95 protein-coding genes, 3 tRNA genes and 6 pseudogenes (2 of these 104 running past the window's edge) are annotated in these 115,343 nt (G+C 71.6%); 64 read left to right on the top strand and 40 right to left on the bottom strand.

The window, feature by feature from the left end; genetic code table 11:
• Nucleotides 1-586, bottom strand: partial view of a UDP-N-acetylglucosamine 1-carboxyvinyltransferase gene (locus IF29_RS0113515; protein ID WP_030253781.1) — the 5' end (the start) only. It extends 944 nt beyond the left edge of the window; only the first 586 of its 1,530 coding nucleotides appear in the window; the start codon lies at nt 584-586; the stop codon falls past the left edge of the window.
• A gap of 291 nt (nt 587-877) precedes the next feature.
• Nucleotides 878-1,834 (bottom strand): quinone oxidoreductase family protein, encoded by a 957-nt coding sequence (locus IF29_RS41880; protein WP_030253783.1) that lies wholly within the window; start codon nt 1,832-1,834, stop codon nt 878-880.
• A 147-nt stretch (nt 1,835-1,981) separates the two neighbouring features.
• Here IF29_RS41880 and IF29_RS0113525 point away from each other — a divergent pair, with 147 nt between their 5' ends.
• A complete protein-coding gene (locus IF29_RS0113525) occupies nt 1,982-2,545 on the top strand; it encodes a TetR/AcrR family transcriptional regulator (protein WP_037595126.1) in 564 nt (187 codons plus the stop codon).
• A gap of 91 nt (nt 2,546-2,636) precedes the next feature.
• Here IF29_RS0113525 and IF29_RS0113530 read toward each other — a convergent pair whose 3' ends face one another.
• The 3 genes from IF29_RS0113530 to IF29_RS43485 are packed head-to-tail and all read right to left on the bottom strand — an operon-like array spanning nt 2,637 to nt 5,355.
• Complete coding sequence (locus tag IF29_RS0113530; RefSeq protein WP_030253786.1) at nt 2,637-3,311, bottom strand: response regulator; 675 nt, start codon at nt 3,309-3,311, stop codon at nt 2,637-2,639.
• Entirely contained in the window at nt 3,308-4,732 is a 1,425-nt protein-coding gene (locus IF29_RS41885; RefSeq protein WP_051725270.1) for a sensor histidine kinase, read from the bottom strand. Before IF29_RS41885 ends, IF29_RS0113530 begins: the two co-directional genes overlap by 4 nt.
• A 29-nt stretch (nt 4,733-4,761) precedes the next feature.
• Nucleotides 4,762-5,355: a hypothetical protein gene (locus IF29_RS43485; RefSeq protein WP_051725271.1), complete on the bottom strand. Its 594-nt coding sequence runs from the start codon at nt 5,353-5,355 to the stop codon at nt 4,762-4,764.
• 183 nt (nt 5,356-5,538) lie between these two features.
• Between IF29_RS43485 and IF29_RS0113545 the strand changes: the two genes are divergently transcribed.
• The 5 genes from IF29_RS0113545 to IF29_RS0113565 all read left to right on the top strand — a co-directional run bounded on the left by IF29_RS0113545 (nt 5,539) and on the right by IF29_RS0113565 (nt 10,154).
• Nucleotides 5,539-5,949: a VOC family protein gene (locus tag IF29_RS0113545; protein WP_030253791.1), complete on the top strand. Its 411-nt coding sequence runs from the start codon at nt 5,539-5,541 to the stop codon at nt 5,947-5,949.
• Nucleotides 5,950-5,973: 24 nt separating this feature from the next.
• Complete coding sequence (locus IF29_RS0113550) at nt 5,974-6,453, top strand: helix-turn-helix transcriptional regulator (protein WP_030253792.1); 480 nt, start codon at nt 5,974-5,976, stop codon at nt 6,451-6,453.
• A gap of 58 nt (nt 6,454-6,511) precedes the next feature.
• The gene (locus tag IF29_RS0113555) at nt 6,512-7,669 is read left to right on the top strand and encodes a N(5)-(carboxyethyl)ornithine synthase (protein ID WP_030253794.1); all 1,158 of its coding nucleotides are present in this window, start codon (nt 6,512-6,514) and stop codon (nt 7,667-7,669) included.
• Between the two features lie 156 nt (nt 7,670-7,825).
• Nucleotides 7,826-8,842, top strand: a complete 1,017-nt coding sequence (locus tag IF29_RS43490) for a phospholipase D-like domain-containing protein (protein ID WP_157623720.1) — start codon at nt 7,826-7,828, stop codon at nt 8,840-8,842.
• A gap of 10 nt (nt 8,843-8,852) precedes the next feature.
• Nucleotides 8,853-10,154: a KamA family radical SAM protein gene (locus IF29_RS0113565; protein WP_030253798.1), complete on the top strand. Its 1,302-nt coding sequence runs from the start codon at nt 8,853-8,855 to the stop codon at nt 10,152-10,154.
• A 79-nt stretch (nt 10,155-10,233) separates the two neighbouring features.
• Here IF29_RS0113565 and IF29_RS0113570 read toward each other — a convergent pair whose 3' ends face one another.
• The gene (locus IF29_RS0113570; RefSeq protein WP_030253802.1) at nt 10,234-11,523 is read right to left on the bottom strand and encodes a carbohydrate-binding protein; all 1,290 of its coding nucleotides are present in this window, start codon (nt 11,521-11,523) and stop codon (nt 10,234-10,236) included.
• Nucleotides 11,524-11,748: 225 nt separating this feature from the next.
• Here IF29_RS0113570 and IF29_RS0113575 point away from each other — a divergent pair, with 225 nt between their 5' ends.
• Both IF29_RS0113575 and IF29_RS0113580 read left to right on the top strand, forming a co-directional pair.
• Nucleotides 11,749-12,009 carry a ribbon-helix-helix domain-containing protein gene (locus IF29_RS0113575; protein ID WP_030253805.1) on the top strand — a complete coding sequence of 87 codons (261 nt, stop codon included), beginning with the start codon at nt 11,749-11,751 and terminating at the stop codon, nt 12,007-12,009.
• On the top strand, nt 12,006-12,449 hold the full coding sequence (locus IF29_RS0113580) for a PIN domain-containing protein (RefSeq protein WP_030253807.1): 444 nt from the start codon (nt 12,006-12,008) through the stop codon (nt 12,447-12,449). The genes IF29_RS0113575 and IF29_RS0113580 overlap by 4 nt, the downstream gene beginning before the upstream one ends.
• Before the next feature lie 99 nt (nt 12,450-12,548).
• Here the strand turns inward: IF29_RS0113580 and IF29_RS0113585 are convergent.
• A tRNA-Ser gene (locus IF29_RS0113585) sits at nt 12,549-12,633 on the bottom strand.
• A 109-nt stretch (nt 12,634-12,742) separates the two neighbouring features.
• Between IF29_RS0113585 and IF29_RS0113590 the strand changes: the two genes are divergently transcribed.
• The 8 genes from IF29_RS0113590 to IF29_RS0113625 all read left to right on the top strand — a co-directional run bounded on the left by IF29_RS0113590 (nt 12,743) and on the right by IF29_RS0113625 (nt 21,661).
• On the top strand, nt 12,743-14,935 hold the full coding sequence (locus tag IF29_RS0113590; protein WP_037595234.1) for a DNA polymerase III subunit gamma and tau: 2,193 nt from the start codon (nt 12,743-12,745) through the stop codon (nt 14,933-14,935).
• Nucleotides 14,936-15,049: 114 nt separating this feature from the next.
• Nucleotides 15,050-15,391 carry a YbaB/EbfC family nucleoid-associated protein gene (locus tag IF29_RS0113595; RefSeq protein WP_030253810.1) on the top strand — a complete coding sequence of 114 codons (342 nt, stop codon included), beginning with the start codon at nt 15,050-15,052 and terminating at the stop codon, nt 15,389-15,391.
• Nucleotides 15,392-15,600: 209 nt separating this feature from the next.
• Complete coding sequence (recR, locus tag IF29_RS0113600) at nt 15,601-16,200, top strand: recombination mediator RecR (protein WP_030253812.1); 600 nt, start codon at nt 15,601-15,603, stop codon at nt 16,198-16,200.
• Entirely contained in the window at nt 16,193-16,855 is a 663-nt protein-coding gene (locus IF29_RS0113605) for a DUF5063 domain-containing protein (RefSeq protein ID WP_030253813.1), read from the top strand. The genes recR and IF29_RS0113605 overlap by 8 nt, the downstream gene beginning before the upstream one ends.
• 205 nt (nt 16,856-17,060) lie before the next feature.
• Nucleotides 17,061-18,332, top strand: coding sequence for an aspartate kinase (locus tag IF29_RS0113610; protein WP_030253815.1), 1,272 nt, complete (start codon nt 17,061-17,063; stop codon nt 18,330-18,332).
• 340 nt (nt 18,333-18,672) lie between these two features.
• Nucleotides 18,673-19,263: a SigE family RNA polymerase sigma factor gene (locus IF29_RS0113615; RefSeq protein ID WP_084714108.1), complete on the top strand. Its 591-nt coding sequence runs from the start codon at nt 18,673-18,675 to the stop codon at nt 19,261-19,263.
• A complete protein-coding gene (locus IF29_RS0113620) occupies nt 19,260-20,783 on the top strand; it encodes a hypothetical protein (RefSeq protein WP_030253819.1) in 1,524 nt (507 codons plus the stop codon). The genes IF29_RS0113615 and IF29_RS0113620 overlap by 4 nt, the downstream gene beginning before the upstream one ends.
• A gap of 74 nt (nt 20,784-20,857) precedes the next feature.
• Entirely contained in the window at nt 20,858-21,661 is an 804-nt protein-coding gene (locus IF29_RS0113625; protein ID WP_030253821.1) for an SURF1 family protein, read from the top strand.
• Here the strand turns inward: IF29_RS0113625 and IF29_RS0113630 are convergent.
• Nucleotides 21,588-23,138 carry an MFS transporter gene (locus IF29_RS0113630; protein WP_084714111.1) on the bottom strand — a complete coding sequence of 517 codons (1,551 nt, stop codon included), beginning with the start codon at nt 23,136-23,138 and terminating at the stop codon, nt 21,588-21,590. The genes IF29_RS0113625 and IF29_RS0113630 overlap by 74 nt on opposite strands.
• A 235-nt stretch (nt 23,139-23,373) precedes the next feature.
• Here IF29_RS0113630 and IF29_RS44840 point away from each other — a divergent pair, with 235 nt between their 5' ends.
• Together IF29_RS44840 and IF29_RS0113640 are read left to right on the top strand one after the other, a co-directional pair.
• Nucleotides 23,374-23,967, top strand: coding sequence for a DUF4232 domain-containing protein (locus tag IF29_RS44840; protein ID WP_051725273.1), 594 nt, complete (start codon nt 23,374-23,376; stop codon nt 23,965-23,967).
• 182 nt (nt 23,968-24,149) lie between these two features.
• Nucleotides 24,150-25,466, top strand: a complete 1,317-nt coding sequence (locus IF29_RS0113640; protein WP_157623722.1) for a hypothetical protein — start codon at nt 24,150-24,152, stop codon at nt 25,464-25,466.
• A 59-nt stretch (nt 25,467-25,525) separates the two neighbouring features.
• Here IF29_RS0113640 and IF29_RS43495 read toward each other — a convergent pair whose 3' ends face one another.
• Nucleotides 25,526-26,410, bottom strand: a complete 885-nt coding sequence (locus IF29_RS43495) for a helix-turn-helix domain-containing protein (protein WP_051725275.1) — start codon at nt 26,408-26,410, stop codon at nt 25,526-25,528.
• Nucleotides 26,411-26,589: 179 nt separating this feature from the next.
• Nucleotides 26,590-27,417 carry a nucleotidyltransferase domain-containing protein gene (locus IF29_RS0113650; RefSeq protein ID WP_030253831.1) on the bottom strand — a complete coding sequence of 276 codons (828 nt, stop codon included), beginning with the start codon at nt 27,415-27,417 and terminating at the stop codon, nt 26,590-26,592.
• Between the two features lie 144 nt (nt 27,418-27,561).
• On the opposite strand from IF29_RS0113650, the gene IF29_RS0113655 reads away from it, so the two are divergent.
• Both IF29_RS0113655 and IF29_RS0113660 read left to right on the top strand, forming a co-directional pair.
• Nucleotides 27,562-28,251, top strand: a complete 690-nt coding sequence (locus IF29_RS0113655; protein ID WP_030253833.1) for a M24 family metallopeptidase — start codon at nt 27,562-27,564, stop codon at nt 28,249-28,251.
• Nucleotides 28,252-28,382: 131 nt separating this feature from the next.
• Nucleotides 28,383-29,186 carry a L,D-transpeptidase family protein gene (locus IF29_RS0113660; RefSeq protein WP_084714116.1) on the top strand — a complete coding sequence of 268 codons (804 nt, stop codon included), beginning with the start codon at nt 28,383-28,385 and terminating at the stop codon, nt 29,184-29,186.
• Between the two features lie 21 nt (nt 29,187-29,207).
• On the opposite strand, the gene gltX is transcribed toward IF29_RS0113660, so the two are convergent.
• From gltX to IF29_RS0113675, 4 genes and pseudogenes are all read right to left on the bottom strand, one after another.
• Nucleotides 29,208-30,572: a glutamate--tRNA ligase gene (gltX, locus tag IF29_RS0113665; RefSeq protein ID WP_030253836.1), complete on the bottom strand. Its 1,365-nt coding sequence runs from the start codon at nt 30,570-30,572 to the stop codon at nt 29,208-29,210.
• Between the two features lie 148 nt (nt 30,573-30,720).
• On the bottom strand, nt 30,721-31,794 hold the full coding sequence (locus IF29_RS47545; RefSeq protein WP_232242138.1) for a beta-propeller fold lactonase family protein: 1,074 nt from the start codon (nt 31,792-31,794) through the stop codon (nt 30,721-30,723).
• A gap of 18 nt (nt 31,795-31,812) precedes the next feature.
• Nucleotides 31,813-33,219, bottom strand: a pseudogene (locus IF29_RS47550) (alkaline phosphatase family protein); the annotation flags it as partial.
• Between the two features lie 157 nt (nt 33,220-33,376).
• On the bottom strand, nt 33,377-33,847 hold the full coding sequence (locus tag IF29_RS0113675; RefSeq protein WP_030253840.1) for a hypothetical protein: 471 nt from the start codon (nt 33,845-33,847) through the stop codon (nt 33,377-33,379).
• 368 nt (nt 33,848-34,215) lie between these two features.
• Here IF29_RS0113675 and argS point away from each other — a divergent pair, with 368 nt between their 5' ends.
• On the top strand, nt 34,216-35,988 hold the full coding sequence (gene argS / locus IF29_RS0113680) for an arginine--tRNA ligase (protein WP_030253842.1): 1,773 nt from the start codon (nt 34,216-34,218) through the stop codon (nt 35,986-35,988).
• Between the two features lie 8 nt (nt 35,989-35,996).
• Here the strand turns inward: argS and IF29_RS0113685 are convergent, their stop codons facing one another.
• Entirely contained in the window at nt 35,997-39,734 is a 3,738-nt protein-coding gene (locus IF29_RS0113685) for a hypothetical protein (protein WP_157623723.1), read from the bottom strand.
• Between the two features lie 182 nt (nt 39,735-39,916).
• On the opposite strand from IF29_RS0113685, the gene IF29_RS45965 reads away from it, so the two are divergent.
• Nucleotides 39,917-40,093: a hypothetical protein gene (locus IF29_RS45965; protein ID WP_157623724.1), complete on the top strand. Its 177-nt coding sequence runs from the start codon at nt 39,917-39,919 to the stop codon at nt 40,091-40,093.
• Nucleotides 40,094-40,503: 410 nt separating this feature from the next.
• On the opposite strand, the gene IF29_RS45970 is transcribed toward IF29_RS45965, so the two are convergent.
• The 5 genes from IF29_RS45970 to IF29_RS43505 form a co-directional block, all read right to left on the bottom strand.
• Entirely contained in the window at nt 40,504-41,178 is a 675-nt protein-coding gene (locus IF29_RS45970) for a hypothetical protein (RefSeq protein ID WP_157623725.1), read from the bottom strand.
• A gap of 533 nt (nt 41,179-41,711) precedes the next feature.
• A complete protein-coding gene (locus IF29_RS43500) occupies nt 41,712-42,077 on the bottom strand; it encodes a hypothetical protein (RefSeq protein ID WP_157623726.1) in 366 nt (121 codons plus the stop codon).
• A gap of 446 nt (nt 42,078-42,523) precedes the next feature.
• On the bottom strand, nt 42,524-44,290 hold the full coding sequence (locus IF29_RS0113705) for a relaxase/mobilization nuclease domain-containing protein (RefSeq protein WP_030253849.1): 1,767 nt from the start codon (nt 44,288-44,290) through the stop codon (nt 42,524-42,526).
• The gene (mobC, locus tag IF29_RS46855) at nt 44,280-44,798 is read right to left on the bottom strand and encodes a plasmid mobilization relaxosome protein MobC (protein WP_198037444.1); all 519 of its coding nucleotides are present in this window, start codon (nt 44,796-44,798) and stop codon (nt 44,280-44,282) included. The genes IF29_RS0113705 and mobC overlap by 11 nt, the downstream gene beginning before the upstream one ends.
• Before the next feature lie 863 nt (nt 44,799-45,661).
• The gene (locus tag IF29_RS43505; RefSeq protein ID WP_051725277.1) at nt 45,662-46,636 is read right to left on the bottom strand and encodes a hypothetical protein; all 975 of its coding nucleotides are present in this window, start codon (nt 46,634-46,636) and stop codon (nt 45,662-45,664) included.
• A gap of 458 nt (nt 46,637-47,094) precedes the next feature.
• Between IF29_RS43505 and IF29_RS43510 the strand changes: the two genes are divergently transcribed.
• The 3 genes and pseudogenes from IF29_RS43510 to IF29_RS48970 all read left to right on the top strand — a co-directional run.
• Nucleotides 47,095-47,820, top strand: a complete 726-nt coding sequence (locus IF29_RS43510) for a helix-turn-helix domain-containing protein (protein ID WP_051725278.1) — start codon at nt 47,095-47,097, stop codon at nt 47,818-47,820.
• Between the two features lie 37 nt (nt 47,821-47,857).
• Complete coding sequence (locus IF29_RS44855) at nt 47,858-48,127, top strand: hypothetical protein (RefSeq protein ID WP_084714129.1); 270 nt, start codon at nt 47,858-47,860, stop codon at nt 48,125-48,127.
• A gap of 877 nt (nt 48,128-49,004) precedes the next feature.
• A pseudogene (locus IF29_RS48970) lies at nt 49,005-50,126 on the top strand (LacI family DNA-binding transcriptional regulator); the annotation flags it as partial.
• 258 nt (nt 50,127-50,384) lie between these two features.
• Here IF29_RS48970 and IF29_RS0113745 read toward each other — a convergent pair.
• The 3 genes from IF29_RS0113745 to IF29_RS0113755 form a co-directional block, all read right to left on the bottom strand.
• Nucleotides 50,385-50,458: transfer RNA gene (locus tag IF29_RS0113745), tRNA-Pro, on the bottom strand.
• A gap of 77 nt (nt 50,459-50,535) precedes the next feature.
• Nucleotides 50,536-51,456 (bottom strand): zinc-binding dehydrogenase, encoded by a 921-nt coding sequence (locus tag IF29_RS0113750; protein WP_030253862.1) that lies wholly within the window; start codon nt 51,454-51,456, stop codon nt 50,536-50,538.
• A gap of 52 nt (nt 51,457-51,508) precedes the next feature.
• Nucleotides 51,509-51,922, bottom strand: coding sequence for a nuclear transport factor 2 family protein (locus IF29_RS0113755; RefSeq protein WP_030253864.1), 414 nt, complete (start codon nt 51,920-51,922; stop codon nt 51,509-51,511).
• Between the two features lie 129 nt (nt 51,923-52,051).
• On the opposite strand from IF29_RS0113755, the gene IF29_RS0113760 reads away from it, so the two are divergent.
• Nucleotides 52,052-52,969, top strand: a complete 918-nt coding sequence (locus tag IF29_RS0113760) for a LysR family transcriptional regulator (RefSeq protein WP_030253866.1) — start codon at nt 52,052-52,054, stop codon at nt 52,967-52,969.
• 114 nt (nt 52,970-53,083) lie between these two features.
• Here the strand turns inward: IF29_RS0113760 and IF29_RS0113765 are convergent, their stop codons facing one another.
• On the bottom strand, nt 53,084-54,031 hold the full coding sequence (locus tag IF29_RS0113765; protein ID WP_030253867.1) for a metallophosphoesterase: 948 nt from the start codon (nt 54,029-54,031) through the stop codon (nt 53,084-53,086).
• Nucleotides 54,032-54,194: 163 nt separating this feature from the next.
• Here IF29_RS0113765 and IF29_RS0113770 point away from each other — a divergent pair, with 163 nt between their 5' ends.
• Nucleotides 54,195-54,662 carry a GatB/YqeY domain-containing protein gene (locus IF29_RS0113770; RefSeq protein WP_030253869.1) on the top strand — a complete coding sequence of 156 codons (468 nt, stop codon included), beginning with the start codon at nt 54,195-54,197 and terminating at the stop codon, nt 54,660-54,662.
• A 146-nt stretch (nt 54,663-54,808) separates the two neighbouring features.
• Here the strand turns inward: IF29_RS0113770 and IF29_RS0113775 are convergent, their stop codons facing one another.
• Nucleotides 54,809-56,833: a transglycosylase domain-containing protein gene (locus IF29_RS0113775; protein ID WP_157623728.1), complete on the bottom strand. Its 2,025-nt coding sequence runs from the start codon at nt 56,831-56,833 to the stop codon at nt 54,809-54,811.
• 379 nt (nt 56,834-57,212) lie between these two features.
• On the opposite strand from IF29_RS0113775, the gene IF29_RS0113780 reads away from it, so the two are divergent.
• On the top strand, nt 57,213-57,530 hold the full coding sequence (locus tag IF29_RS0113780; RefSeq protein WP_037595132.1) for a WhiB family transcriptional regulator: 318 nt from the start codon (nt 57,213-57,215) through the stop codon (nt 57,528-57,530).
• 180 nt (nt 57,531-57,710) lie between these two features.
• Here the strand turns inward: IF29_RS0113780 and bagB are convergent, their stop codons facing one another.
• Together bagB and bagA are read right to left on the bottom strand one after the other, a co-directional pair.
• Nucleotides 57,711-58,970, bottom strand: a complete 1,260-nt coding sequence (gene bagB / locus IF29_RS0113785) for an ATPase BagB (protein WP_037595134.1) — start codon at nt 58,968-58,970, stop codon at nt 57,711-57,713.
• Entirely contained in the window at nt 58,967-60,043 is a 1,077-nt protein-coding gene (gene bagA, locus IF29_RS0113790) for an ATPase BagA (protein ID WP_030253876.1), read from the bottom strand. Before bagA ends, bagB begins: the two co-directional genes overlap by 4 nt.
• A gap of 211 nt (nt 60,044-60,254) precedes the next feature.
• Here bagA and IF29_RS45980 point away from each other — a divergent pair, with 211 nt between their 5' ends.
• The 5 genes and pseudogenes from IF29_RS45980 to IF29_RS48980 form a co-directional block, all read left to right on the top strand.
• Nucleotides 60,255-60,419, top strand: a complete 165-nt coding sequence (locus IF29_RS45980; RefSeq protein WP_157623729.1) for a Sp36 family protein — start codon at nt 60,255-60,257, stop codon at nt 60,417-60,419.
• Complete coding sequence (locus tag IF29_RS0113800) at nt 60,419-60,886, top strand: RidA family protein (protein WP_030253878.1); 468 nt, start codon at nt 60,419-60,421, stop codon at nt 60,884-60,886. Before IF29_RS45980 ends, IF29_RS0113800 begins: the two co-directional genes overlap by 1 nt.
• Before the next feature lie 84 nt (nt 60,887-60,970).
• Nucleotides 60,971-61,834: an NUDIX hydrolase gene (locus IF29_RS0113805; RefSeq protein ID WP_030253880.1), complete on the top strand. Its 864-nt coding sequence runs from the start codon at nt 60,971-60,973 to the stop codon at nt 61,832-61,834.
• Nucleotides 61,835-61,908: 74 nt separating this feature from the next.
• Nucleotides 61,909-62,376, top strand: a pseudogene (locus IF29_RS48975) (MBL fold metallo-hydrolase); the annotation flags it as partial.
• Nucleotides 62,377-62,523: 147 nt separating this feature from the next.
• Nucleotides 62,524-62,619, top strand: a pseudogene (locus tag IF29_RS48980) (MBL fold metallo-hydrolase); the annotation flags it as partial.
• Nucleotides 62,620-62,750: 131 nt separating this feature from the next.
• Here the strand turns inward: IF29_RS48980 and IF29_RS0113815 are convergent.
• Together IF29_RS0113815 and IF29_RS0113820 are read right to left on the bottom strand one after the other, a co-directional pair.
• Nucleotides 62,751-63,425, bottom strand: coding sequence for a Crp/Fnr family transcriptional regulator (locus IF29_RS0113815; protein ID WP_030253884.1), 675 nt, complete (start codon nt 63,423-63,425; stop codon nt 62,751-62,753).
• A 188-nt stretch (nt 63,426-63,613) separates the two neighbouring features.
• The gene (locus IF29_RS0113820) at nt 63,614-64,777 is read right to left on the bottom strand and encodes a glycoside hydrolase family 26 protein (protein WP_063757491.1); all 1,164 of its coding nucleotides are present in this window, start codon (nt 64,775-64,777) and stop codon (nt 63,614-63,616) included.
• On the opposite strand from IF29_RS0113820, the gene IF29_RS45985 reads away from it, so the two are divergent.
• The 3 genes from IF29_RS45985 to IF29_RS41915 all read left to right on the top strand — a co-directional run bounded on the left by IF29_RS45985 (nt 64,728) and on the right by IF29_RS41915 (nt 67,028).
• Nucleotides 64,728-65,645: a hypothetical protein gene (locus tag IF29_RS45985; protein ID WP_063757492.1), complete on the top strand. Its 918-nt coding sequence runs from the start codon at nt 64,728-64,730 to the stop codon at nt 65,643-65,645. The two genes, IF29_RS0113820 and IF29_RS45985, sit on opposite strands and share 50 nt — an antisense overlap.
• A 151-nt stretch (nt 65,646-65,796) precedes the next feature.
• Entirely contained in the window at nt 65,797-66,630 is an 834-nt protein-coding gene (locus IF29_RS0113830; protein ID WP_030253888.1) for an NAD(P)H-binding protein, read from the top strand.
• 41 nt (nt 66,631-66,671) lie between these two features.
• The gene (locus IF29_RS41915; RefSeq protein ID WP_051725281.1) at nt 66,672-67,028 is read left to right on the top strand and encodes a hypothetical protein; all 357 of its coding nucleotides are present in this window, start codon (nt 66,672-66,674) and stop codon (nt 67,026-67,028) included.
• Here IF29_RS41915 and IF29_RS0113840 read toward each other — a convergent pair.
• Nucleotides 66,958-67,767: a hypothetical protein gene (locus tag IF29_RS0113840; RefSeq protein WP_030253891.1), complete on the bottom strand. Its 810-nt coding sequence runs from the start codon at nt 67,765-67,767 to the stop codon at nt 66,958-66,960. The genes IF29_RS41915 and IF29_RS0113840 overlap by 71 nt on opposite strands.
• Before the next feature lie 186 nt (nt 67,768-67,953).
• On the opposite strand from IF29_RS0113840, the gene IF29_RS0113845 reads away from it, so the two are divergent.
• Nucleotides 67,954-69,225, top strand: coding sequence for an MFS transporter (locus IF29_RS0113845; RefSeq protein WP_084714138.1), 1,272 nt, complete (start codon nt 67,954-67,956; stop codon nt 69,223-69,225).
• 18 nt (nt 69,226-69,243) lie between these two features.
• Here IF29_RS0113845 and IF29_RS0113850 read toward each other — a convergent pair whose 3' ends face one another.
• The gene (locus tag IF29_RS0113850) at nt 69,244-70,179 is read right to left on the bottom strand and encodes an adenosine kinase (RefSeq protein WP_051725282.1); all 936 of its coding nucleotides are present in this window, start codon (nt 70,177-70,179) and stop codon (nt 69,244-69,246) included.
• Between the two features lie 127 nt (nt 70,180-70,306).
• On the opposite strand from IF29_RS0113850, the gene nth reads away from it, so the two are divergent.
• The 4 genes from nth to IF29_RS0113870 all read left to right on the top strand — a co-directional run bounded on the left by nth (nt 70,307) and on the right by IF29_RS0113870 (nt 74,064).
• Nucleotides 70,307-71,134, top strand: a complete 828-nt coding sequence (nth, locus tag IF29_RS0113855; protein WP_084714141.1) for an endonuclease III — start codon at nt 70,307-70,309, stop codon at nt 71,132-71,134.
• Between the two features lie 95 nt (nt 71,135-71,229).
• Nucleotides 71,230-71,952, top strand: a complete 723-nt coding sequence (locus tag IF29_RS0113860) for an NUDIX hydrolase (protein ID WP_051725318.1) — start codon at nt 71,230-71,232, stop codon at nt 71,950-71,952.
• An 89-nt stretch (nt 71,953-72,041) separates the two neighbouring features.
• Entirely contained in the window at nt 72,042-73,220 is a 1,179-nt protein-coding gene (locus IF29_RS0113865; protein WP_030253900.1) for a MarP family serine protease, read from the top strand.
• A gap of 145 nt (nt 73,221-73,365) precedes the next feature.
• Nucleotides 73,366-74,064, top strand: coding sequence for a metal-dependent hydrolase (locus tag IF29_RS0113870; RefSeq protein ID WP_030253902.1), 699 nt, complete (start codon nt 73,366-73,368; stop codon nt 74,062-74,064).
• A gap of 395 nt (nt 74,065-74,459) precedes the next feature.
• Here the strand turns inward: IF29_RS0113870 and IF29_RS0113880 are convergent, their stop codons facing one another.
• The 6 genes from IF29_RS0113880 to IF29_RS0113905 form a co-directional block, all read right to left on the bottom strand.
• Complete coding sequence (locus tag IF29_RS0113880; protein ID WP_084714147.1) at nt 74,460-75,416, bottom strand: alpha/beta fold hydrolase; 957 nt, start codon at nt 75,414-75,416, stop codon at nt 74,460-74,462.
• Nucleotides 75,417-75,463: 47 nt separating this feature from the next.
• Nucleotides 75,464-75,946 (bottom strand): phage holin family protein, encoded by a 483-nt coding sequence (locus IF29_RS0113885; RefSeq protein ID WP_037595138.1) that lies wholly within the window; start codon nt 75,944-75,946, stop codon nt 75,464-75,466.
• 101 nt (nt 75,947-76,047) lie between these two features.
• Nucleotides 76,048-77,313: a Na+/H+ antiporter NhaA gene (nhaA, locus tag IF29_RS0113890; protein WP_051725283.1), complete on the bottom strand. Its 1,266-nt coding sequence runs from the start codon at nt 77,311-77,313 to the stop codon at nt 76,048-76,050.
• A gap of 123 nt (nt 77,314-77,436) precedes the next feature.
• Complete coding sequence (gene acs, locus IF29_RS0113895; RefSeq protein WP_030253909.1) at nt 77,437-79,422, bottom strand: acetate--CoA ligase; 1,986 nt, start codon at nt 79,420-79,422, stop codon at nt 77,437-77,439.
• Nucleotides 79,423-79,584: 162 nt separating this feature from the next.
• Nucleotides 79,585-80,253: a carbonic anhydrase gene (locus tag IF29_RS0113900; protein ID WP_030253911.1), complete on the bottom strand. Its 669-nt coding sequence runs from the start codon at nt 80,251-80,253 to the stop codon at nt 79,585-79,587.
• 124 nt (nt 80,254-80,377) lie between these two features.
• Complete coding sequence (locus IF29_RS0113905; protein WP_030253913.1) at nt 80,378-81,358, bottom strand: ATP-binding protein; 981 nt, start codon at nt 81,356-81,358, stop codon at nt 80,378-80,380.
• A gap of 183 nt (nt 81,359-81,541) precedes the next feature.
• Between IF29_RS0113905 and IF29_RS0113910 the strand changes: the two genes are divergently transcribed.
• The gene (locus IF29_RS0113910; RefSeq protein ID WP_030253915.1) at nt 81,542-82,477 is read left to right on the top strand and encodes a Fic family protein; all 936 of its coding nucleotides are present in this window, start codon (nt 81,542-81,544) and stop codon (nt 82,475-82,477) included.
• 360 nt (nt 82,478-82,837) lie between these two features.
• On the opposite strand, the gene IF29_RS0113915 is transcribed toward IF29_RS0113910, so the two are convergent.
• On the bottom strand, nt 82,838-83,701 hold the full coding sequence (locus tag IF29_RS0113915) for an HAD family hydrolase (protein ID WP_380523630.1): 864 nt from the start codon (nt 83,699-83,701) through the stop codon (nt 82,838-82,840).
• A gap of 449 nt (nt 83,702-84,150) precedes the next feature.
• Here IF29_RS0113915 and ssd point away from each other — a divergent pair, with 449 nt between their 5' ends.
• From ssd to IF29_RS47570, 7 genes and pseudogenes are all read left to right on the top strand, one after another.
• A complete protein-coding gene (gene ssd, locus IF29_RS0113920; RefSeq protein WP_030253919.1) occupies nt 84,151-85,278 on the top strand; it encodes a septum site-determining protein Ssd in 1,128 nt (375 codons plus the stop codon).
• Nucleotides 85,275-86,525, top strand: a complete 1,251-nt coding sequence (locus tag IF29_RS0113925) for a TadA family conjugal transfer-associated ATPase (protein WP_084714150.1) — start codon at nt 85,275-85,277, stop codon at nt 86,523-86,525. Before ssd ends, IF29_RS0113925 begins: the two co-directional genes overlap by 4 nt.
• Nucleotides 86,522-87,505, top strand: a complete 984-nt coding sequence (locus IF29_RS0113930) for a type II secretion system F family protein (protein ID WP_084714153.1) — start codon at nt 86,522-86,524, stop codon at nt 87,503-87,505. Before IF29_RS0113925 ends, IF29_RS0113930 begins: the two co-directional genes overlap by 4 nt.
• Before the next feature lie 23 nt (nt 87,506-87,528).
• The gene (locus IF29_RS0113935; protein WP_037595141.1) at nt 87,529-88,314 is read left to right on the top strand and encodes a type II secretion system F family protein; all 786 of its coding nucleotides are present in this window, start codon (nt 87,529-87,531) and stop codon (nt 88,312-88,314) included.
• A gap of 311 nt (nt 88,315-88,625) precedes the next feature.
• On the top strand, nt 88,626-88,820 hold the full coding sequence (locus tag IF29_RS0113940; RefSeq protein ID WP_232242140.1) for a DUF4244 domain-containing protein: 195 nt from the start codon (nt 88,626-88,628) through the stop codon (nt 88,818-88,820).
• Nucleotides 88,810-89,199, top strand: a complete 390-nt coding sequence (locus tag IF29_RS0113945) for a TadE family type IV pilus minor pilin (protein WP_030253928.1) — start codon at nt 88,810-88,812, stop codon at nt 89,197-89,199. The genes IF29_RS0113940 and IF29_RS0113945 overlap by 11 nt, the downstream gene beginning before the upstream one ends.
• Nucleotides 89,199-89,528: pseudogene (locus IF29_RS47570) on the top strand (Rv3654c family TadE-like protein); the annotation flags it as partial. The gene IF29_RS0113945 and the pseudogene IF29_RS47570, both read left to right, overlap by 1 nt.
• An 80-nt stretch (nt 89,529-89,608) precedes the next feature.
• On the opposite strand, the pseudogene IF29_RS47575 reads toward IF29_RS47570, so the two are convergent.
• A pseudogene (locus IF29_RS47575) lies at nt 89,609-91,953 on the bottom strand (DEAD/DEAH box helicase); the annotation flags it as partial.
• Nucleotides 91,954-92,155: 202 nt separating this feature from the next.
• Between IF29_RS47575 and bldG the strand changes: the two are divergent.
• The 3 genes from bldG (at nt 92,156) to IF29_RS0113965 (ending at nt 95,882) form a co-directional block, all read left to right on the top strand.
• Nucleotides 92,156-92,497, top strand: a complete 342-nt coding sequence (bldG, locus tag IF29_RS0113955; RefSeq protein ID WP_030253930.1) for an anti-sigma factor antagonist BldG — start codon at nt 92,156-92,158, stop codon at nt 92,495-92,497.
• A gap of 163 nt (nt 92,498-92,660) precedes the next feature.
• Nucleotides 92,661-93,095, top strand: a complete 435-nt coding sequence (locus tag IF29_RS0113960) for an ATP-binding protein (protein ID WP_030253932.1) — start codon at nt 92,661-92,663, stop codon at nt 93,093-93,095.
• 339 nt (nt 93,096-93,434) lie between these two features.
• Nucleotides 93,435-95,882: a sodium-translocating pyrophosphatase gene (locus tag IF29_RS0113965; protein ID WP_084714156.1), complete on the top strand. Its 2,448-nt coding sequence runs from the start codon at nt 93,435-93,437 to the stop codon at nt 95,880-95,882.
• 50 nt (nt 95,883-95,932) lie between these two features.
• On the opposite strand, the gene IF29_RS0113970 is transcribed toward IF29_RS0113965, so the two are convergent.
• A complete protein-coding gene (locus IF29_RS0113970; RefSeq protein WP_030253936.1) occupies nt 95,933-96,820 on the bottom strand; it encodes an alpha/beta fold hydrolase in 888 nt (295 codons plus the stop codon).
• A gap of 228 nt (nt 96,821-97,048) precedes the next feature.
• Here IF29_RS0113970 and IF29_RS0113975 point away from each other — a divergent pair, with 228 nt between their 5' ends.
• The 12 genes from IF29_RS0113975 to IF29_RS41925 form a co-directional block, all read left to right on the top strand.
• Nucleotides 97,049-97,798: a small secreted protein gene (locus IF29_RS0113975; RefSeq protein ID WP_157623732.1), complete on the top strand. Its 750-nt coding sequence runs from the start codon at nt 97,049-97,051 to the stop codon at nt 97,796-97,798.
• A 25-nt stretch (nt 97,799-97,823) separates the two neighbouring features.
• Complete coding sequence (locus IF29_RS0113980; protein ID WP_030253939.1) at nt 97,824-99,449, top strand: DUF7059 domain-containing protein; 1,626 nt, start codon at nt 97,824-97,826, stop codon at nt 99,447-99,449.
• A 192-nt stretch (nt 99,450-99,641) separates the two neighbouring features.
• Complete coding sequence (locus IF29_RS0113985) at nt 99,642-100,061, top strand: DUF3592 domain-containing protein (protein WP_157623733.1); 420 nt, start codon at nt 99,642-99,644, stop codon at nt 100,059-100,061.
• A gap of 473 nt (nt 100,062-100,534) precedes the next feature.
• Nucleotides 100,535-103,396 (top strand): type I DNA topoisomerase, encoded by a 2,862-nt coding sequence (gene topA, locus IF29_RS0113990; protein ID WP_030253943.1) that lies wholly within the window; start codon nt 100,535-100,537, stop codon nt 103,394-103,396.
• Nucleotides 103,397-103,597: 201 nt separating this feature from the next.
• Nucleotides 103,598-107,098: a dTMP kinase gene (tmk, locus tag IF29_RS0113995; protein ID WP_030253945.1), complete on the top strand. Its 3,501-nt coding sequence runs from the start codon at nt 103,598-103,600 to the stop codon at nt 107,096-107,098.
• A 78-nt stretch (nt 107,099-107,176) separates the two neighbouring features.
• Complete coding sequence (locus IF29_RS0114000) at nt 107,177-108,409, top strand: DNA polymerase III subunit delta' (protein WP_030253947.1); 1,233 nt, start codon at nt 107,177-107,179, stop codon at nt 108,407-108,409.
• 151 nt (nt 108,410-108,560) lie between these two features.
• Nucleotides 108,561-109,649 (top strand): alpha/beta hydrolase, encoded by a 1,089-nt coding sequence (locus IF29_RS0114005; protein ID WP_030253949.1) that lies wholly within the window; start codon nt 108,561-108,563, stop codon nt 109,647-109,649.
• A gap of 50 nt (nt 109,650-109,699) precedes the next feature.
• On the top strand, nt 109,700-111,334 hold the full coding sequence (locus tag IF29_RS0114010; protein WP_030253951.1) for an alpha/beta hydrolase: 1,635 nt from the start codon (nt 109,700-109,702) through the stop codon (nt 111,332-111,334).
• 84 nt (nt 111,335-111,418) lie between these two features.
• Nucleotides 111,419-112,075 carry a leucine efflux protein LeuE gene (leuE, locus tag IF29_RS0114015; protein ID WP_030253953.1) on the top strand — a complete coding sequence of 219 codons (657 nt, stop codon included), beginning with the start codon at nt 111,419-111,421 and terminating at the stop codon, nt 112,073-112,075.
• 97 nt (nt 112,076-112,172) lie between these two features.
• Nucleotides 112,173-112,246: transfer RNA gene (locus tag IF29_RS0114020), tRNA-Thr, on the top strand.
• A gap of 866 nt (nt 112,247-113,112) precedes the next feature.
• A complete protein-coding gene (locus IF29_RS44885; protein ID WP_157623734.1) occupies nt 113,113-113,595 on the top strand; it encodes a chromosome partitioning protein in 483 nt (160 codons plus the stop codon).
• Between the two features lie 338 nt (nt 113,596-113,933).
• Nucleotides 113,934-115,343 carry the 5' portion of a tetratricopeptide repeat protein gene (locus IF29_RS41925; RefSeq protein ID WP_051725323.1) on the top strand. It continues 759 nt past the right edge of the window, so 1,410 of the gene's 2,169 nt are visible here — the first part of the coding sequence; the start codon lies at nt 113,934-113,936; the stop codon falls past the right edge of the window.

Here is a 115,343-nt window from a genome sequence, read left to right on the forward strand (position 1 = left end):
TGCGGGTGCCCAGGTCGCAGCCGCCGGCGTAGGGGATCTCGAAGCGGTCGGCGCGGTGCAGCAGCGGGCCGAGGAACATCAGGATGCTGCGGGTGCGGCGGGCCGCGTCCTCGTCCATGGCGGAGAGGTCGAGGGTGGCCGGCGGGGTGATCTCCAGGTCGGTGCCGTCGTTGATCCAGCGGTGCCGCACCCCGATGCTGGCGAGGACCTCCAGCAGGCGGTAGACCTCCTCGATCCGGGCCGCGCCGCGCAGCGTGGTCCGGCCGGTGGTCAGCAGCGAGGCGCAGAGCAGTGCCACGCAGGCGTTCTTGCTGGTGCGGACGTCGATCGCGCCGGACAGCGTGCGCCCGCCGACGACCCGCAGGTTCATCGGGCCCGCGACGCCCAGCGAGACGATCTCGCTGTCGAGTGCTTCGCCGATCCGGGCGACCAGGTCCAGGCCGATGTTCTGGCCACCGGACTCGATCCGGGCCACGGCGCTCTGGGTGGTGCCGAGGGCGACGGCGAGCTGTGTCTGGGTCCAGCCCTTGTGCGTCCGGGCAGCACGGACGAGCTTGCCGATACGGGAGAGGTAGTCGTCGGTCACCGCCCGAACGTATCTCACTGATGCGATGCAGTGCATCTTCGCTGGTCGTACCGGGGACCGTTCGGGTGAATCCGGCCGGGAGGGTGAGCCCGGCCACCCGGCCCCGGTGCTGCGGCCCCGCTGTGGCCTTTGACCTGGACCACGCTGCGGCGGCGTGGTCCGGTGCCCGGAGTCGGGCGGTCCCCGGCGCGGGCCCGGGCGACGGCATGCGCGCCGGAAAGATACAGCAGGAGCGCGATGCTGTCGCCGCGAATCGGCCGCTTCCCGTCGAACCGGTACGCCCGGTGGCGGTTAGGGGCGCAGCACCAGCTTGCGGCCCGGCGAGGCCGCCTGGGCCGCCCAGACCCCGGCGACGTCGTCGAGCGGGTGGACCTCCAGGGCCAGGTCGAGGCGGCCCGCTGCGGCGTACCCGGCCACCTCGGCGTAGGCGGCGGCGGACTGCTCCGGGGTGAGGGTGCCGCCGCTGAGGCCGAGCACCTTGAGCCTGGAGTGCCGCAGTGCGCCGGCGTCCACGGCCGCCTCGGCGCCGGCGACCTGGCCGACGTTGAGCAGTCGTCCGGTCGGGCGAAGTCCGGCCAGTGCGGCCTGGACGTAGGGGCCCCACAGCGGGTCGACCACCACGTCCACCGGTCCGCCGGCCTTCTCCAGTGCCGCGGCGAACCCGGCGGGGTCGCGGTCCAGCAGCACGGTGCCGTCGCAGAGGTCCGACAGGGCGGCGAGCCGCGCCTCGTCGCGTCCGGCGGCGATGACCCGTTCGGCGCCCAGTACCCGGGCCAGGTGCACGAAGGCCTGGCCGAAGGCCCCGGTCGCGCCGAACACCAGCACCGATTCGCCGGGGCGCAACGCGGCCTCGTCCCGCAGGCCGATCAGGGCACTGATGCCGACCACCCCGACCGCGGCGGCCAGGTCGTCGTCGAGCGCGTCCGGGACCGGCAGGCAGGCCGCATCGGGGGCGGTCAGGTACTCGGCCAGGGTGCCGTCGACGAAGCCGCCGGGCACCGAGACGCGGACCCGGGTGCCCGGCGCCAGGGTGTCGCTCTCGACCACGGTGCCCACGCCCTCGACCCCGGGGACGTGCGAGGGCTGCGGTCGGCCGGCCGGGTGTCCGCCGCCGGAGATGAGCAGATCGATCGGGTTGAGGGCCGCCGCCACCACCCGGACCAGGGCCGACCCCGGCGCCCGCCGCGGCTCGTCCCGCTCACCGACCACGGGCGCCTGTCCGAGCTCGGCCACTACTGCTGCGCGCATCACGTCACTGCCTTTCGGGCTTCCGGAGTTGAATGACCGACCGGTCAGTCACTCTAGCCACGGGCGGGACGAACGGTCAACGGGTCGTCAGGTCGTCCGGTCGACCTGTGGACCGCTGCGCTCCAGGTCGCCCGTATCCTTCGTGGCATGACTGCTCGTGCCGCTGCGGCCCAGGAAACCCGAGCCGCGCTGCTGGATGCGGGCCTTGAGATCGCGGAGGAGCACGGGCTCTCCGGGATGAGCGTCAACCGGGTGGTGGCCGTGGCGGGGGTGGCCAAGGGCACCTTCTATGTGCACTTCCCGGACCGCGACGCCTTCCTGAGCGCGATGCACCAGCGCTTCCACGAGCAGGCCGGCCGGGCGGTGACGGCGGCCATGGCCCAGCACCCACCGGGCCGGGCCCGGATGCAGGCCGGGATGACCGCCTACTTCGAGGTCTGCTTGAGCAATCTGGGGGTCAAGGCACTGGTGCTGGAGGCCCGCAACACCCCCGGCGTCGCCGCGGACGTCGCCGCCCGCAACGACGCCTTCGCCGCCATGGCCGAACCGGACCTGTTGGCCATGGGCTGGTCCGAAGCGCACACGGCCGCAGGCTTGGTGGTCGCCATGTCCGCGGAGCTGTCCATGGCCGAGATGGCCACCGGACAGCGCGACGAGCGCGGCCGCGAGGTGCTGTGGGCGCTGCTGGCCCGGCTGGACCTGAACGCCTGAACACTCCTGTGCTCCACGCCCCCTGACGGAGGATCAGTCCGTGCGGTGGTTGAGCCGGCGGGCGGAGTCGGAACCACCCGGCCCGGGCCCGTCAGGACTGGCCGGGGGTGACCAGTCCGCTCTCGTAGGCGAAGACCACGGCCTGGGCCCGGTCGCGCAGTGACAGTTTGTCAAGGATCCGGCTGACATGCGTCTTGACGGTCTGTTCGGCCAGGAACAGGTCCCCGGCGATCTCGCTGTTCGACCGGCCGCGGGCGACCAGGCCGAGCACCTCGGTCTCACGCGGGGTCAGCCCGTTCAGGCGGGTCGCGTCCCGGAGCGCGGGCGGGCGGCTGCGGACGAAGCCCTCGATCAACCGGCGGGTGACCGAGGGCGCGAGCAGGGCGTCGCCGGCCGCCACGATCCGGACCGCGGCGATCAGGTCGGCGGGCGGGGCGTCCTTGAGCAGGAAGCCGCTGGCCCCGGCGGCCAGGGCGGCGTACACGTAGTCGTCGATGTCGAAGGTGGTCAGCATCAGCACCCGGGGCCGGTGTTCGACACCGCGTGGCGGGTCCATCAACTGCCGGGTGGCCTCCAGGCCGTCCATGACCGGCATCCGAACGTCCATCAGCACGAGGTCGGGGCGCAGGCGGTGGGAGAGCTCCAGGCACTCCCGGCCGTCGGCCGCCTCGCCCACCACCTCGATGTCGGGCTGGGCGGCCAGCAGCGCGCCGAAGCCGGCACGGATCATGGCCTGGTCGTCGACGACCAGCACGCTGACGGTCATGGTGCTCCTGACTCTCGCAGTCCGCCTTCTTGCAGTCCGTTCTGTCGCAGTCCACGCAGCGGAAGGACGGCGCTCAGCCGGAAGCCGCCGCCGGGGAGCGGCCGGGCGTCCAGCTCACCGTCGAGCATGGCGACGCGCTCCCGCATCCCGACCAGGCCGTGGCCGCCGCCATACCCGCCGCCCTGCCCGCCGGCCCGTGGCTCCAATGGGGGCGCCGCACCGGTGGCACCGGAGTCGACCACCTCGATCCGCACCGCGCCGTCGCCCCCGTCCATGGTGACCCGATCCGTGGTGACCCGGTCGACGGTGACCCTGGCGTCGGCCCCGGGCGCGTGCCGCACCACATTGCTCAGCGCCTCCTGGACGATCCGGTAGACGGAAAGCCGTACCAGGGCCGGTAGTTCGGCGTCGTCCGGCAGCCCCTCGGCCAGCACCAGGCGGGCGTCGACACCGGCCTGGCGGGTGGCCCGGACCAGGGCGGGGAGGTCGGACAGGCCCGGCTGCGGGGCGTTCTCCCCGTCCGGCGCGTCCTCGCTGCGCAGTACGTGCAGCAGCCGTCGCATCTCGGTCAGCGACCGTCGCGCCTCGGCGGCGATGGACGCGAACTCCTCGGCGGCGGCCGCGGGTACGTCCGGGATTCGGTACGGCGCACTGTCGGCCTGGACCGTGATCAGCGACATGTGGTGCGCGACCACATCGTGCAGTTCGCGGGCGATCCGGGCCCGCTCGGCCAGCAAGGTGGCCCGAGCCTGCTCGGCCTCGCCGAGCTGCTCGGCGGCGGCCAGCCGGGTCCGGGCCTCGCTCCGTCCGCGCAGGGCGTCGGCGGTGAGCGCGCCGACGGCGAGCAGCACGCCCATGGGGAGCAGCCCCAGCCAGCCGTGTCCGGTCGGCACCAGCGCGAAGAGCACGGCGCCGACCGCGGTCACCTCCAGCCACATGGCGACCGTGGCGCGGCGCGAGGTCCGCAGGCCGACCGCGATGAACACCGGGGCCAGCGACAGCAGCGAGGTCACCGCCCACGGCCACGGCTCGGCGGCCGAGTGCGGGCGGGTCAGTGCGGCGGTCGCGGTCACCGCCGCCAGCTCGGTCCACCAGGCGGTGCGCGGGCGGCCGAGCGCCACGGCGAGCGGGGCGGCCCGGGCCAGGCTCAGTGCCAGCGACGGGGCGTACTTGAAGTCGTAGTGCTGGACGAGATCGAGGGTTCCGCTGAACAGGACCAGAACGGCCAGCGCCCACAGTGTCCGCGGGCCCCATCTGCCCGGGCCCCATCTGCCTGGACCCCGCCTGCCCGGACCCAGGCTGCCCGGACCCGGGCCGCCGCTCGGCGCGGCTACCGCCGGCCGGCCCAGGTCGTCCCAGACCGCCCGCCGGACGAGCCCCGGCAGATCCCCGAGCCGCCCCCGCACGGTGTCGATCATCATCGTCCGCCACGATACCTCCGGACCGGGTCTCACAGCTGGTGGATCCAGGCGGTCATCAGGGCCACCCCGCCGACGCAGGCCAGCACCGTCAGCAGGACCGGTCCGAACCCGACTCTGCGCCCCCACAGCCGGCCCGCCAGCCGCGCGTGCAGCCGGTTCAGCAGCCACAGCACCAGCACCCCGCCGGCCGCACAGGGCAGCCCGATGCCGAAGTGGGCCAGCCAGGCGCCGCCGGCGGTCGGACCGCCCCACGAGTGGTCGTAGGGGCCGTGGTCCACCAGGCCGTAGCAGACGCCGCGTAGTACGAAGAGGATCTCGACCCCGACCGGGATCAGCGCCAGCAGCCCCAGCGGCACGGCCAGCACCGCGTGCGCGAGCAGCCGCACCGGGCCGGGGCGCGGGCCTGACCCCTCCGTCAGTTCCGGCTGCTGCTCGGCGACCCGCGCCCACCAGGTCCGTGCCCGGTCCGCCCGTCCGACCGCGACCGCGGCGACCGTCCCGACGGCGATCGGCAGCAGCGCGGCGGCGTACCCGACCCGCCGCCCGAAGCGGCGTACGGACCGCCCAGGGGTGGCCTGCGACGGGGAAGTCCTGCGGCTGTGCCGTGCGGTGATGACTGCCATGGTCTGCTCCTCCACGCTCCGATCGGCCCCTTGCCGACGACCGGAAAGGTAGGAGCAGGACACCCTCGTCCACCTCACACCACGGTCCTGTTCCGACCCCCTACTCCGGTAGGGGGTACGCGGCGGCCGGACCGGTCAGGAATCGAGAAGTGCCGCGCGTCGGCCGCGGCTAACGTGACAGCCATGGACATCACCATTCACACCAGCTTCCTTCCCCACGACGACCCGGACGCGTCCGTGGCCTTCTACCGCGACACCCTCGGCTTCGAGGTCCGCAGCGACGTCGGCCAGGGCAAGATGCGCTGGATCACGGTCGGCCCCGTCGACCAGCCCAGCACGTCCATCCTGCTGGCGCCGGTCGGCGCCGACCCCGGGGTCACCGAGGACGAGCGGCGCACCATCCACGAGATGATGGCCAAGGGCACCTACGGCTGGATCCTGCTGGCCACCCGGGACCTCGACGGCACCTTCGAGAAGGTGCAGGCCGGCGACGCCGAGGTGGTCCAGGAACCGACCGAGCAGCCGTACGGCATCCGCGACTGCGCCTTCCGCGACCCGGCGGGCAACCTGGTCCGCATCCAGGAACTCCGCTGACCCGATACCGGAAGGAGCTCTCTCATGTGCCGTCCCGGATGGGCGCGCGCACGCACGGCGGCGCAGCACCTGGAGGACCTGGCGCGGCTGCGCCGGGTCCGTGACCGGATCGACCGGGAGTACGCGCAGCCGCTGGACGTCGAGGCGCTGGCCCGCGGCGCGTTCATGTCGGCGGGGCACCTCAGTCGTCAGTTCCGGTCGGCCTACGGGGAGTCGCCGTACAGCTATCTGATGACGCGTCGGATCGAGCGGGCGATGGCGCTGCTGCGCCGCGGCGACCTCAGTGTCACCGACGTCTGCTTCGCGGTGGGCTGCTCGTCGCTGGGTACCTTCAGCACCCGCTTCACCGAACTGGTCGGCATGCCCCCCAGCAGCTACCAGCGCCGGGCGGCGGACGCCACGGCCGGAATCCCGTCCTGCGTCGCGAAGCAGGTGACCAGACCGGTCCGGCACCGGGAGCCCCAGCCCACCGCCGCGGTCGCCGCAGAACTGCAACCAGCCTGATCGCGGAGCGTGCGATTAGGTACGGCGTGTTACACAGGAGGTAATCAAAGGGGCAGTTTTGCACCGACTCAATCTCGGAATCATGGCGCAGTCACGCAAGGAGAACGAGCACCGACTGCCGATCCACCCCGCGCATTTCGAGCGGATCGACGTCGATCTCCGGGCACATATCCACCTTGAGCAGGGATACGGCGAGTACTTCGGGGTCTCCGACGAGCAGCTGGCACCCCTCGTCGCCGGTTTTCTGCCACGGGCGCAGCTCATCGAGCGGTGCGAAGTCATTCTGTTGGCCAAACCGATGCTGGAGGACGTCGCCGAACTGCGGGACGGGCAAGTCCTGTGGGGCTGGCCGCACTGCGTCCAGGACGAGAAGGTCACCCAGACGGCCATCGACCGCCGGTTGACGCTCATCGCCTTCGAGGCGATGAACCACTGGACCACGGACGGTTCGTTCAACCTGCATGTCTTCCACAAGAACAACGAGCTGGCCGGGTACTCCTCGGTGCTGCACGCCCTGCAGCTGCGGGGCTCGACCGGCGACTACGGCCGTCGGCTGCGCGCGGTCGTGATCGGCTTCGGCGCGACGGCCCGGGGGGCCGTGACGGCGCTGAACTCGCTGGGTGTGCACGACGTGGACGTGCTCACCGCGCGCGGTGTCACCGCGGTCAGCTCACCGATCCACTCCGCGCGCATCGTCCAGTTCGACCATGACGTGGCGGACGACACCGCCGACCCGCGCCGCAGCCACGCCCTCACCGAGGACGGCCGGGTACCGCTGGCGGACTTCCTCGCCGGGCACGACATCATCGTCAACTGCGTCCTGCAGGACACCGGCGCGCCGCTGACGTTCCTGATCGACGAGGATCTGGCGATGCTGGCGCCGGGAACCCTGATCATCGACGTCTCCTGCGACGAGGGCATGGGTTTCAGCTGGGCCCGGCCGACCACCTTCACCGATCCGATGTTCACCGTCGGTGACCAGGTGCACTACTACGGTGTCGACCACAGCCCCTCCTACCTGTGGAATGCCGCCACCTGGGAGAACAGCGAAGCGCTGATCCCCTACCTGCGCGCGGTCCTCGACGGCCCCAGCAGCTGGGAGGCGGACGAGACCATCCGTCGTGCCATCGAGATCCAGGAAGGCACCATCCGGAACCGAGCGGTGCTGGCCTTCCAGCACCGCTCCCCGGACTACCCCCACGCCAGGGCGTCGTAGCCGCCTCCGGTGGGGTGGTGCCCGGCCACGACGGCGGTCGGACGCCACGTCACCGGGGCTGGAAACCGTCGCATGACGCCTCGTCGGCGCGGGTAGGAAGCCTCGCACGGGTGTGCGCAAGGATGGCGGGGACGTCGGGGACGTCGGGGGTGAAGAGTGTCCAGGCACGGGGGTCCGCACCGCAGGATGCTGCTGCTCTGCGCCGCCCTCGCGGTGTGCGGCCTGGTCGCGGTCTGGTCCGCCCGGAGCGTCCCCGACTTCCGGGCCAACCTGCTGCTCAACCTGGCACCGGAGTTCCTGGGCGCGATCGTGACCGTGCTCATCATCCAGCCCTTCCTGACCCGGATCGAGGAGGAACGGGTACGCGAGCACATCCGGCTCGACTACCCGGCCTTCTGCGAGCAGGTCGCCTCGGCCACTGACGTCGTCTTCGTGCTGGACACCTTCTCCTACCTCTTCTCCGGCCGCACCGCGGACCGCTTCGTCCGGGCGGCGACGGCCGCGGTCGGCCGGGGAGCGGTGGTGCGGGTCCTGCTGCTGGACCCCGAGTCGCTCGCCGCCCGGCAGCGCTCCGCCGAGATCCGGGAGGACGTGCGCCGCGAGATCATGCGCAACCTGCGCGACCTGCACCGGCTCCAGGCCGGCCTGCCCGCCGGACGCCGGGACCAGTTCCAGGTGCGGCTCTACGCAGCGGCCCCCTCGATCCAGCTCTACCGCTGGGGCGAGCGGATGATGGTCAGCTTCTACCCGGTCGACCGACTCTCCGGGGAGGGGCAGCAGTTGGAGGTGCGCGTCTCCACCCCGCTCGGCTCGTTCGTCGCCGAGCGCTTCGCCGACCTGTGGGCCAACGCCCGCCCGATGGCCGAGGTGATGACGCAGCGTCTGGTGCTGCTGCACGACGAGGGCGGGCGCAGCGCGCTGCAACTGGAGTACGTCCGGCGCCAGGACGGCCACGTCTACATCAGCGACCAACGGGTCGTGGTCGAACTCGCCCGGCGCCGACCCCGACCGCCCCGGGCCCAGATCGACGGAAGGGACGACGAGGTCTACGAGTTGGAGCTGGTGGACGACGCGGACGAGTCGCTGCTGGCGTCGCTGGGCGCGGACTTCGAGGAGAAGTACGGAACGCCGGTCGACGACGTCTTCGTGAGGCTGCGGCCAGTGGGGCTATAGCGTTGCCACTGTGCCGACCTCGCGCGACCGTACCGGACCGACCTTCAAAGCGGTCACCATGCCGCAACTGGCCGGGCTGCTCGCCCGCGCCGGGCTCGATCCCGCGGATCAGCTGAGAGCACGTGCGGTCGCCACCGTGCTGCCCTTCCGCACCAACTCCTATGTGGTGGACGAGCTGATCGACTGGGACGCGGCCCCGGACGACCCGATCTACCGGCTGGTCTTCCCGCAGCCGGACATGCTCCCGGCCGCGGACGTCAACCGTATCGCCCGCCTGCTGAGCGCGGGCGCCGCGCCCGGCGAACTGCAGGCCGCCGCGCACGCGGTCAGGATGCGGCTGAACCCGCACCCGGGCGAGCAGCTGTCGCTGAACACCCCGCGGTTGAACGGCGAGCCGGTCCACGGGATGCAGCACAAGTACCCCGAGACGGTGCTGTTCTTCCCGCAGCAGGGCCAGACCTGCCACGCCTACTGCACCTACTGCTTCCGCTGGCCGCAGTTCGTGGGCGAGCCCGACCTGCGCATGGCCAGCAGCGACGCGGACACCCTGCGCGTCTACCTGCTGGCCCATCCGGAGGTCACCAGCGTCCTGATCACCGGTGGCGACCCGCTGATCATGAGCAGCGCGGTGCTGGCCCGCTATGTCGAGCCGCTGCTGGACGTGCCGCACCTGGAGTCGATCCGGATCGGCACCAAGGCACTCTCCTACTGGCCGCACCGTGTGCTCACCGACCCGGACGCCGACGACCTGCTGCGGCTGTTCGAGCGGGTCGGGAGCAGCGGGCGCACGCTCGCCTTCATGGCCCACTACTCGCATCCGCGGGAGCTGGAACCGGAGTCGGCCCGGCGGGCGGTGGACCGGATCCGCGGGACGGGGGCGGTGATCCGCGCCCAGGCGCCGCTGATCCGGGGGATCAACGACCGGGCCGAGGACTGGGCGGTGCTGTGGCGGCGCCTGGTCGCCCAGGGCGCGGTGCCCTACTACCTCTTCGTCGAGCGCGACACCGGCCCGCAGGACTACTTCGCGGTCCCGCTGGCCCGCGCCCACGAGATCTTCCGGGACGCGTACGCCCAGGTCTCCGGCCTCGCCCGGACGGTACGCGGGCCGATCATGTCGGCCACCCCTGGCAAGGTCCAGGTCGACGGCGTCGCCGAGGTCGGCGGCCAGCAGGCCTTCGTCCTGCACTACGTCCAGGCCCGCGACCCCGACCTGGTCGGCCGCCCCTTCTTCGCGGCCTACGACCCGTCGGCCCGCTGGCTGACCGAACTCAAGCCACTCCCGGGGGCGGGGCCGCTGCCGGGAGTGGACTAGGTCCAGCGGTTCAGCGGTTCAGCGACAGCGCAGCGGGCCGCGCACGGTGCCTCGTGCGCGGCCCGCCCTGGGTTCCCGGTCAGTACCCGAGGGCGCTCAGGAACGCCTTGGTGTATCCCAGCGGCGACGTGCTGGGGACGGAGTCGCAGGTGGGGGACGCGTACGTGTAGGAGCAGGGCGTGTCCCGGTCCAGCGACCAGAAGTGCAGCCCGGCCAGGCCGTTGCTGCTTGCGTACGACGACAGCGTGCTCACGTCCGCGGTGGTGAAGGTCTCACTGGTGGCGTCGTTCATGCCGATCATCGGCGTGACGGCGATCTTGCTCGCCGCGATTCCGTAGGTGTGTTCCAGGTTCTTCACCGCCTGGATCGCCGACTGCGCCATCTCGCAGCTGCCGGAGGTGACGACGCACACGCTGCTGGACGCGCTGCCGTAGTCCATGGTCATCAGGTTGATGACGTAGTTCGTCAGGCTGGAGCCCTTCACCGCCTGGACGACCTCGCTGCCGAGCGAGTTCACCCCGCCGTAGCTGCCGTCGGATGCGCCCAGCGTGGCGAGCGTGAAGGAGAACTGCAGCTTCGGGTACTGCGCCTGCGCCCCCGCCGCGGCGGCGACCAGGTTCTGGATGTCCGACTGGCTCTGGCCGCCCTCGATGTCGAAGTCGATGCCGACCAGGTTCGTGCTCGCGTAGCGGGCGATGAAGGATTCCATGCCGGCCGTCGAGGCACAGGTGAAGGTCCCCGCCGCACCGCCGGTCGAGACGACGTAGTTCAGGTTGGCGGTGTGGAGTTGGGCCACGTTCTCCGTGGCGAAGTTGGCACCCGAGACACCTCCCCAGGTCTCGCTGCCGCAGGCGCCGGTGGCGAACGCGAGCGTGAGCGCGGGCAGCTTCGGGACGTACTGCGACACCAGGCTCCCGGAACCCACTACCGGCAGCACGGAGCCGGACGCGGCCGACTGCATCTGGTAGGTGTTCCAGTTCATGTTGATGGTGACGTCCTTGTACGGGCTGAAGAGCAGACCGCTCACCGAGCCCGTTCCGGTCCCGGTCCCCCCGCCCCCTCCGCCGCCCCCGGTCGATCCGCCGGTACACGCGCCGTTGGACGTCCACGGCTGCCCGGAACCGGTACCGCCGTTGTTGGTGGCCGGATCGTTGCCCTGGGTCCAGTAGTTGGCGGTGTACTCGACCCCGTTCTCGCTGGCCTGCTGGCCGGCGGTGTAGACGGTGGAGGAGCTCCACGCCGTCGCGCAGGTGACCGCCGCCTGCGCGGCGGGCGCCGAGACCACCGCGATGACCGATCCACCGATCGCCAGCCCGAAGGCCGAACCGGCTATGAGTGCTGAGTGAAGAATCCGTCTTCCGACCCGCATGAACCCTCCAAGGGGGAGAGGAGCTTGGCGATCGCACATCGCACCTTGTCAGTGGACCGACAAGGTGACTCACTTTGTACGGCCGGTGAACGGATTGGTCAAGACCACTCACCCAGATTGGTACAGACCAGAGTGAGAAGCTGCTCCGAACCCGGCCGAACTCGCAGGCCCTCACGCGTGATCTGAGCCCATGTACCAATCTGGTACATGGGCTAGGCTTGGTACATGTCCATGAAGCGCACGAATGTCTATGCCGACCCCGAGGATCTCGCCATCATCAAGGAGGCGGCCCGGCGTCGGGGGATAAGCGAGGCCGAGATCATTCGCCAGGGCATTCATCTGGCAGCCATGGCGAACCGGGTCTGGGACGAGCCGCTGTTCTCACGCACCTTTGAAGGCTCCGGTCGCACTCCGACCAAGGAGGATGTGCGCAGCGCTGTGGCTGATGCCGTTCGACGTGAGCCGGACCCCGGGACCGCCACGTGATCATTGTCGTCGCCGACACCTCCGGCCTGCTGGCCGCGCTCGACTCCACCCACCCCGAGCACGGTTCGGCCAATGAAGCGATCATGGCTGCCGGGCTCCTCGTCATGTCTCCACTCCTGCTCGCTGAGCTCGATCACGTGGCCACCCGTGAGCTCGGCCGCGAAGCGGCGATCAGCGCTGTCGACGACATTCGACGCTGGATGGGGAGAGGCCGCGTCGTCGTCCCTGAGATCACCGAGGACCATCTCGGCGCCGCCCAGTCCATGCGGGCGCGTCACGCCGCGCTCAACCTCGACCTCGCCGACGCCGTGAACGTCGCCCTGGCATCCGACTACGACACCGATGCCGTCCTCACTCTCGACCGCCGTGACTTCCGCGCCCTGCGCCCTCTCAGCCACCACAAGGCGTTCCGGCTCCTGCCCGACGACCTTCCGCTCTGATGCACGGTCCGAGCAGGTCCAATGCGGGCCGGCGAGAAGGAAATTGAGACGAAAACGCAGATGGCCCGCACCGACGAACGGTGCGGGCCATCTGACCTGCGGAGGATACGAGATTCGAACTCGTGAGGGGTTGCCCCCAACACGCTTTCCAAGCGTGCGCCCTAGGCCACTAGGCGAATCCTCCGTGGGAGAGCTTACTAGATGTTTGGGGGTGCTCGTGCACACGTTTCGCTGGGCTGACCTGGGGATCGGTCGTGGGGCGTATGTCAGTGGGGACCGTTATGGTCAGTGACGTGTCGCTCGCTCTCTATCGCCGCTATCGCCCCGAGACCTTCGCCGAGGTCATCGGTCAGGAGCACGTCACCGGTCCGCTCCAGCAGGCGCTGCGCAACAACCGGGTCAATCACGCGTACCTGTTCAGCGGTCCCCGCGGCTGCGGCAAGACGACCAGTGCGCGCATTCTCGCGCGCTGTCTGAACTGCGAGCAGGGGCCGACGCCCACCCCCTGCGGGGTGTGCCAGTCCTGTACCGACCTGGCCCGCGGCGGGCCCGGGTCGATCGACGTCATCGAGATCGACGCCGCCTCGCACGGTGGTGTCGACGACACCCGTGACCTGCGGGAGAAGGCGTTCTTCGCGCCTGCCTCCAGCCGCTACAAGATCTACATCATCGACGAGGCCCACATGGTCTCGACGGCCGGCTTCAACGCGCTGCTGAAGGTGGTGGAGGAGCCGCCGGAGCACCTCAAGTTCATCTTCGCCACCACCGAGCCCGAGAAGGTCATCGGGACGATCCGCTCGCGGACCCACCACTACCCCTTTCGGCTGGTTCCGCCGGGGACCCTGCGCGACTACCTGGCCGAGGTCTGCGGCCGGGAGGAAATCCGGGTCGAGGACACCGTGTACCCGCTGGTGGTCCGCGCCGGCGCCGGCTCGGTGCGCGACTCGATGTCGGTGATGGACCAACTGCTGGCCGGCGCCGCCGACCAGGGTGTGACCTACGCCATGGCGACCTCGCTGCTCGGCTACACCGACGCCGGGCTGCTGGACGAGGTGGTGGACGCCTTCGCCGCGCAGGACGGCGCGACGGTGTTCGGCATCGTGGACCGGGTCATCGAGGGCGGCCACGACCCGCGCCGCTTCGTTGCCGACCTGCTGGAGCGGCTGCGTGACCTGGTGATCCTCTCCGCCGTGCCGGACGCGGGGGAGAAGGGCATCATCGACGCGCCCGCCGACCGGATCGCGCTGATGGAGCAGCAGGCCGCGAAGTTCGGCCCCGCCGAGCTCAGCCGTGCCGCCGACATCGTGAACACCGGACTGACCGAGATGCGGGGGGCGACCTCGCCCCGGCTGCAGCTCGAACTGATCTGCGCCCGGGTGATGCTGCCCGGTGCCTACGACGACGAGCGGTCCACCCAGGCCCGGTTGGACCGGCTGGAGCGGCGTGGGGCCTTCGCGGGCGGGCACGAGGTGACGGCTCCGCCGGTGACGATCGCGTCCGCCCCGGCGCCGGTGCTGGAGGCGGCACCGGTGCGGCATCAGCCGCTGCAGCAGCAGGCAGCTGCTGCGCCGGCGCAGGCCGCAGCACCTGCACCGTCGGCTCCCGCTTCGGCTCCCGCGCCTGCTCAGCAGCCCGCAGCGGCGCCGGCACCTGGGGGCGCCGCGCCGCGCGGGGCCTGGCCGGTGCCGCGCAGCTTCCCCGCGGCAGGGGGCGCGCCCGCGGCGGACTCCGCTCCGCCAACGGCACCGGCGCCCGCGCCCGCCGCGCAGCCCGCGCCCCCACAGCAGGCCGCTCCGCAGCAGCAGCCCGCCCCTCCGCAGGCCCAGGTCCAGGCCCCGCAGCCGCAGGCCCAGCAGGGCGGCGCCGGTCAGATCAGGCAGATGTGGCCGCAGATCCTGGACGCGGTGAAGGGTCGCCGCCGGGTCACCTGGATGCTGGTCCAGCAGGCCCAGGTGGCCGGCTTCGACGGCAGTACGCTCCAGCTCTCGTTCGAGCACGCCGGCACCCGGGACGGATTCGTCAACGGCGGCCATGACGAGATCCTGCGGCAGGCGCTCCAGGACTCCTTCGGGATGTCCTGGCGGATCGACTGCATCATCGATCCGTCGGTGGGGCGCGGTCCGGCGCCGGGTTCGGGCCCCGGGCAGGCGGCACCACAGCCGATGCAGCAGGGCGCGCCGCAGCAGCCGCAGCAGCAGTACCAGGCGCCGCCGACCCAGCAGTTCGCGCCGCCGCCGACGCAGATGACGCAGTCCGCACCTCCCGTCCCGCAGCCCTCGGCGCCTGCGCAAGCGCCTGCGCAACCGTCGTCTTCGCCGCAGCCCTCGGCACCCGCGCCGGACCCGCACCCGCACCCGCTCTCGCCGGACGACGAGACGATCCCCGAGGAGGAGGCCGGCTACGGCCAGGGCATGGTCTCGGGCCCGGAGCTGATCATGAAGGAGCTGGGTGCGACCGTCATCCAGGAGATCGAGCACGATCGGTGAACCCGCCGGGAGTCGAACACGTAGGCTCAGCGGGGGAGCGGCCCGCTGGATCGAGTGGGCCGACCCGGCAGTGATCAAGCAGTGACCCGGCAGCACCTCAGACAGGAGCGAACCATGTTCCCCGGTGGCGGACAGCCCGACATGCAGGCCCTGCTCCAGCAGGCCCAGCAGATGCAGCAGCAGCTTGCCCGGACCCAGGCCGAGCTGGCCGAGACGACGGTGCAGGGCACCGCGGGCGGCGGCCTGGTGCAGGCCACCGTCAGCGGCACCGGTGAGCTGAAGGCCCTGGTCATCGACCCCAAGGCGGTGGATCCGGACGACACCGAGACCCTCGCCGACCTGATCCTCGCGGCCGTGCGGGACGGCAACGCCGCCGCGCAGAAGCTCGCGGCCGAGCGGCTCGGCCCGCTGGCACAGGGCCTCGGCGGCGGCGGGATCCCCGGTCTGCCGTTCTGAGGTCCGCCGCACCGGGGAAAGCACCGAGAAGCACTGGGAAGCATCGGGAAGCACCGGGAACCAACCCCGGCGGGCGCCCCAGGACCTCCGTACGCCCCCGGCGTGAATAACGTCGGGTGTGTCGTGAGGCTGTGGAGCAGACCCCGGCCAGAGGATGATGGCACCCGTAACGGGAACGGCCATGACACCGAAAGGACAGGAGCGGAAGCGTGTACGAAGGCGTGGTCCAGGACCTCATCGACGAGTTGGGCAGGCTGCCCGGCGTCGGTCCCAAGAGCGCGCAGCGGATCGCCTTCCACATCCTGCAGTCCGATCCGGTGGACGTGCGCCGCCTCGCGCACGCGCTCAACGAGGTCAAGGAGAAGGTCCGCTTCTGCGTGGTCTGCGGCAACGTCTCCGAGTCGGAGCGCTGCCGGGTCTGCCTGGACCCGCGCCGGGACCCCGCGGTGATCTGCGTCGTCGAGGAGCCCAAGGACGTGGTCGCGGTGGAGCGCACCCGCGAGTTCCGCGGCCGGTACCACGTGCTCGGCGGGGCGATCAGTCCGATCGAGGGCGTCGGCCCCGACGACCTGCGGATCAGGGAGTTGATGACCCGTCTCGCCGACGGTGTGGTCACCGAGCTGATCCTGGCCACCGACCCCAACCTCGAGGGGGAGGCGACCGCGACCTACCTGGCCCGGCTGCTCAAGCCGATGGGCCTGCGAGTGACCCGCCTGGCCAGTGGCCTGCCGGTCGGGGGAGACCTGGAGTACGCCGACGAGGTCACCCTCGGACGGGCCTTTGAAGGGAGACGACTTCTCGATGTCTGACACCACCACCGCCACGGCGGCCCAACGATCCGAGGAACCCGACGACTTCGCGGTGCAGATCGCGGACTCGATCAACAGCTTCGTGCTGTCCGTGCACGAGATCGCCAAGGGCGACGAGCCGGGCAGCGCCATCTCCCTGCTGCTGCTGGAGGTCTCGCAGCTGCTGCTCGCGGGCGGCCGCCTGGGTGCGATCGAGGACGTCCTGCCCGAGGACCGCTACGAGCCCGACACGGGGCCGGACGCGGACGAGGACGAGCTGCGCCAGAAGCTGGCCGCGCTGCTCGCCCCGATCGACGTCTACCACGAGGTCTTCGACCCCTACGGTCCTGCGGACAAGCCGGTTCCGTGCCGGATCTCCGACGACATCGCCGGTGTGGTCACCGACCTCCAGCACGGGCTGGTGCACTACCGGGCCGGCCGGGTCTCCGAGGCGCTCTGGTGGTGGCAGTTCTCCTACCTGGCCAACTGGGGCTCCAACACCACCGCCGTGCTGCGGGCCCTGCAGTCCCTGGTCGCCCACGTCCGCCTGGACAGCCCGATCGGCGCTCCGGTCGACGGCGCCGACACGGACGACGACGGCCTGACGGACGAGCAGCTGGAACAGCAGGCGGGCGAGCTGATGGCCGCCGAGCTGGGCGTCAAGGATCTCTCGTAGTCGCGGCTGCAGTCGTCGCCGGATCTGCGGTGCCCGTGGTCCCGGGCCGCAGAAACCGTGGTGATCTCGGCAGGTGAGCATCAAATCCCACCATTTGGAATACCTGGGGGGCTTTCCTACTGCTCGTTAGACTGAGCTGACCGCGCAGTAGCAGACGTATGCCACCAGACATATGTCGCAGTACCGGAAGATTCGAGGAGCGCACGTGGGCCTTGTCGTGCAGAAGTACGGCGGCTCCTCCGTCGCTGATGCCGAGGGCATCAAGCGCGTCGCCAGGCGGATCGTCGACACCAAGAAGGCCGGCCATGAGGTCGTCGTCGTGGTGTCCGCGATGGGTGACACGACGGACGAGCTCATCGATCTCGCGGAGCAGGTGTCACCCTTCCCTGCCGGCCGCGAGCTCGACATGCTGCTGACCTCCGGAGAGCGCATCTCCATGGCCCTGCTGGCGATGGCGATCAAATCCCTCGGCCACGAGGCCCAGTCGTTCACCGGGAGCCAGGCCGGGGTCATCACCGACTCTGTCCACAACAAGGCGCGCATCATCGATGTGACGCCGGGCCGGATCCGGACCGCGCTGGACGGCGGCAACATCGCGATCGTGGCCGGCTTCCAGGGGGTGTCCCTGGACAGCAAGGACATCACCACCCTGGGCCGCGGCGGCTCCGACACCACCGCCGTCGCCCTGGCGGCCGCGCTGAACGCCGAGGTCTGCGAGATCTACACGGACGTGGACGGCGTCTTCACCGCCGACCCCAGGGTGGTCAAGCGTGCCCGCAAGATCGATGAGATCGGCTACGAGGACATGCTGGAGCTGGCCTCGTCCGGCTCCAAGGTGCTGCTCGCCCGTTGCGTCGAGTACGCCCGCCGGTACAACATGCCCATCCACGTGCGGTCGTCCTTCTCGGGGCACGTCGGCACGTGGGTCCGTAACAAGCCCACAGAAGGGGGCGAAATGGAGCACGCCATCATCTCCGGGGTCGCCCACGACACGTCGGAGGCCAAGGTCACCGTCGTCGGCGTGCCCGACAAGCCGGGCGAGGCGGCGCGGATCTTCCGTGCCATCGCCGATGCCGAGATCAACATCGACATGGTGGTGCAGAACGTCTCCGCCGCGTCCACCGGGCTGACCGACATCTCCTTCACCGCGCCCAAGACCGAGGGCCGCAAGGCCATCGAGGCGCTGGAGCGGGTGCAGGAGGGCATCGGCTTCGAGTCGCTCCGCTACGACGACCAGATCGGCAAGATCTCGCTGGTCGGCGCCGGGATGCGGTCCAACCCGGGGGTCACCGCGACCTTCTTCGAGGCGCTGTCGGCGGCGAGCGTCAACATCGAGCTGATCTCCACCTCGGAGATCAGGATCTCGGTGGTGACCCGGGCCGACGACGTCAACGAGGCGGTCCGCGCCGTGCACTCGGCGTTCGGCCTGGACAGCGAGAGCGACGAGGCGGTCGTCTACGGCGGCACCGGCCGCTGAGGCAGCCGCCCGCAGCACCGGCGGGCAGTACCGACGAGCAGCACCGGCCCGCTCCTGATCCACGGACTCTGATCCACAGACCAGGGGCGGGCTTTGTGTCGGTTGGGAGTAGGCGCTGACGCGACCGCCACCGCCCCGTACCGTTGGACCGAGCCGTTGGAACGGCACGGGACGCCATGAGCAACGACGCCGGGGAGGGCAGCGGGATGAGTGGGCTGCTGCCCTTTTGCAAGCAGAACGGCCACAACCGGCACAGCCCGTACAACCATCCAGAGAAGTTGTACGTCCAACTGTCGTGGCGCAAACAACGGGGAATGTACTCACGGTCCGGGGCGGCCTCATGACCGCGCCGTTTCCCAATGTCCGCCGCACGGTCGAGCAGGTGGTCGAGAGCGCCGTCGACCGGGCCGGGCAGGCCGCCGCGGCGGTGGCCGCCGAGGGCACCAGCGTCGACCAGCTCACCGAGACCTACCAGGCCCACTACCGTTCGCTGCTGGGCCTGGCCGCGATGCTGCTCGACGACACGGCCTCCTGCGAGGACGTGGTCCAGGAGGCCTTCATCCGCGTGCACGCCGCCCGCCGCCGGGTGCGCGACCCCGAGAAGACCCTGGCCTACCTGCGGCAGACCGTCGTCAACCTGTCCAGGTCCACGCTGCGCCGCCGGATCATGGGGCTGCGGCTGCTGCCGAAGCCGATGCCGGACATGGCCAGCGCGGAGGAGGGGGCGTACGACGCCCTGGAGCGCGACCAGTTGCGGAAGGCGCTGCGAGGGCTGCAGCGTCGGCAGCGGGAGGTGCTGGTGCTGCGCTACCTGGCCGATATGACGGAGGCCCAGGTCGCGGACAGCCTCGGCATTTCGATCGGATCAGTGAAGGCATACGGTTCGCGGGGCCTGGCGGCGCTGCGGATCGCGATGGAGAGCACGTCATGAGCACCATCAGGGACCGGAACGGGGACGCGAACGGGGACCGCGAGGGCCCGGAGTCCGGTACGGACGAGCAGCCACGGAGCATTTCGCCCCAGAACATTCCGTCGCAGGGCATTCCGCCCCAGGGCACTTCGCCCCAGAGCAGCAGCCCCGAGCCCCACGCCCGGGTCCGGGTGGTCCGTCCCGGTGGGGGCATCGCCGGGGCCCCGCCGATGCCGGTCGCACCCCCCACCGCGCTCCCGCCCTGGCTGGACCCGGCCACCGCGGCCGGTCCGGCGGCAACCGGTCCGGCTGCGGGTCAGTCGGCATCAGGACCCGCAGCAGCGGGATCGTCGGCAGCTGGTCCCGGGCGGGCAGGTTCCGCCGGCACCGGCCTCCGCTCGGGGGCCTCCCGCGACGCCCTCGATCCGGATCCGCATCTGGCCCCCGACGAGCGCGAGGTGCGCGAGCTGCTGCACCGTGCGGTCGGCGGGCTCCAGCCCGCTCCCGGCGCGCTGGAGCAGCTGCGCCGGGCCGTGCCCCGGCGGCGGCAGCGCCGTCGGCGGATGTACGGTTCGGCCGCCCTGACCGCGGCGGTCTGCCTGATCGGTGGTCTGGCGCTGCACTCGGCGGTCGGCTCGGTGCTGTCCGTGTCGGGTCCGGAGACCGCACAGAGCTACGGGAACACCGCCAACGACCACACCGCCTCTGGCGGAGCCGGGATCAGTTCCAGCCCCAGCTACTCGTCGCTGCTGCCCCCGAGCCTGGGCTCCGGCGGATCGCTCGGCGGCGGCACCTCGGGGATCGGCAGCACCAACGCCGTCTCCCCGGTACCGGGCTCCCCGGGCAGCGGACGGCTGCAGCCGTCCGGCCAGGCCTCGGGCAACCGGGGCTCCGTCACCGCCCCCTCCCCCGGCGCCCCGACCCTGCCGCCGTCCCCCACCCTCACCGGCGCCTCGTCGCTGGCGGCCTCGGCCTCGGCCGCCGCCACCCCCGAGTGCCTCCAGTCCCAGCTCGGGTCGGGCTCCGCGACCGTCGGCGCCGCGGACTCCTCCGGGATCGTCTACGGCACCTTCCTGGTCACCAATGTCTCCGCGAAGACCTGCGTGGTCTCGCAGCCGGGCACGGTCGCGGTGCTGTCGGTCAGCGGCACCGACCCGTCCTGGATCACCGTCACCCAGCACACCGCGACTGACCCGGCCGGCGGCCTGCCCGCCCCGGACCCCACCCCGGCGCCGGTGCTGCTGGCCCCGGGGAAGTCGTACGCGGTCGGCTTCGCCTGGGTGCCGACGACCGGTGCGGGCGCGCCGAGCTGTGCCACCGCCAGTCCCAGCGCCTCGGCTTCGACCGCCGGGACCACCAGCGGTGACACCGCAGCGCTGGGCACGGGTTCGCAGTCGAACGACCCCACCGGCACCACCGGGCAGCCGTCGGTGGTGCTCGGGCACACCCCCGGCGTCGGGGGCAGCGCAGTGTCGGTGGTCGTGCCGAACGCCTGCGCCGGCACGGTCTACCGGACGGCGCAGCTGGCCACAGCGGGCTGAGCGCACAGTCGGGGGCCGGTCGGAGCGGCCGCGGCCGCTCTGGTTACCGTGGTGTGGTGCTGCAACAACGAACGATGGGATTCCTGCTTACCCCCCGCTGGCTGGGCATCAACCTGTTCGCCCTGGTGGCGATTCCGGCGTGCATCTGGCTCGGCGTCTGGCAGCTGGGCCGTTTCGAGCAGCGCACCCACGCGGGCGAGCACCGCAGCGCCGCCGCGCTCGCCGCGGCGGACCGGTCCGTGCCGCTGGCTCCGCTGCTGAAGGGCGCGGACGCGCAGACCGTGATCGCCAGCGACGTGGGCCGGGAGATCACCTTCACCGGGACCTACGACACCGCGCACCAGCTGCTGGTTCCGCAGCGCACGGTCGACGGGAAGAGCGGCTACTACGTGCTCACCCCGCTGCGTCCGCAGGGCGGCGGCCTGCCGGTCGCGGTCGTCCGCGGGTGGACGGCGAGCGCCCTCTCGGTTCCGGCCGCGCCCACCGGGCTGGTCGACCTGCGCGGACGGCTGCAGACCTCGGAGGACGCGAGCACGCCCGAGGTCATCAGCAGCGGCAACCTGCCGGCCGGACAGGTGGGCATGATCAGCCCGTCCACCCTGGTCAACCTGCTGCCCTACTCGGTCTACGACGGCTGGATCGCCCTGGACCCGGGCAAGGGCGGCAACGGCGCCGCGGACGGCACCGACGGGCTCACGGCGGTCCCGACGTACCAGCCCTCCGGGGGCAACGGACTGACCCTGCAGGCGTTCCAGAACCTCGGCTACACCTGCCAGTGGTTCGTCTTCGCCGGGTTCGTGGTCTTCATGTGGGCCCGCTTCGCGCGCCGGGAACTGGAGCTGGCCCGGGACCGCGCCCTCGGCCTCGCCGGGGCCTGACGCAGGACGCCAGCGCCAGCAGGGCGAAGCCCAGCAGCACCAGCACCGCAGCGCGGGTTCCGTCCGGGCCGGGGACCAGGTGCAGGGTCAGCGTGACCGCGGCCACGCCGAGGGCGGTTCCGACGCTCCGGCCCATATTGACCATGCCGCCGCCGGTGCCGGCCGCGGACTGCGGGATCGCCCGCATGACCAGGGTGTTGTTGGCGGGGGTGAAGACCCCGAGGGAGAGCCCGAGCAGGCCCAGCGGCAGCGGGAGGACCGCTGCGGTCGCCGGCAGTACGGCCATCAGCGCCAGCGCGGCCACGCACCCGGAGATCCCGACCGCGGACCGGACCCGGTCGTCCCAGCTCGACGGCAGCAGCCGTTCGGACAGCGTGGCGGCGAGCGCGAAGCCCAGCGGCAGCGCCGTCAGCACCAGCCCCGCGAACAGGGCGGAATCCCCCCGGCGGCCGAGCTCCACCGGCACCAGCACCAGCGGGCCGAACAGCACGAGGTAGCCGCAGAGCCCGCTGAACAGGCCCGGGGCGATCCCGCCGGGGCGCAGCAGCCGCAGGTCCAGCAGCGGCGCCGCGAGGCCGGACTGGCGCTGGACGAAGGCCCGGCCGGACCACACGGCCGCCGCGAACAGCACGGCGGCGGTCCACAGCGGCAGCCCGAGCCCGGAGCCGACGGACAGGGCGAGCAGTGCGGCGGTGCTGGCGGCGGCGAGCAGCAGCACGCTGTAGCCGTCCACGCCCGAACCGCCGGTGCGGTTGGGGTGGCTGGTGCGGCCGGGGTTGCCGGGGTCATCGGGGCCACCGGCGCCGCCCGAACGCTGCCGGGTGCGCGGCAGCAGGAAGTGTCCGGCGAGCAGGGCGAACACCCCGACCGGCACATTGACCAGGAACACCCAGCGCCAGCCGATGGTGGCGACCAGTGCCCCGCCCACGGTGGGTCCGAGGGCCAGGCCGACCGCCTGCCCCGCGGCCTGCATGCCGAGCGCCGAGCGCATCCGTCCGGGCGGGGCGCTGGTGGTGACCAGGGCCACGCTGTTGGCCTGCATCAACGCGGCGCCGAGGGCCTGGACCACCCGGAACGCGACCAGGGCGGCGAGGCCGGGCGCCAGCCCGCAGGCCGCGGAGGCCGCGGTGAACACCGCGAAGCCGTACAGGTACATCAGCTTGCGGCCGTGGGCGTCGGAGAACCGGCCGGCCGGGACCAGCAGCGCGACCAGCGCCAGCAGATAGGCGAGCGAGACCCACTCGACGGCGGCGGGTCCGGCGTGGAACTGGTGGCCCAGCGACTGGTAGGTGAGGGTGACGATGCTGGCGTCGAGCTGGCCCATGAAGGCGCCGAAGCAGACGGTCGCCACGGCGAGGCGCCAGGCCCAGGGCCGGTTCCTGAGCCGGTCCGGGCGCGGGCGCTCCTGGGTGAGCAGGTCCCAGCCCCGGGGTATCGGCCCCGGGGGCAGCGGGCTGAGATGGCTGCCGCTGGTCATGGGGTCGGCCCGGGAGGAGTCATGGATCCAGCTTATATCGGTGACAGACATATTCGTAGAGCGATGTGTTCTGCCCCAGACTCATCCGCTGTCGATACCGTGCGATGATCACCGGATGATCGTGCGCCGCCCTGCCCGCGCCCCCGCCGCTACGCCTGGTGCCCTCACGACTGGTGCCCTCAGGCCTGCTGCCCCTAGGCCTGTTGCCCTCGCGACCGCTGTCCTCACGCTCGCGGTGACCGCTCTGCTCTCCGCCTGCGCCGGCGCGGCGGGTACGCCCGGATCCGCCGATGCAGCCGGAGGATTCTCGGCCCCCGACACCTCCCCGCTGCCGACCTCGGGCCAGTACGGGGTCGTGTCTGCGTCGCCGAGCGTCACGGCGACGCCGGTCTGCCCGGCCTCCGGCATCCGCTTCGAGACCGGGGAACCCGACGCCGCGATGGGCCTGCGGGCGGTGACGATCCGCCTGGTCGACTGCGGCACCCGCCCCTACAAGCTCGACGGCTACCCCGGCATCCGGGTACTGGACCAGGACGGAAGCCCGCTCACCGTCGCGGTCAGCCACGGCTCGGAGGCGATCTCCCGCGTCGACAGCTTCGACCGGCCCGCCGAGCCGCTGACCCTGCAGCCGGGCGAACGCGCCGAGTTCGGGCTGATCTGGCGCAACACGGTGACCGACGCCACCGTGGTCGCCGCCGACGGCGCCTCCGTGGAGATCACCCCGGCCCCCGGACGCCCCGCTCAGACCTTCACCCCTGGCTACACCATCGACCTGGGCAACACCGGGAAAATCGGAGTGAGCGCCTGGCACCGGGCCCAGGGCGGTTGACTGGGGTAGGGCCGTTCGCGGTAATCCCGGGCCGCCCGTACGGGTGACGTCGTCATGTCCTGCGGGCCGCTGATCGGATCGTCGGCTAGGCAGGGAGGGACTGAAGACCCACCTGATGCCGGAACGGACTGATCACCTTGCCCTTCACCATCCGACGAGGAGTCAGCAGCCTTGCTGCTGCGGTGCTTGCAGCAGTACTGGTGCCGATGGCGGCATCGCCCGCCTTCGCCTCGGGGTCCTCCTACGGTGAATGGGCAACCGGTTCCCTCACCGTACCGGCCCGGGGCTTCCCGGCCGCGACGGTGACGACCACGAGCAGCAACACGCTCATCCCGTCCGGCGCCAGCACGTACCTCAACCAGGACACGCCGTTCGGTGCCGAGTACGGCAGTTCTCGGAACCACAACTACATCGCCCTGCGCACCGCCGCCGGGCTCCAGCCGTCGGTGACCACCCTCGACTTCGCCCATGCCACCCCGGTGGGCTGGGGCTTCGCCCTGGGCGACGTGGATGCGGACCATGTGAAGGTCGAGGCCACCGGGGCCGACGGCGCCCCGCTGACGGCCGCGCAGCTCGGCTGGCAGGGGACCTTCAACTACTGCCAGGGCTCCCCGAGGCCGTCCACCTGCACCGGCAGCGGTCCCTTCACCGACCTGCCGCACTGGGACGCCGCGACCACGACGCTCATCGGCAGCAACACCGGTGACACCAGCGGCGCCTCGGGGTGGCTGCGACCCACCGTGCCGGTCAAGTCGCTGACGCTCACCTTCAGCGTGCAGAGCGGCATCCCGATCTACCAGGTCTGGGTCGCCACCAAGACGGTCGACATCAGCGGCAGGATCACCTCCCCGTGCGGGCAGCCGGGACGGACCCAGGTGCGACTGCTCGACAGCAACGGCGACCCGGTCCTGGACTCGGCGGGTCAGCCCATCACCGCGATGTCGCGCCCTGACGGCGTCTACGGCTTCTCCGACCTGGCCGCCGGCTCCTACCGGGTGGCGGTCCAGGTCCCCGACGGCTTCACGGCCACCTCGACCACGGTGAACGCCGACGCCACCGCCGGGGACGTCAGCAATGCCGACTTCGAACTGAACTGCGCGCCGGTCATCGAGCCCGAGATCCCGATCATGCGGATCAGCCAGCGCGTCGTCATCCCGATCCTCCCCACCGTCGAGCCGCCGGTCATCATCACTGAGCCGCCGGTGCTGGGGACGGTGACCGAGGACCCGACGAATCCGGAATTCCTCATCTACGTGCCCAAGAAGGGCGCCTCCGGTACCGACTCCTTCATCTACAAGGCGAAGAGCAGGAAGACCGGCAAGCCGGTGTTCGTCAAGGTGACCGTCAAGATCCCCAAGCCTCCGGCGAAGCCCCGTCCGAGCCTGGCCGCGTCCGGCGCGAACGAGGACGGCCTCGGCCTGGCGCTGGCCCTGGGCTTGACCGGCGCCGGTGCACTGGTCGTCGCCGGCACCCGGACGGCAGCCCGCCGCAGGCGCTGATCCGACCCGCTCCCGGACCCTTGGCTTCCCGGTGAAGCCGAGGGGCCGCGCTGCGCCTTCTACACGGTTATCGGAGTCGCCGCCGGGCGCAGCGCCGCTCTGACCCTGGCCGCCCCGCGCGCTGTCGCGGCCGCGCCCCCGCCGACGGCCACCACCCGGGGGCCGAGGCCCGCGCAGGGACGGCAGATTCCGGCCCGGGGGACCGGATCGCTGCACCTGCCGCACTCGTACCGTCGGGCCACCACCGTGTCCGGCGGCGGTACCGGCGGTGGCGCGGGTGGCAGCTTCCGGACCAGCCGGTCGCGCAGCAGGGCGACGGCGGAGTGCACCTGCGCCGGCAGGCCCGGCAGCAGGGCCTGGGCCAGGTCCTGCTGGGTGCAGCCGCGTTCCAGCCACTGTGCCACCAGCGGTGCGAGTGACGCCGCCTCAGGAACGCCGAGCCGCAGCCGTGGTTCGGCGCGTACCACCCGGAACAGAAGTGCGACGGCGGACGGCTCCGCGCCACCGCGCTGCGGTTGCTGCGGCTTTTTTGGTCGCGGAGCAGCCTGCGCCGGGAGGGCGGGTTCTTTCTGACGGTTCTTTTCAGGGAGGGCGTCAGGGATTCCGGTGCCCGCCGAACCGGGACCCGGACGGGTGGGAGCCGGTCCGACCTGCTGAGGGGTGTCCCAGGCGTGCGCCACGCTGAGGATCGTCCCGCCCTCCTGGCGGACCTTCTCGACCCGGTAGTAGCCGAACTCCGTCAGTTCCTTGAGCGCTCTGGCGACCGCCCCGCGCCCCTGCGGGCTGCGGTCGGCCATCTGCCGTCCGTCCTCGCGCCAGCCGTCCGGCCGCGAGAGCAGGTCCGCGAGCAGGCCCCGGGCGGTGTAGCTCAGCCGCCGATCCTGGAGGAACGCGTTGGGGAGAACGGTGAAGCCGTGCGCGGGACGGCTACGATGAATGTGCATGGGAGGTTGTGCTCCTGGTGCCGGACCCCGGGGTGTTGGCGCACCGCCGGGGTCACCAATTCATGGTGAGATCTCGGACGATAGCTCACAATCCGGGTCGGTCGCCATCGAACAAACGTGAGTATGACTAAGCGTCAAATTGACGAATGGGGCACTGAGTTCACCGGCCCCGGCTCAGCTCAACCCCGAGTTGTCTTCATTCCGTGGACAGCTGCGTACTCGGCCGCCAGCCAGGGGCCGAGGTCGTCGATCAACAGGGCCAGCACGGCCGGGTCGGCGGTGGGTGTGCGGGCGGTGGCCGCCGCCAGACGCATCTGCTCGGCGCGCTCCGGGTAGTAGCGGCCGAAGACCTCGGCGGAGCGGGCGAGGTCGCTGGTCCACCCGCCCCAACGGGGCATCACCAGGGTGAGCCCGCTGCGGACGATGCGACGGGAGACGCCTCGGCCGAGCGCCCGGAGCCGGTCGCCGTCCGTGCCGGCGGCGTCCCGCCGTTGGCGCCAGCCGGGGAGCGCGAGGCCCAGGTCGCCGTTGGTCTCGCGGGCCAGCAGGGCGGTGGGGCGGTAGCGGGGCAGGTGGTCGGCGAGATCGTCGCCGAGCAGGGGGGTGCACAGGCAGGCGACGAACCAGCCCAGGTCATGGCGCTCCAGCTCGCTCAGCAGCGTGCTGGCGCTGAAGAGCAGCACGCCGACCCCGTTGACCTGCGGAAACGCACTGTCGATGGCGGCTTCGAGCTCGTCCGCCGCGGACCGGTCGTCCTTGCCGGGCTCGCGGCGCAGCGCGATCAGCAGGTCGAGGTCGGACACGCCGGGGGCCGCGGTGCCGCGCGGAATGCTGCCGTAGAGGTAGGCGCTGTGCAGCTGCCGGTCGCTGTCGGGGCCGCCACCGCCGAAGACCTCGCCGATCAGCGTGCGCGCGTAGTGCACCACCGGCGCGAACTCCTCCTGCACGCGCCCGAGGGAGCCCTCCCGGGCGATGAATCCGTCCTCGTCCAGCCCTTCAGCAGTCATGCACGCACTCTGCCCCGGTTGTGCCACCCGGGCGAATCCATTTCCCGATCGCCGACCCTACTGGCCTGACCTGGGACAACAGCCCCGCAACCCGCTCCCGAACCCCGTTGCCGGGACGTAGGCGGGGCACATAGGGTCGCCCGTATGTCGGATGAATCCACGCGCGTGGCGCGGCTGCTGGACGCCCAGGCCAAGGCAGCCGACCTGTTCGCCGAGATCGAGAAGCGCGGTCTGGTCGCGGCGGGCCGGGGCGAACGCGAGGTGAGCGACCGCATCCGTGACCTCGCCAACGAGATGTTCGGCACGACGCACTACTGGCACAAGCGGATCGTGCGATCCGGGGCCAACACCCTCCTGCCGTACAAGGAGAATCCACCGGACCGCGTCATCGCTGCCGACGACATCGCCTTCGCCGACTTCGGACCGATCTTCGAGGAGTTCGAGGCCGACTTCGGGCGGACCTTCGTCCTCGGCGACGACCCGGTCAAGCACCGGCTCAGGAACGACCTGCCGGAGGTCTTCGCCGCCGGCCGCCGCGCCTTCGAAGCCGATCCGGACACCACCGGCAAGCAGCTGTACGCCGTGGTGGAACAGCTGGCGGCGCAGGCCGGTTGGGGGCTGGGCGGTTGGCACGCAGGCCACCTGGTGGGCGAGTTCCCGCCCGAGAACGACGAGTGGGCTGACGCCGAGGCGCACATCGCCCCGGCGAACGACACGCCGCTGCGCCGCGTCGACCGCGCCGGCCGGCGCTGCCACTGGATCCTGGAGATCCACCTGGTCGACCTGGAACGGGGCTTCGGCGGCTTCTACGAGGAACTGCTCGACCTCGGCTGAACTCCGCCGCGAGCAGGGGAACCGCGGGTCGGCCTCCGAGCGTCGGTCAGCAACGGTGTGCCCTGACGATCTGCGTCCCGCGTCCGGCCCCCGAGGCATCAACTTCCGCCCCAGCGAAGGAGTACCGCTCGATGTCCGCACAGTCCGGCCGCCGTCTCCGCCCCCGCACGCCCTTCCGGTACCGGACGGTCGCGGTCGCGGCCGCCACCTCGCTGGCCGGCCTCACCTGCGCACTGTTCGGCGGCACCATGGCGCAGGCGGCCACGGTGCCGGCCCTGGCTGCCCCCGTACCCGTGACCTCGTACCCGCTCGCCCCGCTGCGGCCACCGGTGCTGCCGTTCCCGGTCGCGGTCACGGTCGGCAGTGCCACCGAGGTGATCACGGTCAAGGCCAGCGGTTCCCACGCGACCGTGACCGCCTGGCAGTTGAGCAACAACGCCTGGCAGGCCGTCTACTCCACCAGCGGTGCACGCATCGGCGCGAACGGCATCACCAACGGCGCGACCCGGGTGCAGAACACCAACACCACCCCCACCGGGACGTACACCATCACCCAGGGCTTCGGCGTCGGCGCCAACCCCGGCACCGCCATGCCCTACCACCAGGTCAACACCCACGACTGGTGGGTCGAGGACCCGACCTCGGCCTACTACAACCAGATGCGCACCGACACCCTGGGCGGCTTCCACCTCACCCAGTCCGGCGCCGACGGCAGCGAGCACCTGATCGAGTACCCCACCCAGTACCACAACGCCCTGGTCATCAACTTCAACATGAACCCCGCCGTCAAGGGCCGCGGCGCCGGCATCTTCCTCCACGACCTCGGCCCCCAGGCCGGCCCCACCGGCGGCTGCGTCGCCCTCCCGGCGACCGTCATGACCGAGATCATCCAATGGATCAAGCCCACGGCCCACCCCGTCATCGCCATCGGCTGACCCGTCGGGCGCAGGGATTCCCTAGGCGGCCAGACGTCCCAGGGCTGCGTCGATCCGGGCGAGGACCCGCTCGCGACCGAGTGCCTCAAGTGACTCGAACAGGGGGAGTCCGACGGTGCGGCCGGTGGTTGCGACGCGGATCGGGGCCTGGGCCTTGCCCAGCCTCAGGCCGTTGGTCTCGCTGACGGCCGTCAGCTCGTCCTTGATCTTCTCGGCCTGCCACGTCGTGCTCTCCAGCGCCTCCCGCGCGCCACGCAGGATGTCGGCCGCGCCCGGCTTCATCGCCTTCGCCCACGCGGCCTCGTCGTGCACCGGCTGGTCCAGGAAGAGGAAGTCGACGTACGCGGTGATCTCCGAGAGCACCGTGATGCGGGTATGTGCGAGCGGTGCGACCGTATCGAAGACCGCCTGGTCGAACGCCTCCGGCGACCACGGCGCGTACGGGGCCCTGAGCCAGGGCGCGCAGGCCGCCGCGAATTCGGCCGGGGCCAGGGCACGGATGTACTCGGCGTTGAACGCCGCCAGCTTCCTGACGTCGAAGAAGGCCGAGGACCCGTTGACGGCCTTGATGTCGAACAGCTGCTCAAGCTCGGGGTAGGGGCGGATCTCGCGGTCCTCGCCCGGCCCCCAGCCCAGCAGCATCAGGTAGTTGACCATCGCCGCAGGCAGGTACCCCTCGGCCAGGTAGTCCTCCAGCGCGACCTTGTCGCGGCGCTTGGACAGCTTCTGCCGCTTCTCGTTCACGATCACCGGAAGATGCGCCCAGACCGGCGGCTCCGCCCCCAGGGCCTGCCACAGCAACTGCTGCTTGGGGGTGTTCGACAGGTGCTCCTCGCCGCGGATCACCGCGGTGATGCCCTCGTCGAGGTCGTCGACCACGTTCGCGATCAGGAACACCGGTGAGCCGTCGCCCCGCGCGATGACGAAGTCCTCGATCGCGGCATTGGGGAAGGCGGGCTCGCCCCGGATCAGGTCCACCACGACCGTGCTGCCCTCGTCGGGCGTCCGGAACCGCAGCGCCCGTCCGGCCTCGTACGCCAGGCCGCGGTCGCGGCAGAAGCCGTCGTACCCGAGCTGGGCGGAGCCGGTGCGCTCGGCGAGCTGCTCGCGGGTGCAGTCGCAGTAGTACGCGCGACCGGCCGCCAGCAGTTGAAGCCCGGCCTCGCGGTGCCGTCCGGCGTTCTCGGACTGGTAGTAGGGCCCCTCGAAGGCCGGGTCCGCGTCGCTGATGCCGATCGCCGCGAGCGCTCCGATGATCCCGTCGATCCACTCCGGCCGGTTGCGCGCCGCGTCCGTGTCCTCGATCCGCAGCACGAAGGTTCCGCCGGACTGTCGTGCCACCGCCCAGTTGTACAGGGCCGAACGGGCTCCGCCGACGTGGAACATGCCGGTCGGGGAAGGGGCGAAGCGAACGCGGACGGGAGCGGCAGACATGGCGGAAGCCTACCGATTCGTGGAAGCGCGGAGGCCCGGCCGTAGACGATCTCGGCCGGGCCTCTGAGCCTCCGGGCTTCCGGAAGTGGGAGCGTGGGGGCTAGGCGACGATCAGGCCGGTCGGGCCGGTGGTCAGCCCCAGGGCTGTGCTGCCCAGGAACTCCAGGGACTTGGCGTCGATCGCGTCGATCGTGGCCGAGGCGTTGGTGGCGACCCAGATGGTGGAGGCGGTCGCGGTGACCGTCGTCGGGACGTGCTTGACGCCGACGGTGGCGATCACCCGGTCGTGGGCCGCGTCGATCACCGAGACGGTGTCGTCCTTGGAGTTGGTGACGTACACCCGCGAACCGTCGGGGCTGACGGCGACCTGCCACGGGGTGCGGCCGACCCGGACGCGGTTCAGCACCCGGTGGGTGCGGGTGCTGATCACCGACAGGGTGTTGTGCCAGGTGTTGACCACGTACAGCCGGGTGCCGTCCGGGTGCACCGCGACGCCGTTGGACTCCCCCTGGTCGGCGAGCAGGGTGCGCTGCTTGCCGGTGCCGGTGTCCAGCACGGACAGGCCGTCGTAGCACGAGACGTAGAGGGTCCTGCCGTCCGTGCTCGGCGCGATGGAATGCGGGGTGTCCCCGGTCGTCCAGGTGGCGGTGACCTTGTCGGAGGCGGTGTCGATGACCGAGAGGGTCTGCGAGCCGCCGAAGCCGGTGTCCGGTCCGGTGTTGGCGACGTAGACGCTGCTGCCGTCCGGGGAGGTCGCCAGGCCGTGCGGGTAGGGGCCGACCGCGATGCTCTCGGTGATCGCGCCCTTGGCGGTGTCGTAGACGGTGACCGCGTTCTCGCCCGAGTTGCTGATGTAGAGCTTGCCGCCGTCGGCCGTCTTCGCGAGGCCGTAGGGGCTCACCCCGGCCCTGATGCTGGCCACCAGCTGCCGGGTGGCCGCGTCGATCACCGCGAGGGTGAAGCTGACCACACCGACGGTGTAGACGTGGGTGCCGCTGGTGGGCCCGGTGCTGGGGACGGCTTCCTGGATACCCGGGAAGACGGTGCCCGCGGTGCCGTTCGGGAAGTCCGAGCGGTGCGTCGTGGCGTTCTCGACGATGCGGCTGACGGCGTACGGGCGGGTGCCGGCGAGCGCCTTGGGCTCGGTGGCGGGTGCCGCTGCGGGGACCGGCACGGCCTTGGCACCGGTGGTGTCCTGGTGCGGGGGAGTCTGGTCGGCGCCGGGGATCGTGGTCGGCGGGAGCGTGGCGACCTCGTGCTCGGCGGCCCAGAACTGCGCTTTGGTGTTCGGCAGCTTCGGGAACGGACGGGGCTTGGCGAAGCCGAGGGCCGAGGTGAGGTCGCCGAAGGTCTTCCGGCGCCAGTCGCTGATGTTGGGCTCGCGCACCCCGGTGATCCGCTCCAGGAAGCGCAGCACCGAGGTGTGGTCGAACGGCTCGCCGGCGACGTAGCCGCCCTGGGTCCAGGGCGAGACGATCAGGCAGGGAACCCGGACGCCGGCGCCGATTGGCACCCCGCCGACGAACTCGTCCGGCGTACCGGCCGGCGGCATCGGCGGGACCATGTGGTCGAACAGGCCGTCGTTCTCGTCGTAGTTGATGATGAAGACGGTCTTGCGCCACACCTCGGGGTTGGCCGCGATCGCGTCCAGCTGGCGGGCCAGGAAGTCGGCGCCGGCCGCCGGGGTGTAGTCGGGGTGCTCGCTCTGGCCCGAGGTCGGGATGATCCACGAGACGGTCGGCAGGCGGTCGTTGACCGCGTCCCGGGCGAACTGGTCGGCCGGGCCGATGGTCAGGCCGTGCTCGTAGAGCGCGTCGCCGGGCTTGGAGTCCTGGAAGGACTGGAACCACTCCAGCGGGTTGGTCGCGTAGTCGTCCTCCTGCTGGTAGACGTGCCAGGAGACACCCGCCTGGGTGAGGCGCTCCGGGTAGGTCGTCCAGCGGAACGGGGAGGGGATCACGTTGCTGGTCACCGGGCCGCCGGCCAGACCGTTGGGGTCGATGGTGCCGGTCCAGTGGTACAGGCGGTTGGGCCAGGTCGGACCGAGGAGCGAGCAGAAGTACGCGTCGCAGACGGTGAACGACTCGGCCAGCGCGAAGTGGAACGGGATGTCGTCGCGCTTGTAGTAGCCCATCGTGTACGGGCCGTTGGCCTGCCCGTCGGCCGCCCGGTGGGCGGGCAGCCACTGGTCCATCCGGCCGCCGTTGACCGCCGCGTGCTGCACCGCCCAGGCGTGGCTGGTCGACGGGATCGCCTGCGAGCTGGTGCTCTTGGTGTCGAGGTGGAACGGCAGCAGGTAGCCGTCCGGGTTGACCGTGTCCGGCTGGTAGAACACCGACCGTCCGGTGGACAGCGTCACCGCGTCCGGGTCGTCGAAACCGCGGACCCCGCGCAGGGTGCCGAAGTAATGGTCGAACGAGCGGTTCTCCAGCATCAGGATCACGACGTGCTCGATGTCGTCGATGGACCCGGGGCCCGGACTCTTGGCCGACTCCGCCATCGCCCGCTGCAGGTTCGGCGGAAGCAACGTCGCCGCCGCCGCGGCGCCGCCGACACCGAGCGTGGATTGCAGGATCCGCCTACGCGAGAAATCAGCCATGTCACCCTCACTGCTGGAGATTGTGAACGGCCATCACGACACACCACCCGGTCGTACGTCGGGAGAGACGGAGCTGGCGCCCGCCTCAATGTGTCGTGAACACGAAGGATTCCGGCGGGCTGGTCGAACGCCTGCGGGCGGCGCGTGGCGCTGCCCGTCAGGGACTCTCGAGCCGGTTGTTCCGCCCTTGGAGCGACGCGTTGTAGCCGACCAGGGTCATCCCCGATTCGGCGGTCCTGGCGGGGACCATGACCTGATCCTGATCCGGGAACAGAAGACCGTAAGTGCTCTGCCCCAGTGGCACGTTGGGAACTTTGAATGCGAAATTGCATGCACCCGTGGTCAGGTCCGAGGACTCAGGGTCGCCCGTGCTGAGCTTCCCGGTGCCCAGCAGCTTGCCGCTGACGTCGAAAACCTTCACCGGCGCCCCGGGCACAACATCGCCCGAACCATTGACCGGCGTGCCCTCGCATCCGCCGTGCCCATTGGGGACCATCCCGAACGCCATCAGCCTCCCGGTGAACGGGAATTCAGTCCCTTCGCCCTGCTCCGTCCACACGATGGTGCCCGCTACCGCCACCGTGATCACACCTGCTATCACGATCCATTTCCCCCTCATGCGCGACATGATCGCACACCGTGATCGGCCCCAGCAGGCCAATATCTGACGGTCATTCATCGAATCTCACGAGCCGGCGACCCACGGCGTTCCGTGTCTTGTCCGGCGGGGGAGGGGCCGGGTCATCCAGTCCGACGGGATCGACACGCTACTCGGCCCCAGGACCGACATCGGCAAGGTTGATCCAGTTCGGCAGGCCAGAGCCACCACTGTGTGCCGAGGCAGGGGACATATCGGTGGAGCCGGAGGAGTCATCCGCCCTAACCTGTGGGCGGTGGGGGTGCGGGCCACTGACCAAGGCCAGGGCTTTTGCCCAGAGAGCGGCTCCGCCGACCCACACTCAGTCATGTCTTCTCATGGAAGCGGCCAAGCAGCCCATGCCCACGGTTCCCTCGCTCGCTGCAGCTGTCCGCCGGCGCGTCGCCGACGCCATCCTCGCCGCTCTTCCCGAGGGAGAGGTTCCGGCGTCCGTGGACCCCCAGCTGCGACGAAGCGACCGAGCGGACTTCCAGGCCAACGGCATCCTCGGGCTGGCCAAGCAGCGCAAGGGTAATCCGCGTGAGCTCGGCGCCCTCGTCCTGGAGCACCTGCACGACGACGATGTGATCGCCTCAAGCGAGCTGTCCGGGCCCGGGTTCCTGAACCTGACGATCGCCGACCCCGCGATCACCGCCCGGGTCGCCGTCCGCTCGGCCGACCCCCGTCTCGGCACGCCTGCCGTGGAGCGGTCCGGTACCACGGTCATCGACTACAGCCAGCCCAACGTCGCCAAGGAGATGCACGTCGGGCACCTGCGCTCGACTGTCATCGGCGACGCGCTCGCCCGGATCCTGGAGTTCGGCGGCGAGAAGGTCATCCGCCGCAACCACATCGGAGACTGGGGCACGCAGTTCGGCATGCTCATCCAGTTCCTCGTCGAGCACCCTGACGAGCAGGACGAGACGGCTGCCGACGCCGGCACGGACGGCCCGTCGATGTCCCGGCTCAACCGGATCTACCGCGCTTCGCGTGCCAAGTTCGACAGCGACGAGGAGTTCGCCGACCGGGCGCGCGAGCGCCTGGTCGCCCTCCAGGCCGGCGATCCTCAGACCCTGGCCGTCTGGCAGGAGATGGTGGAGGAGTCCAAGCGCTACTTCGAAGCCGTCTACGCGCGCTTGGACGTTCTGCTGGAGGACGCCGACGCGGTCGGCGAGAGCGCCTACAACCCGGTACTCGCCAAGGTGTGCGAGGACCTGGAGTCCTCCGGTGTCGCCGTGCGCTCCGAAGGCGCGCTGTGTGTCTTCTTCGACGACATCAAGGACCCCGAGGGCAAGCCGCTGCCCCTGATCGTCCAGAAGAGCGACGGCGGCTACGGCTACGCGACCACCGACCTTGCCGCGATCCGCGACCGGGTGAACGTCCTGGGCGCGGACCGGATGCTTTACGTCGTGGACGCCCGCCAGGCACTGCACTTCCGGATGGTCTTCGCCGCCGCCCGCCGGGCCGGATGGCTGCCCGATCGGGTGGAGGCACTGCACCTGCCGTTCGGCACCGTCCTGGGCAAGGACGGGAAGCCGTTCAAGACCCGCTCGGGCGACACCGTGCGTCTGATGGACCTCCTCGACGAAGCTGTCGACCGCGCCCGAGCCGTCGTTGCCGAGAAGAGCCCCCACCTCGGGGCGGAAGAGCTGGAGGTGCGCGCCCGCCAGGTCGGCATCGGCGCGGTCAAGTACGCGGACCTGTCGACATCGCGGACCCGCGACTACATCTTCGACGCGGACCGCATGGTCTCCCTCTCCGGCGACACCGGCACCTACCTTCAGTACGCCAACGCCCGCATCCAGTCGATCCTGCGCAAGGCACCCGAGGGCGTCACGCCCGCTGCGCACGCCGAGATCGCCCTGGAGCCGGCCGAGCGCGCCCTGGGCCTGCTGCTGGACGAGTTCGGCGAGACTCTCGCCCAGGCTGCCGAGGTCTACGAACCGCACCGCCTGTGCGCCTACCTCTACGCGGTGGCCTCGACCTTCGCGACCTTCTACGAGAAATGCCCGGTGCTCAAGGCCCCCAGCCAGGAGGTCACCGAGAACAGGCTCCTGTTCTGCCGACTGGCTGGACAGACCCTGACCAGCGGCATGAACCTTCTGGGCATCACCGCCCCCGAACAGCTGTAGGACGACTATCACGGCCGCCGACGGCTGATGCCTTGATAGGTGAAGACGATGTCGCGGACCCGCTCTACGGCCTGCGGGGCCACGTGTGCCAGCGCCGGGAGAGCAGCGCGCCAGCCGCCCTCTTCGAGCGCTGATCGAGCGAAACCGGCCGCAGTATCCAGAGACCCGTCAGCGTCAGGTGGTGCGACCAGGAGGGCGAGAGGGTGGAGGAGCTTCTGCAGCTCGCTCTGGGCCGAATACGACATCGATCGAAAGCCCATCTCTGCCCGGCTCAGGTAGCCGGCCACAGCAGCGAGTGCGACGGCCCGGCCGAATGGGACGGGGGTATCGAGTGCTGCGCGGCGGGCTCCCTCAATGTCCCCGAACGCGGCGCGCGCGATCGCCAAGGCCCCACAGTCCCGATGTTCCGGAGGGACGTTCTGCAGGGACCGTTCCACTCGGTCGAGCAGTTGCAGGGCCGGCTCCCGTTGCCGGTGCGATTCCAGGATTGCGACGGCCAACTGGTCCTCGTTCTCAAGGGCGGCGATGCCATTCGACGACCATGTCTCATCGATGGCTTGTTCGATCCGCTCTGCGCACTGTTCGTCGGCGTCCGCGATGGAGACCAGCAGCAGGACCAGTTCGCAGATCTTCCCTCCGGGCTTCTCGTCCCCGGTCATCAGACGTTCGCGCTGCGTGTCCACGAGGCGGACCGCGCCCTCCAGATCGGTGAACCGGAGGGCTGCCGCTACCGCGGTGGTCGCTCGGGCGGCCGCCGCTGGCTTGGCGAGGGCGATCTCCTCGACGAGGGCCAAGGCGGCCTCTCGGTCGCCGGCGCGGGCGAGCGCCTGAGCTGCCGCCGCCTGCGCCGTGATCACGTCATCACCTGGGGAGCCTGCGAAGATGCTGAAGTTGCCTGCGCCGTCCAGTCCGCGCGAGATTTCCGCTGCCTCGAGCGCCAGCCGATGCGTGTCGGGCAGGTTTCCCGCCGCAGCCGCTTCGATCGCGACCGCCGCCAGCGCCAGCACTCTCCGCAGCGGATCGACCAGGCTCACGGCGAGCACTTCGGCATCGGCAAACCGACCCACGGCGGCCAACGGCTGGGCGAGCCTGTCCAGGTCGGTCTCCCATCGGTGCCATACCGGCGAATCCTGCTCGGCGGTCGCCTCGCCGAGCAGCCGCTCCGCCTCCTCTCTCACGCCCTCCCGTGCGAGCTGGACGGCCTGCCGCGCCGCCGACTCCGCCGGCCCGGCATTCGAACCAACGAGCCCGTCGAAGGCACTTGACCGGATCACCGAACCGAACACACCAACCCGCAGTTCCGCGGGCACACCCGCGGCCAAAGCACGGGCTCTTTCCACCTCCCCCACTGCGGCGAGCGCGTCGACCGAAGTCCCCACGGCGATCTCCAGGTCGACACGGTCGAGAGGTTCATCACGCGTCGAGGCATCAGGGCCCGACACGGCGTCCTCGATTTGCTGCGCCGACTGCAGCGCGAGCTCCACAGCTCGTTCGGGCCGCGTACTGCACAGAGCTTTCGCAGCGCAGGCGCGGACGTAGGAGGAGGGGAGCCCCCGCAACGGAAGGGAGCCAGCGTATTCGCTGATCTTCGCGTACATCTCGGCCTCCCGCGCCGGGGTGGCGGCGCTTGCGATCGCCGCCCACGCCGTGATCGGTGCAGCAGGATCCGGGAGCCGCTCGACCTGCACCTCCCCGGCGATCCTCTGCGCGCGCTCGAGCAGTTCCTCTGCAAGCGCGACCGACCGAGGCCGGACGGCGAGCGAAGCCCTGGAGAACACCACACACAGATTGCCTTTGGGCGCCGCCCAAGGTCGGAGTACCGCCAGAAGCTCGAGTCCCTCGTCATCCTGGCCGACCGTCAGCAAGGCCACCGCGGCGTCGCCTGCGGCAACGTCCGCCTCGAACTCTTCCCCGATGTCTGCTTCGAGTCGGGCCCGGCGTGCCAGCGCCGCGGCCTCCTGGGCCGCCTCGACCGCGGTCGACGGGTCGACCTCCGCCAGAACACACGCTAGCTCGGCAAGACGCTGGGCGCGGTCAGCCGGGTGAGCGGCCGCGCGCGCCACCTCCAGCGCGCGCTGGACATGGCCCAGGCGAGCGAGAGCCTCGGCCAGGCTCGGCGGCAGCGCACCCGCGCCCTCGGTGAGCACGTCCCACGAGACCCCGAGCGCCGCCAGTGTCCCGAGGTCGACCTCACCGCGTTGGCGGAGACGTTGGCGCGTCAGCTCCAGCTGGCCGACGGCGGCATCAGCGGACGACCGCCGGAGCAATTCGACCTGCCGACGCGGATCCAGGACGACGTCAGCCAGCCGCCCTACCTCGTCCGTGCGGTCGAGCAGCGCCGGGTACGAGTACAGGAGATAGGCCGGAGTATCCGTCGGCCAGCCCGCTTCCCGGTACTCCTCAGCCCAGTTGTGCAGCAGCTGCACGGCCTCGCTTACGGCACCCTCGCCCAGCCCAGCCAGAGCAGTCCGGTACAGCTCGTCATGCCCCAGGACATAGGTGCGCGCATCGGCGTCCAGATCCGGCCCAGGACGGTAGCTGCTCTTCTCAGCCACGAAGTTGCGCCCGGTGATGCGGTGCAGCTTCACGTCGATGTCGCGTGGCCTCACGCCAGTCAGGCACGCCAGGTCCGCACCGGAAAGCCCGCCCTGAGCGACCGTGAGGAGGCTCAATAGCGCGCTCCCGACCCGGTCGTCCAGGAGCTCCTCAAGATCCTGCGTCGCCATGGACCTGATGACCTTCGCGTCGGCCGACGACGCGAGCAGGCGGACGATCTCCGGGTACCGGAGCGGATGGTCAACTGCGACCTCGTCCGGGATCCGCGGGTTCGGCCGGCCCGAGACCAGGACGAGCATGCCGCGCGGGAGCCTCTTCGGCAGCACTCCGGCGATGCTCCGCCCGGTTTCCACGACACCCTCGTCCAGGCCGTCGACGACCAGAAGCAGGCTCCGGCCCCGCGCGCGGCAGGCCGCCGCTGCGTCGGCGCACAGACCGGGAAACGCCGCGGGCCGACGCATCTCCCTTGTCATCTTCAACCCGGCCACCACGGCCAGCTGCCTCGCGACCCCGTCCAGAAACGCGCTCCGGTCGTTGTTCGCAAGGCGGCGGCCGATGAAGTAGCTCACGACCTCCACCGAGTCCGACGGCTTGCCGCGCACCACGAAGTCCGCCAACAAGGCCGTCTTCCCGGCCCACGGCCCCGCCTGCCACCACGCGTACCCCGACCCGGCGCCGCCCTCGGCCGCGGTGCAGAACGCCAGAAGCTCCGCCAACTCCTCCTCGCGGCCGATCAGCACATCGGAAAGGACGTTCTCCCTAACCCACAGGTCATGCTCACGGAGAGCACGGTCGTCCTCCCTCACGCCCTCCAGGTGCGCTGCGGGGTAGGTCGGAACGCGTTCGTCAGCCTTGGCAGCTTGTGGCGGCCGGCCGCCGCGGTTGTTCTGCTTCTCGGCCTGTGCGTCCTCCAGCAGCTTCTTCCACCGGCTCCGAAGCAACCCTGCGGGGGTGGGACCCTTCGGCGGTGCGACCCGTCCGTTGAGGTAGTCGATCAGGGCGAAAAACGCCTTGCTGTTCCCCTTCGACGGCGCGCTCTTCCCACGCATCCAGTCGCTCAGCGTCGAGCGCTTAACAACGTCCTTCATCCCCGGGATCCGGAGCAAGCCGTTGCGCACGGGGCGGCCGGCCGCCTCCCACAACGCCGTCAACGCCTCGCCGAGCGCCTCCACGGCCGAACCGGCCACCATCCCCTCCTCCACCCCTAAACCGCGACCGGAACCCTCCGGAAAGTCCGCAACGTCGCGCTGACCAGCGTAGTCATCAGCCTAACCAGCAGTAGGAGATCGCCGGAAACCCACCGGACGCCAGAGGGTTCAACCACACACCGGCGAACAAGCGCAGGTGTGCCTCAGCAAAGGAGATCGTGGCCGTGACCACGCTACCCACTCTGCTCGCCTCTGGTGCCGCTCTCGCCGGCATCACCCGCACCGTCCAGTGCGCCGCAGTGCTCTCGCTCGCGGCGCTGTCCGTCCTCGCCCGGAACCCGCAGCGACGCCGCGACGCCCGACGGACCCTGGCGCTCCTCCTGCGCCGACGCTCCAGCTGATCTTCAGCGTTGATGGGCTGCCCGACCTCGATCGGGCAGCCCATCAGCGTTGCCTCTGCGGTGCTGCCGTCGCAAATGTCAGGTGGAGACGCGGGGTATGCGGAGCGCGGACAGGGCCGGGCGATCGATCGGCAGGATGTACTCGGGATGGATATCACTATACGATCCACAATCCGTGCTGGTGGGATTGGAGTGCCGCCCCCGTGATCAATGGCACCGCAAGATCCTGCGAGCACACCGCGTCAATGGCCACGTTCACATGGGCGACAGCGGAGTACGACCTAAATTGGAACATTGTCGAAGGAGTCGACTGCCCGAAGTGACCGTTCGCGACTCGCTCCCGCCAGGGTGTCCGATGGAGAGGCGGGTCCGCATCGGACGCCGCCTTGACGGATCTCGCGGTGCATCACCTACGTCGACAGCTGAACAACCGCCTCGTAGTAGTTCCCAATCTTGTACTGGTAGCTAGGCGTCCAAATGTCGCTCTGTGGCTTCGAGTGATCCAGATCCGGATCCCACAATGCGGAGTGCGGGGTTCCGTCGTTGTCGCAGTCGATGCTGATCGTGAGCTGCTTCAGGTACTTTCGAAATGGCATTCCAGAGTTGTCGGTCCAGAACTCAGCCCAGACCATTCCACAACCCGGCGCCAAGTTCTGAAACACTACAAAGATCCCTACTTTGACTCGCTTGCCCTGAACGTCAGCGAATACCGATGTTGCCTGCAGCCTATGGGGCTTCACGCGCCCTGGCGTATTGTTGAAACAACTGAAGTCGTGCCACCCTACGGGCGGGTCACGGTGCGGGTCTGCATCGACGGGGGCTTCGGATTCCGGGGGAATCCCGTCGCTTGTCGTTGTTGTTGCCCGCAGAGTGATGGCTGGCTGCGGTTGAGGCGAAGGTGGCTGCTCGCCGTTCGTTTGGGAGCAGGTGGATCCGTTGCCGCAATTGAAACTGTGATCCTGCTCCTTGCTCCCCCCAGAGGTGGCAAACAGGGCGATAGCGGCGATGAGAGCCGCCACTACTGTGGCCGCGGCTCCGATAACTGCCACTCGTACAGCCGGACGCACCGGGGTCAGCCGTGCCACCGCTCCTCCTTGGATTTCCAGGAACATCGCAGCGCCGCCGCGACTGCTGCCTGGCCCGGGTCGCGTAAGTCGGCCGCGAGCGTGAAGTAGTCCATGGCGACTGATCGTTCCAGTCAGCCTGCTGCCACGTCAGCCAAACCGGCCACGCAACGCAACCCCGATGTTTCGCGACGATCCGTTGGTCAGCGTTTTCCACTCTCAGGCTGACGTGGCAAGGTGGAGTGCGAGGACTGCCTTCACGATGGCGGTGATGCGGGTGGTACTGCGGCGGAGCGCAGGAGGCGTCACTGTTCACCCGACTGCGGGAGCAGGGTGGATGCCCCCCGCAGCCAGCACCAGGTACGCCCCGCCGGGGAGATCCACTGGCCTACCCCCGACTGTTGCATCCGACGCAACATCGTTGCATCGGTTACGCGGCGCAGGTCAACGGTTTCAGCCGGAGCATGAGTTGGAGGCCCAAACCCCGGCTGAGCTGCCCGTCAGCCGCCTGATCGTCGCATGTCGAATTGTTGCTGCAGATGCAATTCGACCCGTTAGTCCAGGTAGGTTCCCGCGAAGGTGCCGTCGAAGCCGAGCCCGGCGACAACCTCAGGGAAGCTGTCCCAGACGCGGATCACTTCGCCGAAGAGGTCGTTGAAGGCGTCCAAGTCGAGGTCGGGTTCGAGCCATTCATGGGTGCAGCGGCACCGGATGTAGACCTTGCTGAGGACCTCGACGATGAGCCAGTCGCGGGTGGCGTCGCAGTAGGCGCAGGTGATCAGGAAGCCGCGGGGGCGCAGTTCGCCGCCGTGGGGGATGGTGCGGGCGAGCACCTGGCCGGGCAGCAGCGGGGGCAGTTCGATCGGGTAGTCGGGGATGTGCGGGGTGGGCTGGTCGTCGGCCTGGTGCGGGTCGGTCACATGGTCCTCCTGCTGGGGCGGGTGCTGGAGCAGCGACACAAGGACCCTGGGTGCCGAAAAGTTCCCCAATTGCGAAGACGACATCGAAACGACACCGGTGGCCCGACTCCTGCCGAGAGCAACGCCGGCGGTGCGTGCTGTTCGGGGCCTCGGGCAGCACGAGACCGTCGTCCGTCGTAGCTCCGGGACTTGATGCCGCTCCGCAGCCTGGTCCGTTTGCCGGTTCGACCGATGGACTGCCGTTCAGTCTCTGATTCCTGCGGCGATTAGAAACTGAACGTCGCTCATGATCAGGGACTGAACGGCTGGTCGGCTCAGCAGCCTGCCTCCTGCACCGCTTCGGGTGGGTGCGGGGGCGATCAGTTTCTGATTCCTGCGTCGATCAGAAGCTGATCGTGCAGGGAATCAGAAACTGATCGTGGTTGGGGTGTCCGGCTGATGTTGTGTCAGCGACGCTTTGTGGATGCTTGCTGGTCGGCTGGTGTGCTTCGCGTTGGTGTGCTTCCGGTGGCGTCTGCGGAGCCTGTGGCTGGGGTTGTGTGGCGGTGGGGTCGTGCGGTGGCGGCCCGGACTCGTGCGGCTCGGTGTTCGGTGGCGTGGTGGTGGATGCGCCAGTTGAGGACTTCGGCGGGGTGGTCGGCGGTGTCGAGTTCGCGCAGTTGGGCGGCTGTCGCCAGGGTGCGGCGGGGATTGTGGCCGGCGCTTTCGGCTTTGGCGAGGGTGGTGGCCAGGGCGGGCCAGACGGGGTCGGCGAGGATGCGGTCGGCATGCTCGGGGACGGCGGCGCGCAGGTCGGCGACCAGGCGCGTGGTGGCCTGTGGGCTGGGAGTGCGGGCGGCGAGGTCGGCCAGGACGGGCCTGGCGCTGCGCTGGTAGGCGGCCTGGAGGTGGGCCAGGGCTCGGCGGGCTGCCGCCGTTTGCTGCTGGTGGTCGCGGGCCTGGTGCCAGCGGGCCAGGGCGATCAGGACGAACACGGCGGTGCACAGCAGCGAGGCGGCCGCCTCGCCGTCCTGGTTTGGGGCCCGGATGTGGAGCAGTTCCTTGGCGGCGGTGCGCACCGCGGTGGCGCTCGCGTGTTGGGCGCGGATGGCGGAGCGGTTGGCGCGGTTGAACGCGGCTGCCGCTGACCGCAGTTCGGCCCGCAGGTGGTCGGGTGCGGTGGCGGCAGCGTTGTGGAGGAGTTCGCTGAACGCGGCGGCCTGGGCCTGGACGACGACGTCCTGCTCGGTGCCAGTGCCAGTGCCGTCGGCGGGTTCCTGATCGAGGAGGTCGGTATGGAGGTCGCGCAGGGCGGTGTCGGCGCGGTGCCAGGGGCTGGGGCCGGTGGTGCGGGCGGTGGGCTGGTCGGCGAGGTCGTGGGCGGCCAGGCGCTCGCGCAGGCGGTTGAGGGACAGGTCGGGGGCCAGGGCGGAGCCGCTGAAGTAGACGGGCTGGTCCTGGCCGTTGGTGTCCTGGGGCGCGGCGAGGCTGTAGCCGGTGACCTCGCCGCTCTGCGGCCCGAGCCGGTACTTGACCTTGATGCCGAGGGCGCCCAGGGTGGAGAAGTAGTCGGCTTCGTCGCGGGCGGCTGCGGCTGCGGCGTACGCCTGCTCGCGCAGCCACTTGCGCGCCGTCTCGGTCTTGCCTGCTCGTTGCGTTTTGGCCTGTTCGGCGCTGGTGGGCGTGGGGGCGGCGGTGAAGTCGCCGGATTTGAGGCGGCGCAGGCCGAGTTCCTTCTCGATCCTGCGGCATTCGGCCTGGGCGCGTTGGCCGTCGCGGTTGGTGCGCGGGCGGCGGCCGTCCTCGCGCACGCTGGTGGCCATGATGTGGATGTGGTCCTCGGCGTGCCGTACCGCGATCCACCGGCAGCCGGCGTCGTCGCCGTCGGGGGCGATGCCGGTGGCGTGCACGATGCGCCGTGCGACTTGGGCCCATTCCTCGTCGGTCAGGTACCGGTCGCCCGGTGCGGTGCGCACCGGGCAGTGCCACACGTGCTGGGGCACCTTGGTGCCGGTGCGCTGCTCGCGTACGCGTACGGGCTGGTCGAGGTAGTGGGCGAGTTCCGAGAGGAGTTGGTGGTGCTGGTCGATGGGTGCGCGGCCGGGGTCGGGCAGGCCGGGGGTGGCGAAGGCGCCGACGATGTGGGGGTCGGTGTGCTCGTCGCGCCTCCCTGGGCCGAACAAATAGGAGAGGAGGCCGCGGGTGCGGTCGCCGGTGGAGACGTCAGGCACCATGGCGGCACCCCGCCACCACGTGTTCCAGGGCGAGGTGCCCGGCGCGGGCCAGGGCACTGACCTCGTCCAGGACCTCCTCGGCTCGGTCGGGCAGGACGCCCATGTTCACGGCGCGGGTGAGCTGGTTGAGGTTCACTCCCACCCGGTGCAGTTCACGCAGCAGCTTCCCGAACAGCACGGCCAGGTCCTGGAGCGCCCGGGGTGAGGGCAGCGCCGGGACACCGTCGGGGCGCTGGTCGCTGAGGTAGGCGTGGGCGAACGTCAGGGCGGCGTCCATGAGGTAGGCCGAGCGGGAGCGCTTGGCCGCTTTGGCGGCGAGGTCGATGAACGCCTTCTCGGCCGGTTCGGCGGAGGCGGTCAGCTGGATGTCGCGCCGGGTACCGCTGCGCGGCCGGTAGAGGATCTCGCTCAACGGCCGTCGGCTGGTGACGAGCCGGTCGGTGGTGATGGGCAGTACGGGGGTGTCGAGGGCGGCGATGCCGTGCTGCACGAACTCGTCGTCGGTCACGGTCGGCGCGAAACGCACAGGGTGTTCAGTGGGCTGATCCCGCCCTGGGAGGAAGCCGCGCTCGGCCTCCCCTCCCCCGACCGTGCCCCGCTGGGCCCGGCCGGACCCCGCCCCCGCCGGGGCGGGGTCAAGCGCAATCCCCGCATCGCCCCCGGCGATGTGGAGATTGCTCCAGCTTGCTCCGCCTGTCGCGCACGAGCCATCAGCATCACTGCTGACCAGCTTAGTTGCCTCGGATGCGATGGCGGACGGGCGGTGTTCGGGTCGGTCATTCATGGGCGGCTCCAGGGTTCGGTGTACAGGCGGCTGGTGCGTGCGGACGCGGCACCCGGTCCACGGTGGGGTGTCCGGGCCACCGCGAGGCGGATGGACTGGGCAGGCCAGCGGGTCGCACGGGTGGGGCGGAGGTGGTCCGGAAGTCATTCCGGACCACGACGCCGCGGACCTGGTCCCGGACCACGACGCCGCGGACCTGGTCCCGGACCACGACGCCGCGGACCTGGTCCCGGACCACGACCGACGCCGCGGACCTGGTCCCGGACCAGCTGACCGGACTGGGACCAGCTGCACGGACCGGACCGGGATCATGACCGGGGACGGGGACGGGGACGGGGACGGGGACGGGGACGGGGACGGGGACGGGGACGGGGACGGGACCAACTGCGCGGACCAGATCAGGACGCTCTCCGGCCCGGGACCAGGACCGGCCGTGGGGACCGGACCAAAAGCGGGGACCAGGACCGCGATCGGGACCAAGACCGCGGACGGACCAGGATCGGGGACAGGACTGGCCATGGGGATCAGACCACCAAGCCGTGGAACGGGCGCGGCGGGGAGGATCGCACTGGACCAGTACTGGTAGGTCAGGTTCCGCTGAGGGCGGGTTGGCGGCTGGCGGGTCGCATGGCGGCGCGGACCAGGGCGGCTCCGCGCCGGGAGGCGGCTGCGCCCGTGCCGACGGCGACCCTGTGTGGGCCGAGCCCGGCGCAGGTGCGGCAGTTGCCCGCCTGTCGTACCGGGTCGCCGCAGGTCGGGCACTCCTTCAGCGGGGTGCTGGCAGGTCCGGACGCGGTCACCTGGGCTGGTGCGGGTGGCAGCTTGCGCTCCAGGCGGTCGCGCAGCAGCGCGCTCGCGCTGTGGACCCGGTCCGGCAGCCCGCTCAGCAGCGCGTCGCGCAGGTCGCGCTCGCTGCACCCGCGCTCCAGCCACGGCAGTACCTGGGGTGCCAAGGCCACGGCCTCGAGGATGCCGAGCCGCAGGCGCGGCTCGGCGCCCAGCGCACGCAGCAGCGTCTGCGCCGCCCGCCTAACAGGGCCCTCTGCGGCGGGGGCTGCCGCATCAGATTCCTGGGGTGTGGTGGTGGGATCGGCGGCTTCCCGCCCGCCCTCCCCGTCGGCCCGTTGGCGGCGTTCGGGGAGGGAGGGTTCTTTCTCCAGGTCCTTTACGGGGTTGGAGCCAGCAGGATCGACAGCCGCGCTACCGGACTCCGGACCGACGGCACCCGGAGCGGTGCTCTCCCCGGCCCGTCCCCCCGGCGGCTGGCCGGTCTGCGGGGTGTCGTAGACGTGGGACTCGTTGTGGAAGGTCCCGTCGGCGCGGCGGACCCGCACCACCCGGTAGTACCCGGCCCCGGCCAGCTCCCGGAGCGCCTTGTAGACCGCAGTACGGCCCTGCGGGCTGGAGTCGGCCATCTGCCGGCCGTCCTCGCGCCAGCCGTCCGGGCGCGAGAGGAGGTCTGCGAGCAGGCCGCGGGCGGTGTAGGACAGCCTGCGGTCCTGCAGCAGGGCGTTGGGCAGGACGATGAACGCGCGCGTGTGCGCGCTACGATGGATCAGCATGGGGAGTTGAGTGCTCCTGGTGCCGGACCCCGGAGCGTTCGAGCGCTGCCGGGGTCGCCTATTCAGTTCGTGGACCACGGAACGTACCACGAACAAGCGGCGCAACTCCGGTACGCCCCAGAGACCCTGATCACACATCAGGTTGACTCCCCAGCTCCGTGATCCCCAGCACCCGGAGCAGGTCTTCGGTGATCACGCGGTAGCACTTCCCCAAGCGCAGCACCCGGCACGGGTAGGCATCGCGGCCTGCCAGGCCGGACCCCTTGCTCCGGCCCTGGCTGATCGCCCGCTTCGCCATCTCCAGGCCCACGGAGACGGGTAGAGCGAGCAGTTCGGACCGAGCCAGGCAGGCGCGCAGGGCGGGCTGTATCCAAGGATTCCTCCAGACAGGCTGAACACTCGGGAACACGTGGGACTCCCGACCTGTTCACAAGCCTGGCAGCAGATACTGTGTCGCTATGACACAGCGCTCTCCGGATACTGGAGGAGACGGCCAACGGGACGACGAGGAGTGGGAGGACGAGGAATGGGAGGGGGTCACTGACGAGAGCGAGGACGAAGCCTTTGACGAGCACGCCGCACTGTTCGGAGACAAATGGGGGGAGGAATGGTCCAAGGCCGTGGTCGCCACGGTGGCGGCCGAGGTCTGCCGCCGGCGCACCGAACTGGGCCTGAGCCAGCACGAACTCGCCGCGCGGTGCGGTGACGTCGGTTATCCCGTCCCCCGAAACGTGCTCGCCAACCTGGAGAGCGGCAGGCGCCATTCCCTGCAGATCGTTGAGCTCCTCGTCCTGGCGAAGGCACTGGACTGCGTCCCGGTGGCCCTGCTCTTCCCCGTCGGCCGCCGGGAAACCGTCCACCCGCTGCCGGGCGGACCCCGGCCCGCGCTCACCGCTGCGAACTGGTTCTCCGGACTGGGCCGCGGCGAGGAGGACAACTGGCTCTTCATCTACCGCGATCACGCCAAGCAGCAACGGGCTCTGGCGGAAATCGACTACGACCTCCCAGAACTCCAAGCATCGCTGCGGAACTGCGTCCACTTCAGCGAGCGCAGGAAGCTCCAGGACAACATTGCCCGGCTCCAGAAGCGCCGGGACAAGATCACTGCCCTCCTTGCCTCCGACAGGGCGGAACTGCAGGCCGAGGGCCTACTGCCACTGGACCCGGACGTCTACGACACCTGATCCGCCCGCACCGACCACCAAGACAAGAGGAGACTGCATGAAGGGTTCCACCTACCGCCGCTGCTACTGCCGCGACATCCGCGCCGGCAACCCGTTCGGCAAAGCCTGCCTGAAGCCGGCCAGCCGCAAGCACGGCTCCCACTCCATACGCGAGGAGCTGCCCAACCGCCCCGGCCGCAGCCCAGGCGGCCATCGCTGCACGTCATCGATCGCCAGCGACCACTCCCGGCGATCATCGGAAGCGGCAGAGCCTCACCCGGACGTCCACCCGGGCCCGGACAACCGGTCTTCCGCCAGAGCCTTCTGACGGCTCGATCCCTCCCTCCCGCGTGCTCTGCCGTCCACCCGTCGGAGAGAGTTCCACCAACTCGCCATGCCGTCCGCATGGTTCGAGATCATCGGCGCGTCGCGCGATGCTCACCTTCCGCATCTGCCGTCACCTCCTGCCCGGTGATGTGACGCGCCACCACCCACGAGACCAGCCGCCGCAGCCGACTCGGCTCGGCGCGCTGGAGCTAAGGACGCACACCCTTTGCCCCCTACCGCAGCTGGGCGCGACCCCGGCGCCCCGGCCAGCCCTCCCGGACTGCCTGTCCTCTACTGCTCCGCCCAGGTCGCCGCCATCCTCGGCTGCTCGGAGTGGTGGGTCAAAGAGCAGGCCAGGAGGCGACGAGTCCCCTTCACCCGCCTCGGAGGCAGCTACCGCTTCACCGCCGAACACGTGGCGGAGATCATCCGCATCTTCGAAGAGCGGCCGACTCCCGATACGACGTCTGACCTCCTTCCCTCCGCCAGGGCCGCCCCGCGCAGGTCGCCGACGGTCGTAGTGGAGGGCCGCCTCAAGGCCCGGCCTCCGAGCCGGGCACGCTCCAAGAAGTCCCCGACCCCCAAGGCCGCCGAGAGCGGCGACAGCGCAGAAGGAGTAGTAAGAGTTGGGATACGGCGAGAAGCGCGGCGACTACTGGCGCGCTCGATACAAGATCGCTCCCGGGAAGTACGGCACCCTCGCGGACGAGAACGGCGACACCGTGCGCTTCCGTACCAAGCGCGCTGCCGAGCAGGCCGCTGAAGAGGAGGAAGCCAAGGTCCGCGGCGGCCGGTGGCACGACCCGTCCGGCGGCCAGATCACCTTCGGCGAGTACGCCAGCCGCTGGTACGCCGGCCAGGACCTGGCCGCCTCGACCATGCAGAACTACCGCCGCCACATAGAGGAGCACCTGCTCCCGCAGTTCAACGACGCTGAGGTCGGCGCGATCACCAAGCTCGACGTTGACGCCTGGGTGAAGCTGGAGCGCGAGCGCGGCTATGCGCCGTCCAGCATCAAGACCTGGCGCAGCACCCTGCACCTGATCCTCGGCGACGCGGTCGAGGAGGGGCTGCGCGAGGTCAACCCGGCCGCCAAGCGCCGAGGCCGGGGCAAGAGGGCTGGCCGCTCGCGCAACCGCGGGCCGGAGAAGGTGATCACCGACGCGCTCGGCATCCTGTTGATCGGCGAACGGGCCGCTCTGCTGTCCGGGCGCGACGACGAGTTCGTGGCCTGCGTCGCCAAGGGCTACACCGGCATGCGCTGGGGCGAAGTCGTCGGCCTGGAGACGCAGTTCATACGGTCCGCCGCTGTCCGCGTGGAGTGGCAGCTCTACGAACTGGACACCGGTGAGCTGCACCGCTGCCCGCCCAAGGACGACTCCTACCGCACCATCGACACCCCGGAGTGGCTCTCCGTGCTCCTGGCCCGCCATGTCTCCCGCAAGAAGGCCGAGCCCTGCTCCTGCCACGGCCTGACCTACGCCTTCAGCGGCCACGGCACCGCCAACGGGGCACTGCGCCGACCCGGCGCGAAGCTCGCCGATGTGGCCCGTCGCGCGGGGGTCTCCACCGGCACCGTCTCCAACGTGCTCAACCGCCCGGACACCGTGCCGGAGGCGACCCGCCTCAAGGTCGAGGCGGCCGTCGCCGAGCTCGGGTACGTCCGCAACGGCGCGATCGGGAAGGAAGCGGACCACTGGCGGCGGAGCGGCTTCGGCTCCTGGCTGTTCCACCCCGCCACCACCGGCCTCTACCCGAGGCGCGCCCCCTACGACGCGCACCCGGTGCCGCTGCTCGCCGAGCCGTGGCCGGGCCTGCCGGCGCGCGGTCGGGGAGCGTCCCAGCGGGCCGAGGCGTGCTGGGTGCCGATAGCTCCGGGGCTCACGCCGCACGGGCTGCGGCACACCCACAAGTCGATCATGGAGGAGATGGGCACCCCGCCGAAGCTCATGGACGAGCGCCTCGGCCACGAGGACGGCTCGGTCCAGTCGCGGTACTCCCACGTCACCCCGGCGATGCGGCGCCGGCTGATGGAGGCCCTCACCGAGCAGTGGGAGGAAGCCCTCGCGCTCCGGCGGAAGATGGCCCCGGGCTCCCCGGTCGCAGCCCTGGACGAGCTGCTGAAACCGCCTCAGAAACCGGACCCCGGGAGAGCGATTCCAAGATCTTCTCCCAATTTTCTCCCAAGGCCCCCGAAGAAACGGATCAGGGCCGGTCTCCCCCAAGGGAAAACCGGCCCTGACCTGCTGTTTCACCAGTCGGGGTGGCGGGATTTGAACCCACGGCCTCTTCGTCCCGAACGAAGCGCGCTACCAAGCTGCGCCACACCCCGGTGCAACGAGGATTACTCTAGCGGACCCGGGGCGTGGGACGAAATCGCGTTTCTTCGGGGGGCGGCGACCGTGCAGGTCAGGAGGTGACCAGGACGGCGTTGCCGCGGATGTTGCGGGTGCGGAGGGCGGTGATGGCCGGGGCGGTGTGGGACCAGTCCTGGCGGAGGCCGATCTCGGGGTGGAGCCGGCCGGTGGCGACGAGGCGGACCAGGACGGCCAGGTCGTCGGCGTAGCTGCGGTCGCTGCGGGTGTAGTCGAAGTGGCGGATGGAGCCGCCGACCGCGGTCTTGAAGAAGTCGAAGAAGTTGAGGGTGACCGGGGTGCGGCTGGCCTGGCCGAACCAGACCAGCAGGCCCTCGGGGGCGAGCCGGGCCAGGCCGGCCGGGAGCGAGGTGCCGCCGACGGACTCCAGCACGATGTCGAAGGGGCCGGTCGCCTTCTCCACGTCCGTGACGACCTCGGTCGCGCCGAGCTCCAGCAGGCGGACGCCGCGCTCCTGGCTCGCGCTGACCGCGGTGATCTGCGCGCCGCTGCCGGAGGCGAGCTCGGTGAGGTAGTGGCCGACGCCGCCGCTCGCGCCGGTGAGCAGTACCCGCCGGCCGGCGACCGGGCCGGCCGCGCGCAGCAGGCGCAGCGCGGTCAGCCCGGCCAGCGGCAGTGCGGCCGCGGTGGTGCTGTCCACCCGGTCCGGGAGGGCGGCCAGGCTGTGGACGGGTACGGCGACCCGCTCGGCCCAGCCGGCGGCGGCGGGGTGGCCCACCACCCTGGACCCTTCAGCCGGTCCGCTGCCGTCGGCGGCGGCGCGGACCACCCTCCCGGCGATGTCCTTGCCGGGACGCCAGCCGTGCCGCGGGTGCTCCAGCAGGAAGGTCTCGCCGCGGTTGACCGAGTACGCCTCGACGGCGACCACGGCCTCGTCCGCACGCGGTTCGGGCTCCGGGACCTCGCCGAATTCCACGGCGTTGGAAATGTCCCCGGTGGGAATCACGGCCTTCATGGTGTTGTATCCCCCTCTCTGTTCCGGTGCGATGTGTTGTTGCGATGTCTTGTCAGGCGGCGAAAAGGACGCGGCGGGCGTGGTCGGTGTCGAAGTACTCGCGGACCGCGGCGATGAGTCCGTCCCGCACGATGAAGAAGCCGGCGCACTGCTGGTGGTAGTGGCCGCCGTCGCGGGCGGTGGCGTCGGAGGTCCACTCGACCACCACGGTGTCGCCGACGGCGACCAGGTTGGTGGTGTTCAGGGCGACGGTGGTGGCGTCGAGGCGTCCGAAGGCGAGTCCGAGGAAGTCCTCGAAGATCCCCTTGCGACCGTGCCAGGTCCCCGACATCGGCAGGTCGCCGCCGAGCGTCCAGGTGGCGTCCTCGGCGAACATCGCCTTCGCGTCGTCGATCCGCCCGGAGCTCAGCGCCTCGATATAGGCCTCGACGACGTTCCGGCTGATTTCGGTGGTGTTCGTGTTCATTTCCACTCCTTCGCAATTCCTTCTCGCTGCTGTTGACTCGAATCTACTGAGCGGCTCCCGGGGTAGGGAAAGACTTGTTTTCCATCGGTCCATGCCGACACGGCATGACCGCACGCCTAGGATGGGTGCATGTCCGAACTGCGTCGCTTGCGTTACTTCCTCGCTGTCGCGGAGGAGCGGAACTTCACCCGCGCCGCCGAGCGACTGCATATCGCCCAGCCGGCACTGAGTCGTCAAGTACGGGAATTGGAGCGGGAGTTGGGTGTGGAACTGCTCAGCAGAACCACGCACAAGGTGGAGCCGACCGAGGCCGGTCTGATGCTGCTGGAGCGCGGTCCCGCGCTGCTGGACGCCGCCGACAGCCTGTGGCGCGGGGTCCGCGGCTTCGCGGACGGCAGCCTGGGCAGCATCAGCCTGGGCTACGGCATGAGCGCCGGGTACGAGACCGCGCCGCAGCTGCTGCTCGCGATGAGCGAGGAGGCGCCGGGCATCGAGGTGTCGGCCCGGGTGATGTCCTTCGCCGACATCGTGGCCGGAGTCGCGGCCGGCACCCTGGACGTCGGCCTGGTGCGTTGCGCGCCGCCGCAGCAGGAGCTGGTGCTGACCCTGCTGCGGCTGGAGCGGCAGGGGCTGATCGTCAGCCGGGACCACCCGCTGGCCCAGGGCGGGGCTGCGGGCGGCGTGGACCCGGCCGAGCTGGACGGCGTCAAGTTGCTGCTGCACGCCAGGGACCACAATCCGGGCCACTACGACCAGATCATGGACATCTGCGCCAAGGCCGGGGCCAAGCCCGAGGTGCTGGTGCGCGGGCTGGACTTCGACGCCTCCTACACCCCGGTCGCCTCCGGCGCCGCGGTCACCATCGTGGGCGAGACCGGGCGGGTGGGGCTGCCGGCCGGGCTGCTGTGGCTGCCGCTGGTCCCCGCGACGACGGTGGAGGTCCACCTGATCACCCGGGGACCGAACCGCTCGCCCGCGATCGAGCGGCTGCTGAAGGTGGCCGCGGACACCGCCCGCCAGCAGGGGTGGCTGCAGCCGCCGGTCTAGCCGGCCACGGCGGCCGCGCTACCCGGCGGCGGCGCTCGCGACAGCTGCGACGGCCGCGGCCCACGGCCCCGCGGCAGGCGGGCCCGCGGGCCGAGGACTCAGCGGTCCGACGGCTCAGGCGGCGGGGCCGGCCGTCAGGGTCAGCAGGGTGGCCTCGGGCGGGCAGGCGAAGCGCACCGGGGTGTAGCGGTTGGTGCCGCAGCCCGCCGACACGTGCAGATAGGACTCGTGGCCCCCCGCGGAGTGCCGGGACAGGCCCTTGACCCGTCCCCGGTCCAGGTCGCAGTTGGTGACCAGGGCGCCGTAGAAGGGCACGCACAGCTGCCCGCCGTGGGTGTGCCCGGCCAGGACCAGCGGATAGCCGTCGGCGGTGAAGGCGTCCAGGGCGCGCAGGTACGGGGCGTGCACGAGGCCGATGGAGAGGTCGGCGTCGGCGTCTGGACCGCCGGCGACCCGGGCGTAGCGGTCCCGGCGGATGTGCGGGTCGTCCAGGCCGGTGAACTCCAGGTCCAGCCCCTCGATCTTGAGCCGGCCGCGGGTGTTGGTCAGGTTCAGCCAGCCGGCCCGGTCGAAGCCGTCCCGCAGGTCCTCCCACGGGTTGTGGACCGCGCCGACGATGCCGCGGCGGGGGGTGCCGTCCGCCCCGTTCATGCCGTGGTCGCCGCTCAGCATCGCGCCCAGATAGCGGGTCGGGCTCTTCGGGACCGGCCCGTAGTAGTCGTTGGAGCCGAAGACGTATACGCCCGGGAAGTCCATCAGCGGGCCGAGGGCGTCCAGGGTCTGCGGGATCGCCTCCGGGTCGGAGAGGTTGTCGCCGGTGTTCACCACCAGGTCCGGTTTGAGCGAGGCCAGCTCACGCAGCCAGCGCTGCTTCTTGCCCTGCCCGTTGACCATGTGGATGTCCGACAGCTGCAGCACGCGTAGCGGCGGCGCTCCGGCCGGCAGCACGGGTACGGTCACCCGGCGCAGCCGGAACGAGCGCACTTCGTAACCGGCGGCGTAGGCCACGCAGGCCGCGCCGGTGGCGGCGATTCCCAGGGGTACGGCGTAGAGCGGTCGCATCCGTCCATGGTCGCAGAGTGCGTCCGTACGGCGAGCACCGGTGTGGCGCGGCGGGGGTCGGCGGCGGGGGTCGGCGACACGGCGCGTCGGCCGGGTCGGCGGCTCGGGGCGGCGGTGTTAATTGGCAGCGCGTCGCCTTGTCGGGGATGCGAGACTTGCGTACATGACCACGACGCTCAAGAAGCAGCTGCAGGAGGACCTCACGGCCTCGATCCGGGCCAGGGACGAGCTGCGCTCCGGCACGATCCGGCTCACCCTGTCCGCCATCACCACCGAGGAGGTGGCCGGGAAGGTGGCGCGCGAGCTCTCCGACGAGGAGGTGCTCAAGGTGATCACCCGTGAGGCGAAGAAGCGCCGTGAGGCGGCCGAGGCCTTCGAGGCCGGCGGACGTCCGGAGTCGGCGGCGCGCGAGCGGGCCGAGGGTGAGCTGCTGGCCGCGTACCTGCCCAAGCAGCTGACGGACGATGAGCTGGACGAGATCGTCGCCACCGCCGTCGCCGAGGCCAGGGCCGCGGGCGCCGAGGGGCCCCGTGCGATGGGTGCGGTGATGAAGCTGGTGAACCCGAAGGTGGCCGGGCTGGCCGAGGGCGGCCGGGTGGCCGCGGCGGTGCGGCAGGCCCTGGCGGGCTGAGGCGGCGCGCCGAGCGCCGGCGGCACGGCACGACTGCAGAGCCGCCGGAGCGCAGACCGCCGGCACAGTATGACGACGCGCTGAGGGGCGCCCGGGAGTTGACCGGGCGCCCCTCAGCGTTGCTGCGCGGGCCTGTGGGCGGAGCCTCAGCGGCCGGTTACTCCGGTGCCCCCGGTGAGCCCGCCGATCAGGTTCGTGCCGGTGGTGCCCGTGGTCCCGGTGGTGCCGGCGGTCGTGGTTCCGGTGGTTCCCGCCGTGGTCCCGGTGGTGGTGCCCGCGGTGGTCCCGCCGGTCTTGTTCTTGTTCTTGTCCTTGGCCTGCTGGGCCTTGGTCTTGACCGGCGCAGGGAGGCTGACGGTGTGGAAGTACCTGAACCCGACGCCGCGCAGCGCGTCGTCCATGGCGTCGTGCCATATCGGACCGGCGATCGTGCTGCCGAAGACCTCATCCTTGCCGTAGGAGGTGCCGCCGATGGTCTGGCCGTCGTAGAGCGGGGTGAGCTTGGCGCCGGTGTCGCTGACGACGGTGGCGCCGGAGAGCTGGGGGGTGAAGCCGACGAACCAGACCTGAAGGTGCTCATTGGTGGTGCCGGTCTTGCCCGCGCTGGGGCGGCCGTCGGTGAAGCCGTCGGCCGCGCCGGTGCCGTCCTCGACCACGCCCTTGAGCATGGTGGTGATGGCGTCGGCGACGACGTTGCAGAGGCCGGCGTCCTTCTCCAGCGGCACGAAGTAGGTGTTCACCGACTTGGCCATCGCCGTGGGCATGTTGAACGGGCCGACCAGGGTGGTGGAGTCGTTCATGTCCGGCGGGTTGGTCACCTCGCGCAGGTGGTTGCCCTTGCAGTCGGTCATCGCCGGGTACGGCTCGGTGAACGGGGCGTCGTAGGTCTGGTCCATGCCGATGCCGTTCTCCAGCGCGGCGGCCGCGGTGATCGGCTTGACGGTCGACCCGGTCGGGAAGCCCCCGCCGCCGCCCATGGTGCGGTCCACGTTGTAGTTCAGCGTGGTGACGCCGGCGCTGGACCCGTTGCCGTACGGGCGGCTCTGCCCCATGCCCATGATCTTGCCGGTGCCCGGCTGGATGATGGTCATCGCCGTGGCGGCCTTCTCGTCGGCGTGGACGTGCGAGGTGACCGACTTCTGCAGGGCCGTCTGCACCTTGGGGTCGATCGTGGTGTGGATGTCCAGCCCGCCGCGGTCCCACAGCGCCTGCCGGGCCTGCGCCGTCTGACCGAAGACCGGGTTGCTCAGGAAGATGTGCTCGACGTAGTCGCAGAAGAACTGCTCGCCGTTCCTGGCGGTGATGCAGCCCTCCTTGGGACGGCTCACCTTCAGCCCCAGCGGCTTGGCCTTGTAGACCGCGGCCTGGGCCGCGGTGATGGAGCCGTACTTCGCCATCGCGTCCAGCACCTCGTTGCGGCGCGTGGTGGCCGCGGGGGCGTAGAGCAGCGGGTCGTAGTTGCTGGGCGACTGCACCATGCCGGCCAGCATGGCGGCCTGGGGGACGGTCAGCTGGCTGGCGTGGACGCTGAAGTAGCGCTCGGAGGCGGCCTCGATGCCGTAGGCCTGCTCGCCCCAGAAGGTGATGTTGAGGTAGTCGGTGAGGATCTGGTCCTTGGTGAGCGTCTCCTCCAGCTTGATGGCGACCTTCAGCTCGGAGATCTTGCGCCCGATGGTCTGCGCCTGGGCCTCGCGGACCTTGGTCGGGTCGTTGCCGGCCAGCTCCACGTTCATGTTCTTCACCAGCTGCTGGGTCAGCGTGGACCCGCCCTGGGAGGCGCCGGAGGAGGCGTTCTTGGTCAGCGCGCGCAGGGTGCCCTGGAGGTCGATCGCACCGTGCTGGTAGTAGCGGTTGTCCTCGATGTCGACCAGCGCCTGCCGCATCACCGGGGCGATCTTGCTGATCGGCACCACGGTGCGGTCGCGGGCGTAGACCTTGGCGATCACTCCGCCGTTGGCGTCGTAGATGGTCGACGCCTGCGACAGGGTCGGTGCGGTGAACTCCGCCGGGATCTCGTTGAAGGAGGTCGTCGCCGACTTCGCGCCGAACCCGAGGGCGCCCACGGCGGGCAGGGCCAGTCCGGCGACCAGCGTTCCGGCCAGCACACTCGCGCCGACCAGGTTCAGACCGAGACCCACCTTGTACAACGGAGATCGAGAGCGCTTCGCCATGGGCAGCACCTTACGACGCGTTAGCCGGACAGGCGGGCATCTGTTCGCCTACTCTTGTCACAAGCTTGCGACAAGTTCCCGAGCGCTCACTCACTTCACTCTTGTGGGTGATGAGATCTGTCCGGATCGCGGTCATATGCCAGGAACTGAGCCAGGAAGGGCAGTGTCGTCCAGGTCCCCGAAGCCTGTACGGCCCTCCAACCTGCACTCACTCCAGTGGGTGATCTATTCCGCACGCATAGTCCGAACGGGCCATACAGGATTGGGCCCCAAGGGGCTGTTGCAACCTGCTCTTCTTCCGTAACGTCCTCAACTGGCAACAGCGAATATGCCGTTGCCGCCGTGGGGGAGCCTCGATTCGGGAGAGGACGGCACCAGCATGGGCTGGGTTGACGACTGGAGTGCGCAGGCAGCCTGCCGCACCAGTGATCCGGACGAACTGTTCGTTCAGGGGGCGGCACAGAACCGCGCCAAGGCGGTGTGCACCGGTTGCCCGGTCCGCACCGAGTGCCTGGCGGATGCCCTCGACAATCGCGTCGAGTTCGGCGTGTGGGGGGGAATGACGGAGCGCGAGCGCAGGGCTCTGCTGCGCCGCAGACCAACGGTGATCTCCTGGCGAAGGTTGCTGGAGACGGCTCGTACCGAGTACGAGCAGACCTTCTCCATCGGAGATCCGGACTACGCCGAAGCAGGCTGAGCCGGGCTCTGCCGCCGCGGCGGTCCGAGCACGCGCAGTCCCGCACGGCTACTCCACGCCCCGTGTCCGGCCGCAACGGGCCGGGCCACGGGCGGCGGAGTCGTGCCGTCACGTTCGGAACCGGACCTGGTCGAACCCGGAGCTGGTTCGGACCCTGGCCGGCCACCGCCGGGCCGAGGGTCAGCCCGCTGCCAGGCGCTCGCCGATCTCCCGCAGGCCCTCCAGGTCGTGCACGTCACCGGCCAGGGCGGGCACCTCGACCAGCGGCACGTCCGGGTAGATCGAGACGAAGCGGTCCCGCATCCGGCGCTCGTGCGTGATGGTCCTGACCCGGTCCGCGTGCAGTCTGAGCAGCCCGGCGGCCAGCACCTCCGACTCCTGCGCGAAGGCACTCCCCCCTGCCTCGCCACCGTCGGAGGAGTCGGTGTCCGCGTCCCCCTCCAGGGTCTCCGCGGCCGCCAGCGCCCGCTCCGCAGTGAGCTGGGGTGCGCCGGTCCGGTGCACCCGGTTCAGCACCAGCCCGGCCAGCGGCATCCGGTCCGTCTCCAGCCGGTCCACGAAGTACGCCGCCTCGCGCAGCGCGTCCCGCTCGGGGGCGGCCACCACCAGGAAGGCCGTGCCCGGCGCCTGGAGCAGTTGGTAGGTACGGTCGGCACGCTCGCGGAAGCCGCCGAACATCGAGTCCATCGCGGCGACGAAGGTCGACACGTCCTGCAGCACATTGGCGCCGAGGATCTTGCCGAGCACGCCGGTGAACATGGTCATCCCGACGTTGAGGAACTTCATCGCGCTGCGGCCGCCGACCTTCGCCGGCGCCATCAGCACCCGGATCAGCTTGCCGTCCAGGAAGGAGCCGAGCCGGTTGGGCGCGTCCAGGAAGTCCAGCGCCGAGCGGCTCGGCGGGGTGTCCACGACGATCAGGTCCCAGCTGCCGGTGGCCTGGAGCTGGCCCAGCTTCTCCATCGCCATGTACTCCTGGGTGCCGGCGAAGCCGGAGGAGAGCGACTGGTAGAAGGGGTTCTCCATGATCTGCCGGGCCCGCTCGGGGTCGGCGTGGGCGAGCACGACCTCGTCGAAGGTCCGCTTCATGTCCAGCATCATGGCCTGCAACTCGCCCGGTCCGGCGACGTCCTTGACGACCCGTGGGGTGTTGTCCAGCTCGGTCAGCCCCATCGACTGGGCCAGTCTGCGGGCCGGGTCGATCGTCAGCACCACGACCTTGCGGCCGCGCTCGGCGGCGCGCAGCCCCAGCGCGGCGGCGGTCGTGGTCTTGCCCACGCCGCCCGAGCCGCAGCAGACCACGATCGCCGTCGCGGGGTCGTCGATCAGCGCGTCCACGTCCAGCGCCATGCCCGCCAGCGGGTCAGCGCTCTGCTGCCGCCCAGCGGTCTGCTTTCCGGTCGCTGCCGTCGGTGCCGTCGGTGTCGTCGCTGCCGTCATGCCGCCCCCTCCTCCTTCAACGCTGCTGCCAACCGGTAGAGCCCGCCGAGGTCCACCCCGCCGCTCAGCAGCGGGAGTTCGTAGGTGGGCAGTTTCAGCGCCTGGACATCGGCGCGCTGCTCGCGCTCCAGCAGCACCCGGGCCGCGTGCTCGCGGCCCTGCGCCAGCAGCGGCTCCACCAGCTTCTTCGTCGCGGCGGGGACGGTCTTCCTGGCCCCGCCGCCGGGACGGGCGCCGACCCCTGCGTCGGCAAGAGCCATCCCCAGCTCCTCGCGATGGTCCCCGTCGGCAGCGAGTATCGCGGCCTCGTCCAGCATCGGGGGGCGCACCATGTTGACGAACACCCCGCCGACCGGCAGCCCGGCCGCGCGCAGTTCCGCGACGCCGTCCACGGTCTCCTGGACCGGCATCTCCTCCAGCAGCGTCACCAGGTGGACGGCGGTCTCCGGGGAGCGGATCACCCGCATCACCGCCTGCGACTGGGTGAAGATCGGCCCGAACCTGGCCAGCCCGGCGACCTCGGTGTTGATGTTCAGGAAGCGGCTGACCCGCCCGGTCGGCGGCGCGTCCATCACCACCGCGTCGTAGTGCCGTTTCCCGTCCGGGCCCTTGCGGCGGACCGCCTCGCAGGCCTTGCCGGTGAGCAGGACGTCACGCAGCCCGGGCGCGATGGTGGTGGCGAAGTCGATGAAGCCGACCTTGCGCAGGGCCTTCCCGGCCCGGCCGAGCTTGTAGAACATCTCCAGGTACTCCAGCAGGGCCTGTTCGATGTCGATGGCCAGCGCGAAGACCTCGCCCTCGCGCCCGCCTTCACGTCCGCCCTTCGCCGAGCCTGTGCGGGCCCCGCTCCGTCCCAGGGCTCCGGGGCCGACGCTCGCGACCCGGCGTTCCTCGTAGGGGAGCGCGGAGATGCCGAACAGTTCGGCGATGCCCTGCCGCTCCTCGACCTCGATCAGCAGGGTGCGCTTGCCGTCGGCGGCCAGGGCCATGGCCAGTGCGGCGGCGACGGTGGTCTTGCCCGTTCCGCCCTTACCGCTGACGACATGCAGCCGTACCCCTTCCCAGTCCGGCATGTGCGTCTCCGTCCGCTGGCTGTTCTTGGGCAATCGGTTCATGGGCAATCGGTGGCTGTTCGGTGGCCGTCGTGCTGTGCGTCTTCTGGCGAGCGTAACCAGGAGCCGTCCCGGCCGTCGGGAGACGCCTTGCCACGGTGAGACGTTTGCACCTCTTTGTGTCGCAGATCACAGGGACATCGCAGGGGCGGCGACCGGTTAGAGTCCCCTCATGACCAAGTGGGAATACGTGACCGTGCCGCTGCTGGTGCATGCGACGAAGCAGATTCTGGACACCTGGGGCGAGGACGGCTACGAGCTCGTCCAGGTCGTGCCCGGGCCCAACCCCGAGCAGCTCGTCGCCTACCTCAAGCGAGAGAAGCAGGGGAAGTCCTGATGGCCGGAAAGGTCGAGGCCAAGCTCGCCGAGCTCGGGCTGGAGCTGCCGCAGGTGGTGCCGCCGCTGGCCGCGTACGTCCCCGCCGTGCGGGCGGGGGAGTTCGTCTTCACCTCGGGGCAGCTGCCCATGGTGGAAGGCAAGCTCGCGTTGACCGGGAAGGTCGGCGCCGAGGTCACCGCGGAGGAGGCCAAGGCACAGGCCCGGATCTGCGCGCTGAACGCGCTGGCCGCGGTGAAGTCCGTGGTCGGCGATCTGGACCGGATCGAGCAGGTCGTCAAGGTGGTCGGCTTCGTCGCCTCGGCGACGGACTTCACCGGGCAGCCGGGCGTCGTCAACGGGGCGAGCGAGCTGCTCGGCGAGGTGCTGGGCGCCGCGGGCGTGCACGCGCGGTCCGCGGTGGGGGTGGCGGTCCTGCCCCTGGACGCGCCCGTCGAGGTGGAGATTCAGGTTCGGGTTTCGGAGTAGGGCGCCACGTTGGTGGTGGGTTGCTGTTGCGCAGTTCCCCGCGCCCCTATGGGGGCGCGGGCAGCGGCCCCGTACGATCCGCCCATGAGTGCTGAGCTGCCTTCGGGCTGGGCCGAGCGGATTGCCGCGTTGGGACGTGGGGAGCTGGAGCCGGTGCCGCCCAGGCCCGCGGCGACGGTGGTGCTGCTGCGCGACGGCGCCTCCGGCGCGGAGGGGTACCTGCTCCGGCGTCGGACGTCGATGGCCTTCGCGGGCGGGATGTACGCGTTCCCCGGCGGGGGCGTCGACCTGCATGACGGTGCGTCGGACCTCGGCTGGGCCGGGCCGACCGCCGAGGAGTGGGGCGCGCGGCTGGGCTGCGCGCCGCAGACCGCGCGTGCCATCGTCTGCGCCGCGGTACGGGAGACCTTCGAGGAGTCCGGGGTGCTGCTGGCCGGCGCGGACTCCACGTCGGTGGTCGCCGACGTCAGCGGCGACCGGTGGCGCGAGGACCGGGCGGCGCTGGAGGCGCACCGGCTGACCTTCGCCGAGTTCCTGACCCGCCGGCGGCTGGTGCTGCGCAGCGACCTGCTGGGCGCCTGGGCCCGCTGGGTGACCCCGGAGTTCGAGGAGCGCCGCTACGACACCTGGTTCTTCGTCGCCGCGGTGCCCGAGGGGCAGCGGACCGCGGAGGTGCCGGGGGAGGCCGACCGGGTGGAGTGGCTGGCCCCGGGCGAGGCGGTGCGCCGGGTGGAGAGCGGCGCCTACCGGATGCTGCCGCCCACCGTCACCACGCTGCGCGAGCTGTCCCCGTACGCCGATGCCGGCGCCGCGCTGGCGGCCGCGGGCCGGCGACGGGTCGAGGCGGTGATGGCCGAGGCGGCGTTGCGGGAGGACGGCGGGGTGACGTTGCGCTGGCCCGGGTACCCGGAGCTGACCGTGCACGCGGGGACGGGGGCCGGGAAGTGAGCGAGATCGCGGGCGGCATCGCAGGTCAGGCCACCGAGCGGGCGTACTGCGTGCTGGCCCCAAACGCCTCGCCGATGACCCTGGACGGCACCAACACCTGGATCCTCGCCGAGCCCGGCTCCGAGCTGGCCGTCGTGGTCGACCCCGGGCCGCTGGACGAGGGCCATCTGCGGGCCGTCCTGGACCGCGTCGAGCAGAGCGGTCGCCGGGTGGCGGCCACCCTGCTCACCCACGGCCATCCGGACCACGCCGAGGGCGCCGCCCGCTTCGCCGAGCTGACCGGCAGCGGGGTACGGGCCCTCGACCCGGCGCTGCGGCTCGGCGACGAGGGGCTGCGGGACGGCGAGGTGCTGGAGGTCGGCGGCCTGGAGCTGCGGATCGTGGGCACGCCGGGCCACACCTCGGACTCGCTGTGCTTCCAGCTCCCGGCGGACCGGGCGGTGCTGACCGGCGACACCGTCCTGGGCCGCGGGACGACGGTGGTGGCCCACCCGGACGGGCGCCTCGGCGACTACCTGGACTCGCTGCGGCGGCTGCGCACCCTCGCGGCCGAGCACGGGGTGGCCACGGTGCTGCCCGGACACGGTCCGGTGCTGGCCGACGCGCTGGGGACGGTGGAGTACTACCTGGCCCACCGGGCGGCACGGCTGGCCCAGGTGGAGACCGCGGTCGAGGCCGGCCTGCGGACCCCGGCGGAGGTCGTCGCCCGGGTGTACGCGGACGTGGACCGTGCGCTGTGGCCGGCGGCGGAGTGGTCGGTCCGGGCACAGCTGGAGTACCTCAGGGAGCACGGGCTGATCTGACCCGGAGCGACGGCCTGGTCCGACAGTACGAGGAACTACTCGAACAGGTGAAGGGGTGCGGCCGAGTGGCCGCACCCCTTCTGCGTTCCTGGCGTCGTCAGCTGTTCCCGGCGTCAGCGCGAGCGCCGGGCCAGCCGCTCCACGTCCAGCAGGATCACCGCGCGGGCCTCCAGCCGCAGCCAGCCGCGACCGGCGAAGTCGGCGAGGGCCTTGTTGACGGTCTCCCGGGAGGCGCCGACGAGCTGCGCCAGCTCCTCCTGGGTCAGGTCGTGGACCACGTGGATGCCCTCGTCGGACTGGACGCCGAAGCGGCGCGACAGGTCCAGCAGCGCCTTGGCGACACGCCCGGGGACGTCCGAGAAGACCAGGTCCGACATGACGTCGTTGGTGCGCCGCAGGCGGCGGGCGATGGCCCGGAGCAGCGAGATGGCGACCTCGGGACGGGTCGTCAGCCAGGGCTGCAGGTCACCGTGGCCCAGGCCCAGCAGCTTGACCTCGGTCAACGCGGAGGCCGTGGCCGTACGCGGTCCGGGGTCGAACAGCGACAGCTCGCCGATCATCTCGCTGGGGCCGACCACGGCCAGCATGTTCTCGCGCCCGTCCGCCGAGGTGCGGTGCAGCTTCACCTTGCCCTCGACGATGACGTACAGCCGGTCGCCCGGGTCGCCCTCGTGGAACAGGGATTCGCCGCGCGCGAGCGTGGTCTCCGTCATGGAGGCGCGCAGCTCGGCAGCCTGCTCGTCGTCCAGAGCAGTGAAGAGCGGGGCGCGCCGCAGAACGTCGTCCACTCGGTCCTCCTTGTCGGCCGTGCAGGCTTGAGGTGCGATCCCCATCATGCCCGACCGGGAAACAGTGCGATCAATCACAACAAGTGTGGCGTATGGATACCGGCGATTTGCACGGGGGTGCTCGTCGGAGTGCCCTTCAGCCATGATCGGGCATGGTGGCTCGATGTCGCCGGACTTTGCCCGGACTCCTAGAGACGGTCGTGGACGGGACGGAAGCGCGCGGGGGTGGCCGGGGCGGGGGTCGGCGTCGCCGGGGCGGCCGGCGCGGCCGGGGTGGGGGTTGTGACGGGTGCGGGGGCGGTGCTCGGGCTCTCCGGCAGGGGTACCGGGTGAGCGGGAGGTGACGGGAAGGGGCGCGGAGAGGGTGTCGGGGACGGGCTCGCAGTGGGGGACGGGCTCGGGGACGGGCTGGGGGCAGCCGAAGGACTGGGACTGGGACTGGGGCTGGGGCTGGGGCTCGGCGAAGGGCTCGGGCTGGGACTGGGGCTGGGGCTGGCTACTGCCGAGAGGAAATCGCGGTAGGCCTCGCTCGACCCGGGATTGGCGTCGCACTCCCAGACGCCGTGCGGGCAGTAGTCCGTGACCGTCTGGTAGAGCGTGTCGTGGGTGGCCATCCAGGCCAGCATCTGCCGCACGTAGTCGGGGTCGTCGCCGTAGTGGTAGAGGCCCCACTCGGGGTACGAGACCGGCTTGTGGTGGGCGGCGGCGAAGGTCACCTGCTGCTGGAGTCCGTACGGCTCGGTCACGAAGTCCTGGAAGGTGCTCCCCGGCTCCATGTCGTAGCTGTCCATCCCGATCACGTCGGTGACGTCGTCGCCGGGGTAGCACTCGGTCCAGGGGTTGTCGTCGGGTCCGCGGGTCGGGTCGAAGTCGAAACGGAACCTCTGGCCGGGGATGCTGCGCATGGTGGTGACGATGCGGCGCCAGTAGGTCCGCCAGTCGGCCGGGTCCGGATGGCAGCGGCTGCTGTACGTGGTGCCGTTCATCTCCCAGCCGAGGGTGATGACGGTGTCGGGGACGCCCAGCGCGACCAGGCGCCGGGCCAGCTCCAGGAAGTGGCCGTCGAAGGCCCCCGCCGCGCCCTGGGCGAGCAGGTAGCGCACGCTGTCGTCGTCGAGGTCGCCCTCGTTGGCCTGCTGCATCGGGACGCCGAGGATCAGCATCCGGTCGGGCGCGGCGGTCCGCCAGGCCGCCCAGGGGGCCAGCAGGGTGACGCTGCCCTCGATGTCCTCCCAGTGGTTGCCGGGGAGATAGGTGTGGCCGACCTGGATCTCGGCGTGGTTCAGCCAGCTGGAGAACTCGTTGATCCGGTCGTTCGACTGGTCCGAACCGAGGAACGCCCCGAACGGCACGGGGTGCGAGGGCAGCACGATCGGCTCCGGCGCAGCGGGGACGCTCGGCGAGGGCGAGGGCGAGGGCGAGGGCGAGGGCGAGGGCGAGGGCGACGGGGACGGGGACGGGGACGGGGACGGGGACGGCGATGGGGAGGCCGATGGCGACGGTACGGCGGATCCGGAGGCTGACACGGAGGCGGCCGGTGACGGCGCCGGTGAGGGGCTGGCAGTGGGCACGGCCGGAAGGCTCGGTGTCGGGATCGGGCCAGGGCTGGGCGCAGCGCTGGGCACCCCGCTCGCGCTGGGCACCGGACCGACGCTGGAACCCACGCTCGGCGCGGGCCCCGGCACACTCGGCCCAGGTCCCGGGCTGGGCACCACACTGGGGGCCGCCGCACCGCTGGGACTCACCCCCGCGACAGGCACCGTGCCGCCCTGGCCCGAGCCCGCGCTGGGACTCGCACCGGCAGCCGTCGCACTCGGTACCGCCCCAGCGGACGGACCGGCGCCGGCGCTCGAACTCGCACTGATCCCGGCGCTAGCCCCCGCGCTAGCCCCCGCTCCCGCCCCCGCGCTGGCGCTCACTGCAGAGCTCGCCCCCGCGCTCGTACTGCCCCCCGCGCTCGCGCTCACTCCTGCGCTCGGGCTCCCCCCGGCCCCCGCGCTGCTCCCAGCGCTCGCGCTCACGCCGACCCCCGGGCCGGCTGAGGCCCCCGCGGTTGGTGCCTCCCCGGCTGTGACCGCGTCGCCGTGCGACGACCGCCAGGCGGCCGCCTCCCGCAGGTCCGGGGCGTGGATCAGCAGCGCGATCACTGGCAGGGCTACCGTCAGCATCGCGATCGCGAGACAGGCGATAGGTGCCAGACGGCGCTGCGACATGGAATAGAGCCTAAGTTATGACGATTTGTCAGTAATCGCGGCGCGCCGGAGCCCTGACGATCACTCTGCTCCGAAAGTGTGGCTTTCCGGCTCCCGTCGTGCCGTAGCGTGAAGCGCGGCGGTGCCGCGGGGGCGGCGTCGAACGGGAGGGGGACCGCATGATTCTGGTGACGGGTGCGAACGGGAACGTCGGAGCGGAGGTCGTCCGGGCGCTGTCCGAGGTGGGGGAGCGGGTCCGGGCGCTGGTCAGGACTGCGGACCGGCCCGCGCCCGCCGGGGCCGAGGGCGTGGTGGGGGACCTCAACGAGCCCGAGAGCCTCGCGCCCGCGCTTGCGGGCGTCGGCGGACTGTTCCTGCTGCCCGGCTACCGTGACATGCCCGGCCTGCTGGCCGAGGCGGCGCGGGCCGGGGTGGAGCGGGTGGTACTGCTCTCCGGGGGCTCGGCCGGGGACGGCGACATGACCAACGCGGTCTCCCGCTACATGATCCTCTCGGAGATCGCGGTACGGGACTCCGGCCTGCCGTGGACGATCCTGCGCCCGGCGGCGTTCATGTCCAACGCCTTCCGCTGGCTGCCCCAGCTCGACGCCGGCGACGTCGTCCGGGTCCCCTTCGCCACGGTGCGCACCGCGACCGTCGACCCCTACGACATCGGCCGGGTCGCCGCACGTGCGCTGCTGACGGATGGTCACGAAGGGCTGGTGTACTACCCCACCGGGCCGCAGTCGCTCCTCCCGGAGGAGCAGATCAGGACGCTGGGGGAGGTCCTCGGCCGGAAGCTGGAGTGCGTGCCGCAGTCCGACGAGGAGGCCAGGGCCGAGATGAGCGGCACCATGCCGGCCGACTACGTCGACGCCTTCTTCCGCTTCTACGTGGACGGGACCCTGGACGAGTCCGAGGTGCGGCCGACCGTGCAGGAGGTCACCGGGCAGGCGCCGCGCACCTTCGCGCAGTGGGCGGCGGCGCACGCCGACGGCTTCGCCCACAGCTGACACGCGGTGCCGGGACCCCGGCCCCGGGGGAGGATGGCGCCATGGCCAATCCGCGCACAGCGCTGACGCGTCCGCACTCCTCCGACTCGCCGCTGTCCCTGTGGTCCCGGGACTCCGTGCTCTCCATCGGCTCGACCGGATCCGTGCTGTCCATCGGCTCCGTGGGGTCGGTGCTCTCGGTCGGATCGGTCGGGAGCGCGGCGTCGCTGCTCTCGGTGGGCTCCTGGCTGAGCGTGGGATCGCTGCTGTCCGCCCAGTCGCGGTGGTCGGTCCTGTCCTGGCGTTCGACCCTGGGCCTGATGGCGGCCGGTGCCGCCGCGACCGCAGTCATCCGGCGCGGAGCTGACGCAACGTCCACCCCGACCCGGACGGATCGAGGGCGCGGGTGGCGTCGGTGAACACCTCGGCGGCCCGGCGGTAGGAGAGCCGGGCCCGCCCGGTCAGCGGGCAGCGGTCCGCGGCCGGGGTGCCGGCCGGGGCGCGGCGGTCGGTGAGGAAGACCGGCCCCGCCGTCCGGCTGAGCAGCAGCAGGGACAGCAGCCGTCCGGTGCGCGGCCCCCAGTGCAGTTCGGCACGGCCCGTGCCGCTGCCCGTCCTGCCCCGACGGCGGTTCAGGTCCAGGTCGACGATGTTCAGTGCGAGCACCCTTTCGATGGACGCTCCGCTGTCGTGCAGCAGATGCCACAGGGCCTGCTCGCGCAGCGGCGCGCGGAGTGCGAGCACTGCGCGGACCTGGTCGCCGCCGAGCCGGGCCGCTGCCGCAGCAGGCGCGCCGGGCGGCGGGGGTTCGGCCGCGGCGAGCGGATCGGTGCTGATCCAGCCCTGCTCGCGCCACCAGCGCAGTGCGCCGCGCAGGATGGACAACTCGCGGTTGAGGGTGCGCGGATCGGTCACCGTCGCGCGTTGCGCGCAGGCAGCGCGCAGCCGGGCCGCGCACGCGGGGTCGTCCAGCAGGTTCAGCGGTACCACCGGCGGGCTGGCGCCGCGCCGTGCGGCACCGGTGGGCGTGGTCCGGCCGACCATCGGCCAGGCCCAGGAGACCAGGGCGATCCGGTAGATCCGCCGCGAGCCCTCGGACAGCCCCGCTGCCTCCAGCCGTCGTGCCACCGCGACCGCGTACTCGACCGGCTCAACCATCAATCCTCCGCAGTAAAAATCCGGCCTGGACGTTCAACACTGGCGCAGTAAAACGCAATGTCAGAGCCGTACCACAGACAATTTACTGCGGCAGATGTCGCCCTTCAAACAATTGCCTCTGATTGACTCAACTTTAGCCTCGGAAAGCCTTGTAGAACCCGCGCCGGCCGAGGCAGTCTGCTTCACATGACCACCGACCTCCGGGGCCGCCCTGGCCCTCTCCTCGGGCTGCGCCGGCGCCTGCTGGTGCTCGGCGAACGCGACTTCCGCCGGTTCTTCGTCGGCTACACCACCTCGCTCCTCGGCTCGTCCATGGCCGGGGTGGCGGTGGCCTTCGCCGTCCTCGCGACCGGTGGCGGCGGTTCTGCGCTCGGGGCGGTGATGACGGCCAGGATCCTGCCGCTGGTGCTCCTGCTGCTCTTCGGCGGAGTGGCTGCGGACCGGTTCGGCAGCCGGATCGTGATGATCGTCGCGGACGTGCTCCGCTGCGGTGCCCAGGCCACCTTCGCGGTACTGCTGCTGACGGGCCGTCCGGACCTGTGGGTGATGCTGGTGCTGTCCGCGCTGGCCGGGATCGGCGAGGGCCTGTTCGGTCCGTCGCTGTCCGCCCTCATTCCCCGGCTGTCGCCCCGGGACGGGCTCACCCAGGCCAACTCCCTCCTGCAGATCGCCCGTTCGGGCGCGACCGTGGCCGGGCCGGCGCTCGCGGGGGTGCTGGTGGCGACCGGCGGACCCGCGCTGGTGCTGGCGCTGGACGCGGCCAGCTACGCGGTGAGCGTCCTGGTCGTCTTCAGCCTGCCTCCCGCCGGCGCCGGCGCCCCTGGGCCGGCTGCGTCGGCCGGGCGAGGTTCGCTGCTCGTCGACCTCAGGGCCGGCTGGTCGCTGTTCCGCTCGCAGACCTGGCTGTGGGTCACCACGCTGCACATCTGCCTGTTCAACCTGCTGGTCTGGGGGCCGTTCCTGGTGCTCGGCCCGGTGGTCTCGGCCACCCGGCTCGGCGGAGCGGGCGCCTGGGGCGCGATCATGGCCTGCTACGGCTGCGGCGCCATCACCGGCGGATTCGTCCTGTTGGGACGCAGGCCCTCCCGTCCCCTGTTCGTGGCCGTGGTCGCCTCGCTGGGCTGGGCCTTCCCCACCGGGGCGCTGGCTGTCGGGCTGCCGCTGGTCTGCGTCTGCGCGGGTGCGCTGGTCGCGGGCATCGGCTCGTCCCTCTACGGGACGCTGATCGACACCCTGGAACAGCAGGTGATCCCGGTCGAGTTCCGGGGCCGCGTCGCGGCCTACGGCACCCTCGGGGCCTTCGGCCTCGGCCCACTCGGCCTGGCCGCTGCCGGACCGGTCGCCGCCGTGGTCGGCGCCGGTCCGGTACTGGCCGGCGGATCGCTCTGGCTGCTCGGAGCCGTCGTCGTGCTGCTCCTGCTGCCCGCGATCCGCCGACCGGTACGCACATCGGGATGACCCCGGCCAGGTGTCGGTTCAGGCGGTTTCCAGCTCCGCCGCCCGGGCCAGCAGTTCGTCGCGGCCGATGGAGTCGCTCGCGGTGGCCGGCACGGTGCAGGCGAAGGCACCGGCGATCGCGCCGTACCGGGCGCACCGCAGTGGCGGCTCCCCGGCCAGCCACCCGAAGAGGAAGCCGGCCGCGTAGGCGTCCCCGGCGCCGTTGGAGTCGACCACCGCGGTCGGCGGCGCGACGGCGGGCACATGGGTCAGCCGGTCCTCGACCAGCAGGTACGAACCCTCGGCCCCGGCGGTGGCGACCACCACCGTCGCCCGGCCCCGCTCGACCACACGGCGCATGGTGCGCTCCGGGTCCGCCAGGGCGGTGGTGGACAGGAAGACGAGGTCGGCCTGGTGGGCGAAGGTCTCGTGGTACTCCTGCTCGCCGTCCCAGTTGTGCAGGTCCGTCGAGACGGTCACCCCGGCCGCACGCAGCACCGGCAGTGCGTAGCCGCATGGATGGGTGATGGAGACATGGGCGTGCCGGCTCACCGCCGCCAGCTCCCGGACCGTCGCCTCCGGCAGCCGGTCCTCCGGCAGGGAGCGGCTGTTGTCGTACAGCGACAGCCGCCGCCCGTCCGGTCCGACCAGGTTCACCGCCCGCTTGGTACCGCCCGACTGGTGCACCTCGGTGAACGCCACGCCGCGCTCCGCGCACAGCGCGCGGACCAGGTCGCCCGCGTCGTCGTCACCGATCATGTCGAGGTGGTGGGTGCGCAGCCCCAGCGCGTGCAGACCCAGGGCGACGAAGTTCCCGGTCTGCCCGGCCCGCGTCTCGACCCTGGGCACCATGTAGCTGTCCGCGTACGGAAGCGGCAGCTCGGGGACGTACACGATGGTGTCGACGCCCGCACCACCCAGGACCAGGACGTCCGTCCCAGCTGTCTCCGCTGTCTCAGCTCTCTCGGCGCTCATCGGTGCTCCTTGGGCAATAATTTTCAGAAAATATCTGCAATGTATTGCAGCAGTAGTCGAACCCGGTCGGGTGCCGAACCCGTGGATCCCCCGTTGGCTGTCGGTGGTGGCCCGTAGGCTGATCCGTATGGCGAAGAGTGGCGTGGGTGAGGCTGCGGGGCGACCGGCGTTCAAGAAGGCGAAGGTCCCGACGACGCATACCGGGCTGGTGCGGCAGGCGCGGAAGATCAACCGGGCGCTGGCGGAGGTCTACCCGTACGCGCATCCGGAGCTGGACTTCAGGAACCCGTTCGAACTGCTGGTCGCGACCGTGCTGTCGGCGCAGACCACCGACCTGCGGGTGAACCAGACCACGCCCGCGCTGTTCGCGAAGTTCCCCACGCCGGAGGCGATGGCGGCGGCGAACCCCGAGGAGTTGGAGGAGATCCTGCGACCGACCGGGTTCTTCCGGGCCAAGGCGAAGTCGGTGCTGGGCCTGTCCGCGGCGCTGCGGGACCGGTTCGACGGCGAGGTGCCCGGGCGGCTGGAGGATCTGGTGACGCTGCCGGGGGTGGGTCGCAAGACCGCCAACGTGGTCCTCGGCAATGCCTTCGGCGTGCCCGGGATCACCGTGGACACCCACTTCGGGCGGCTCGCCCGCCGGTTCGGGTGGACCGGGTCCGACGATCCGGTGAAGGTCGAGCACGAGGTCGGCGAGCTGATCCCGAAGAGCGAGTGGACCATGCTGTCGCACCGGGTGGTGTTCCACGGGCGGCGGATCTGCCATGCCCGCCGTCCCGCCTGCGGTGCCTGCCCGATCGCGGAGCTGTGCCCCTCCTACGGGGAGGGCGAGATCGACCCGGTGAAGGCGGAGAAGCTGCTCAAGTACGAGAAGGGCGGCCAGCCGGGACAGCGGCTCAGCCCCCCGCCGGACTACCCCGGCAAGCCCGCCCCCGCGGCGGGCGGGGCGGCCTGATGGCGGAACCGGAGCCGACGCAGGAGGTGACGCAGGAGGCGGCGGAACCGGCGGGGGCGCACCAGGTGCGGCGGGACGGCCTGCCGCAGTGGCTGATGCCGGTGCGGGACGCCGCCGAGCGGATCGAGCCCAGGCAGCTCAGCCGGTTCCTGCCGCCGGCCGAGGGCGGCCGGCGCTCCGCGGTGCTGGTGCTCTTCGGGACCGGCGCCGACGGCCGTCCCGACCTGCTGCTGATCGAGCGGGCCCGCTCGCTGCGCTCGCACGCGGGACAACCCTCCTTCCCCGGCGGCGCGCTGGACCCGGAGGACGGCGATCCGCGCGGCCCAGGGCCGGTCAACGCCGCCCTGCGCGAGGCCCGGGAGGAGACCGGCCTGGACCCGTCCGGGGTACAGGTGTTCGGGGTGCTGCCCGACCTCTACATCCCGGTCAGCGACTTCGTGGTCACCCCGGTGCTGGGCTGGTGGCGCAGTCCGAGCCCGGTGGGTCCGGTGGACCCGGCGGAGGTCGCGGCGGTGTTCCGGGTCCCGGTGGACGAACTGGTCGACCCCGACCGCCGGGCCAGGCTGCGCCATCCCAGCGGCTTCCGCGGGCCGGCCTTCCTGGTGGAGGGACGCCTGGTCTGGGGCTTCACCGCCGGGGTGATCGACCGGCTGCTGCACCACTCCGGTCTGGAGCGGCCCTGGGACACCAGCCGGGAGATCGAGCTGTCCGAGGACGCGGTGGTGGTCGCCGCCGAGGACCGCGCCCGGGCGCAGCAACGTACCGGAGCCGACCCGGCCGGGGCGGGCGAAGGAACCATTTCGGGTCGGCCGGCGTGAGAAGGAGGCAAGGTCCTCCCTAGGAGGCACGTTCCTGCAGTCCCGGCGTGGGATGGTAGACCGTCGCCCTTCACCACCAGGAAGCCGCCGTGAACGTCCTCGACATCCTGCTTGTCGCCGCCGCTGTCGGATTCGCCGTCTCCGGCTACCGGCAGGGTTTCGTCGTCGGTGCGCTCTCCCTGGTCGGCTTCCTCGGCGGCGGCCTGATAGCGGTCCAGCTCCTGCCGCTGCTGCTGAACCACCTCTCGCCGGGGACGATGTCCTCGGTGATCGCCGTGGTGGTCGTGATCGTCTTCGCCTCGGTCGGGCAGGCCTTCACCACCCACTGGGGCTGGAAGCTGCGCGGCCCGATCGACCGCAGCCGGGCCCGGATCTGGGACGCGGCCGGCGGCGCGATCGTCAACGTGGTGTCGATGCTGCTGGTCGCCTGGCTGATCGGGACGGCCCTGGCGGGCACCTCGCTGCCCACCATCGCCCATGAGGTCCGCACCTCCAAGGTGCTCGGCGACGTGCAGAAGGCACTGCCCGCGGACGCGCCCGAGTGGTTCTCCGACTTCACCTCGGTGCTGGCCCGCAACGGCTTCCCGCAGGTGTTCAACCCGTTCCAGAGCGAGCCGATCACCGACGTCCCGGCCCCGGACCCGGCGCTGGCCAGCAGTGACGCCGTGGTCCAGGCGCACAAGAGCATCGTCAAGGTGGTCGGCACCGCCCCCAGTTGCGGCAAGGTCATCGAGGGCAGCGGCTTCGTCTACGCGCCGCAGCGGGTGATGACCAACGCCCATGTCGTCGGCGGTGTCTCCGCGCCCACGGTCAACCTCGGCGGCCGGATCTACGCCGCCAAGGTGGTGCTGTACGACTGGAAGCGGGACATCGCGGTGCTGGACGTCCCCGGCCTGAACGCCACCCCGCTGGTGTTCGCGGGCGACGCGAAGACCAGCGCCGACGCGATCGTGGCCGGCTTCCCGGAGAACGGCCCGTTCAACGTCCAGGCGGCCCGGATCCGGGGCCGGCTGCAGGCCAGCGGCCCCGACATCTACCACCGCGGCACCGTCAGCCGCGACGTCTACTCGCTGCGCTCCACGGTGCGCCAGGGCAACTCCGGCGGCCCGCTGCTCAACCCCGACGGCGACGTCTACGGGGTGGTCTTCGCCAAGTCGCTTGACGACGCCCAGACCGGGTACGCGCTCACCGCCGCCGAGGTGCGGTCGGACGCCGAGCAGGGTGCGAACGCGACCCAGAAGGTCGACAGCGAGTCCTGCGCGCTCTGAGTCCCGCCGGCACCCTCCCCGGCAGCAGGTCCCCAGTAGTTGAGCCTCCGTCGGGAGGTGTCGGTATCTGCTGGTACCGTCTGGGACGCTTCAGTCGGACGGATCTTGACGGTGCCGTCATCACGAGGGGGAGGACGTCCACGCCATGATGGGTCACTCGCACGCGGTCAGCGGGGCGCTGCTCTTCGCAGCCACCGCGCCGTACCTGCCACCGCTGGTGATGCACCATCACCTCAGCCCGCAGGAGATCCTGATGGGCACGGTGCTGTGCGCGGGCGCCGCACTGCTGCCCGACCTGGACCACCACGACGGGACGATCGCCAACTTCCTGGGCCCGGTGTCCAAACTGCTGTGCCGGTTCGTCGCCTGGATCTCCGGCGGGCACCGGCACGCCACCCACTCGATCTTCTTCATCGCCTTCATGACGGCGGGGACCTGGGCAGGGGTGAGCTACGTCGGCCGCTGGTTCACCCTGGGCCTGACCTTCTTCCTGCTGGCCATGGCCGTGCGGGCGCTCAACCTGTGCCCGCCCGGGCACGGCTTCTCGGCCTGGGGCACCATCGTGGCGATGGCCCTGCTCGGGACAGGCATCATCGACAAGTTCATCCCGTCGGCGCCGGGCTGGCTGCCGTACGCGGTCGGCCTGGGCTGCCTGGCGCACCTGCTCGGCGACTCGATCACCAAGCAGGGCGCACCGTGGCTGTGGCCGATCCGCACCCGCTACGAGATCGTGGTGATCAAGAGCAGCGGCAACAAGCTGGAGACGGAGATACTGGTCCCGATCATGGGAATAGCGACCGTCGTCCTGCTGTGGTTCACCGCGCTCTCGCCCAACACGTTCTGAGGGCGGGCGGTTCGGGGCCGGGGTTCAGCGCTGGCGGAGTCTTGAGGTGACCCAGCGCGCCCGGCGGGTGATGATGTGCGGTATCCCTACATGGACCAGGAGGTCCCCGCTGCTCGCGGGGGCTTCGGGGGCGGCGCCGGTGGTGCCGTTGAACGAGCTCGTGGCCGCTGTCTGCTGAGGCGGGCGGCGACGGGTACGTGGCGCGAAAGCGCGGTCGTGCATCCAGCTCATAGGTAGAGGACTGCCCGCACGGGACCGGGTGTAATCCCGTGCGGGGCGGCCAATCGGCCCGTTTCTGGCATATTTTCACTTCACCGGATTCCGCTTATGACAGCGTCATGACGAACAGTCAGCGGCGGCCCGGTGGCGGGATCGGCGGCGGTCCGGCGAAGGGCTCAGCGACGGTCCGGTTCGGGGTCGCGGAGCCAGTTCACCAGCTCCCGGGAGAACCCCTCCGGGTCCTCCTCCTGGGGGAAGTGCCCGATCCCCTCCAGCAGCCGCCAGCGGTACGGGGCCTCCACGTACTCGCCCGACCCTGCGGCCGTCCTGGCGAGCAGCACCGGGTCCGCCGCGCCGTGCAGGTGCAGCGTGGGCACCCGTACCGGTCGGCGCATCCGGCGCGAGTACTGCAGGCCGTCCGGACGGCCCATGGAGCGCATCAGCCAGCGGTAGGGCTCGATCGAGCAGTGCCTGGTGTTGGACAGCTGCATGGCGTGACGGTAGGTCAGCAGTGCCTTCTCGTCGGGGTGGTGCCCGGGGGCGGTCCAGTCCGTCAGGAACTCGCCGACCAGGGCGGCGTCGTCGGCGACCAGCTGCCGCTCCGGTACCCAGGGGCGCTGGAAGCCGAGCAGGTGCTCCGCCGCGGTGATCTGCTTGCGGTCGGTCATCAGCGCCCGGCGGTAGCGCCGCGGGTGCGCGCTGGAGGCCACGGCCAGCCGGCGGACCAGGGCCGGGCGCATCACGGCGGCGGTCCAGGCCAGGAAGCCGCCGAGGTCGTGGCCGACCAGGGCGGCGTTGGGGGCGCCGAGCGAGCGGATGATCCCGGTCAGGTCCAGGGCCATGTTGGAGGGGTCGTACCCGCGGGGGGTGCGGTCGCTGCCGCCGACGCCGCGCAGGTCCACGGCGACGGCGCGGAAGCCGGCCTCGGCGAGCGCGGTCAGCTGGTGCCGCCAGGTCCACCAGAACTGCGGCCAGCCATGCACCAGCAGCACCAGCGGTCCCTCGCCCAGTTCGGCGATGTGGAAGCGCCCGCCGTTGGCGGACACGTCGCGGTGGTTCCAGGGTCCCTCGATGCGCGGATCGAAGGAGTCGGTGGATCTGTGGGCTCCACCGGGGGTTCTGTCAGACGACATGGGGAGAGCGTGTCACATCCGAGCCTTGATCAGGTTTCCGGAGTCGGTCACCGGGTGAGGACCTTGTGACCGTCGGCGGTGATCGGCGCGGCCGGGTGCGGCTTGGTGCCCTTGAGCACGTCGACGGTGGCCTTGGTGGAGGCGATGGTCCGCTCCGGCGGCGAGATCTTCTTGAACGCGCGCACGGCGAAGAGGGCCGCGAGTGCCGCGAGCAACAGGAACAGGACGCCCACGATGGCCAGCGACCAGCCGAAGGTGACACCGGACGAGCCGAGCAGGTCGTGGATCCCGTACGCCGCGGCGAAGCTGAACACCGGGATGGAGGCCAGGGCGATCACAGCGGCCACGCCCCCGGCCACACCCCCCATGAGGCCCCGCTTGACGTCCTTGGTGATCTCGGCCCTGGCCAGCGCGATCTCGTCGTGCACCAGTGCGGACAGGTCGGCGGTCGCTGCGGCGAACAGCTGGCCCACCGTACGGTCGGCTCCGCCGTTCGTGGGGCTGGCCTCGTACCTGTCAGCAGCTGACATCGGGGGTCTCCTCGCGTGTATGGGTCCACGGCATCATGTCACTGTCTCAGATCATGCCTCGTGCCTGCGGTAGCGCACCACTCGACTCGTCTTACGGTGCGTCATACCGCCGCTGCCCGTTCCTCGGCCAGCTCGGCCTCGTAGAGTTGCCGGTACTTGCGGTTGCGCAGCCGCAGCAGCACCGAGGCGACCACCGCGCAGATCACCGAGCCGGCCAGCACCGCGGCCTTGTCGCGCTCGGACAGCCCGTGGTCGTCGGCGAAGGCCAGCTCGGCGATCAGCAGCGAGACGGTGAAGCCGATCCCGGCCAGCACCGAGACGGCGAACAGGTCGCCCCACTCCAGCTCCGGGTTGAGTTCGGCCCGGGTGAACCGCGCCGCGAGCCAGGTGCCGCCGAAGATGCCCAGGCACTTGCCGACCACCAGGCCGAGCACCACGCCCAGCGGCGAGGCCTGGGTGAACACCTCGCCCAGGGCCCGGGGGCTGACCGACACCCCGGCCGCGAACAGGGCGAAAACCGGAACGCAGAACCCGGCCGAGAACGGCCGCACCAGGTGCTCGATGTGCTCGGCGGGGGAGTGCTCCTCGCCCGGGTCCTTGGTGCAGCGCAGCAGCAGGCCCATGGCGACGCCGGCCACCGTGGCGTGGATGCCGCTCTCGTGCATCAGCGCCCAGACCACCACGGCCAGCGGGACGTAGAGGTACCAGCCGCGCACCCGCATCCGGTGCAGTGCGTAGAACAGGACCAGCCCCAGCAGGGAGAGGCCCAGCGCCCAGAGCTTGATGCCGGTGCTGTAGAAGATCGCGATGATCAGGATCGCGATCAGGTCGTCCACCACAGCCAGGGTGAGTAGGAAGGCCCGCAGTGCGGAGGGCAGGTGCGAGCCGACGACGGCCAGCACGCCCAGGGCGAAGGCGATGTCGGTGGCGGTGGGGATGGCCCAGCCCGCCAGGTGGCCGCCCGGACCGCTGTTGACGACGGCGTAGACGGCGGCGGGCACGGCGACCCCGCAGACGGCCGCGACCACCGGCAGCGCGGCTGCTCTGGGGTCGCGCAGTTCCCCGGCGACCAGTTCGCGCTTGAGCTCGATCCCGGCCACGAAGAAGAAGACCGCGAGCAGCCCGTCCTTGGCCCAGGCGTCCAGCGAGAGGTCCAGGTGCAGCGGCGAGGAGGGGCCGACGGTGGTGTCCAGCACGCTCTGGTATCCGGCCGGCCAGGCGTTCGCCCAGACGAGTGCCACCACGGCCGCGCCGAGCAGCAGGATGCCGCCGACGGTCTCGGCGCGCAGCGCGTCCGCGAGGAACTTCCGTTCGGGGAGCGGGAGCCGGCCCAGGAACGGGCGGCGGGGCGTGGGGCTGTCACTCACGCGCTGGCTCCTCCGGAAGCTGACGGACGGATTGTCACATTTGTCCGATGCTAACCGGCGAGCAGGGAAGAGGCCGTCCCCGCGCGGACGCGGGGACGGCCTCTTAGGCGTACTGGCGGAGGGTCAGTCCTCCTCGCCGGCCGCCGGCAGCTGGCTCTGGATCAGGTCCATCACCGTGGAGTCGGCCAGGGTGGTGGTGTCGCCCACCGCCCGGCCCTCGGCGATGTCGCGCAGCAGCCGACGCATGATCTTGCCGGAGCGGGTCTTCGGCAGCTCGCTGACCACCTTGATCATCTTGGGCTTGGCGATCGGGCCGAGCACCTTGGCGACGTGGTTGCGCAGGTCGGTGACCAGCTCCGCGTCGTCGTGGGCGGTGCCGCGCAGGATCACGAAGGCCGCGATGGCCTGCCCGGTGGTGGCGTCGGTCGCGCCGACCACGGCCGCCTCGGCGACCTTGGGGTGCGACACCAGCGCCGACTCGACCTCGGTGGTCGAGATGTTGTGCCCGGACACCAGCATCACGTCGTCCACCCGGCCGAGCAGCCAGAGGTCGCCGTCCTCGTCCTTCTTGGCGCCGTCGCCGGCGAAGTAGCGCCAGTCGGTCTCGGCGGCGTCGTGACCGGCGCCGAAGCGGGACCAGTAGGTGTCCAGGTAGCGCTGGTCGTCGCCCCAGATGGTGCGCAGCATCGACGGCCACGGCTCGGTCAGGATCAGGTAGCCGCCCCCGCCGTTGGGCACCTCGTGGCCCTCGTCGTCGACCACGGTGGCGGCGATGCCGGGCAGCGGGGTCTGCGCCGAGCCGGGCTTGGCGGCGGTGACGCCGGGCAGCGGGCTGATCATCATGGCGCCGGTCTCGGTCTGCCACCAGGTGTCCACGATGGGGGTGCGGTCGCCGCCGATGTGCTCGCGGTACCAGATCCACGCCTCGGGGTTGATCGGCTCGCCGACGCTGCCCAGGATGCGCAGCGAGGACAGGTCGAACTTGGCGGGGATGTCGTCGCCCCACTTCATGAACGTGCGGATGGCGGTCGGCGCGGTGTAGAGGAGGGTCACCCCGTACTTCTGGATGATCTCCCAGAACCGGCCCTGGTGCGGGGTGTCCGGGGTGCCCTCGTACATCACCTGGGTGGCGCCGTTGGCCAGCGGCCCGTAGACGATGTAGGAGTGCCCGGTGACCCAGCCGATGTCGGCGGTGCACCAGTAGACGTCGGTCTCCGGCTTGAGGTCGAAGACCGCGTGGTGGGTGTAGCTGGCCTGGGTGAGGTAGCCGCCGGTGGTGTGCAGGATGCCCTTGGGCTTACCCGTGGTCCCCGAGGTGTAGAGGATGAACAGCGGGTGCTCGGCGTTCATCGGCTGGGGCGTGTGCTCGGTGGACTGACGGTCCGTGATCTCGTGCCACCAGACGTCCTTGCTGTCGTCCCAGGCGGTGTCCTGGCCGGTGCGGCGGACCACCAGGACGTGCTCGACGGTGGGGCAGCTGAGCACGGCCTCGTCGATGGCCGGCTTGAGCGCGGTGGGCTTGCCGCGGCGGTAGCCGCCGTCCGCGGTGATGATCAGCTTGGCGTCGGCGTCCTGCACCCGGGAGGCGACGGCCTCGGCGGAGAAGCCGCCGAAGACCACGGAGTGCGCGGCACCGATCCGGGCGCAGGCGAGCATCGCCACCGCCGCCTCGGGGATCATCGGCAGGTAGACGGCGACCCGGTCGCCCTTCTGCACGCCCAGCTCGGTGAGGGCGTTGGCGGCCTTGGAGACCTCGTCCTTGAGCTCGGCGTAGGTGATGGCGCGGCTGTCGCCGGGCTCGCCCTCGAAGTGGATGGCGACCCGGTCGCCGTGGCCTGCCTCGACGTGGCGGTCGACGCAGTTGTAGGCGACGTTGAGCTCGCCGTCGGCGAACCACTTGGCGAACGGCGGGTTGGACCAGTCCAGGGTCTCGGTGGGCTCGGTGGCCCAGCTCAGCCGGCGGGCCTGCTTCGCCCAGAAGGCCAGCCGGTCCTCCTTGGCCTCGGCATACGCCTCGGCGGTCACATTCGCGGCGGCGGCGAGCTCAGCAGGCGGGGCGAATCGACGCTCTTCCTTGAGCAGGTTGGCCAGGCTCTCATTGCTGCTCAACGCGCACTCCTCATCAAGATCTGGGTGCGGGCGTCCCGATCATCCCCGCCGACCCGTTATGTCGTGACCTAGCTCACCAGGATGAGGGCGCGCTGACAAGGGGCCTCGGAAAATTGGTGTAGACCTATTTGGATTCTGCCGAGCGGCGGGCATCCGGGCAGGTCAAGCGGCTGGGGCCAGTCGCGGTCGGACGGGGCTGAAGGTGCGCCCGTTGCGAGCGAGACGGTACGCCTGTGCCGTGGCGAAGTCGAAGTAGAGCCCGGTCAGCCGCAGCCTGCCGGAGTCCAGCGCCCGGCGCACCGAGGCGTGCGCCCGCAGGTTGTCCAACTGCTGCGCCACATTGGTGAGGCAGAGCCGCTCCAGCGGGTCCTCGGACAGCGCGGAGCCGCGGATCCGGGCCGGGGCGTGGCGCACCCGCTGCAGCGAGTCCTGGCCGTGCCGAAGCCAGCGGGTCAGCGGCGTGCCCGCCTGGCCCTCGCGCCGGTGCGCCCCGCGCAGCAGCGACTGCATCGCCCCGCAGCCGGAGTGGCCGCAGACCACGACGGTGCTCACCTCCAGGACGTCCACCGCGTACTCGATGGCGGCGGCCGCCGAGTCGTCGGGCTGGGAGGCGCCGGGTTGGGACACCAGGTTGCCGACGTTGCGGACCGTGAAGAGGTCGCCGGGCCCGCTGCTGGTGATCACGTTGGGCACCAGCCGGGAGTCGGCGCAGGTGATGAACAGCTGGGAGGGCGACTGGCCCTCCCGGGCCAGCCGGGCCAGTTCGGGGCGCAGCCCGGGAGCGGTGAACTGCTGGAAGTCCCGCACCCCGCGCAGGTGGTCGTGGATCATCGCGCCTCCCAAGATCAGGTAAATGAAGAGTAATGAATCCTTTACCTGAAGGAGAGGCGTAAACCCCGAACTTCACCCGACCGAGTGTCAGGCCCGGGTGCCGGGCCGGGTGTCGGCCCGGGTGTCAGGCGGTCATCGGTACGGCCTCCCCGAGCACGAAGCCGGGGTCGACCTGGCCCGCGAGATCCGCTCCGGTCCTGGCGTTCCCCCAGCTCTCGGCGTTGCGCAGGTGGAAGCTCACCATCTGCCGGGTGTAGCGGTCCCAGTCCCGCAGCGGGTACGAGGCGTCCACGGCCCGCAGTAGGGCGTCCAGTGCCCGCTGGTTCTCCGGCTCCAGGGTGTCCAGCCGGGGCGCGCGGCCCTGCTCGGTGCGCCGCACCCAGTCGGACTGGCCGAAGACCGTGAGCAGGTCCGCGCCGACGGCGTCGCGCAGGTAGTCCACGTCCTCCTGGCCCTGCACCTTGTTGCCGACCACCCGCAGGTTCACGTCGTAGTCGGCGGCGTAGTCCTTGTACTGCCGGTAGACCGAGACGCCCTTGCGGGTCGGCTCGGCCACCAGGAAGGTGATGTCGAAACGGGTGAACAGGCCGGAGGCGAAGGAGTCGGAGCCCGCGGTCATGTCGACGGCCAGGTACTCCCCGGGGCCGTCCGCCAGATGGTTGAGGCAGAGTTCTACCGCGCCGACCTTGGAGTGGTAGCAGGCCACCCCGAGGTCCTCCTCGGTGAAGGCGCCGGTGGCCATCAGCCGCAGCGGCGCCCCGTCCACCTGGAACTCGCGGGCGCACAGCGCGTACACCGGGTTGTCCTCGGCGATCCGCAGCAGCCGCGAGCCACTGCCGGGCGGGGTGGTCTTGATCATCGACTCGGCGTCGGCGATCCGGGGATTGCTGCCGCGCAGGTACTCCTTGATCTCCGGCAGGTGCGCCCCCATCGACGGCAGCGCCGCCGCCTCCTGCTCGCTCAGCCCGATCGCCGTGCCCAGGTGCTGGTTGATGTCGGCGTCCACGGCCAGTACCGGGGCGCCGGTCCGGGCGAGGTGTCGGACGAAGAGGGAGGACAGCGTTGTCTTGCCGCTCCCACCCTTGCCGACGAAGGCGATCTTCATGGGGTGCTCCATGCGAAGGGGCGCACCGGTCGGCGCGCTTATTGGTAATCGTTATCGTCACCGAATGCGGTCATGCTAGCGACTCCGGACCCTCTGGTGATCGGCTTTTGTGCACTGTTGACTCTTTCGGGTGAGAGCGACCCGGGGAGCGCCCTTACTCGCGAGTTACGTACCCTCGGTCCCGTGAGCACACCAACCCCGGCCCAGCCGTCCGACGACCCCCTGGCCCCGCTCGGGCTGCTGCCCGGCGTGCCCGAGGCGGTCGCCGAGGCCCGCCGCGCCGTCGACCGCCTCTACGGACACCGGGTGATGCGCCGCCGGGCCGCCGAGGTCACCTCCGAGTCGGCGCTGCGCGGGGCCCGCGCCTCCGCCGCGCTGGAGGACGCCGACTGGCCGCTGGAGGAGGTCCGCCGGCGCAGCGACTTCGGCACCGACCCGGAGGCCCGTACGGTCGGCGGCGCGCTGCGGGTCAACGCCGAGGCCGGGCAGCTGCTGGGCACCTGGCGGCACTCGCCGCTCCAGGTGCTGGCCCGGCTGCACCTGCTGGCCTGCGGCGACGACGACGCCGCGGCGGGCCGCCCGCGCCGGGCCGGCGAGCCGGCCGCCGAGCGCTTCGGCAAGCTGCTGCCGCTCGCCCTGGCCGACGAGCCGGCCGACCCGGCCGCCGAACCCCCGGCCCCGGTGCCGGTCTTCGACCTCGCTCCGCCGCCACCGGCCGAGGAGGCCGTGGCGCGGCTGGAGGGACTGGCGCAACTGCTCGCCGCCCGGGGCGGCAAGAAGAACCCCAATGAGCGCACCGCCCCGGCACTGGTGGTGGCCGCCGTGGTGCACGGCGAGCTGATGACCCTGCAGCCCTTCGCCCGGCACAGCGGGCTGGTCGCCCGCGCCGCGCAGCGGATCGTGCTGATCGCCGAGGGGATGGACCCGCAGGCGATCTGCCCGGTCGAGGTCGGGCTGGCCGAGCTGGGCACCGAGGCCTACCGCAACGCGCTGGGCGGCTACGCCTCGGGGACGGCGGAGGGGATGGCGCTGTGGATCACCCACTGCGGGGCCGCGCTGCGGCTCGGGGTGCGGGAGAGCACGGCGGTGTGCGAGGCGATGCAGCGCGGGATGGCCTGAACACAGGAGTGCGGCGGCACCTGCGTACCGGTGCCGCCGCTGGCACAGCTTCCCAGTGACCATGCGTGCGCCATTTCTTTGCGCATCCGGCTGGAACCATGTCCGTCGGCCGGGTGCGGCGGCCCGATCGCGGGTCGGCTGCACGTGGGTGCTGAGTCGTTGTGCTCGGTCCGTGGGGCCTGATACTCCGATGGATCCTGGCTGCTGGTCCATCCGGTCTCGCGGGCCGTCTCCTTCCTTTGTAGTCCTGTTTCGGGGAAAGCGGAACTCGGGGGCTCTTTTTTCCTGGAAACAGCCTGGTCAGAAGGTCGGCCTGGTCTGCCGGATCGGGGGGTCTGCCGGGTCGGGGGGCCGGCCGGGTCAGGCGGTCGCGCTGCGGCGGCGGGCCGCGTACCAGACGATGCCCGCGGCGGTGGCGGCCGCGCCCACCGCGGCTGCGGCGAGCACCGGGCGGCTGCTGACCCGCAGGCCGGGGCTCCGCTGCTTCAGCTGGACCGGGCGGTCGAACACCAGCACCGGCCACTCCCTGGCCGTCGCCTCGCGGCGCAGCGACCGGTCCGGGTTGACCGCGAAGGGGTGGCCCACGGCCTCCAGCAGCGGCAGGTCGGTGATCGAGTCGCTGTAGGCGTAGCTGTGCTCCAGGTCGTAGCCCTCGACGGCGGCCAGCTCGCGGATCGCGCTCGCCTTGTTCCCGGCGTAGGCGTAGAAGTCGATCTCGCCGGTGTAGCAGCCGTCGGCCTCGGCCATCCGGGTCGCGATGACATGGTCGGCGCCGAGCATCTCCCCGATGGGCTCGACCAGTTCGGAGCCCGAGCTGCTGACGATGACCACGTCGCGGCCGGCCAGGTGGTGCTCCTCGATGAGCGAGGCCGCCTCGTCGTAGATCAGCGGGTCGATCAGGTCGTGCAGGGTCTCCGCGACGATCTCCCGGACCAGTTGGACGTTCCAGCCGCGGCTCAGCGAGGAGAGGTACTCGCGCATCTTCTCCATCTGGTCGTGGTCGGCGCCGCCGGCCAGGAACACGAACTGGGCGTAGGCGCTCTTGAGGACGGCGCGACGGTTGATCAGGCCGCCGCGGTACAGCGGGCGGCTGAAAGCGAGTGCGCTGGACTTGGCGATCACGGTCTTGTCGAGGTCGAAGAACGCGGCGGTCCGCAGCGGCCTGGGCGGCTGGAACGAGGGCGTGGGCGAGGGCTGCCGGTGGTTGTCCACAAGGACGAGGATATGCGCCCACCATTCGGCCCAAGGGCAGGCGCGTGGGTTTGCTTGAGAAGGGGCTCGGGTACACCATGGAAGTCACGGCTCGTTCGCGACCGTGCTGCCCCGGTCTGGCTCCTCCCCCCCGAGTCAGGCTGTGGAGGACGACCCCCGCTCTCCCCCCCGGCGGGGGTCGTCGCATGTCCGGGCACCTTTTCAGATGGTGGTCCCGAGGGGCTTCCCGATAGTGCTGCTGATGGCCGCCGCAGTGGGCCCTTTCCGGCTGTTATGTCAATCTGACGCCGCATAAGTCATTCGCCGGAGTGGTCGGATTTTCCACACCCTCCGAGTTCTCCACAGTTCACGGCACTTTGTCCGGCCCCCTTCCGTAAAAGCGGCACCGTTGCTGTCACGAAGCAATCCGCGCGGCCGGACACCCCGCGCGGCGCACCGCTCCAGAACACGGGGAGGCTGTCATGGCCGGGACGTCATCCGCGGAACCACCGACGGGGGAGACGGGGCCCGCGAGCCGGACCGAGGGGCTCGCCCCGGGGCCGCTGCTGGTCACCGAGAACGAGCGCCTGATCGAGCAGTTGCTGCGGATCTGCGCGGCCGCCGGCGCCGAGCCGCAGCTGGTCTGCGGTGCCCCGCCGCCGCGTCAGCTGTGGGAGTCCGCCCCGCTGGTGGTGGTCGGCGACGATGTCGCGGACCGGATGGCCGGCCTCAGCCGCCGGTCCGACGTCCTGCTGGTCGGGGACGACCTGGACGATGTCGACGTCTGGCGCCGGGCCGTGGTGATCGGCGCCCGGCAGGTGGTCTTCCTGCCGGACGCGGAGTCCTGGCTGCTGGACCGGATCGCCGACGCCGCCGAGGGGGTGGGCGTGCAGGCGCTCACCGTCGCGGTGCTCGGCGGCCGGGGCGGCGCCGGTGCCTCCACCCTGGCCTGCGCCCTGGCGGTGACCGCCGCCCGGGAGGGGATGCGGGCGGTGCTCATCGACGGCGACCCGCTGGGCGGCGGACTCGACGTCCTGCTCGGCGGTGAGGCGGCGGTCGGGCTCCGCTGGCCCGACCTGGCCGGCTCCCGGGGCCGGGTGAACGCGGTGGAGCTGGAGCGTTCGCTGCCCAGGCTGCACGCCTTGTCCGCGCTCAGTTGGGACCGCGGCGACGCGCTCACCATCCCGCCCGAGGCGATGCGGACGGTGCTCGGCGCGGCCCGCAGACGCGGCGGGGTGGTGGTGCTGGACCTTCCCCGCCGGATCGACGACTCGGCCGGCGAGGCCCTGGACCAGACCGATCTGGGGCTGCTGGTGATCCCGGCGGAGCTGCGGGCGATGGCGGCGTCGGGACGGGTCGCGGCGGCCGCGCGGATGCGGCTGTCCGACCTCCGGGCGGTGGTCCGCGGCCCCGCCCCCAGCGGGATGGACGGCGCCGAGATCGCCCGGGGGTTGCGGCTGCCGCTCGCCGGCGAGCTCGCCGCCGAGCCGGGCCTGGTCGCCGACCTGGAGCGCGGACGACCGCCCGGCCTGCGGGCCAGAGGGCCGCTCGGCCGGTTCTGCTCCGCCTTCCTGACGGAGGCTCTGGCCGGCAGCGGGTCGGCCGCATGAGCTCGGGGAGGCCGGTCAGTGGGGGCGGGGCGAGGGCCGCGGACTCGCCGTACGCCCGGACGGCCGGGCTGCTGGACGCGGTCCGGCTGAGGCTCGCCGAGGCCGGCGCCGAGCCCACCACCAGCCGGGTGGCCGAGGCACTGCGGGCCCAGGGGCGGCCCTACGGGGACGCCGAGGTGCTGGAACTGGTGCGGCAGCTGCGCTCGGACATGGTCGGCGCGGGCCCGCTGGACCGGCTGCTCGGTGACCCCAGGGTCACCGACGTCCTGGTGAACGGCCCGGACGAGGTCTGGGTGGACCGGGGTGCGGGCCTGGAACCGGTACCCGGCATCCGCTTCGCGGACCGGCAGGCGGTGCGCAGGCTGGCCCAGCGGCTGGCCACCGCGGCGGGTCGGCGGCTGGACGACGCCAGGCCCTGGGCCGACGCCAGGTTGCCCGGCGGGACCAGGTTCCACGCCGTGCTGCCGCCGGTCGCGGTCGGCTGCACCCACATCTCGCTGCGCACCAGCAGGTCCAGGGCGTTCACCCTGCCCGAGCTGGTCGGCGCAGGAACGGTCACCGAACAGGGGGCGGCGCTGCTCCGGGGCATGGTCCAGGCCCGGCTGTCCTACCTGGTCAGCGGGAGTACCGGCAGCGGCAAGACCACGCTGCTCGCGGCGCTGCTCGGGCTGGTGGGGCCGGCCGAGCGGCTGGTCGTCGTCGAGGACTCGGCCGAGCTGCGACCGGACCATCCGCATGTTGTCCGGCTGGAGGCCCGGCTGCCCAACCAGGAGGGCGCCGGCGCGGTCGACCTCCGCGACCTGGTCCGGCAGGCGCTGCGGATGCGGCCGGACCGGCTGGTGGTGGGCGAGGTCCGCGGCGTCGAGATCCTGGAGCTGCTGGCCGCCCTGAACACGGGTCATGAGGGCGGTAGCGGAACGCTTCACGCCAACTCCGTGGCCGATGTCCCGGCCCGGCTGGAGGCGCTGGCGGCCGGGGCCGGCCTGGACCGCGCCGGGCTGCACAGCAGGCTCGGCGCCGCCCTGGACGCGGTCGTCCATCTGGTCCGCGGCCCGGACGGGCGGCGCAGGGTGGCCGAGATCGGGCTGTTCACCCGGGGCCCGGAGGGGCTGGTCGGCACCGAGACCGCGGCGGTGTTCGGCCCGGACGGCCGGATGCGCGAGGGCCCCGCCTGGGCGCGGCTGGCCCGGATGTGCGCCGGAGGCGGCGGGATCAACAGCGGGATCGATGGAGGGACGGTGTCATGAGCGGATTCGGACTCGGACTCGGATACGGACTCGAATACGGGTCGGGAGCGACGGCGGAGTGGACCGGTGCGGCCGCGGCGGTGCTCGGGCTGCCGGCGCCGGTGCTGCGGGCCACCGCGGCCGGAGCGCTGCTCTGCCTGCTGGGCTGGGGCGCCTGGCGTCTGGCCGAGCGCGATGTCACCCGGCGGCGGCAGGGGTGGTTGTTCCCCCGCTCGCAGCAGTCCCCTAGGTCGGAGCGCGGGCTCGTCCACAGGCTGGGGATGAAGCCGCGCGGAGGGACGCGCCCGCCGCCGGAACTGCTGCTGCTCCCGCTCGGGCTGCTGGCGGCCTGGCCGACGCACTCGCCGCTGGTGGCGGTGGTGGCGGCGGGCGCGGTCGTCCCGGCGATACGGCTGCGCCGCCGACGGCGGGGGGCACGACTGGAGGAGCGCCGCCGACGGGCGGTGGTGGGGTTGTGCGCCGCGCTGGCGGGGGAGTTGCGCACCGGGGCGACACCGAACCAGGCGGTGGAGACGGCAGTGTCGGACGGCACCGTCCCGGAGGCGCAGGCGCTCGACTGCACCGTGCTACTGGCCGCTGTGCGCTACGGCGGGAGCGTCCCGGAGGCGTTCCAGGCGCTGGCCGAACTCCCCGGGGCCGAAGGGGCGGCCGGGATCGCTGCCTGCTGGCAGGTGTCCTCGTCCAGCGGCGCGGGGTTGGCGGACGGCCTGGACCGGGTCGCCGAGGGGCTGCGTGCCGAGCGGTCGCTGGCCGAGAGCATCAGGGCGGAGCTGGCCGGGCCCCGGTCCACGGCCGGGCTGCTGGCGGCGCTGCCGCTGTTCGGCCTGCTGCTCGGCATCGCCCTGGGTGCCGATCCGCTGCGGATGCTGCTGCACACCCCCGGCGGGCTGGTCTGCCTGTTCGGCGGAGCGCTGCTGGAGTGGGCCGGGCTGGCCTGGACGGCGCGGATCGCCGGCGGCGCGGAAGCCGTACCGGCGTAGTCGAGCGGAGGAGGTCAGCAACGGTGGGAGCACAGGGGATCGAGATCGCGGCCGCACTGCTGAGCGGGGGGACGGCGGCCCTGCTGGGGGCTCGGCGGAGCCGGGCCCTCCGGCGGTGCCGGGGCAGGGCGAGTGCGGCCGGGGTGCCGCTGGAACGGCCTGGACGGGCCCGTGCGGGTCCGCGGCGGCGCCCCACACCGGGACAGCTCAGGACGGGCACCGCGCTGCTGCTGGGGGCGGCCCTGGCGCTCTCGGTGGCCGGGCTGACCGGGCTGCTGCTCGGGGTGCTGGCCGGGGCGGCCGGACACCGCTACCTGCCGGAGCCGTCCTCGCCGCAGCAGCGCCTGCGACGGCGTGAACGGGCCGCGCTGTGCGCGCAGGTACCGCTCACCGCCGATCTGCTGGCCGGCTGCCTGGCCTCCTGGTGCGCCCCGGCCGAGGCGGCGGAGGCGGTGGCCGAAGCGGTCGGCGAGCCGATGGCGGGCCGGCTGGCCACGGTCGCCGCGGAGATCCGCACCGGCGCGGACGCGGAGGAGAGCTGGGGGCGCTTCGGCGCGGAGCCCGCGCTGGCGCCGCTGGCCCGCTGCCTGGCCCGGGCGGCCGCCAGCGGCGCACCCCCGGCAGCCGGCCTGGCCAGGCTCGCCGAGGGAAGCCGGGCGGCGGCTGCCACCGCTGCGCAGGGCCGGGTGCGCAGGGCCGGGGTGCTGGCCGCGGCCCCGCTCGGGCTGTGCTTCCTGCCGGCCTTCGTGCTGGTCGGGGTGGTGCCGGTGGTGACCGGCCTGGCCGGCAGCTTCCTGCTGCGGATCTGAGCGGCTGCTGACACGACGTCAAACAGCAGAGACATTCCAACCGACCCATGCAGACCGACCCATGCAGACCAACCGATGCAGACCAACCGATGCAGACCGACCCATGCAGACCGACCCATGCAGACCGACCCATGCAAGGAGAACCACTCATGAGTGACACCGCCGTCCTCGCCGCACCCGGACACCGCTTCGACACGGTGTTCGACGAGACCTTCACCGCGCCCGGGGCGCCGTTCGTGCCCGTCGCCGGGTACTGCCTCCGCCGGGTCCGGGCGCTGCTGCTGCTCGCCGTGGCGGTGGCCCAGGCCTGGCTGCTCTGCGGGGTCCACCGGCTCCGGCAACGGGCGGCCCGGCGGGGCCCCGACGCCGGGATGACCACGGCGGAGTACGCCGTGGGAACCGTCGCGGCCTGCGGCTTCGCCGCGCTGCTCTACAAGGTCGTGACGAGCGGAGCGGTCTCGTCGGCCTTGCAGGGCCTGATCAGGCGAGCCCTCGGTGCGGTCTGAACCGGCGGCGGAGGCCCGGGACGAGGGCTTCGTGACGGCGGAGACCGCGGTGGCCCTGCCGGTCCTGGTGCTGCTCACCGGGGTGCTGGTGTGGGGGGTGCTGGTCGGGGCGGCGCAGCTGCGCTGCGTGGACGCGGCCCGGGAGGGGGCGCGGGCCGCGGCTCGCGGCGATCCGCAGGGGCGGGTGCTGGACGCCGCCCGCAACGCCGGGCCCCGGGGCGCGACGGTCTCGGTCAGCGAGGGCGGGGACACCGTCAGCGTCCGGGTCTCGGCCACCTCCCGGGCGCCGGGCGGGCTCGGCGGGCTGCTGGCGATCGACGTCGCGGCGACGGCCTCGGCGGTGCGCGAGCCGGGGACCACGGGCGGGGGTGACCGGTGATGGCCGCTGGGTTGCTCCGTGCCATCGCCCCTCGGCGCAGGCGTTCTGACGCCGGGTCGGCCTCGATCTGGCTGGTCGCGCTGCTCACCCTCGGTGGCTGTGTCCTGGTTGCCGCGCTGGGGCTCGGCGCGGCCGTCACCGCGCGGCACCGGGCCGGGGCGGCGGCCGATCTGGCGGCGCTGGCGGCGGCCGGGAAGCTGCTCTGGCAGCCGGAGGGCGCCTGCGCCGAGGCGGCCAGGATCGCCGGGGCCCAGCACGCCCGGATGCTGAGCTGCGCGGTGCAGGCCGACGGCGGCGAGGACGCGGTCGAGGTCTCCGTCGAGGTCCCGATGGCGGGGAACCTCTTCCCGGGGCTGCCGCCGGCCCGGGGCCGGGCCCGGGCCGGACCGGTCTACATCGACTCGGCCCCCGGTGCCGTGCTCCCGGCCAGCAGCAGCCGCAGCAGCCGGATCGCTCCGCCCTTGTCCAGCGGTTCGTTGCCGTTGCCGCACTTCGGGGACTGGATGCAGGAGGGGCAGCCGCGCTCGCACTCGCAGGCGGTGATGGCGGCCAGGGTGGCGCCGAGCCACTCCTCGGCCCGCTGGAAACCGCGCTCGGCGAAGCCCGCGCCGCCCGGGTGGCCGTCGTAGACGAAGACCGTGGGCAGCCCGGTGTCGGGGTGCAGCGGCACCGAGACGCCGCCGATGTCCCAGCGGTCGCAGGTGGCGAACAGCGGCAGCAGGCCGATGGAGGCGTGCTCGGCGGCATGGGCCGCCCCGGGCAGCTCCTCCGGCAGCAGTCCCGCGTCCTCCAGTTGACCGTCCGTCACGCACCACCACACGGCCCGGGTGCGCAGGGTGCGCGGCGGCAGGTCGAGCTTGGTCTCGCCGAGCACCTCGCCGGTGATCAGTCGGCGCTTCAGGAAGGAGACCACCTGGTTGGTGACCTCGACCGAGCCGAAGCAGAGCGTGGCCTCGCCCCAGGCCACCTCACGGTCGGTGTCGAGCACCCGGATGGACGTGGTGTCCCTGGCGACGGTGCTGTACGGCGGGTCGGCCTCGTCGACCAGGGCGACCGAGTCCTCCAGGTCCAGCTCGCGGACCCGGTAGGTCCGGCCCTGGTGCAGATGGACCGCCCCGGTGTGCACCGAGGTGTGCGCGGACCCGGCGTCCACGGTGCCGAGCAGGCGTCCGGTGTCGGCCTCCACGATCCGCACCGGGTCCCCGCCGCCGCCCCGGATGTCCACCGCGTCCGCGGCCCGCTCCCGGCGGGTCCAGAAGTAGCCGCCGGGGCGCTGCCGCAGCAGCCCGCGCCGCTCCAGCTGCGGCAGCAGCGGCGCGGTGGAGGGGCCGAAGAGCTCCAGGTCGGAGTCGGTCAGCGGGAGCTCGGCGGCGGCCGCGCACAGGTGCGGGGCGAGCACGTGCGGATTGTCGGGGTCCAGCACGGTCGACTCGACCGGCTGGCGGAAGAGGGAGTCGGGATGGTGCACCAGGTAGGTGTCCAGCGGGTCGTCGCGGGCGATCAGGACGGCCAGCGCGCCCTGGCCGGACCGTCCGGCCCGTCCGGCCTGCTGCCACAGCGAGGCCCTGGTGCCCGGGTAGCCGGCCAGCAGCACGGCGTCGAGCCCGGCCACGTCCACGCCCAGCTCCAGGGCGCTGGTGGCGGCCAGGCCGAGCAGCTGGCCGGAGTGCAGGGCCCGCTCCAGGGCCCGGCGCTCCTCCGGCAGGTAGCCGCCCCGGTAGGCGGCCACCCGGCGGGCGGTGGTGTACCCGGCGGCCTCGGCCAGCCGTTCCTGGGCGATCACCGACACCAGCTCGGCCCCCGGCGCGAGCGGACGAACACCACGCTGCGGACCTGGTCCAGGACCAGGTCGGTGAGCAGGTCGGCGGCCTCGGCGGTGGCCGAGCGGCGGACCGGTGCGCCCTGCTCGCCCTGGAGCTCGGTCAGCGGCGGCTCCCAGAGGGCGAAGACGGTCTCGCCGCGCGGCGAGCCGTCCTCGGTGACCTCGGCCACCGGCAGTCCGGTCAGCCGTCCGGCGGTGCGTCCGGGGTCGGCCGCGGTGGCGGAGGCCAGCAGGAACACCGGTTCGCTGCCGTACCGGGCGCACAGTCGGCGCAGCCTGCGCAGCACCTGGGCGACGTGGGAGCCGAAGACCCCGCGGTAGGTGTGGCACTCGTCGATGACGACATAGCGCAGTGCCCGCAGGAAGGAGGCCCAGCGGGTGTGGGCCGGGAGTATGCCCCGGTGCAGCATGTCCGGGTTGGTCAGCACCAGCGAGGCGTACTGGCGCACCCACTCCCGCTCCTGGAACGGGGTGTCCCCGTCGTAGGCGGCGGCGCGGACCAGGTCGAGACCGCCGGCCCCGGCCTTGCGCAACTCGCCCAGACGGCGCAGCTGGTCGGCGGCCAGTGCCTTGGTCGGGGAGAGGTAGAGGCAGGTGGCCCCGCGCCCGTTGGGCGCCTCGGTGCCGTCCAGCAGGGTGCTGAGGACCGGGGCGAGGTAGCCGAGCGACTTGCCCGAGGCGGTTCCTGTGGCGATTACCACATTTTGTCCGCTGATGGCCAGACTCGCCGCTTCTGCCTGATGTGTCCAGGGGCGGGCGATTCCGATGCCCTCGACGGCAACGGCGATTTCCGGACGAATTTCTTGCGGCCAGTCCGCATAGCGGGCGGGACGGGCGGGCAGGTGCTCCGTATGAGTGAGCCGATCTTGCCGTCCTCGGGCTCCCGTGAGCCTGTCGAGAACGGCCGCGGGCGGGTCCGGAAGCGGCTTCATCGGCAGTCAGTCTGTCATCACACCGGTGGAGATTCGCCTCAAGGCGTCGTGCTGCGCTGGTCGTAAGTGGTTGAATGCCATCGCGGCCGTGCATCGGGGCGTCTGCCCCTCCGTCGGCCAAGAATCGCAACGATGCCATCGCTGCAGTGCGTCTCCCGTCCCGGGGGGCGTGATGCTGTGAGAGCAAGGTGCTGGAGGTTCCGTGGACCTGTCCCTGTCGACCCGTACCGTTGGCGACCGAACGGTCGTCGAGGTGGGGGGCGAGATCGATGTGTACACCGCGCCGAAGCTGCGTGAGCAGCTCGTCGAGCTCGTCAACGAGGGTCACTACCACCTGATCGTGGACATGGAAGGCGTGGACTTCCTGGACTCGACCGGGCTGGGTGTCCTCGTCGGAGGGCTCAAGCGGGTACGCGCCCATGAGGGTTCGCTCCGTCTGGTCTGCAACCAGGAGCGCATCCTCAAGATTTTCCGTATCACCGGGCTCACCAAGGTGTTCCCCATCCACAGTTCCGTGGACGAGGCCGTAGCCGCGACCGACTGATCCACCGGTTCCCGCCGTTGGTGACAGGCCGTGAGCGGTCTGGTTCGTCGCGACTTCCCGGGGTCCCTGACCGGACCCCGGGCCGGCCCGGACAGGACCAGTGTCGACAACACGCCGACACGGCTCTCCGAGGCCGACACGATTCTTCGAGGGGGATACAGCCATGGCCACCGTCGAACTCCGATTCAGTGCCCTGCCGGAGCATGTACGGACCGCGCGGCTGGTTGCCGCCGCCGTAGCCCGCCGGGCCGGAGTGGACGAGTCCGTCCTCGACGAGGTCCGCCTCGCCGTGGGCGAAGCCTGCTCGCGTGCGGTCGGACTGCACCGGCGCAGCGGGATCGACGACGCCGTCCGGGTGAAACTCGTCGAGCAGGAGAAGCGGTTCCTGATCGAGGTGGGCGACGGGGTCCCCGGCGCCACCGGGGCCGAAGCCGGCTCGCACGCCATCGACGGGTCGGCCGGCGAGGACGCGGCCGAGGCCGCGATGGGCCTGGCCGTCATCAGCGGTCTGGTCGACGACCTGGACATCGGCAGCGACGAGAACGGCGGTGTGGTCAGGATGAGCTGGCCGGTCGCCGTCCACCCGGTGCTGCCCTGACGCACCGCCCGAGACGCACCGCCCGATACATACGCACCGCCCGATACGCACCGCGCTGCGACGCGCTGCCCTGACGTCCGGCCCCGCACACCTCCCTGACGCTGCCTCAGGAGTCCCACGAGACAACTCCCGCACCATTCCGCGTTGATTGCTGCGCACACCCTGTTTTGATCAGGCCGCGATTCCTAGAATCGCGGCCTGCCGTGTCTGCAACAAGTCACACCAGGCATCAGGGAAACACCGTCGGAGAGACACGGCCCCACCTCGCCCGCGCGCCGAGTGGACCCAACCGTCTCCACAGCCCTGCCCGGCGCACGAGCCAGACGTCAAGGAGGACGAATGGCCGGGCTCATCTTCTCCGGTGCTCCATCGAGCGCACTATCCGCCGCCCCTGCGCCGGTCTCGGCCGTGCTCACCGGCGGCGGCCGCACCATCGTGATCGTCGTCGCCGTCATCGCCCTGGCCGCCCTCGGGGTGGCCTGGCTGCTGGTCCGTCAGGTCCTCGCCGCCGACCAGGGCACCGAGTCCATGAAGCGCATCGCCGCTGCCGTGCAGGAGGGCGCCAACGCCTACCTGGCACGGCAGTTCCGCACCCTGGGGGTGTTCGCCGCAGCGGTGGTCTTCCTGCTGCTCCTGCTGCCCGCCGACAACTGGTCGCAGCGGATCGGACGCTCCATCTTCTTCCTGGTCGGAGCCGGGTTCTCGGCCCTGACCGGCTACATCGGCATGCGGCTCGCGGTACGCAGCAACGTCCGGGTCGCCGCCGCCGCCCGCGCCGCCACCCCTGATCCCGACAGTCCCGCCGGCGCCGGGCAGGAGCCCGACATCCGGGCCGTCTCACACCAGGGCATGCGGATCGCCTTCCGCACCGGCGGCGTGGTCGGCATGATCACCGTGGGGCTCGGCCTGTTCGGGGCCGCCCTGGTGGTCCTGATCTACAAGGACAACGCCGCCAAGGTGCTGGAGGGCTTCGGCTTCGGCGCCGCCCTGCTGGCGATGTTCATGCGTGTCGGCGGCGGCATCTTCACCAAGGCCGCCGACGTCGGCGCCGACCTGGTCGGCAAGGTCGAGCAGGGCATCCCCGAGGACGACCCCCGCAACGCCGCCACCATCGCCGACAACGTGGGCGACAACGTCGGCGACTGCGCCGGCATGGCCGCGGACCTCTTCGAGTCCTACGCGGTCACCCTGGTCGCCGCGCTGATCCTGGGGAAGGCCGCCTTCGGCGACGACGGTCTCACCTTCCCGCTGGTCGTCCCGGCCATCGGGGTGATCACCGCGGTCCTGGGCATCTTCGCGGTCTCCCCGCGCAGCCGGGACCGCAGCGGGATGACCGCGATCAACCGGGGCTTCTTCATCTCCGCGGCGTTCTCCCTGGTCCTGGTGGTGGCGGCGGTCTTCGCCTTCCTGCCGGGCCGCTTCAGCGACCTCAAGGGCGTCCCCGAGGCGATCAGCCAGCACAGCGGCAACCCGCGGGTCTTCGCGCTCGCCGCTGTCGCCATCGGCATCGTCCTGGCCGCGGTGATCCAGCAGCTCACCGGCTACTTCACCGAGACCAACCGGCGGCCGGTCACCGATGTCGGCAAGAGCTCGCTCACCGGCCCCGCCACCGTCGTCCTGGCCGGTGTCTCGCTCGGCCTGGAGTCCGCCGTCTACTCCGCCGTCGTCATCGGCGCGGCCGTGTACGGGGCCTACCTGCTCGGCGGCGGCTCGCTGATCCTGGCGCTGTTCGCGGTCGCCCTGGCCGGAACCGGACTGCTGACCACCGTCGGCGTGATCGTCGCCATGGACACCTTCGGCCCGGTCTCGGACAACGCCCAGGGCATCGCCGAGATGTCGGGCGACGTGACCGGCGCGGGCGCCCAGGTGCTGACCGAGCTGGACGCGGTCGGCAACACCACCAAGGCCATCACCAAGGGCATCGCCATCGCCACCGCGGTCCTGGCGGCCACGGCCCTGTTCGGGTCCTACACCGACGCGATATCCACCGCCGAGGCGCAGGTGGGGCCGGCGGCCCACGGCCTGAGCCTCAGCCTGGACATCTCCCAGCCCAACAACCTGGTCGGGCTGCTGCTCGGGGCGGCTGTGGTGTTCCTCTTCTCCGGTCTGGCCATCAACGCGGTCTCGCGTTCGGCCGGTTCGGTGGTGTTTGAGGTGCGGGAGCAGTTCCGCACCAAGCCCGGGATCATGGAGGGAACCGAACTCCCGGACTACGGGCGGGTGGTGGACATCTGCACCCGGGACGCCCTGCGCGAGCTGGCCACCCCCGGCCTGCTGGCGGTGCTGGCCCCGATCGCGGTGGGCTTCCTGCTCGGCGTCGGCTCGCTCGGCTCCTACCTGGCCGGGGCGATCGGCGCGGGCACGCTGATGGCGATCTTCCTGGCCAACTCCGGCGGTGCCTGGGACAACGCCAAGAAGCTGGTGGAGGAGGGCAACCACGGCGGCAAGGGCAGCTCCGCCCACGAGGCCACCATCATCGGTGACACGGTGGGCGACCCGTTCAAGGACACCGCGGGCCCGGCCATCAACCCGCTGCTCAAGGTGATGAACCTGGTCTCGCTGCTGGTCGCCCCGGCCATCGTGAAGTTCAGCTTCGGCAAGGACGCCAATGTGGGCCTGCGGGTCGGCATCGGGGTGCTCTGCATCGTGGTGATCGTCACCGCGGTGTGGATCTCCAAGCGGCGCGGCATCGCCGTCGGCGCGGAGCCGACGGAGGCCGTCGCCACCGTGGTCAAGCAGGGGGACGGCGACGGGGAGAGCACGCACACCCCCTCCGCCGTCGCCTGACGGTCCCTCGGTCGCTCGGTCGAGGACGCGGGTCCGGACGCCGTCGCCGCCTACGCCAGGGCCTTGGCCCGCCCGGCGTTCGCGGCGATGGCGTCGACCACCTCCGGCCAGAGCGGCTCCGGCAGGTTGTGCCCCATTCCGGGCACCAGCAGCAGTTCCGCGCCGGGCACGGCCTTGGCCGTGGCCTCGCCGCCGCTGCGGTCGACCAGCGGGTCGTCCGCGCCGTGGATGACCAGCGTCGGCAGGTCCAGTTCGCGCAGTCCCGGTGTGCGGTCCGGCGAGGCCACTATCGCCGCGAACTGCCGTCCGAAGCCGTCCGAGCGGCTCTGCCGCTCCAGCGCGGCGGCGATCCGCTCGCGCAGTTCCTCGGGGTCCTCCGGGTAGCCGGGCGAGCCGATCACCTGTGACGCCGACACCCCCACGGCTATCGCCTCCTCCCGGTTCTCCGGCCGGGCCCGCATCAGCACGGCGCCGGCCTCGGGGGTGGACCCTCCGCTGACCCGGTCGCCGGGGAGCGACATGATCGAGCAGAGGCTGAGCACCCGCTCCGGACGGTCGATCGCCAGCTGCTGCACGATCATGCCGCCCATCGAGGCGCCGACGATGTGGGCCCGGTCCACCCCCAGCGCGTCCAGCAGCGACACCGCGTCCAGGGCCATGTCGCCGAGCAGGTAGGGCGCGCTGGAGGGGTCGCCGTGCAGGATCGCCCCCAGGTCGGGCTGGCGACCCGCGTCCATGAAGGTGGACAGCCCGGCGTCCCTGTTGTCGAAGCGGACCACCCGGAAGCCGCGTGCGGCGATGGCCGCGCACAGCCCCTCCGGCCAGGCCGTCATCTGCGCGCCCAGGCCCATGACCAGCAGCAGGACCGGGTCGTCGGGGGAGCCGAAGCAGTCGTACTCGAGCTCGACGCCCTGGGTGTTGGCAGCGGTACGGGGCATGGGTCCGACCTCCGAAGGGTTGGCATATGGATATGGCAGACCGACTGGTCGGTACGGTAGTCGGGCCCACGGCGGGAGGACAGGGGGACGACGCCGGGAGCCTTCCCGTTTCCCCCGCCCGCGACTCCCAACTCCCCACCGAACCTCCACAAATCACCTCCTCCCGGCAGTCCGCACCCGCCCGCCGTGTAGGTTCCCAAGGACCCGTGTGATGGAGAGGACCCCGTGGTGACGAAGAAGTGGCTGAGGCTCGCGGCCCCCGCCGCCCTGCTCGCGTTGGGCGCCACCGCCTGCAGCAGCGGCAACGGGGCCAAGCTGGACGCCTGGGCGAAGACGGTCTGCGGCGGGCTGCAGGCCCCGGTGCAGCAGTCCAACACCGCGCTCGCCGACACCGGGGCGGTCAAGAGCGGGGAGACGCCCAAGGCCCTGCAGGCCCGGCTGGCCTCCGACTTCGGCTCGCTCGCCACCGCCAACACCGGGATCGCCCAGGCCGTGCAGCAGGCCGGCGCGCCCGCGACGGACAACGGCGCCCAGACGCAGGCGGACGCGGTCACCGAGCTGAACCAGGCGGCCGGCGGCTACACCAAGGTGCAGCAGACCGTGCAGTCCCTGCCGTCCGGTGACCAGGCCAAGTTCGCGGCCGGGCTGAAGGGGGTGAGCGACCAGGTGCAGCAGCTCGCCGAGCTGTCCACGGCGGCGCTGCAGAAGCTGCAGACCGGTGATCTGGGGACCGCGCTCGCCAAGCAGCCGGGCTGCAAGAGCGTGAGCGCGACAGCGGGGGCGACGTCGGCGACGTCCGCGGGCGCGGGCACGGCGACAGGCGGAGCGTCGTCCACGGCCTCGGCGAGCCCCAGCGGCAGCGCCGCGGCCGGAGCGTCGGCCGGCGCCAAGGCATCCTCCTCTGCCTCCGCCTCGAAGTCCGCCTCTGCCTCCGCCTCGTCCTCCGCCGAACCGTCGGCCTCAGCGTCGGCCCACTGACCCCGCAGCGGGGGACAATGGCCCCGTGACGACCAGCAACAGTGCCAGCACGAGCACCAGCACCGCCGCCCCGCGCCCGGCGTACGACCCCGAGCTCGCGGGTCGGCTCCGCGCGGCGTTCCTCGCCGCGGACTTCACCGCCGACGGCTGCCTGGACCTGCTCGGCGCGGCCGCGTACTCCGCGCTCGCCCGCAGCGAGACCGTGCCCGCGCTCCGGGCCACCGGCGGCGGCAGCCCCCGGGAGACCCTGCTGCGGCTGTTCCTGCTGCAGCGCCCGGTGCCGTACGCGGCCGCGGCGGCGGCACTGCCGGTCGAGGACTGCCTCGCCGGGGGCTGGCTGGTACGCAGCGGCGAGGAGGTCGGCGCCACGGTGGACGTGCGCCCGTACGCCGCCGAGATCGCGGGGCGGACCGACGCCGGCGGCGCGGACGCCTGGATCGTCTCGGACCTGGGCTGCGCCGTCGGCGGGGCCGGCGGTATCGGGGCCGGCGCCGAGCAGGGCGACGTGCCCCGCTCGGAGCTGGTGCTGGGGGTGGGCGGCGCGTCCACCACGCTGGCCAACATCACCGTGCGCCGCCCCGTGCGCCGGGTGCTGGACCTGGGCACCGGCTCCGGCGTGCAGGCCCTGCACGCCGCCCGCCACAGCGCCGAGGTGGTCGCCACCGACGTCAACCCGCGTGCGCTGCACTTCACCGCGCTGACCATGGCGCTGTCCGGGCTGACCCAGGTGGAGACCCGCCGGGGCAGCCTGTTCGAGCCGGTGGGGGACGGCGAGACCTTCGACCTGATCGTCTCCAACCCGCCGTTCGTGATCTCCCCGTCCGGTCGTTTCACCTACCGCGACGGCGGCATGGCCGGCGACGAGCTGTGCCGCAGCCTGGTCGCCGGGGCCGGGCGGTACCTGGAACCGGGCGGCTACTGCCAGCTGCTCGCCAACTGGCAGCACGTGCGCGGCGAGGACTGGCGCGAGCGGGTGTCCGGCTGGATCGCCGGCACCGGCTGCGACGCCTGGGTGGTGCAGCGCGAGGTCCAGGACGTCACCCAGTACGCCGAGCTGTGGCTGCGCGACGGCGGCGACCACCGCGAGTCGCGGGAGAGCTACGACCGGCGCTACGGGGAGTGGCTGGACGCCTTCGAGGCGGCCAAGGTCGAGGGCGTCGGCTTCGGCTGGATCACCCTGCGCAAGCCGGTCGCGGCCGGGGACGCCGGGCCCGGCCGCACCCCGGTGCTGCACCTGGAGGAGTGGCCGCACACCGTGGAGCAGCCGCTCGGCCCGCACATCGAGGGCTGGTTCGCCCGCCAGGACTTCCTGCGCGGCCACGACGACGCCGCCCTGCTGGCGACCCGCTACCGGCTCACCGAGGAGGTGGTCCAGGAGCAGGTCGGCACCCCGGGCGCGGAGCACCCCGAGCATGTGATCCTGCGTCAGAACCGGGGGATGCGCCGGGCCACCAAGGTCGACACGGTCGGGGCCGGCTTCGTCGGCGTGTGCGACGGCGAGCTGACGGCCGGGGAGATCCTGGACGCCATCGCCGCCCTGATCGAGGAGGACCCGGTGCTGCTGCGGGACCGCACCCCGGAGCAGATCCGGATGCTGGTCGAACAGGGCTTCCTGGAGCCGCTCACCGCCGAGCCGGATCCGCGGGGCTGACCCGCCACCCCGTTCTCCGAGCGACCGTTCTCGGAGCCACCATTCTCCGAGCCCACCGTTCTCCGAGCCTCCGTTCACCCTCACGCCGCCCGGCGTACGCCGGTAGGGCGCCGGGCGTTGCTGGACCGCTGCCAGTGTGACGTTCGTATGAATTGACCACTGAGCTTGGAACGGGCGGGGCGGGGAAGCAGCGTGGGTACTCCATTGAGCGTGTTCACCGGGGTGTGGTTCGCCCTGTTCGGCGCCGGGGTCCTGGTCTGGTGCGCCGGCGAGGTCCGGATCCGCCGCCGGCTGCGGCGCAGCGGTGTCTCCGGGATGGCCAGGGTGCTGCCCGATCCGGACGGGCTCACGGACCATGCCGACACCGCCCCGGTGCTCGGCTACCTGGTCGACGGCCACGGCGAGGTGGTGGCGCGCCCGCGCGGCTGGACCACCATCCGCCGGACCAGCGGGCTGACCGTCGACTCCCTGGTCCCGGTCTTCTACGACCCGGCCGCCCCGGAGCAGGTGGCGGTGGAGGGCGGCGGGCAGTCCCGCAGCGACGTCTTCTGGCTGCTGCTGGGACTGGCGTTCGCCGGCTCCGGGGTGGCGCTGTTCGTCGGCGCGTTCTAGCACCGCGCCCGGGCTGCTCCGGGCTGCGCCGGTCTGCCCTGGGGGCGGAGTACCAGACCGATCGGTTCGCGTGCAGCCGGATGGCCGCAGAACACGCCGAAGGTGGACCCCTGTCCGACACGCCGAGGTGACGCAGTCCTATCATCCGGCTTGTCCGGTCTGTCCGTCGACGGTCACCTGCGGGTGGTTCGCCGACAGCGCCGCCGGGCCGCCGGAACGGCTCCGACCAGGCGTTCTGAACCGCCGGTGAGCTGCCGCAGGCCGCTTTCGGCCAGCCTTTGGCGGTGATCTGCACGGCAGGAACCCTTGCCGTCGGGTTACCGTTCGAGGGGCGTCGGTCGGACGGCGCAGGCAACAAATCGGGATTCGTCCGTTTGACAAGGGGGACCTGAGTGCGGTCACACTCCGCTCTCAGGGCTTCATCGACGCGAGCGGCCCCACCATCCCCACTCGACCGGGAGAGAAGAGCGAAGGTGTCCCCGACCAGCGAGACCGCACGCGAAGGTCAGCGACTCGTGATCGTCGAGTCGCCGGCCAAGGCGAAGACGATCAAGGGCTATCTCGGCCCCGGATATGTGGTCGAGGCGAGCGTCGGGCATATCCGCGACCTCCCCGGCACGGCCGCCGAGGTGCCGGACGGCTACACCGGCGAGGTGCGCCGGCTCGGCATCGACGTCGAACACGACTTCGAGCCCATCTATGTCGTCAACGCCGACAAGAAGTCCCAGGTCGCCAAGCTCAAGTCGCTGCTGAAGGACGCCGACGAACTCTTCCTCGCCACCGATGAGGACCGCGAGGGGGAGGCCATCGCCTGGCACCTCCAGGAGGTGCTGCGCCCCAAGGTGCCGGTGCACCGCATGGTGTTCCACGAGATCACCAAGGACGCCATCCAGGCCGCCGTCAACAACCCCCGCGAGCTGAACCAGCGCCTGGTCGACGCCCAGGAGACGCGCCGCATCCTGGACCGCCTCTACGGCTACGAGGTCTCCCCGGTGCTCTGGAAGAAGGTCATGCCGAAGCTCTCGGCGGGCCGGGTCCAGTCCGTGGCGACCCGCCTGGTGGTCGAGCGCGAGCGGGAGCGGATCGCCTTCCGCTCGGCCTCCTACTGGGACCTGACTGCGGTGTTCGAGTCGGGTAAGGGCACCCAGGGCGGCGACCCCGGCACCTTCGGTGCCCGGCTCTCCGCCGTGGACGGCCGCCGGGTCGCCTCCGGCCGCGACTTCGACTCGCTGGGGCAGCTGAAGGCCGCCTCCGCCCAGGCCCAGGTGCTGCACCTGGACGAGGAGAACGCCCGCGCGCTGGCCGCAGCCCTGACGGACACCGCCTTCCGGGTCCGCAGCGTCGAGGCCAAGCCCTACCGCCGCTCCCCGTACGCGCCGTTCCGCACCACGACCATGCAGCAGGAGGCCGGGCGCAAGCTGGGCTTCGGTGCCAAGCGGGCCATGGACGTGGCGCAGAAGCTGTACGAGAACGGCTTCATCACCTATATGCGTACCGACTCGACCACGCTGTCGGAGACGGCGATCGGCGCCGCCCGGGCCCAGGTCGAGCAGCTCTACGGCCGCGAGTACCTGCCGGACGTGCCCCGGGTCTACAGCGCCAAGGTCAAGAACGCCCAGGAGGCGCACGAGGCGATCCGCCCCTCCGGCGACCGCTTCCGCACCCCGGCCGAGACCGGGCTGCGCGGCGACGAGTTCCGGCTCTACGAGCTGATCTGGATGCGCACCGTCGCCTCGCAGATGAAGGACGCGGTCGGCCAGTCCGTCACCGTCAAGGTCGCCGGTACCTCGTCCGACGGCCGGGACGCGGAGTTCTCCGCCACCGGCAAGATCATCACCTTCCACGGCTTCCTCAAGGCCTACGTCGAGGGCCGCGACGACCCGGACGCCGAGCTGGACGACCGCGAGCGCCGGCTGCCGCCGGTCGCCGAGGGCGACGCCCTCAGCGCCGAGGAGATCGACCTCGACGGCCACGCCACCAAGCCCCCGGCCCGCTTCACCGAGGCCTCGCTGATCAAGGAGCTGGAGGACCGCGAGATCGGCCGTCCCTCCACCTACGCCGCGATCATCGACACCATCGTGGCCCGCCGCTACGTCTTCAAGAAGGGGACGGCGCTGGTGCCGTCGTTCCTGGCGCTGGCCGTGGTCCGGCTGCTGGAGGAGCACTTCGGCCGGCTGGTCGACTACGACTTCACCGCGAAGATGGAGAACGACCTCGACGGCATCGCCCGCGGCGAGGGCGAGTCGGTGCCCTGGCTGCGCCGCTTCTACTACGGCGAGGCCGCCGAGGGCGCCGCGGCCTCCTCCGCCGCCGACGCCGGCAACGGCGACGGCGACCACCTCGGCGGGCTCAAGGAACTGGTCACCGACCTGGGCGCGATCGACGCCAGGGAGATCAGCTCCTTCCCGATCGAGGACAGCGGCATCATGCTCCGCGTCGGCCGCTACGGCCCGTACGTGGAGCGCGGCGAGCAGCGTGCCGACGTCCCGGACGAGTTGGCCCCCGACGAGCTCACCGTCGAACTGGCCGAGGAACTGCTGGCCAAGCCCAGCGGCGTGCGCGAGCTGGGCCAGGATCCGGTCAGCGGCAACGAGATCGTGGCGAAGGACGGCCGCTACGGCCCGTACTTCACCGAGGTGCTGCCCGAGGGCACGCCGAAGACCGGCAAGAACGCGGTCAAGCCGCGGACCCAGTCGCTGCTGTCCACGATGAACCTGGACACCGTCACCCTGGAGGACGCGCTCAAGGTCTTCGGCCTGCCCCGGGTGGTCGGCACGGACGCCGAGGGCGTGGAGATCACCGCGCAGAACGGCCGCTACGGCCCGTACCTCAAGAAGGGCACCGACTCGCGCTCCCTGGAGAACGAGGAGCAGATGTTCACGGTGACCCTGGACGAGGCGCTGGCGATCTACGCCCAGCCCAAGGCGCGCGGACGCGCCGCCGCCAAGCCGCCGCTGAAGGAACTGGGCGTGGACCCGGTCAGCGAGCGTCCGGTGGTGGTCAAGGACGGCCGCTTCGGCGCCTACGTCACCGACGGGGAGACCAACGCGACGCTGCGCCGCGACGACAGCGTCGAGGAGATCACCCCGGAGCGCGGCTACGAGCTGCTGGCCGAGAAGCGCGCCAAGGGCCCGGTGAAGAAGACCGCCAAGAAGGCTCCCGCGAAGAAGGCCCCGGCGAAGAAGACGGCGGCCAAGAAGACCACCACGGTCAAGAAGACCGCCGCGAAGAAGACGGCGGCCAAGACGGCCGCCAAGACCACCACGGCGACTGCCGCCAAGAAGGCTCCGGCGAAGAAGGCCGTCGCCGAGAAGGCCTCCGCTTCGGCGGAGTAGCGGAGTGGTGGAGTAACCGCACCGGCGCCCGAGGGCGGCCCCGTCCCTGAGGACGCGGCCGCCCTCGCGCGTCGCCCCCTCCGCGTCGCCCCCTCCGCGTCGCCTCGTCCGCGTCGCACTGGGGTCACAGATGTGTCATGACCCCGTGCACTTACGGTGGACGTCCGTTCGGTGTCCGGCCCTCCGGATAGGCTGGCGCACATGACCAGTGCGGAGCAGCCCATCGAACCTGTCGCGACAGCGCCGCTCACCGTCGTCCCCGGCGGGAGCCTGCCGGAGCGGGCCGGCGCGCTGCTCCGCGTGCGCTCGTACCAGAAGCTGTGGCGCACCCAGCTGTTGGGCGCGGTCGGTGACCGGTTGGCGCTACTGGTGCTGGTGGTGCTGGTGGTCCAGGTCGCGGTGACCGGGTCGTCCTCCGCGCAGATCTACCGGCACGCGCTGCTGGGGATCGCCGCCGTGCTGGCCGCCCGACTGCTCGCGTCCCTGGTGGTTGGGGTGCTGCTGCTGGGGCCGGTGCACCGGCTGCTGGATAAGGCGGACCGCCGCTGGAGCCTGTTCGGGACGGACGTGCTGGCCGCCGTGCTGATCGGGGTGGCCCCGTTCTGGACGGTGTGGGTCCACTCCACCGCCGCGATCTGGCTGGTCGTCAGCGCCTTTGTGCTGGGGGCGGCCGAGCGGATCGGCGCGATCGCCCGCGAGGCCGTGGCGGCCCGGCTGCTGCCGTCGTCGGCGCCCGGTGTGCCCGTTGCCGACCAGGCCCCGGTGCTGCGCCACATCGACCGGCGGACCGGCTATGCGGCGCTGCCGCTGGCCGCCGCGGCGCTGGCCGGGTTCAGCCTGATCGAGAACGGCCTCGCCTCGGGCGGCGACTGGCTCGCCCACCACGTCGGCACCGTCTCGGCGTTCGGCGCGGCCGGCTTCCTGGTCGCCGCTGCGGTGCTGCTCTACCTCGAGGAACTGCCCGGCGTCCCGGCGGGTTCGAGTGCCCCGCGCTCCCCGCTGGCGGCGCTGCGGGCCCCCGCTGACGTGCAGTCCGGCGGGGCCGCCTCCGCGCAAGGGCCGCGGGGTCGTACCGGCAGTTCGGTCATGTTCAGCTTCGCGGTCGCCGGGGCCGTCGCCGCGATGGCGTCGGTCGTCGGCGTCGCCCTGCCGCACGCCTACGACCTCGCCGCTGGGCCGGTCGGCTTCGGACTGCTGGTCCTCGCCGCCGGGGCGATGCCCGCGCTGGGCGCGCACCTCGCCGCTTCGGTGCTGCCGGTGCTGGGACGCCGCCGGCTGCTGCCGCTGGCGCTGGGCACCACCGCGCTGGCGCTGCTGTTGGCCGGGCTGGTCCCGGACTTCGTGCTGGCGCTGGTGCTGGTGGGCGTCGCGGGCCTGGCCGCCGGGGTCGCCGTCCGCACCGGACGGGTGCTGCTGGACCTGGAGACCGAGGAGGCCCGGCAGCCGCTGGTGGCCGAGCACCTGCGGTCGATGGTCAGGGTCGCCGCGGCGGCGGGCCTGCTGGCGGCGCCGCTGCTGGCCGCGGCCTTCGGCCGGCAGACCGCCGGTTCGGTCGACTTCGACCACGGTGGCGCGGGCCTCTCGCTCGCGGTCGTCGGCCTGCTGCTGCTGGTCTTCGCGGTCGTCCTGTTCCTGCGCACCGACGACCGCCGGGCCACCGCGTCGCTCAGCCGGGACGTCTGGGACGGGCTGCGCGGCGGCCCGGTGACGGTCCCGCACCGGGCCGGCACCGGCTACTTCATCGCCCTGGAGGGCGGCGACGGCTCCGGCAAGTCCACCCAGGCGCAGGCCCTGGCCGAGTGGATCCGCAGCAAGGGCCACGAGGTCGTGGTCACCCGCGAGCCCGGCGGCAGCGCCATCGGCCAGCGGCTCCGCGCGATGCTGCTGGACGTCGGCAACACCGGCATCTCGCACCGCGCCGAGGCCCTGCTGTACGCGGCGGACCGGGCCGAGCACGTGGACACGGTGATCCGTCCGGCGCTGGAGCGCGGTGCCGTCGTCATCACCGACCGCTACCTGGACTCCTCGGTCGCCTACCAGGGCGCCGGACGCGACCTGGCGGCTGCCGAGGTCGCCAGGATCTCGCGCTGGGCCACCGACGGACTGGTCCCCGACCTGACGGTACTGCTGGACCTGGACCCGGCCGTGGCGCGCGAGCGCTTCACCGAGGCGCTGGACCGGCTGGAGTCCGAGCCCGAGGACTTCCACGCCCGGGTGCGCGCCGGCTTCCTGGCGCTGGCCGCCGCCGACCCGGTGCGCTACCTGGTCGTCAACGCCGCGCAGCCGCCCGCCGCCGTCAGCACCGCGATCCGGCACCGGCTGGACCGGGAGCTGCCGCTGTCCGGGCAGGAGCGGGCCGCCCGCGCCGAGCAGGAACGGTTGGCCCGGGAGGCCGAGGAGCGCAGGCTCGCCGAGGAGGCCCGGCTGAAGGCCGAGGCCGAGAAGGCTGAGCGGGAGAAGCAGGCGCTGCTGGAGCGGCTGCGCCTGGAGGAAGAGGAGAAGGAGAAGGCCCGGCAGGCCGAGGAGGACCGCAAGGCCGCCGAGGCCGCCCGCCTCGCCGCCGAGGAGGCCCGCAAGCAGGCCGAGGCGGAGGCGGCGCGCAGGGCGGCCGAGGACGCGGAGCGCCGCGGGGCCGAGGCCAGGGAGCGCCGCAGGGTCGAGGCCGAGGCGGCCCGACTGGCCGAGCTGGAGCGGCAGCGCGAGGTCCGGCGCGCCGAGGAGCGCCGCCGTGCGGAGGACGCGCTGCGCCGTGCGGAGGAGGCCAGGCTCGCCGCCGCCGAGGCGCGGGAGGCGGAGACCCGGGAGATCCCGCTGGCGGAGGCGGCCGGTGCCGGCAGCGGCGCCAAGCCTGCTGCGACCGCCGGGTCCGGCGATGCGACGACCAGGATGCCGGTCGTCAAGGGCACCACGCCCGGCACCGCGACCGACGAGGCCACGGCGCCCGAGAAGGCCGCGCCCGCTGCGGCCCAGCCGGTTGCCGCCAAGCCCGCTGCCGCTAAGCCCGCTGCCACCAAGCCTGCTGCGGTTGAGCCGGAGGAGCCCACCCAGGTCATCAGCGAGGAGGAGCGCGCCGAAGCGGTCCGTCGCGCCGAGGCGATCGACGCCGAGCGCGCGGCTGCGGCCGCTGCCGAGGCGGCTCCGCCGAAGCCGTCCACGCCCCCGGCGACCCCGCCGACGGCTTCTGCGTCCTCCACGACCGCCTCCACCTCCGCCGCCGACGAGACCACCAAGCTGCCCCGGATCACCGACGACCCGAAGCCGCGCCGCGGGCGTGCCGCCGTGAAGCCGGCCGCCCCGCAGGACCCGGCCTCTCCCGACGAGCCGACGGCAGTCCTGCCGCAGCCGGAGGATCCCGACCGGACCCGCCAGCTGCCCAGGTCCTGGCGGGCGGCCAGGCCGCGCAGCGACGAGAGCGTCCAGGACAAGGTCCCGGAGTGGCTGTTCCGCCCGCAGGACGGCGGATCGCCGCAGCCGCCGGTCTCGCCGGTGGAGCGGACCCGTCAGCTGCCCGTCGTCGACCCCGACGCGCCGGCGCCCCAGCACGGTCGCTACGACTGGGCCGAGGACACCCCGCTGGACGACCTGCCCAGCCTCACCGACGAACTGCTCGGCTCCCGCGACGAGTGGTCCCAGTGGGACGGCCGCGAAGCCGAGGGCCGGCCCGGCGGCCCCGAGGACGGCCCGGGCAAGGGCAAGGGCTGAACGGACGGAGCGGGGCTGTCGGTGCCGCCCGTTAGGCTCGTCCCACAGCAGTAGGGGCACGACCGGACCGGAGACATCGTGAGCGTGTGGGACGACCTGGTCGGCCAGGAACAGGTGGTGGAGCAGCTGGTCGCCGCCGCCAGGTCGGCGCGGGCGGTCCTGGAGGGCGGCCGGAGCAGCGGCGCGGAGGAGCAGGCCGCTCCCGCCGCGGCCGGCACCACCGGAATGACGCACGCCTGGCTGTTCACCGGGCCGCCCGGCTCCGGCATGGCCACCGCCGCCCGGGCCTTCGCCGCCGCGCTCCAGTGCACCTCGCCGGACCTGGAACTCGGCGGGGTGCCCGGCTGCGGCTTCTGCGAGGGCTGCCACACCGCGCTGATCGGCAGCCACGCCGATGTGGAGTCGGTGCGCACCGATGTGCTCAGCATCGGGGTGAAGGAGACCAGAGAACTGGTCCGCAGCGCGTCGATGTCCCCGGCCGGCGGACGCTGGCAGGTGATCATCCTGGAGGACTCCGACCGGCTCACCGAGGGCGCCGCCAACGTCCTGCTCAAGGCCATCGAGGAGCCGGCCCAGCGGACCGTGTGGCTGCTCTGCGCCCCCTCGGTGGAGGACGCGCTGCCGACGATCCGCTCCCGCTGCCGGCTGCTGGTGCTGCGCACCCCGCCGGTGGCGGCGGTGGCTGACGTCCTGGTGCGCAGGGACGGCATCGAGCCGGAGATGGCGGCCTTCGCCGCCCGCGCCGCCCAGGGCCACATCGGACGGGCCCGCCGGCTGGCGCTGGACGCGGGGGCGCGCGAGCGCCGGGCAGAGGTGCTGAAGCTGCCGCTGCGCGTCGCCGACCTTGGCGCCTGCCTGGCCGGTGCGCAGAGCCTGGTCGACGCGGCGGCCGCGGACGCCAAGCAGGTCGCCGAGGAGGTCGACGCCAAGGAGACCGAGGACCTGCGGGCCGCGCTGGGCGCCGCGGCCGGTGTCGGCGGCCGGATGCCGCGCGGTACGGCGGGGGCGATGAAGGAGCTGGAGGACCGGCAGAAGCGCCGGGCCACCCGCACCCAGCGGGACAGCCTGGACCGCGCACTGATCGACCTCTCCTCCTTCTACCGCGATGTGCTGGCGGTGCAGTTCGGCGCCGCGGGCGAACTCTCCAACGAGGAGATGCGCGCGGCCGTGGAGCGGGTCGCCGGGGAGTCGCGCCCGGAGGGGACGCTGCGCAGGATCGAGGCCGTACTGGCCTGCCGTACGGCGCTGGAGCGCAATGTCGCCCCGCTGCTGGCGGTCGAGGCCATGGCCGTCGCACTGCGAGCGGGGTAGCAGTCCGGCTCTGATGGCGCGCGGTCCGAGGGCGGGGTCCGTGGGCGCGGTCCAGGGGGCGCAGTCGGCGAACGGCCGCACGCTGCTTCCTTCGGGTGACACTTGGTGCCCCCGGTGAGAGTTGCCGGAGGAGGCGGGGGATGGCCTCTGGATGATCTTGTGGTGGGTGGGACTCGCGCTGTTCGGAGTGGTGGCCGCGGTATGGGCGGGCGGAAGCGCCCTGGCCGCCTGGCGCGAGCAGCGGGCCGGACTGGTGTACGAGTTGACGCCCTGTTACCGGGGCACGGCGCTGCGCGGTGCGGCAGCGGTGGTGGCGGTCGGCTGCGTCTGCGCGAGCGGAGTCGCGGTGGGGCTGTCGCCGCACCCCGGCACCGGCTCCGGGGCGGCGGCCGCGCGCCCGCTCCGGGCCGCGGCGGCCTCGGCCCGTCCGCAGGGGCCGGCCCGGACACCTGCCGCCAGGCACACCGGTCCTGCTGCCAGCGCCCCGTCCTCGTCCCCGTCCTCGATCGGGCTGCTGACGGTCGGTCACCCCTCCAGCGGCCAGCTGCTGGAGGGCACGCTCCCCGGAGTCCCCGGCCGGTACCGGGTGTGGCTGCCGAAGCAGTACCAGGGCCGCGCCACGCCGCTCCAGGTGCTGCTGGTGCGGGCCGACGCCGCCCAGCTCGGGTCGGTCTTCGACGGTCTGCAGAGTGCCGCCGAGCTGAGCCGGGCCAATCCCTTCGTCGCCGTGGTGCCGCTGGCGGGCTGTGACCCCACCGCCCAACTGCCGGCCGATGCGCTGCGCCGGGCCATGGCCGCCCGCTTCCACGTACGCAAGGACGCCCAGGGCTGGGCCCTGCTGGGGCTGGGCGCGGGCGCACCCTGTGCGGTGGCCGAGGAGTTGGCGCACCCGCCGCTCTTCACCGCTGCGGCCGGACTGTCGGGACGCTACGAGGCACTGCTCCCGCTGCGGGGGGCGAACGCCGCCGCACCCGGGACCGCCCATCTGCTGGTCGCCGACACCGCCGCGGACACGGCCGGACAGCAGTCGACGGCGCGGCTGCGCACCGCCCTCGCCGCCCGTCCGCGCACCGACCTGCGGACCGCCGCGACCGCCCAGGACTTCAGCCCGGACCGGGAGCGCTTCCGCCTGGTCCGCCAGGCCGCCGGTTATCTGACGGAGCTTCTGGCCGCGCAGGGGTCTGCGCAGCCGACCGGGCCGGCGTCCGCTGCACCATCCGTGCGGGCGACCGGGCAGTGACTGTCAGCGTCGAACGGTACCCTCTGCGTGCAGAGAGAGTTGAGGTCCGGATGAACGTAGTACGGCGGTTCGCCACAGCGACGGTGCTGTCCGCGAGCCTGGTCGTGGTGGCCGGGTGCAGTTCGCCCGCACCTGCTCCTCCCCGCAGCACCGGTTCCGGCTCGGACGCGGCGTCGTCCGCCGCCGCTTCCACGGCTTCGGCCTCCGCGTCGGCCGGGGCCTCCACGGCCGCGGCACCGGTGCTGGAGCCGCTGCCCGCCGCGATCCCGGCCGACCTGCAGCGCTACTACAGCCAGAAGCTGACCTGGACCAGCGCCGGCTGCGACGCGGGCTTCCAGTGCACCACCATGAAGGTCCCGCTGGACTACGCGAACCCGGGGTCGGGCTCCGACGACATCTCGCTGGCGGTGGTCCGCCGCACATCGTCCGGCCAGGGCTCCCAGCACCTGGGATCGCTGCTGGTCAACCCCGGTGGCCCGGGCGGTTCCGCGATCGACTACGCCGAGTACGCGGCGACCAGCTTCCCGTCGGTGATCCGGAACGCCTACGACATCGTCGGGATGGACCCGCGCGGGGTCAACCGGAGCACCCCGGTGACCTGTCTGACGAACCAGCAGATGGACACCTTCGCGGCCACCGACACCACCCCCGACTCATCGGCCGAGATCAACACCCTGCTGGCGGCCGACAAGACCTTCGCCCAGGGCTGCGAACAGCGCTCCGGCGCCCTGCTCGGCCACGTCAGCACGGTGGAGGCGGCGAAGGACATGGACGTCCTGCGCGCCCTGCTCGGCGACGCCAAGCTGAACTACCTGGGCAAGTCCTACGGGACCTTCCTCGGCGCCACCTACGCCGGGCTGTTCCCCTCCCGGGTGGGCCACCTGGTGCTGGACGGCGCCATGAACCCCTCGCTGGACGCGCTGCAGCTGGACAGCCAGCAGGCCGGCGGCTTCGAGACGGCGTTCAACGCCTTCGCGGCCGACTGCGTCAAGCAGAGCAGCTGCCCGCTCGGCTCGACCACCCAGCAGGCCGGGACCAGGCTGGACGCCCTGTTCGCCGCCTGGGACAAGCACCCGCTCAGTACGGACTCCCCGTCCCGGCCCCTGGACGAGGCGCTGGGCACCACCGGTGTGATCTCCGCCATGTACGACCAGGGCGAGTGGCCGACCCTGCGCGCGGCGCTCAACCAGGCCGTCGCCGGCAACGGCAGCGGTCTGCTGGCGCTGTCCGACGAGTACTACGAGCGGTCCGCCTCGGGCCAGTACCAGAACCTGATGGCCGCCAACGCCGCGGTCAACTGCCTGGACCTGGCCCCGGCGGCGACCACGCCGCAGGAGGTGGAGCAGCAGCTCCCGACCTACCGCAAGGCCTCGCCGCACTTCGGCACGACGCTGGCCTGGTCCGGCCTGTCCTGCGCCTCCTGGCCGGTCAAGCCCACCGGCGAGCCGCACACCATCCCGGCCAAGGGCGCCGCACCGATCCTGGTCGTCGGCACCACCCGCGACCCGGCCACCCCCTACGCCTGGGCTCAGGCGCTGGCGGCCCAGCTCGACTCGGGAACGCTGCTCTCCTTCAACGGCGACGGCCACACTGCCTACGAGCGCGGCAGCTCGTGCGTGGACAGCGACGTCAACACCTACCTGCTGACCGGCCGCACCCCGGCGAAGGGGACCATGTGCAACTAAACGGGTACAAGTAAGGACCCAATCAATGCCACAATCCTTTCATCGCACCAGGCGGTGGTGCGATGAAAGGATGAGGCGGCAGGCATGTTCGGAGTTGTCCACTACAGCACCTACGCGGTCGGCGCCCTGCTGATCGTCCTGCTCCCCGGGCCCAACTCGATGTACGTGCTCTCGGTGGCCGCCCGCCGCGGCGTCCGCACCGGCTTCCGCTCGGCCTGCGGGGTGTTCCTCGGCGACACCACCCTGATCGTGCTCACCTCGCTCGGCGCCGCCTCGCTGCTCAAGGCCACCCCGATCGTCTTCGACGCGGTGAAGCTGGTCGGCGCCGCCTACCTGGTCTACATCGGCTACGGCATGCTCAAGGCGGCCCGCCAGATGTGGCGCGAACGCAGGGCCGACCCCGACGTCCAGGAGCCCGCCGCCCCCGTGGACGAGCGCGAGCGCCCGTTCCGCCGGGCCCTGGTGATCAGCCTGCTCAACCCCAAGGCGATCCTCTTCCTGCTGTCCTTCTTCGTGCAGTTCGTCGACCCCGGCTACGGTCGGCCCGCGCTCTCGTTCACGATCCTGGGCGCGACCCTCCAGCTCTGCAGCGTGCTCTACCTCACCACGCTGATACTCGCCGGCACCGCCCTGGCCAACGCCTTCCGCCGCCGGCGCCGCCTCTCCGCTGCGCTCACCACCGGCGTCGCCGCCCTCTTCATAGGATTCGCCGCCAAGCTGGCCACCGCCTCCACCGGCTGACCCGTCCCACCACCCGCAGCACCCGAAAACCCCGTAAGGATCACCCCTGCGGACTGTGTAGACTAACCCCCGTTGCCGGTCACAGACCGCCGACATCGCCGCCTTAGCTCAGTTGGCCAGAGCAACGCACTCGTAATGCGTAGGTCTCGGGTTCGAATCCCGAAGGCGGCTCACTTTGGCCCCGTATGTCCGATTTAAATCGGACATACGGGGCTTTTTCTTCGGGCCCTCGGTGGTCAAGGCTGACTGCCCGCCGACTGTCGTTTCCGTAAAGGTGCAGGTCAGACGGTTGCTCCCGTGGCATGACCTACGCCGCAGAAATTCGTAGGTCGCGGACGCCAGTGCGGCGCATAGCCACAATGTCGCAGGTCAGGGGCTTGTCGGGCGTGATTCTGGCTAGGCAGTGACCTGCGAACCTCAGTGCGCAGGTCACCAGCGTGGCTGGGGCCAACTCGTCTGAATCACGCGGGGTTTGGGATGTAGCGACTTCGCTTTGGGCGAGTGCAGTCCGCATTCGGTCCGCATCAGAATTGATCAAGGACTGTGTCGGCTGGGGCACGAGGTCAGGCGGTGGTGGGCGAGCGTTCACCGGTTGAGGTGCCTGTGTGCCTGGAGCCCTCTGCGGAGGGGATGCGCCTGGGCGCTGGTGGCTATGGGGGTACTGGGCCCATGGTCTGCCATAAGCCCATGGGTTCCGGTAACACAGCGTGGATCGAACCGACTTCCCCCACCTCCCCGGAAGTCGGCCTCGGGAGTAACACCGCTAAGGAGGAGCCCGCGGCACTGACAGCAGGTCACCGCACGACGTGCTGGCCGACCTGCGCCGAGGGCACGGGGAGCGCGACTGATAACCGCTCGTCGTTCCACTTGCTTCACGGAAATCCGGGCAGAGCCGGATCCATCATGCGCCATCAACGCGTGGTGATCTACACGGGTTGGTGCCTGTAGGGCCGTGAGTATTGCTCCGCTGGGTGCTGTTCCCGGGTAGCGTCGTTTCTACTTTCGGGGAGTTGTACGAGGGGGTTGTAGTGACGGGTGTGGAGATCGCGGTCGGGTACGTGTTCGCCTACCTGGTGCGCAAGGCCAGGCGGATTGCGGGGTCGGCGGATGCTGAAGTGGACCGGGTACTGGATTCAGGGATCGAGCGTTTGCACGGCCTGGTGGGGGCGAAGCTGGGGCCGGATCCAGCACTGAGGGTGGCCCAGGAGGAGGCCGCAAGTACGGGTGAGCTCAGCGAGCGTACGCAGCGGCGTCTGGTGGACGCGTTGGAGGAGGCCAGCGAGCGCGATGCGGGCTTCGCCCAGAGCCTGGAGCAGGCGGTAGCCGCCGTCCAGGGAGCCGGGCCTGTCGACATCGCCCGCTACACCGGTGCCGCGAACGCCAGTGATGGCGGCCGTGCGAGCACTGGGGTCGTGCGCCCAGGCGGTGCCGGCGGCGGGTCGGCCACTGCGGAGAACACCGGCGACGCCACCGCGGCCGGCCCCGGCAGCAGCGCCAGCACTGGCATCGACTACAGCTGAGGCCAGTAGCGGTGTAGGCCGCTGGTGACGTGGCGGCGGGTTTTGAACGGGCCAAGTTATGTACACAACCCGTGCCTCGCGCCCGTATGGATACAGCAGAGCTTGGCTCCGTAGAGGGGGCGGTAGTGGCGGCAACAGATCCTGACGGAGCTGGTGTGGGAGGCGTGCCCGAATCAACCCCCCAGGGGCACGCTCCAGCGGCCCCCCGGTCGATGGCAGCGGTGAACACGGGGGTTGCTCGTGCGGACCGGGGCGGGGTGGCGGTCTCGGGGATAGTGGGCCGTCTCACGGTGGTGCAGCCGGTACGGGTCCCAGTGGTGTTTCCGCACCAGGTCGGTGTGCTGCCAGCGCGAGCCGGGCATTTCCAGGACCGTGACGCACTCGGTGCACTGGAGGAGGCTGTCGTCGGGGGTGGGACGGCGGTGGTGTGCCAGGTGCTGGCGGGGATGGGCGGGGTCGGCAAGACCCAACTTGCCGCCCACTACGCCCGGCACACCTGGCAGCAAGGCGGCGTGGACCTGCTGGTGTGGGTCACCGCCAGCACCAGGCCGGCGGTGGTGGACGCCTACGCCCATGCCGGCGCAGACTTGCTCGGTATCGACCTGGCCGACCCCGAGCAGGCCGCGCGGGCGTTCCTGGCGTGGCTGGAGCCCAAACCGGGCCAGCAGCCGCGCTGGCTGATCGTCCTGGACGACCTCGCTGACCCCGCCGACCTGCGCGGCCTGTGGCCACCTGCCCATCCCCACGGCAGCACCCTGGTCACCACCCGCCGCCGCGACAGCTCCCTCGGCACCCATGGCACCCTGGTACCGGTAGGCCTGTTCACCGAGGCTGAGGCCACCGCCTACCTGGCCACTGCACTTGCCAGCATCCATCGTCAAGAACCCGCCGACGCTCTCGCCGACCTGGCCCGGGACCTGGGATATCTGCCGCTGGCCCTGTCCCAAGCCGCCGCCTACCTCACCGACACCGCCCTGGACGTCACGACCTACCGTGCCCTGCTGGCGAACCGCACGCGCCAACTGTCCGACCTGTTGCCCGAACCCGGAACCCTACCCGATGACCAGGCCACCACCGTCGCCGCCGCCTGGACACTCTCCGTGGAACGTGCCGATCAGCTCCGCCCTTACGGCCTGGCTCGGCCCATGCTGCAACTGGCCGCGATGCTCGATCCCAACGGCATCCCGCACACCGTCCTGACCAGTCCGCCCGCCCTGGCCCACCTCGCCAACCACCGCACCGCTACGGAGGGTGACGGTTCCATCTTCCGGAAGGCCACCGCGGAAGAGGCAGCCGGTGCACTGCGTGCCCTGCACCGCCTCCATCTGATCGACCACACACCCACCACCCCCCACCACGCCGTCCGCGTCCACCAGCTCATCCAACGTGCCACCCGCGACCCCCTCACCCTCGAGCGGTACGACCACTGCGCACGCAGCGCAGCCGACGCCCTGAACGCCGCCTGGCCCGCCATCGAGTCCGACACCGCCCTGGCCCAGGCCCTGCGCGCCAACACCCAAATCCTCACTCGCCACGCCGGAAGAGCCCTGCACCAACCCGACACACACCCGGTGCTGCACCGCACAGGCAGAAGTCTCGGCGAAGCCGGGCAGGCCACCGCCGCACGTCACTATTTCCAGCTCCTCACCGAAACTTCCAACCACCACCTGGGTGCCGACCACCGCGACACCCTGTCCGCCCGGCACGACCTCGCCTACTGGCGGGGGGAGACAGGGGATGTGACCGGA

This window comes from Streptacidiphilus jeojiense (assembly GCF_000719095.1).
GTDB lineage: Bacteria > Actinomycetota > Actinomycetes > Streptomycetales > Streptomycetaceae > Streptacidiphilus > Streptacidiphilus jeojiensis.

Coding starts and splice junctions, on each gene's coding strand:
- IF29_RS0113595 (WP_030253810.1), top strand. CDS start 15,050: ATGTTCCCCGGTGGCGGACAGCCCGACATGCAGGCCCTGCTCCAGCAG.
- IF29_RS0113615 (WP_084714108.1), top strand. CDS start 18,673: ATGACCGCGCCGTTTCCCAATGTCCGCCGCACGGTCGAGCAGGTGGTC.
- IF29_RS0113675 (WP_030253840.1), bottom strand. CDS start 33,847: ATGTCGCGCATGAGGGGGAAATGGATCGTGATAGCAGGTGTGATCACG.
- leuE (WP_030253953.1), top strand. CDS start 111,419: ATGTTCGGAGTTGTCCACTACAGCACCTACGCGGTCGGCGCCCTGCTG.
- IF29_RS0113550 (WP_030253792.1), top strand. CDS start 5,974: ATGTGCCGTCCCGGATGGGCGCGCGCACGCACGGCGGCGCAGCACCTG.
- nth (WP_084714141.1), top strand. CDS start 70,307: ATGGCGAAGAGTGGCGTGGGTGAGGCTGCGGGGCGACCGGCGTTCAAG.
- IF29_RS0113605 (WP_030253813.1), top strand. CDS start 16,193: ATGTCTGACACCACCACCGCCACGGCGGCCCAACGATCCGAGGAACCC.
- IF29_RS0113885 (WP_037595138.1), bottom strand. CDS start 75,946: ATGTCAGCTGCTGACAGGTACGAGGCCAGCCCCACGAACGGCGGAGCC.
- bagB (WP_037595134.1), bottom strand. CDS start 58,970: ATGACGGCAGCGACGACACCGACGGCACCGACGGCAGCGACCGGAAAG.
- IF29_RS0113545 (WP_030253791.1), top strand. CDS start 5,539: ATGGACATCACCATTCACACCAGCTTCCTTCCCCACGACGACCCGGAC.
- IF29_RS41880 (WP_030253783.1), bottom strand. CDS start 1,834: ATGCGCGCAGCAGTAGTGGCCGAGCTCGGACAGGCGCCCGTGGTCGGT.
- IF29_RS0113760 (WP_030253866.1), top strand. CDS start 52,052: ATGTCCGAACTGCGTCGCTTGCGTTACTTCCTCGCTGTCGCGGAGGAG.
- IF29_RS0113925 (WP_084714150.1), top strand. CDS start 85,275: ATGAGCTCGGGGAGGCCGGTCAGTGGGGGCGGGGCGAGGGCCGCGGAC.
- IF29_RS0113850 (WP_051725282.1), bottom strand. CDS start 70,179: ATGAGCGCCGAGAGAGCTGAGACAGCGGAGACAGCTGGGACGGACGTC.
- IF29_RS41885 (WP_051725270.1), bottom strand. CDS start 4,732: ATGATGATCGACACCGTGCGGGGGCGGCTCGGGGATCTGCCGGGGCTC.
- IF29_RS0113830 (WP_030253888.1), top strand. CDS start 65,797: ATGATTCTGGTGACGGGTGCGAACGGGAACGTCGGAGCGGAGGTCGTC.
- IF29_RS0113525 (WP_037595126.1), top strand. CDS start 1,982: ATGACTGCTCGTGCCGCTGCGGCCCAGGAAACCCGAGCCGCGCTGCTG.
- IF29_RS0113960 (WP_030253932.1), top strand. CDS start 92,661: ATGGCCACCGTCGAACTCCGATTCAGTGCCCTGCCGGAGCATGTACGG.
- IF29_RS0113930 (WP_084714153.1), top strand. CDS start 86,522: ATGAGCGGATTCGGACTCGGACTCGGATACGGACTCGAATACGGGTCG.
- IF29_RS0113530 (WP_030253786.1), bottom strand. CDS start 3,311: ATGACCGTCAGCGTGCTGGTCGTCGACGACCAGGCCATGATCCGTGCC.
- IF29_RS0114010 (WP_030253951.1), top strand. CDS start 109,700: ATGAACGTAGTACGGCGGTTCGCCACAGCGACGGTGCTGTCCGCGAGC.
- IF29_RS0113905 (WP_030253913.1), bottom strand. CDS start 81,358: ATGAAGATCGCCTTCGTCGGCAAGGGTGGGAGCGGCAAGACAACGCTG.
- IF29_RS0113870 (WP_030253902.1), top strand. CDS start 73,366: ATGATGGGTCACTCGCACGCGGTCAGCGGGGCGCTGCTCTTCGCAGCC.
- IF29_RS0113805 (WP_030253880.1), top strand. CDS start 60,971: ATGAGTGCTGAGCTGCCTTCGGGCTGGGCCGAGCGGATTGCCGCGTTG.
- IF29_RS0114005 (WP_030253949.1), top strand. CDS start 108,561: ATGATCTTGTGGTGGGTGGGACTCGCGCTGTTCGGAGTGGTGGCCGCG.
- bagA (WP_030253876.1), bottom strand. CDS start 60,043: ATGCCGGACTGGGAAGGGGTACGGCTGCATGTCGTCAGCGGTAAGGGC.
- IF29_RS41915 (WP_051725281.1), top strand. CDS start 66,672: ATGGCCAATCCGCGCACAGCGCTGACGCGTCCGCACTCCTCCGACTCG.
- gltX (WP_030253836.1), bottom strand. CDS start 30,572: ATGTTCCACGTCGGCGGAGCCCGTTCGGCCCTGTACAACTGGGCGGTG.
- argS (WP_030253842.1), top strand. CDS start 34,216: ATGCCCACGGTTCCCTCGCTCGCTGCAGCTGTCCGCCGGCGCGTCGCC.
- IF29_RS0113770 (WP_030253869.1), top strand. CDS start 54,195: ATGACCACGACGCTCAAGAAGCAGCTGCAGGAGGACCTCACGGCCTCG.
- IF29_RS43485 (WP_051725271.1), bottom strand. CDS start 5,355: ATGGCAGTCATCACCGCACGGCACAGCCGCAGGACTTCCCCGTCGCAG.
- IF29_RS0113630 (WP_084714111.1), bottom strand. CDS start 23,138: ATGACCAGCGGCAGCCATCTCAGCCCGCTGCCCCCGGGGCCGATACCC.
- IF29_RS0113900 (WP_030253911.1), bottom strand. CDS start 80,253: ATGATCCACGACCACCTGCGCGGGGTGCGGGACTTCCAGCAGTTCACC.
- IF29_RS0113655 (WP_030253833.1), top strand. CDS start 27,562: ATGTCGGATGAATCCACGCGCGTGGCGCGGCTGCTGGACGCCCAGGCC.
- IF29_RS0113845 (WP_084714138.1), top strand. CDS start 67,954: ATGACCACCGACCTCCGGGGCCGCCCTGGCCCTCTCCTCGGGCTGCGC.
- IF29_RS43495 (WP_051725275.1), bottom strand. CDS start 26,410: ATGCACATTCATCGTAGCCGTCCCGCGCACGGCTTCACCGTTCTCCCC.
- IF29_RS0113570 (WP_030253802.1), bottom strand. CDS start 11,523: ATGCGGGTCGGAAGACGGATTCTTCACTCAGCACTCATAGCCGGTTCG.
- IF29_RS0113660 (WP_084714116.1), top strand. CDS start 28,383: ATGTCCGCACAGTCCGGCCGCCGTCTCCGCCCCCGCACGCCCTTCCGG.
- tmk (WP_030253945.1), top strand. CDS start 103,598: ATGACCAGTGCGGAGCAGCCCATCGAACCTGTCGCGACAGCGCCGCTC.
- IF29_RS0113780 (WP_037595132.1), top strand. CDS start 57,213: ATGGGCTGGGTTGACGACTGGAGTGCGCAGGCAGCCTGCCGCACCAGT.
- ssd (WP_030253919.1), top strand. CDS start 84,151: ATGGCCGGGACGTCATCCGCGGAACCACCGACGGGGGAGACGGGGCCC.
- IF29_RS0113575 (WP_030253805.1), top strand. CDS start 11,749: ATGTCCATGAAGCGCACGAATGTCTATGCCGACCCCGAGGATCTCGCC.
- IF29_RS0113765 (WP_030253867.1), bottom strand. CDS start 54,031: ATGCGACCGCTCTACGCCGTACCCCTGGGAATCGCCGCCACCGGCGCG.
- IF29_RS0113880 (WP_084714147.1), bottom strand. CDS start 75,416: ATGTCGTCTGACAGAACCCCCGGTGGAGCCCACAGATCCACCGACTCC.
- IF29_RS43510 (WP_051725278.1), top strand. CDS start 47,095: ATGACACAGCGCTCTCCGGATACTGGAGGAGACGGCCAACGGGACGAC.
- IF29_RS43505 (WP_051725277.1), bottom strand. CDS start 46,636: ATGCTGATCCATCGTAGCGCGCACACGCGCGCGTTCATCGTCCTGCCC.
- IF29_RS0113965 (WP_084714156.1), top strand. CDS start 93,435: ATGGCCGGGCTCATCTTCTCCGGTGCTCCATCGAGCGCACTATCCGCC.
- IF29_RS0113755 (WP_030253864.1), bottom strand. CDS start 51,922: ATGAACACGAACACCACCGAAATCAGCCGGAACGTCGTCGAGGCCTAT.
- IF29_RS0113620 (WP_030253819.1), top strand. CDS start 19,260: ATGAGCACCATCAGGGACCGGAACGGGGACGCGAACGGGGACCGCGAG.
- IF29_RS0113860 (WP_051725318.1), top strand. CDS start 71,230: ATGCCGGTGCGGGACGCCGCCGAGCGGATCGAGCCCAGGCAGCTCAGC.
- IF29_RS0113685 (WP_157623723.1), bottom strand. CDS start 39,734: ATGGTGGCCGGTTCGGCCGTGGAGGCGCTCGGCGAGGCGTTGACGGCG.
- IF29_RS44855 (WP_084714129.1), top strand. CDS start 47,858: ATGAAGGGTTCCACCTACCGCCGCTGCTACTGCCGCGACATCCGCGCC.
- IF29_RS0113775 (WP_157623728.1), bottom strand. CDS start 56,833: ATGGCGAAGCGCTCTCGATCTCCGTTGTACAAGGTGGGTCTCGGTCTG.
- IF29_RS0113840 (WP_030253891.1), bottom strand. CDS start 67,767: ATGGTTGAGCCGGTCGAGTACGCGGTCGCGGTGGCACGACGGCTGGAG.
- IF29_RS0113970 (WP_030253936.1), bottom strand. CDS start 96,820: ATGCCCCGTACCGCTGCCAACACCCAGGGCGTCGAGCTCGAGTACGAC.
- IF29_RS0113750 (WP_030253862.1), bottom strand. CDS start 51,456: ATGAAGGCCGTGATTCCCACCGGGGACATTTCCAACGCCGTGGAATTC.
- IF29_RS0113800 (WP_030253878.1), top strand. CDS start 60,419: ATGGCCGGAAAGGTCGAGGCCAAGCTCGCCGAGCTCGGGCTGGAGCTG.
- IF29_RS0113705 (WP_030253849.1), bottom strand. CDS start 44,290: ATGGTGCCTGACGTCTCCACCGGCGACCGCACCCGCGGCCTCCTCTCC.
- IF29_RS0113625 (WP_030253821.1), top strand. CDS start 20,858: ATGGGATTCCTGCTTACCCCCCGCTGGCTGGGCATCAACCTGTTCGCC.
- IF29_RS45980 (WP_157623729.1), top strand. CDS start 60,255: ATGACCAAGTGGGAATACGTGACCGTGCCGCTGCTGGTGCATGCGACG.
- IF29_RS0113650 (WP_030253831.1), bottom strand. CDS start 27,417: ATGACTGCTGAAGGGCTGGACGAGGACGGATTCATCGCCCGGGAGGGC.